Annotated in this window: 110 protein-coding genes, 1 tRNA gene, 1 other RNA gene, 1 pseudogene and 2 riboswitches (1 of these 115 running past the window's edge); of the genes and pseudogenes, 73 read left to right on the top strand and 40 right to left on the bottom strand. The window is 75.0% G+C overall.

The genetic code is table 11. The annotated features are described in order from the left end of the window. Nucleotides 1-96: 96 nt before the first annotated feature. Nucleotides 97-1020 carry a maleylpyruvate isomerase N-terminal domain-containing protein gene (locus FN207_RS11325; protein WP_142458565.1) on the bottom strand — a complete coding sequence of 308 codons (924 nt, stop codon included), beginning with the start codon at nt 1018-1020 and terminating at the stop codon, nt 97-99. Nucleotides 1021-1101: 81 nt separating this feature from the next. On the opposite strand from FN207_RS11325, the gene FN207_RS11320 reads away from it, so the two are divergent. Next, on the top strand, nt 1102-2220 hold the full coding sequence (locus FN207_RS11320) for a GGDEF domain-containing protein (protein WP_142458564.1): 1119 nt from the start codon (nt 1102-1104) through the stop codon (nt 2218-2220). A 355-nt stretch (nt 2221-2575) separates the two neighbouring features. After that, nucleotides 2576-3076, top strand: a complete 501-nt coding sequence (locus FN207_RS11315) for a DUF3145 domain-containing protein (protein WP_110007004.1) — start codon at nt 2576-2578, stop codon at nt 3074-3076. A gap of 259 nt (nt 3077-3335) precedes the next feature. Here the strand turns inward: FN207_RS11315 and FN207_RS11310 are convergent, their stop codons facing one another. The 6 genes and pseudogenes from FN207_RS11310 to FN207_RS11285 all read right to left on the bottom strand — a co-directional run bounded on the left by FN207_RS11310 (nt 3336) and on the right by FN207_RS11285 (nt 9872). Beyond that, nucleotides 3336-4748, bottom strand: a complete 1413-nt coding sequence (locus FN207_RS11310) for an acyl-CoA carboxylase subunit beta (RefSeq protein ID WP_142458563.1) — start codon at nt 4746-4748, stop codon at nt 3336-3338. A 22-nt stretch (nt 4749-4770) separates the two neighbouring features. Then, nucleotides 4771-6012 (bottom strand): beta-ketoacyl-[acyl-carrier-protein] synthase family protein, encoded by a 1242-nt coding sequence (locus tag FN207_RS11305; protein ID WP_142458562.1) that lies wholly within the window; start codon nt 6010-6012, stop codon nt 4771-4773. 51 nt (nt 6013-6063) lie between these two features. Beyond that, nucleotides 6064-6240 (bottom strand): annotated as a pseudogene (locus FN207_RS11300) (acyl carrier protein); the annotation flags it as partial. 139 nt (nt 6241-6379) lie between these two features. Continuing rightward, nucleotides 6380-7345 (bottom strand): beta-ketoacyl-ACP synthase III, encoded by a 966-nt coding sequence (locus tag FN207_RS11295; protein WP_221888140.1) that lies wholly within the window; start codon nt 7343-7345, stop codon nt 6380-6382. Continuing rightward, nucleotides 7342-8544 (bottom strand): acyltransferase domain-containing protein, encoded by a 1203-nt coding sequence (locus FN207_RS11290; protein WP_142458561.1) that lies wholly within the window; start codon nt 8542-8544, stop codon nt 7342-7344. The genes FN207_RS11295 and FN207_RS11290 overlap by 4 nt, the downstream gene beginning before the upstream one ends. A gap of 149 nt (nt 8545-8693) precedes the next feature. Then, nucleotides 8694-9872 (bottom strand): PucR family transcriptional regulator, encoded by a 1179-nt coding sequence (locus FN207_RS11285; protein WP_246065983.1) that lies wholly within the window; start codon nt 9870-9872, stop codon nt 8694-8696. A 44-nt stretch (nt 9873-9916) separates the two neighbouring features. On the opposite strand from FN207_RS11285, the gene FN207_RS11280 reads away from it, so the two are divergent. Beyond that, a complete protein-coding gene (locus FN207_RS11280) occupies nt 9917-10618 on the top strand; it encodes a phosphatase PAP2 family protein (protein WP_246065982.1) in 702 nt (233 codons plus the stop codon). Next, entirely contained in the window at nt 10615-11100 is a 486-nt protein-coding gene (locus FN207_RS11275) for a pirin family protein (RefSeq protein ID WP_142458560.1), read from the top strand. The genes FN207_RS11280 and FN207_RS11275 overlap by 4 nt, the downstream gene beginning before the upstream one ends. A gap of 37 nt (nt 11101-11137) precedes the next feature. Here FN207_RS11275 and FN207_RS11270 read toward each other — a convergent pair whose 3' ends face one another. Together FN207_RS11270 and FN207_RS11265 are read right to left on the bottom strand one after the other, a co-directional pair. Further along, nucleotides 11138-12418, bottom strand: a complete 1281-nt coding sequence (locus FN207_RS11270; RefSeq protein ID WP_142458559.1) for a right-handed parallel beta-helix repeat-containing protein — start codon at nt 12416-12418, stop codon at nt 11138-11140. A 151-nt stretch (nt 12419-12569) separates the two neighbouring features. Then, nucleotides 12570-13595, bottom strand: a complete 1026-nt coding sequence (locus FN207_RS11265; protein ID WP_142458558.1) for a LacI family DNA-binding transcriptional regulator — start codon at nt 13593-13595, stop codon at nt 12570-12572. A 187-nt stretch (nt 13596-13782) separates the two neighbouring features. Between FN207_RS11265 and FN207_RS11260 the strand changes: the two genes are divergently transcribed. From FN207_RS11260 to FN207_RS11235, 6 genes are all read left to right on the top strand, one after another. Continuing rightward, the gene (locus tag FN207_RS11260; RefSeq protein ID WP_142458557.1) at nt 13783-15078 is read left to right on the top strand and encodes an extracellular solute-binding protein; all 1296 of its coding nucleotides are present in this window, start codon (nt 13783-13785) and stop codon (nt 15076-15078) included. A gap of 99 nt (nt 15079-15177) precedes the next feature. Beyond that, entirely contained in the window at nt 15178-16167 is a 990-nt protein-coding gene (locus FN207_RS11255; protein WP_142458556.1) for a carbohydrate ABC transporter permease, read from the top strand. Between the two features lie 9 nt (nt 16168-16176). Continuing rightward, complete coding sequence (locus tag FN207_RS11250; protein ID WP_142458555.1) at nt 16177-17082, top strand: carbohydrate ABC transporter permease; 906 nt, start codon at nt 16177-16179, stop codon at nt 17080-17082. Nucleotides 17083-17129: 47 nt separating this feature from the next. After that, complete coding sequence (locus FN207_RS11245; protein ID WP_142458554.1) at nt 17130-18230, top strand: ABC transporter ATP-binding protein; 1101 nt, start codon at nt 17130-17132, stop codon at nt 18228-18230. A 96-nt stretch (nt 18231-18326) separates the two neighbouring features. Further along, entirely contained in the window at nt 18327-19748 is a 1422-nt protein-coding gene (locus FN207_RS11240) for a GH1 family beta-glucosidase (protein WP_142458553.1), read from the top strand. A 19-nt stretch (nt 19749-19767) separates the two neighbouring features. Further along, entirely contained in the window at nt 19768-20739 is a 972-nt protein-coding gene (locus FN207_RS11235) for a glycoside hydrolase family 88 protein (RefSeq protein WP_142458552.1), read from the top strand. Here FN207_RS11235 and FN207_RS11230 read toward each other — a convergent pair. After that, nucleotides 20693-21649 carry an FAD-dependent oxidoreductase gene (locus FN207_RS11230; RefSeq protein ID WP_142458551.1) on the bottom strand — a complete coding sequence of 319 codons (957 nt, stop codon included), beginning with the start codon at nt 21647-21649 and terminating at the stop codon, nt 20693-20695. The genes FN207_RS11235 and FN207_RS11230 overlap by 47 nt on opposite strands. Before the next feature lie 10 nt (nt 21650-21659). Beyond that, nucleotides 21660-24458, bottom strand: coding sequence for a pyruvate dehydrogenase (acetyl-transferring), homodimeric type (aceE, locus tag FN207_RS11225; protein ID WP_142458550.1), 2799 nt, complete (start codon nt 24456-24458; stop codon nt 21660-21662). Nucleotides 24459-24771: 313 nt separating this feature from the next. Between aceE and FN207_RS11220 the strand changes: the two genes are divergently transcribed. From FN207_RS11220 to FN207_RS11210, 3 genes are all read left to right on the top strand, one after another. Next, nucleotides 24772-25197, top strand: coding sequence for a DUF3052 domain-containing protein (locus tag FN207_RS11220; protein WP_110006989.1), 426 nt, complete (start codon nt 24772-24774; stop codon nt 25195-25197). 49 nt (nt 25198-25246) lie between these two features. Next, nucleotides 25247-25708 (top strand): peroxiredoxin, encoded by a 462-nt coding sequence (locus tag FN207_RS11215; RefSeq protein ID WP_142458549.1) that lies wholly within the window; start codon nt 25247-25249, stop codon nt 25706-25708. A gap of 40 nt (nt 25709-25748) precedes the next feature. Then, nucleotides 25749-25820 (top strand) — tRNA-Val (locus FN207_RS11210). Between the two features lie 197 nt (nt 25821-26017). Here the strand turns inward: FN207_RS11210 and FN207_RS11205 are convergent. Then, nucleotides 26018-26200: a hypothetical protein gene (locus FN207_RS11205; RefSeq protein WP_142458548.1), complete on the bottom strand. Its 183-nt coding sequence runs from the start codon at nt 26198-26200 to the stop codon at nt 26018-26020. Between the two features lie 521 nt (nt 26201-26721). Here FN207_RS11205 and FN207_RS11200 point away from each other — a divergent pair. The 4 genes from FN207_RS11200 (at nt 26722) to FN207_RS11185 (ending at nt 29261) form a co-directional block, all read left to right on the top strand. After that, complete coding sequence (locus FN207_RS11200; protein ID WP_142458547.1) at nt 26722-27219, top strand: hypothetical protein; 498 nt, start codon at nt 26722-26724, stop codon at nt 27217-27219. Between the two features lie 681 nt (nt 27220-27900). Further along, a complete protein-coding gene (locus FN207_RS11195; RefSeq protein WP_142458546.1) occupies nt 27901-28224 on the top strand; it encodes a hypothetical protein in 324 nt (107 codons plus the stop codon). Between the two features lie 393 nt (nt 28225-28617). Next, on the top strand, nt 28618-29061 hold the full coding sequence (locus tag FN207_RS11190) for a hypothetical protein (RefSeq protein ID WP_142458545.1): 444 nt from the start codon (nt 28618-28620) through the stop codon (nt 29059-29061). An 8-nt stretch (nt 29062-29069) separates the two neighbouring features. Beyond that, nucleotides 29070-29261: a hypothetical protein gene (locus FN207_RS11185; protein ID WP_142458544.1), complete on the top strand. Its 192-nt coding sequence runs from the start codon at nt 29070-29072 to the stop codon at nt 29259-29261. Between the two features lie 152 nt (nt 29262-29413). On the opposite strand, the gene FN207_RS11180 is transcribed toward FN207_RS11185, so the two are convergent. Beyond that, nucleotides 29414-30214 (bottom strand): esterase/lipase family protein, encoded by an 801-nt coding sequence (locus FN207_RS11180; RefSeq protein WP_185938284.1) that lies wholly within the window; start codon nt 30212-30214, stop codon nt 29414-29416. A 233-nt stretch (nt 30215-30447) separates the two neighbouring features. On the opposite strand from FN207_RS11180, the gene FN207_RS11175 reads away from it, so the two are divergent. Next, complete coding sequence (locus tag FN207_RS11175) at nt 30448-31362, top strand: alpha/beta fold hydrolase (RefSeq protein ID WP_142458543.1); 915 nt, start codon at nt 30448-30450, stop codon at nt 31360-31362. On the opposite strand, the gene FN207_RS11170 is transcribed toward FN207_RS11175, so the two are convergent. From FN207_RS11170 to FN207_RS11140, 7 genes are all read right to left on the bottom strand, one after another. Next, entirely contained in the window at nt 31337-32866 is a 1530-nt protein-coding gene (locus tag FN207_RS11170; RefSeq protein WP_142458542.1) for a long-chain-fatty-acid--CoA ligase, read from the bottom strand. The genes FN207_RS11175 and FN207_RS11170 overlap by 26 nt on opposite strands. 67 nt (nt 32867-32933) lie before the next feature. Further along, entirely contained in the window at nt 32934-35888 is a 2955-nt protein-coding gene (locus FN207_RS11165; protein WP_142458541.1) for a wax ester/triacylglycerol synthase family O-acyltransferase, read from the bottom strand. Beyond that, nucleotides 35885-38137, bottom strand: coding sequence for a glycerol-3-phosphate 1-O-acyltransferase (locus FN207_RS11160; protein ID WP_142458540.1), 2253 nt, complete (start codon nt 38135-38137; stop codon nt 35885-35887). Before FN207_RS11160 ends, FN207_RS11165 begins: the two co-directional genes overlap by 4 nt. A 134-nt stretch (nt 38138-38271) precedes the next feature. Beyond that, complete coding sequence (locus tag FN207_RS11155) at nt 38272-39279, bottom strand: NAD-dependent epimerase/dehydratase family protein (protein WP_142458539.1); 1008 nt, start codon at nt 39277-39279, stop codon at nt 38272-38274. A 58-nt stretch (nt 39280-39337) separates the two neighbouring features. Then, nucleotides 39338-40744 carry a WS/DGAT/MGAT family O-acyltransferase gene (locus tag FN207_RS11150; RefSeq protein ID WP_142458538.1) on the bottom strand — a complete coding sequence of 469 codons (1407 nt, stop codon included), beginning with the start codon at nt 40742-40744 and terminating at the stop codon, nt 39338-39340. A 102-nt stretch (nt 40745-40846) separates the two neighbouring features. Then, nucleotides 40847-41797: an alpha/beta fold hydrolase gene (locus FN207_RS11145; RefSeq protein ID WP_246065981.1), complete on the bottom strand. Its 951-nt coding sequence runs from the start codon at nt 41795-41797 to the stop codon at nt 40847-40849. A gap of 87 nt (nt 41798-41884) precedes the next feature. Beyond that, nucleotides 41885-43837, bottom strand: coding sequence for an FUSC family protein (locus tag FN207_RS11140; protein ID WP_142458537.1), 1953 nt, complete (start codon nt 43835-43837; stop codon nt 41885-41887). Nucleotides 43838-43880: 43 nt separating this feature from the next. Between FN207_RS11140 and FN207_RS11135 the strand changes: the two genes are divergently transcribed. The 5 genes from FN207_RS11135 (at nt 43881) to FN207_RS11115 (ending at nt 48640) form a co-directional block, all read left to right on the top strand. Further along, on the top strand, nt 43881-44726 hold the full coding sequence (locus tag FN207_RS11135) for a Nif3-like dinuclear metal center hexameric protein (RefSeq protein WP_142458536.1): 846 nt from the start codon (nt 43881-43883) through the stop codon (nt 44724-44726). Nucleotides 44727-44797: 71 nt separating this feature from the next. Then, the gene (locus tag FN207_RS11130) at nt 44798-45070 is read left to right on the top strand and encodes a DUF3311 domain-containing protein (protein ID WP_221888139.1); all 273 of its coding nucleotides are present in this window, start codon (nt 44798-44800) and stop codon (nt 45068-45070) included. Between the two features lie 3 nt (nt 45071-45073). Further along, nucleotides 45074-46717, top strand: a complete 1644-nt coding sequence (gene mctP, locus FN207_RS11125; RefSeq protein ID WP_142458534.1) for a monocarboxylate uptake permease MctP — start codon at nt 45074-45076, stop codon at nt 46715-46717. A 94-nt stretch (nt 46718-46811) separates the two neighbouring features. Further along, nucleotides 46812-47552 (top strand): zinc ribbon domain-containing protein, encoded by a 741-nt coding sequence (locus tag FN207_RS11120; RefSeq protein ID WP_142458533.1) that lies wholly within the window; start codon nt 46812-46814, stop codon nt 47550-47552. Next, a complete protein-coding gene (locus tag FN207_RS11115; protein ID WP_142458532.1) occupies nt 47549-48640 on the top strand; it encodes a bifunctional RNase H/acid phosphatase in 1092 nt (363 codons plus the stop codon). Before FN207_RS11120 ends, FN207_RS11115 begins: the two co-directional genes overlap by 4 nt. Nucleotides 48641-48717: 77 nt before the next feature. On the opposite strand, the gene FN207_RS11110 is transcribed toward FN207_RS11115, so the two are convergent. The 3 genes from FN207_RS11110 to FN207_RS11100 are packed head-to-tail and all read right to left on the bottom strand — an operon-like array spanning nt 48718 to nt 51205. Beyond that, entirely contained in the window at nt 48718-49461 is a 744-nt protein-coding gene (locus FN207_RS11110; protein ID WP_142458531.1) for an amino acid ABC transporter ATP-binding protein, read from the bottom strand. Continuing rightward, nucleotides 49458-50366, bottom strand: coding sequence for an amino acid ABC transporter permease (locus FN207_RS11105; protein WP_142458530.1), 909 nt, complete (start codon nt 50364-50366; stop codon nt 49458-49460). The genes FN207_RS11110 and FN207_RS11105 overlap by 4 nt, the downstream gene beginning before the upstream one ends. Further along, the gene (locus FN207_RS11100; RefSeq protein WP_142458529.1) at nt 50327-51205 is read right to left on the bottom strand and encodes an ABC transporter substrate-binding protein; all 879 of its coding nucleotides are present in this window, start codon (nt 51203-51205) and stop codon (nt 50327-50329) included. The genes FN207_RS11105 and FN207_RS11100 overlap by 40 nt, the downstream gene beginning before the upstream one ends. A 159-nt stretch (nt 51206-51364) precedes the next feature. Here FN207_RS11100 and FN207_RS11095 point away from each other — a divergent pair, with 159 nt between their 5' ends. Next, nucleotides 51365-51955 (top strand): dihydrofolate reductase family protein, encoded by a 591-nt coding sequence (locus FN207_RS11095; protein WP_142458528.1) that lies wholly within the window; start codon nt 51365-51367, stop codon nt 51953-51955. Here FN207_RS11095 and FN207_RS11090 read toward each other — a convergent pair. Beyond that, nucleotides 51952-52716: an alpha/beta fold hydrolase gene (locus tag FN207_RS11090; protein ID WP_142458527.1), complete on the bottom strand. Its 765-nt coding sequence runs from the start codon at nt 52714-52716 to the stop codon at nt 51952-51954. The two genes, FN207_RS11095 and FN207_RS11090, sit on opposite strands and share 4 nt — an antisense overlap. Before the next feature lie 161 nt (nt 52717-52877). Here FN207_RS11090 and nadA point away from each other — a divergent pair, with 161 nt between their 5' ends. After that, complete coding sequence (gene nadA / locus FN207_RS11085; RefSeq protein ID WP_246065980.1) at nt 52878-53909, top strand: quinolinate synthase NadA; 1032 nt, start codon at nt 52878-52880, stop codon at nt 53907-53909. Between the two features lie 7 nt (nt 53910-53916). Here the strand turns inward: nadA and FN207_RS11080 are convergent, their stop codons facing one another. Further along, nucleotides 53917-55155, bottom strand: a complete 1239-nt coding sequence (locus FN207_RS11080; protein WP_142458526.1) for an SLC13 family permease — start codon at nt 55153-55155, stop codon at nt 53917-53919. Between the two features lie 4 nt (nt 55156-55159). Then, nucleotides 55160-55912 (bottom strand): sulfite exporter TauE/SafE family protein, encoded by a 753-nt coding sequence (locus FN207_RS11075; protein WP_142458525.1) that lies wholly within the window; start codon nt 55910-55912, stop codon nt 55160-55162. 24 nt (nt 55913-55936) lie between these two features. On the opposite strand from FN207_RS11075, the gene FN207_RS11070 reads away from it, so the two are divergent. Both FN207_RS11070 and FN207_RS11065 read left to right on the top strand, forming a co-directional pair. After that, entirely contained in the window at nt 55937-56296 is a 360-nt protein-coding gene (locus FN207_RS11070) for a DoxX family protein (protein ID WP_142458524.1), read from the top strand. Nucleotides 56297-56358: 62 nt separating this feature from the next. Further along, complete coding sequence (locus FN207_RS11065) at nt 56359-57078, top strand: PIG-L deacetylase family protein (RefSeq protein WP_142458523.1); 720 nt, start codon at nt 56359-56361, stop codon at nt 57076-57078. Between the two features lie 40 nt (nt 57079-57118). Here FN207_RS11065 and FN207_RS26255 read toward each other — a convergent pair whose 3' ends face one another. After that, a complete protein-coding gene (locus FN207_RS26255; RefSeq protein ID WP_185938283.1) occupies nt 57119-57730 on the bottom strand; it encodes a VldE C-terminal domain-containing protein in 612 nt (203 codons plus the stop codon). A 273-nt stretch (nt 57731-58003) separates the two neighbouring features. Further along, nucleotides 58004-58152: riboswitch (cyclic di-AMP (ydaO/yuaA leader) on the bottom strand. A 127-nt stretch (nt 58153-58279) separates the two neighbouring features. On the opposite strand from FN207_RS26255, the gene rnpB reads away from it, so the two are divergent. After that, an RNA gene (gene rnpB, locus FN207_RS11050) (RNase P RNA component class A) lies at nt 58280-58693 on the top strand. Between the two features lie 429 nt (nt 58694-59122). Here rnpB and FN207_RS11045 read toward each other — a convergent pair. Both FN207_RS11045 and FN207_RS11040 read right to left on the bottom strand, forming a co-directional pair. Beyond that, nucleotides 59123-59815 carry an SDR family oxidoreductase gene (locus FN207_RS11045; protein ID WP_142458520.1) on the bottom strand — a complete coding sequence of 231 codons (693 nt, stop codon included), beginning with the start codon at nt 59813-59815 and terminating at the stop codon, nt 59123-59125. Continuing rightward, nucleotides 59815-60021 carry a bleomycin resistance protein gene (locus tag FN207_RS11040; RefSeq protein WP_142458519.1) on the bottom strand — a complete coding sequence of 69 codons (207 nt, stop codon included), beginning with the start codon at nt 60019-60021 and terminating at the stop codon, nt 59815-59817. Before FN207_RS11040 ends, FN207_RS11045 begins: the two co-directional genes overlap by 1 nt. 292 nt (nt 60022-60313) lie before the next feature. Between FN207_RS11040 and FN207_RS11035 the strand changes: the two genes are divergently transcribed. From FN207_RS11035 to FN207_RS11025, 3 genes are all read left to right on the top strand, one after another. Beyond that, nucleotides 60314-60553 carry a hypothetical protein gene (locus FN207_RS11035; protein ID WP_142458518.1) on the top strand — a complete coding sequence of 80 codons (240 nt, stop codon included), beginning with the start codon at nt 60314-60316 and terminating at the stop codon, nt 60551-60553. Nucleotides 60554-60899: 346 nt separating this feature from the next. Beyond that, entirely contained in the window at nt 60900-61415 is a 516-nt protein-coding gene (locus FN207_RS11030) for a methyltransferase family protein (RefSeq protein ID WP_142458517.1), read from the top strand. Nucleotides 61416-61444: 29 nt separating this feature from the next. Beyond that, nucleotides 61445-62098: a class I SAM-dependent methyltransferase gene (locus FN207_RS11025; RefSeq protein WP_221888138.1), complete on the top strand. Its 654-nt coding sequence runs from the start codon at nt 61445-61447 to the stop codon at nt 62096-62098. Nucleotides 62099-62129: 31 nt separating this feature from the next. Here FN207_RS11025 and FN207_RS26250 read toward each other — a convergent pair whose 3' ends face one another. Next, nucleotides 62130-62279: a hypothetical protein gene (locus tag FN207_RS26250; RefSeq protein ID WP_185938282.1), complete on the bottom strand. Its 150-nt coding sequence runs from the start codon at nt 62277-62279 to the stop codon at nt 62130-62132. A 175-nt stretch (nt 62280-62454) separates the two neighbouring features. On the opposite strand from FN207_RS26250, the gene FN207_RS11020 reads away from it, so the two are divergent. Genes FN207_RS11020 through FN207_RS11005 form a run of 4 tightly spaced genes read left to right on the top strand, consistent with a single transcriptional unit; the run spans nt 62455 to nt 65629 of the window. Continuing rightward, nucleotides 62455-63039: a dihydrofolate reductase family protein gene (locus FN207_RS11020; RefSeq protein ID WP_142458515.1), complete on the top strand. Its 585-nt coding sequence runs from the start codon at nt 62455-62457 to the stop codon at nt 63037-63039. 21 nt (nt 63040-63060) lie between these two features. Continuing rightward, nucleotides 63061-64011, top strand: a complete 951-nt coding sequence (locus tag FN207_RS11015) for an alpha/beta hydrolase (protein WP_142458514.1) — start codon at nt 63061-63063, stop codon at nt 64009-64011. Between the two features lie 51 nt (nt 64012-64062). Next, entirely contained in the window at nt 64063-64758 is a 696-nt protein-coding gene (locus tag FN207_RS11010) for a VOC family protein (protein ID WP_142458513.1), read from the top strand. A gap of 16 nt (nt 64759-64774) precedes the next feature. Beyond that, complete coding sequence (locus FN207_RS11005) at nt 64775-65629, top strand: nucleoside hydrolase (protein ID WP_246065977.1); 855 nt, start codon at nt 64775-64777, stop codon at nt 65627-65629. A gap of 37 nt (nt 65630-65666) precedes the next feature. Here the strand turns inward: FN207_RS11005 and FN207_RS11000 are convergent, their stop codons facing one another. Together FN207_RS11000 and FN207_RS10995 are read right to left on the bottom strand one after the other, a co-directional pair. Beyond that, nucleotides 65667-68069, bottom strand: coding sequence for a 3-keto-alpha-glucoside-1,2-lyase-like domain-containing protein (locus tag FN207_RS11000; RefSeq protein WP_142458512.1), 2403 nt, complete (start codon nt 68067-68069; stop codon nt 65667-65669). A gap of 35 nt (nt 68070-68104) precedes the next feature. Then, nucleotides 68105-69241 (bottom strand): SMP-30/gluconolactonase/LRE family protein, encoded by a 1137-nt coding sequence (locus FN207_RS10995; RefSeq protein WP_221888137.1) that lies wholly within the window; start codon nt 69239-69241, stop codon nt 68105-68107. Nucleotides 69242-69406: 165 nt separating this feature from the next. On the opposite strand from FN207_RS10995, the gene FN207_RS10985 reads away from it, so the two are divergent. Next, entirely contained in the window at nt 69407-70264 is an 858-nt protein-coding gene (locus FN207_RS10985; protein WP_221888136.1) for an alpha/beta fold hydrolase, read from the top strand. A gap of 9 nt (nt 70265-70273) precedes the next feature. Beyond that, a complete protein-coding gene (locus tag FN207_RS10980; RefSeq protein ID WP_142458511.1) occupies nt 70274-70900 on the top strand; it encodes a hypothetical protein in 627 nt (208 codons plus the stop codon). Between the two features lie 3 nt (nt 70901-70903). Here the strand turns inward: FN207_RS10980 and FN207_RS10975 are convergent, their stop codons facing one another. Continuing rightward, complete coding sequence (locus tag FN207_RS10975) at nt 70904-72355, bottom strand: amino acid permease (RefSeq protein ID WP_142458510.1); 1452 nt, start codon at nt 72353-72355, stop codon at nt 70904-70906. A gap of 130 nt (nt 72356-72485) precedes the next feature. Here FN207_RS10975 and FN207_RS10970 point away from each other — a divergent pair, with 130 nt between their 5' ends. The 11 genes from FN207_RS10970 (at nt 72486) to FN207_RS10925 (ending at nt 84313) form a co-directional block, all read left to right on the top strand. Beyond that, entirely contained in the window at nt 72486-72968 is a 483-nt protein-coding gene (locus FN207_RS10970; RefSeq protein ID WP_142458509.1) for a phospholipase effector Tle1 domain-containing protein, read from the top strand. 15 nt (nt 72969-72983) lie between these two features. Beyond that, a riboswitch (SAM riboswitch) is annotated at nt 72984-73096 on the top strand. A gap of 36 nt (nt 73097-73132) precedes the next feature. Then, nucleotides 73133-73237 (top strand): putative leader peptide, encoded by a 105-nt coding sequence (locus FN207_RS27470; RefSeq protein WP_342778728.1) that lies wholly within the window; start codon nt 73133-73135, stop codon nt 73235-73237. 159 nt (nt 73238-73396) lie between these two features. Then, nucleotides 73397-75025, top strand: coding sequence for an ABC transporter substrate-binding protein (locus tag FN207_RS10965; protein ID WP_142458508.1), 1629 nt, complete (start codon nt 73397-73399; stop codon nt 75023-75025). Then, the gene (locus tag FN207_RS10960) at nt 75025-75996 is read left to right on the top strand and encodes an ABC transporter permease (RefSeq protein WP_142458507.1); all 972 of its coding nucleotides are present in this window, start codon (nt 75025-75027) and stop codon (nt 75994-75996) included. Before FN207_RS10965 ends, FN207_RS10960 begins: the two co-directional genes overlap by 1 nt. Next, nucleotides 75993-76907, top strand: a complete 915-nt coding sequence (locus FN207_RS10955) for an ABC transporter permease (RefSeq protein ID WP_142458506.1) — start codon at nt 75993-75995, stop codon at nt 76905-76907. The genes FN207_RS10960 and FN207_RS10955 overlap by 4 nt, the downstream gene beginning before the upstream one ends. Then, a complete protein-coding gene (locus FN207_RS10950; protein WP_142458505.1) occupies nt 76904-78541 on the top strand; it encodes a dipeptide ABC transporter ATP-binding protein in 1638 nt (545 codons plus the stop codon). Before FN207_RS10955 ends, FN207_RS10950 begins: the two co-directional genes overlap by 4 nt. Continuing rightward, the gene (locus FN207_RS10945; protein WP_142458504.1) at nt 78538-79386 is read left to right on the top strand and encodes a DUF1684 domain-containing protein; all 849 of its coding nucleotides are present in this window, start codon (nt 78538-78540) and stop codon (nt 79384-79386) included. The genes FN207_RS10950 and FN207_RS10945 overlap by 4 nt, the downstream gene beginning before the upstream one ends. Further along, the gene (locus FN207_RS10940) at nt 79379-80602 is read left to right on the top strand and encodes an LLM class flavin-dependent oxidoreductase (protein WP_142458503.1); all 1224 of its coding nucleotides are present in this window, start codon (nt 79379-79381) and stop codon (nt 80600-80602) included. The genes FN207_RS10945 and FN207_RS10940 overlap by 8 nt, the downstream gene beginning before the upstream one ends. Continuing rightward, nucleotides 80602-81948 carry an NtaA/DmoA family FMN-dependent monooxygenase gene (locus FN207_RS10935; protein ID WP_142458502.1) on the top strand — a complete coding sequence of 449 codons (1347 nt, stop codon included), beginning with the start codon at nt 80602-80604 and terminating at the stop codon, nt 81946-81948. The genes FN207_RS10940 and FN207_RS10935 overlap by 1 nt, the downstream gene beginning before the upstream one ends. Continuing rightward, nucleotides 81945-83834, top strand: coding sequence for an FAD/NAD(P)-binding protein (locus tag FN207_RS10930; protein WP_142458501.1), 1890 nt, complete (start codon nt 81945-81947; stop codon nt 83832-83834). Before FN207_RS10935 ends, FN207_RS10930 begins: the two co-directional genes overlap by 4 nt. Continuing rightward, nucleotides 83834-84313 carry a flavin reductase family protein gene (locus FN207_RS10925; RefSeq protein WP_142458500.1) on the top strand — a complete coding sequence of 160 codons (480 nt, stop codon included), beginning with the start codon at nt 83834-83836 and terminating at the stop codon, nt 84311-84313. Before FN207_RS10930 ends, FN207_RS10925 begins: the two co-directional genes overlap by 1 nt. Before the next feature lie 8 nt (nt 84314-84321). Here FN207_RS10925 and FN207_RS10920 read toward each other — a convergent pair whose 3' ends face one another. Continuing rightward, nucleotides 84322-85275 (bottom strand): helix-turn-helix domain-containing protein, encoded by a 954-nt coding sequence (locus FN207_RS10920; RefSeq protein ID WP_142458499.1) that lies wholly within the window; start codon nt 85273-85275, stop codon nt 84322-84324. A 189-nt stretch (nt 85276-85464) separates the two neighbouring features. On the opposite strand from FN207_RS10920, the gene FN207_RS10915 reads away from it, so the two are divergent. The 5 genes from FN207_RS10915 to FN207_RS10895 are packed head-to-tail and all read left to right on the top strand — an operon-like array spanning nt 85465 to nt 90952. Then, nucleotides 85465-86304: an alpha/beta hydrolase gene (locus FN207_RS10915; RefSeq protein WP_142458498.1), complete on the top strand. Its 840-nt coding sequence runs from the start codon at nt 85465-85467 to the stop codon at nt 86302-86304. Beyond that, nucleotides 86301-87077, top strand: coding sequence for an MBL fold metallo-hydrolase (locus tag FN207_RS10910; RefSeq protein WP_142458497.1), 777 nt, complete (start codon nt 86301-86303; stop codon nt 87075-87077). The genes FN207_RS10915 and FN207_RS10910 overlap by 4 nt, the downstream gene beginning before the upstream one ends. Before the next feature lie 52 nt (nt 87078-87129). Further along, nucleotides 87130-89043 (top strand): winged helix-turn-helix domain-containing protein, encoded by a 1914-nt coding sequence (locus FN207_RS10905; RefSeq protein WP_142458496.1) that lies wholly within the window; start codon nt 87130-87132, stop codon nt 89041-89043. 53 nt (nt 89044-89096) lie between these two features. Further along, on the top strand, nt 89097-89471 hold the full coding sequence (locus FN207_RS10900) for a hypothetical protein (protein WP_142458495.1): 375 nt from the start codon (nt 89097-89099) through the stop codon (nt 89469-89471). A gap of 23 nt (nt 89472-89494) precedes the next feature. Then, nucleotides 89495-90952, top strand: coding sequence for a protein adenylyltransferase SelO (locus FN207_RS10895; protein WP_142458494.1), 1458 nt, complete (start codon nt 89495-89497; stop codon nt 90950-90952). Here the strand turns inward: FN207_RS10895 and FN207_RS10890 are convergent. After that, nucleotides 90937-91464, bottom strand: coding sequence for a GNAT family N-acetyltransferase (locus tag FN207_RS10890; RefSeq protein WP_142458493.1), 528 nt, complete (start codon nt 91462-91464; stop codon nt 90937-90939). The genes FN207_RS10895 and FN207_RS10890 overlap by 16 nt on opposite strands. A 57-nt stretch (nt 91465-91521) precedes the next feature. On the opposite strand from FN207_RS10890, the gene ppk2 reads away from it, so the two are divergent. Then, entirely contained in the window at nt 91522-92358 is an 837-nt protein-coding gene (gene ppk2, locus FN207_RS10885; protein ID WP_142458492.1) for a polyphosphate kinase 2, read from the top strand. Between the two features lie 18 nt (nt 92359-92376). Here the strand turns inward: ppk2 and FN207_RS10880 are convergent, their stop codons facing one another. Next, nucleotides 92377-92823 (bottom strand): SRPBCC domain-containing protein, encoded by a 447-nt coding sequence (locus FN207_RS10880; RefSeq protein WP_142458491.1) that lies wholly within the window; start codon nt 92821-92823, stop codon nt 92377-92379. Nucleotides 92824-92986: 163 nt separating this feature from the next. Here FN207_RS10880 and FN207_RS10875 point away from each other — a divergent pair, with 163 nt between their 5' ends. From FN207_RS10875 to FN207_RS10860, 5 genes are all read left to right on the top strand, one after another. Then, nucleotides 92987-93238: a TfoX/Sxy family protein gene (locus tag FN207_RS10875; RefSeq protein WP_142458490.1), complete on the top strand. Its 252-nt coding sequence runs from the start codon at nt 92987-92989 to the stop codon at nt 93236-93238. Between the two features lie 57 nt (nt 93239-93295). Then, on the top strand, nt 93296-93799 hold the full coding sequence (locus FN207_RS26245; protein WP_185938281.1) for a hypothetical protein: 504 nt from the start codon (nt 93296-93298) through the stop codon (nt 93797-93799). Between the two features lie 8 nt (nt 93800-93807). Beyond that, a complete protein-coding gene (locus tag FN207_RS10870; protein WP_185938280.1) occupies nt 93808-94455 on the top strand; it encodes an SIMPL domain-containing protein in 648 nt (215 codons plus the stop codon). Nucleotides 94456-94608: 153 nt separating this feature from the next. Beyond that, nucleotides 94609-95349: a hypothetical protein gene (locus tag FN207_RS10865; RefSeq protein ID WP_142458488.1), complete on the top strand. Its 741-nt coding sequence runs from the start codon at nt 94609-94611 to the stop codon at nt 95347-95349. Continuing rightward, nucleotides 95349-96188, top strand: a complete 840-nt coding sequence (locus tag FN207_RS10860) for an alpha/beta fold hydrolase (RefSeq protein ID WP_142458487.1) — start codon at nt 95349-95351, stop codon at nt 96186-96188. The genes FN207_RS10865 and FN207_RS10860 overlap by 1 nt, the downstream gene beginning before the upstream one ends. A 12-nt stretch (nt 96189-96200) precedes the next feature. On the opposite strand, the gene FN207_RS10855 is transcribed toward FN207_RS10860, so the two are convergent. From FN207_RS10855 to FN207_RS10845, 3 genes are read right to left on the bottom strand one after another with little or no spacing between them, the layout of a single operon-like run. After that, nucleotides 96201-97679, bottom strand: a complete 1479-nt coding sequence (locus FN207_RS10855; RefSeq protein WP_142458486.1) for an HNH endonuclease signature motif containing protein — start codon at nt 97677-97679, stop codon at nt 96201-96203. A 40-nt stretch (nt 97680-97719) separates the two neighbouring features. Beyond that, nucleotides 97720-97986, bottom strand: coding sequence for a DUF1905 domain-containing protein (locus tag FN207_RS10850; protein ID WP_142458485.1), 267 nt, complete (start codon nt 97984-97986; stop codon nt 97720-97722). A 30-nt stretch (nt 97987-98016) separates the two neighbouring features. After that, on the bottom strand, nt 98017-98865 hold the full coding sequence (locus FN207_RS10845) for an alpha/beta fold hydrolase (protein ID WP_142458484.1): 849 nt from the start codon (nt 98863-98865) through the stop codon (nt 98017-98019). Nucleotides 98866-99097: 232 nt separating this feature from the next. Between FN207_RS10845 and FN207_RS10840 the strand changes: the two genes are divergently transcribed. The 9 genes from FN207_RS10840 to FN207_RS10800 all read left to right on the top strand — a co-directional run bounded on the left by FN207_RS10840 (nt 99098) and on the right by FN207_RS10800 (nt 107125). Continuing rightward, nucleotides 99098-99778, top strand: a complete 681-nt coding sequence (locus FN207_RS10840) for a prepilin peptidase (protein WP_142458483.1) — start codon at nt 99098-99100, stop codon at nt 99776-99778. Between the two features lie 334 nt (nt 99779-100112). Continuing rightward, a complete protein-coding gene (locus tag FN207_RS10835) occupies nt 100113-100304 on the top strand; it encodes a Flp family type IVb pilin (protein ID WP_142458482.1) in 192 nt (63 codons plus the stop codon). A gap of 113 nt (nt 100305-100417) precedes the next feature. Then, nucleotides 100418-100855: a TadE/TadG family type IV pilus assembly protein gene (locus FN207_RS10830; protein ID WP_142458481.1), complete on the top strand. Its 438-nt coding sequence runs from the start codon at nt 100418-100420 to the stop codon at nt 100853-100855. Continuing rightward, a complete protein-coding gene (locus tag FN207_RS10825; protein WP_142458480.1) occupies nt 100843-101865 on the top strand; it encodes a pilus assembly protein TadG-related protein in 1023 nt (340 codons plus the stop codon). The genes FN207_RS10830 and FN207_RS10825 overlap by 13 nt, the downstream gene beginning before the upstream one ends. Before the next feature lie 2 nt (nt 101866-101867). After that, a complete protein-coding gene (gene cpaB / locus FN207_RS10820) occupies nt 101868-102632 on the top strand; it encodes a Flp pilus assembly protein CpaB (RefSeq protein ID WP_142458479.1) in 765 nt (254 codons plus the stop codon). Further along, the gene (locus tag FN207_RS10815; protein WP_142458478.1) at nt 102629-103816 is read left to right on the top strand and encodes a CpaE/TadZ family protein; all 1188 of its coding nucleotides are present in this window, start codon (nt 102629-102631) and stop codon (nt 103814-103816) included. The genes cpaB and FN207_RS10815 overlap by 4 nt, the downstream gene beginning before the upstream one ends. Then, nucleotides 103813-105306 carry a TadA family conjugal transfer-associated ATPase gene (locus FN207_RS10810; protein WP_185938279.1) on the top strand — a complete coding sequence of 498 codons (1494 nt, stop codon included), beginning with the start codon at nt 103813-103815 and terminating at the stop codon, nt 105304-105306. The genes FN207_RS10815 and FN207_RS10810 overlap by 4 nt, the downstream gene beginning before the upstream one ends. Beyond that, nucleotides 105306-106241: a type II secretion system F family protein gene (locus FN207_RS10805; RefSeq protein ID WP_142458477.1), complete on the top strand. Its 936-nt coding sequence runs from the start codon at nt 105306-105308 to the stop codon at nt 106239-106241. Before FN207_RS10810 ends, FN207_RS10805 begins: the two co-directional genes overlap by 1 nt. Continuing rightward, complete coding sequence (locus tag FN207_RS10800; protein ID WP_185938278.1) at nt 106241-107125, top strand: type II secretion system F family protein; 885 nt, start codon at nt 106241-106243, stop codon at nt 107123-107125. The genes FN207_RS10805 and FN207_RS10800 overlap by 1 nt, the downstream gene beginning before the upstream one ends. Before the next feature lie 75 nt (nt 107126-107200). Here FN207_RS10800 and FN207_RS10795 read toward each other — a convergent pair whose 3' ends face one another. Beyond that, the gene (locus tag FN207_RS10795) at nt 107201-107545 is read right to left on the bottom strand and encodes a DUF8129 domain-containing protein (protein WP_142458476.1); all 345 of its coding nucleotides are present in this window, start codon (nt 107543-107545) and stop codon (nt 107201-107203) included. A gap of 139 nt (nt 107546-107684) precedes the next feature. Between FN207_RS10795 and FN207_RS10790 the strand changes: the two genes are divergently transcribed. The 5 genes from FN207_RS10790 to FN207_RS10770 form a co-directional block, all read left to right on the top strand. Next, nucleotides 107685-108818 carry a baeRF2 domain-containing protein gene (locus FN207_RS10790; protein WP_142458475.1) on the top strand — a complete coding sequence of 378 codons (1134 nt, stop codon included), beginning with the start codon at nt 107685-107687 and terminating at the stop codon, nt 108816-108818. 14 nt (nt 108819-108832) lie between these two features. Beyond that, the gene (locus FN207_RS10785) at nt 108833-109090 is read left to right on the top strand and encodes a DUF2795 domain-containing protein (RefSeq protein WP_142458474.1); all 258 of its coding nucleotides are present in this window, start codon (nt 108833-108835) and stop codon (nt 109088-109090) included. Between the two features lie 10 nt (nt 109091-109100). Beyond that, complete coding sequence (locus tag FN207_RS10780) at nt 109101-109331, top strand: hypothetical protein (protein WP_142458473.1); 231 nt, start codon at nt 109101-109103, stop codon at nt 109329-109331. Further along, on the top strand, nt 109328-109717 hold the full coding sequence (locus FN207_RS10775; RefSeq protein ID WP_142458472.1) for an acyl-CoA thioesterase: 390 nt from the start codon (nt 109328-109330) through the stop codon (nt 109715-109717). Before FN207_RS10780 ends, FN207_RS10775 begins: the two co-directional genes overlap by 4 nt. 90 nt (nt 109718-109807) lie before the next feature. After that, nucleotides 109808-110154 carry the 5' portion of a cupin domain-containing protein gene (locus tag FN207_RS10770; RefSeq protein ID WP_142458471.1) on the top strand. 115 nt of this gene lie beyond the right edge of the window, so only the first 347 of its 462 coding nucleotides appear in the window; its start codon is at nt 109808-109810; its stop codon lies beyond the right edge, outside the window.

The following is a 110154-nucleotide window of genomic DNA, read 5'->3' as shown; positions in this document are numbered from 1 at the left end:
TGCTTGGCTACACGCCTACAACCACCATCGGCCCCACACCGGCATCGGCGGCCACCCACCCATCAGCCGCTTGACCAACCTGCCCGGTCAGTACAGCTAGCGCCGTCCGCGGAAGCGGCCGAGCAGGTCCCCGGCGCCCCCGACGGTCCGTGCCGCCAGCGCGAGGATCGGCCCGCCGGGGATGCCCGGCGCCGACTCCACGATCGGCGCGAGCCGCATCAGCTCCGGCAGGTCGCGCACGCGCAGCCGCCGGCGCACCAGGGCCGCGGCGGGGTTGGTCCGTCCCGACGCCGCCTCCAGCAGCACGTCGGCCGCCGCCTCGACGACGGCGCCCCGCGGCCGCCCGCCCGACACCCGGCGCACCGTCCACCCGCGCGGGTCGGCGGCGAAGGCCCAGCCGCCGTCCGGCGTGACCAGGGCGGCGCCGCCGGTGATATCGGAGGAGGCGGCCAGCGCACCGGTCACGTCGGCCAGCGCGGCCAGCCCGGCGTCGAGCACCGACGGCGGGGGAGGGGGTGCCCCCAGCGGCACGAGGTCCAGGCCGTGGACGGCGAGCTCGTAGGCCTGACCCAGCACCACCGACAGCATCGGCAGCCGCCCGACGGTGGAGACGGCGGGTGCGGTGTCGAGCTCCGCCGGCTCGTCGGCCAGGTACCGGACGGTGGCCTCCCGGTTGCGGCGCAGCGCGGCCAGGACCTCCTCGCGGGAGGCGTCGCGGTGGGCGGCGGTTACCCGGGCGTTGGTCGCGTCGACGTCCGGCGGTGTCCCCGTGCCGCCCGCGCGCGCCGAGGCGACCAGGTCGTCCAGCGCGGCGTGGTCGGGCCAGGCGCCCAGGTGCACGCACAGCTCGTGGGCCCGCCAGCCGGGCAGCCGGGTCGGCCGGTCGAGGTCGACGGCGGCCGCCCGCTCCAGGAACGCGTCCCAGGCGCCGAGCACCATCGGCCCCACCACGTCCCGGCCTTCGCCGGCCATCCCGTACCGCGTCGCGTCGTCATGGCGTGCGTCGTCGTCCCGTTCCATGCCATGCCCCTACCCACCCCGTCGGGGGAGCGCTCGGGGATCCGGATCGAGATCGGAACGGATCCGGCCGATGCACCGACCGTGGACGACGCAGCAGCCGCGGGACCGGCCCCGGTCCGGCGCCTGCGCCGACGCGCTGCGCCGGCCTGGCTGGGCGCCGGGCTCTCCCGGCCGCTGGCCGAGGACGACGAGCGCGCCCGCTTCTGGGTGCGGCACGTGCACACCGGCGTGCTGCTCAGCGAGATCGCCGGCCTCGCCTGCCTCGTCTACACCCTGACCACGCCGACCCCCGGCCACCGGCACCCGGTGCTGCTGGCGCTGGCCGGCGCGGTCGTCGTCGGCACGCCCCTGCTGCTCCTGCTGCCCCTGGACCGGATCGTCCGCGACCTGCGCGGGCCGCTGCTGTTCTACGGCTGGACGGTCGCCACCACGGCGATCGTGACCGCGGCGTCGGCCTTCGACGGCGGGGCCGACAGCCCGCTGCCCGTGCTGTTCTTCCTCGTCCTCGTCTACATGGCTGTGGCCTTCCCGCCGGCCGGCGTGGTGCTCACCGGTGGGCTGATGACCGCCGCCCACACGGCGCTCGTCGCCGGGCCGCCGGACCCGCAGTCGCTGCTGGTGACCACCGTGCTGGCGACGACCACGCTCATCTGCACGATGACCTCGGCCAACCAGTGGGCCGCCCACGACCGCCAGGTGCTGCTCCTGCGCACCCAGGAGGCGCTGGCCACCACCGACCCGCTCACCGGTGTCCCCAACCGCCGCGTGTTCCTCGACCGCGTCGGCCGCGCCGTGGGCCGCGCCGGCCGGGGCGAGCGGGCCGTCGTCTGCATCGTCGACCTCGACGGCTTCAAGGCGGTCAACGACCTGCAGGGCCACGCCGCCGGCGACGACGTCCTGCGGGCGGTGGCCGCCGCGCTGGGCCGGGTGGTCCGCGAGACCGACACGGTCGCCCGCCTGGGCGGCGACGAGTTCGCCGTCGTCGCCGGCTCCCTCCTGCCCGCCGACGACGCCGCGCTGGCCGACCGACTGCGCGCCGCCGTCGCCGAGGTGGGCGCCGGCTGCGGCGTCACCGCCAGCGTCGGGTGCGCCCTCGTCCACCCCGGCGACGACGTCGCGGACGTGCTGCACCGGGCCGACGCGGCCATGTACCGGGCCAAGGCCGCAGGTGGGGACCGGGTCGCCGACCTCGCAGGGTGACGGGTCGATCCGCGCGCCGCTCACCCAGCGTCACCGGGGACCGGTCGAGTTCCGCATGTGACACCCCCGGTCGCAACGGGCCGTGACGGGGGTGACCGTGTACCGTCAGGCAGCCCACCCCTGGGTTGGACGCCTGCCGCGTGGTCGTGGTACGGCCGTTGACCAGCACTTCCGTGACCGCTGAGACGGATGGGGTCACTTCCGGCACAGTCGCCGCATCCGCACTGGCGCGACCGGTGCCTCATCGTGCACACTGTCCCCGGGACCCCTGGTCCGACGCCGCCGAACACAGCCTGTCACCGAACCGATCGTCCGTTGGGGAAGACGAGACCGATCGAGTCGATGGAGGTGCCTCGTGCAGCGACGGTCTACCCAGGGTGTCGTCTTCGTGCACTCCTGCCCGAAGGCGCTCTGCCAGCACGTCGAGTGGGCGCTCGAGCGCGTCATCGGCGCGCCGGTCTCCCTGTCGTGGGCCGACCAGCCCGCGGCGCACGGTGCCTACCGTGCCGAGGTCGCCTGGACCGGCTCTCCCGGGACGGGCGCCAAGCTGGTCGCCGCGCTCCGCGCGTGGCCGATGCTGCGCTTCGAGGTCACCGAAGAGGCCAGCCACGGCAACGACGGCGAGCGCATGTCCTACGTGCCCGGGCACGGCGTCTTCCGCGCTCCCACGAGCGCCAACGGCGACATCGTGGTGACCGAGCAGCAGCTGCGCACCCTCGCGGCGACCGCCACGTCGGTCGAGGCGTTCCGCCACGGGGTCGACCAGCTCCTCGGCGCGGCCTGGGACGCCGACCTCGAGGTCTACCGCTACGCCGGTGACGGCAGCCAGACGACCTGGCTGCACCAGGTGGTGTGAGGCCCGTCCCGGTCGAATCCCCAGGTCACGATCAGGGCACGACGGCGTGAGGCACCCCGGTCCGTCGTCGTAGGCTGCAGACCAGGTCGTCCGGACGCCGTCGGGGAAGCGGCGTCCGGGCGGCCTCAGCACGAGAGGCCCGTTCCCTCCAGGGAACGGGCCTCTCGTCGTCTGGACGACTTCTTCCGGTGAGCAGTCGGCCCCGCTGCAGGGTCCCGTCGCGAGCTTGCGAGTGGCGGGAGGCAGGGGGGTCCTTCTCCTACAGCGGGATGTTGCCGTGGGCGCCACGGCCGGCCGGTGCGGCGGCGAGGGCGGCCACCAGCCGGCCCCGGGTGCGGGCGGGCTCGACGACCTCGTCGACGACGCCGATCTGCAGCGCCCGGTTCACCCCGCCGGCGATGCGCTCGTGCTCGGCGGCCAGCTGGGCGTGCAGGGCCTCCCGCTCGCCGGGGGGCACGGCGGCCAGCTTCTTGCGGTGCAGGATCCCCACGGCGGCCTTGGCGCCCATGACGGCCACCTCGGCCCCCGGCCAGGCGAAGACGGCCGTGGCGCCCAGGGACCGGGCGTTCATGGCGATGTAGGCCCCGCCGTAGGACTTGCGGGTCACCAGCGTCACCCGGGGCACGACCGCCTCGGCGAAGGCGTGCAGCAGCTTCGCGCCGCGCCGCACCACGCCGTCCCACTCCTGGCCGACGCCGGGCAGGTAGCCGGGGACGTCGACCAGCACCACCAGCGGGACACCGAACGCGTCGCACATCCGCACGAAGCGGGCGGCCTTCTCCGCCGACGCCGAGTCCAGGCAGCCGCCCAGCCGCAGCGGGTTGTTCGCGATGACGCCGACCGTGCGCCCGGCCAGCCGGCCCAGCGTGGTGACGACGTTGGGCGCCCAGCGCGGGTGCAGCTCCAGGCCCGGCCCGTCGAGCACCGCGGCCACGAGCGGCTTGACGTCGTAGGCGCGGTTGGTCTGCTCGGGCAGCAGGGCGCGCAGGTCGACCTCGGGCTCGCCGGCGGCCGGGGCGAAGGAGCCCTGCGCGGCCAGCAGGTCCACCGCCTGCCGGGCGGTCGCGAGCGCCGCGGCCTCGGAGTCGGTGACCACGTGCACGACGCCGCTGCGCCGGCCGTGGGTGTCGGGCCCGCCGAGGCTCTCCATGTCGACGTCCTCGCCGGTCACCGAGCGGACGACGTCGGGTCCGGTGACGAACACGCGGCCGGCCGGGCCCATGATCACCAGGTCGGTGAGCGCCGGGCCGTAGGCGGCGCCGCCGGCGGCCGGCCCGAGGACGACCGAGATCTGCGGGATCCGGCCCGAGGCCCGCACCATCGCCGCGAACACCTCGCCGACGGCGTGCAGTGCGGTGACGCCCTCGGCCAGCCGGGCGCCGCCGGAGTGCCAGATGCCGACCACCGGCACGCGCTCGCGCAGCGCGGTGTCGATGGCGTCCACGATGTGCCGGCAGCCGTCGATGCCCATGGCGCCGCCCATCACGGTGGCGTCGGTGCAGAAGGCGACGGCGGGGGTGCCCCCGACGGTCCCGCGCGCGGCCATGACCCCGGAGGTGTCGCGGGGGACGAGCAGCGTGGTCGACCCGGCGTCGAAGAACCGCTGGAGGCGGTCCTCGGGGTCGCGCGGGTCGGGGCTGGGCAGGGTCGGGACGGCGTGGACGGTGGTCACCGGGCCTCCAGGGGCACGTGCGTCAAGCGGTCGTGAAGACCAGCGCGATGTTGTGGCCGCCGAAGCCGAAGGAGTCGTTGACCGCGGCGGACAGCGACGCCTTCCGCGGCTCGCGGCGGACGATGTCGAGGGCCTGCACGGCCGGGTCGTCGTCGGGGTCGTCGAGGTTGGCGGTGGCCGGCACGATCTGCTCGCGCAGCGCGAGGATGGTGAACACCGACTCCAGCGCGCCCGCGGCACCGAGCAGGTGACCGGTCTGGCTCTTGGTGGCCGACACCAGCGCGTGCTCGCCGACGGCGCTGCGGATGGCCGCGGCCTCGGCGGTGTCGCCGACCGGCGTCGAGGTGGCGTGCGCGTTGACGTGGCCGATGTCGCTGGGGGACAGGCCGGCGTCGCGCAGCGCGGCACCGATGGCGCGGGCGGCGCCCTCGCCCTCGGGGTGGGGCGCGACGAGGTCGTAGCCGTCGGCGGTGGCGCCGGCCCCGGCCAGCCGGGCGTGCACGCGGGCGCCGCGGGCGGCGGCGGAGTCGGCCCGCTCGAGGACCAGCGCGGCCGAGCCCTCGCCGAGGACGAAACCGTCGCGGCCCTTGTCGAACGGCCGCGAGGCGCGCTCGGGCTCGTCGTTGCGGGTGCTCATCGCCCGCATCGCGGCGAAGCCGGCCATGGGCAGCGGGTGCACGCAGGCCTCGGTGCCGCCGACGAGGACGACGTCGGCGCGGTCGAAGCGCAGCAGGTCCAGACCCCAGCGGATCGCCTCGGCGCCGGAGGCGCAGGCGCTGACCGGGGCGTGCACGCCGCCGCGGGCGCCGATCGCCAGGCCCACGGCCGCGGCGGGGCCGTTGGGCATGAGCATCGGGATGGTGAAGGGGGAGACCCGCTTGGGCCCCTTCTGCTCCAGGACGTCGTCCTGGCCGAGCAGGGTCAGCGCCCCGCCGATGCCGGTGCCGAAGACGACGGCGATGCGCTCGGGCGCGACGCCGGCGTCCGCGGCGCCGGACTCCGCCCAGGCCTGCTCGGCGGCGATGACAGCGACCTGCTGGCTGCGGTCGAGCCGCCGGGCGCGGACCCGGTCGATCTGCGTGGCCGGGTCACTGGCCAGCGCGGCGACGAGCTGGGCGGGGAACTCCTTCGCCCAGTCGTCGGTGAGCCGGCTGATCCCCGACCGCCCGGCCAGCAGGGCCTCCCAGGTGCTCGCGACGTCGCCGCCGAGCGGCGTGGTGGCACCGAGACCGGTGACGACGACGTCGCGGTCGGACGTGCTCATGACGTGTTCCTCCTGGGATGGGCGGCCGGGGGCCGGGGAGAGCGGGGCGGGTCAGCCCTGGTTCTTCTGGATGAAGCTGATGGCGTCGCCGACGGTCTTGATGTTGCCGAGCTCGTCGTCGGGGATGGCCACGCCGAACTTGTCCTCGACGGCCGTGGCGATCTCGACCATCGACAGTGAGTCGACGTCGAGGTCCTCCGTGAACGACTTCTCCGGGGTGGCGTCAGCGGGGGCGACCCCGGCGACCTCCTCCAGGATCTCGGCCAGACCTGCCTGGATGTCCTCGCTCACGCGGGGGTCCTCTCTCTCGGTGGGGACGGGCGGTGCCCGCCGTCGGGCCCGGGGGATCCGGGGGCTGGGGTGCCGGTCAGGGCAGGACGAGCACCTGGCCGGCGAAGGTGAGGCCGGCGCCGTAGCCGAGGACCAGCGTGAGGTCCCCGCTCTTGGCCTCGCCGGACTCCATGAGCGCGGTGAGGGCCAGCGGGATGGAGGCGGCGGAGGTGTTGCCCGAGTGCACGACGTCGCGGGCGACGACGGTCTCCTTGCCGAAGCCCAGCCGCTTGGTCATCGACTCGACGATGCGCAGGTTGGCCTGGTGCGGGGCGAACACGTCGATGTCCTCGGGGCCGACGCCGGCGGCCTCCATGGCCTGGATCAGCGTGTCGGTGAGCCGGGTGGTGGCCCAGCGGTACACGGCCTGGCCGGCCATCGAGATGCCGTTGCTGCCGGCCACGATCTCGATCGCGGAGTACTGGTCGCCGTCGCTGCCCCACGCGACCGGACCGATGCCCGGCTCGTCGGAGGCGCCGACCACGGCCGCCCCCGCGCCGTCGGCGAAGATCACCGCGGTCGAGCGGTCGGTCTGGTCGACGACGTCGGTGAGCCGTTCGACGCCGACCACGAGCGCGTTGCGCGCCGAGCCCGCGCGGATGGAGGCCGAGGCCATCTCCAGCGCGTAGCAGAAGCCGGCGCACCCGGCGTTGAGGTCGAAGGCGCCCGGGCGGGGGATGCCGAGGCGGTGGGCGACCTGCGGGCCGATGCCCGGGATCGGCTCCTTGAGGCTGGCGCTGGCCAGGATCACCAGGTCGACCTCGTCGGGGGACAGGCCGCTGGCGGCGAGCGCCTTGCCACCGGCGGCGACGGCCATCTCCTGCAGCGTCTCGTCCTCCGACGCCCAGCGGCGCTCGGCGATGCCGACCCGCGTCTGGATCCACTCGTCGTTGGTGTCCATCACCTGGGCGAGCTCGTCGTTGGTGACCCGCCGGCGCGGGCGGTAGGCGCCCAGGCCGAGGATGCGCGCCCCGGGGGCGCCCTCGGGCAGTCGGATGCTCACGCGGGGACCTCCGGGTAGAGACGGGCGAGGGGGTCGCCGGCGTCGACCAGGTCGCCGTCGTGCACCAGCCACTCGGCGAGGACGCCGTCGTACCCGGCGGAGACGTTGACCTCCTCGCGGCGGCTGCGCACGCAGCCGAGCGGGGTGCCGGCGGGCAGGCGGGTGCCCTCGGGGACGTCGGCGGGGCTGACCGTGCCACGGACGGGGGAGACGACGACGCGCCAGTCGGGCTGGTGCTCGGCCTCGGGCTGGACGCGGGCGGCGTCGATGAGGGCGCGGGCGCGGTCGAGGTCGGCGGGGCCGGCCAGGGCCAGCACCTCGACGTCGGCGCCCTTCCACTCCCGCTTGGCCAGGCCGGCCAGCGCGCCGGCCGGCGGCAGCTCGATGGCCGCGGTGACGCCGAGCTCGCGCAGGGTGGCCAGGCAGGCGTCGAAGTGGACCGGGCTGGTGACCTGGCTGACCAGGCGGGAGAGCGCCTCGGTGCCGGTCGAGACCGCGGCGCCGTCGGCGTTGGACAGCAGCAGGCGGCTCGGGTCGGCCGGGCGCAGGCCGCCGACGAGGCCCTCGAGCTCCTCGCGGGCCGGGCCCATGTAGGAGGTGTGGAACGCGCCGGCCACCGACAGCGGCACGACGCGCGCCTTGGCCGGCGGCTCGGCCTTGAGCGCCGCGAGCCCCTCGAGCGGGCCGGCGACGACGACCTGGCCGCCGCCGTTGAGGTTGGCCGCGGTCAGCCCGTGCCGCTCCAGCGCCTTCTCGAGCTCGTCGGGGTCGCCGCCGAGGACGGCGGACATCCCGGTCGGGGTGAGGCTGCACGCGCGGGCCATCGCCCGGCCGCGGACGGCGGTCAGCGCGATCGCCGCCTCGACCGACAGGACGCCGGCCAGCGCGGCCGCGGTGAGCTCCCCGACGCTGTGGCCGGCGATGACGACCTCGCGGCCGGTGTGCGGCGTGTGCGCCACCGGGCCGGGCAGGCCGCCGAGCTCGCGGGCCACGAACAGGCTCATCGCGACGACCAGCGGCTGCGTGACGGCGGTGTCGCGGATGGCCTCCGCGTCGCCGGTGGTGCCGAGGGTCAGCAGGTCGGCGTCGGCGATCGCCCCGGCCCAGCGGAAGAAGGACTCGGCGCCGGGGAGCTCCAACCAGGGGGTGAGCATCCCGGGCTTCTGCGCACCCTGCCCGGGTGCGAGGACGGCCAGCACCTCCTCACCGTCTCATTGCTCACGTGGTCCCGCGCGCTCGTCCGGAACGAAAGGACACCACATCCCTTTGGAGGGTCTCCACAAACGGGAGGCGCAGACGAGCCGTCGCGGGGCCGTTCCGTGGTGGACAACACACGGAGTGGCGGCCGTCAGTGCCAGAGGGAGCGCTCGCCGTCGAGGTCGGCCAGCGCCAGCGCCACCTGGAGGGTCCAGGCGCCGCGGGGGTCGGTCACCACCAGGCCGGTGAGCTCCGCGGCCCGCTTGAGCCGGTACCGCACGGTGTTGGGGTGGACGAACAGCGCCCGCGCGCTGGCCTCCAGGTTGCCGCCGGCGGCGAGCACCGCGCGCACCGTCTCCAGCACCTCACCGCCGGCGGTGCGCAGCGGCAGCACGGCCCGCCCGGTGAGCGCCGCGCGGGCCAGCGGGTCGCCGTCGAGGGCCCGCTCGGGCAGCAGCGCGTCGGCGGGCACCGGGCGCGGGGCGCCGGGCCAGGCCCGCGCGGCCCGCAGGCCGGCCAGCGCCGCGGCGGCCGACCCTCCGGCCGCGCTGAGCCGGTCGACGACGGGGCCCAGGACGACCGGTCCCGGCCCGAACTCCTCGGCCACCCGCACGGCCGCCGTCGGCACGTCCTCGGCGCCGCCCAGCACCACCACCAGCTGCTCGGCGTGCACGCCGACGAGCACCTCGCAGCGATGCGAGCGGGCGGCGCGGCGGACGCCGGTGTGCGCGTCGCCGTCGGCGGGGGCGGCCCCGACCAGCACGGCCACCGGGCCGGTGCCGGCCCAGCCGAGCGCGGCGGCGCGGCCGGGCAGCTCCTCGGTGCGCTCGCCGCGGACCAGCGCGTCGACGACGAGGGCCTCCAGCCGCGCGTCCCAGGCGCCGCGGTTCTCGGCGAAGCTGGCGTAGACGTGCGCGGTGGCGAAGGCGACCTCGCGGCTGAACTGCAGCACCGCCATGCGCAGGGTGTCGGCGTCGCCGGGCTCGGCCACCGACTCGACGTGGTCGTCCATCACCTCGACGGTGAGCTTGACCAGGTCGACGGTCTGCTTGAGCGGCACGGCGCGGACGAGGTCGCGCGGGGCGGCGCCGAACACCTCGCCGGTCAGCCGGGGCGGGCGGCCGGGCGCGCGGCACCACTCGACGAGCGAGGCGATGCCGGCCTGGGCCACGAGCATCACCCACGAGCGCTGGTCGGCCGGCATGGTGCGGAACCACGGCAGGTCCTCGTCCATGCGGGCGACGGCGCGGGTGGCGATGGCCCCGGACGCGCGCTCGAGCCGCCGCAGCGTCGCCGCCGTCGGCGGGTGGTCGATCACCCGGTGGGCCACCTGGTCAGCGTGTCACGGCGGGGCCCTTCGGGGAGAGTGGGGGAGTGAGCGCCCCGACCTCCCCGCGGTCCCGGCTGCGTCCGCGGGTGCGCCGCCGGGTGCACGCCGCGGTGGGCACCGGGGTCGCCGTCCTCGCCGTCCTCGGCACCGGGGTGGCGGCCCGGTTCGGCCCGCAGGTGCGCCTCGACGGCGCGGTGAGCCGCGCGCTCTACGCCGGCGACGACCGCTCGCCCCTGCGCGGCGGGTTCCTGGAGGTCCTCACCACGCCGGGGGTCACCTGGTTCCGTGTGCTCGTCTTCCTGCCCGTGCTCGTCTGGCTGGTCCGCCTCCGCGCCTGGCGCACGGTCGTGTGGGTCGTCGTCGCGATCACCGCCGTCGGGCCCCTGACCACCGCGATCAAGGAGCTGGTCGGCCGCGCCCGGCCGGCGTTCGAGAACGGCGGCCTGGTCTACGAGGGGCTCAGCTACCCGAGCGGGCACTCCTCGGGCATCGCCACGCTGGTCACCGTCGGGCTCGTGCTGGCCTGGCCGCGGCTGGACCCGGCCCGGCGCCGGGCCGCCGTCGCGGGCGGGGTCGCGCTCGCCGTCCTGGTCGCACTGACCCGCATGTGGCTGGGTGTGCACTACCTGTCCGACGTCGTCGGCGGGCTGTGCCTCGGGGTCGCCTGGTCGCTGCTCGTGGCGCGGGTGGCCGGCGGCCTCCCCGGTGGTCCCGGGGCGCTGCCCGGGCGGGACGCCGCGTCGTGACCGGGCCCGAGGGCGCGACGCTGCTCGAGCCGGGCGACGGCTCGCTGGGGCCGCTGCTGCGGGTCACCGACGACCGGCTCCCGCCCGGGGCCGGCTACGGCGTGCACGCCCACCGCGCGGTCGACGTCGTCGCCGTGGTCCTGTCCGGGTCGGTGACGCACCGGTGGGGCGCGGGCGCGGTGGTCGGCGCCGGCGACGTGGGGGTGCTGCGGGCCGGGACCGGCCTCGAGCACGACGAGGTCGCCGGCCCCGACGGCGCGCGGGTGCTGCAGTGCCACCTCCGCCCGGCCGGGACGGTCGCGGCGCCGGCGCACGAGGTGGTGCGCGCCCCGCGCGGCTGGGTCGACCTCGGCCGCGCCGACGCCCGGCTGTGGATCGGGGAGGACGGTGCCGACGTCCCCGACGGCGTCGTGCTGCGCCAAGGCGGCGGGGTCGTCGTCGTGTGGCGGGTCGACGCCACCCGCCCCGACTGGGCCCGGTGACCGGGGGCCCTCCGGAGAGGCCCCCCGGCCGTCGGCGTCAGGGGGTGCAGATCCCCGGCGGGAAGCTCGCCGCGCAGGTGTTGTCGGCGAACTCGACCGCGCCGACCTCGCCGAGGAACGGGCTGAGCTGCGGGGAGCTCAGCAGGACGTCGACGGGGACGTTGCCGGTGAGCGCGTTCTCCTCCACGACGACGTCCTCGGCGGGGCCGGGGTCGATGCCCGGGGCGTTGTTGAACGGCGGCAGCGTGACCAGGACGAGCCCCCCGGCGGGGAACTGCAGCGACGCGGGGTCGACCGACGGCGCGTTGTCGTGGACGTCGTTGTGCCGCACGCTCACGGAGTCGGCGTTGACGATGCCGATCCCCGTGCCGGACACCCGCAGCGACGCCTCGACCTCACCCACGCCGGCGAGGCAGAACCGGTCGTTGCCCGTCACCTCGTTCCACCGCAACTGCCAGTCCCCGCCCTCGACCTGCCGGCTGTCGTCCGGGATCTCGGTGAGGGCGTCGTCGAAGAGCAGGATCCCGACGCAGTTGCCGGACACGTAGTTGTTCCGGATGGCCCCGCTGCGCGACTCGCGGGCGAAGACGCCGATGTTGTGGCCCTGCACGTCGTTGGCCACGACGTCGGCGTAGGAGGCGTCGGAGTCGGTGACCCCGATGCCGGCCGTGCCGCTGTTCGGCGCGTCGGGCGTGCCGCGGTCGGTTCCCTGCACGATGTTCCGGGAGATCCGGGTGTGGGTGGAGTCCGCGGCGAGGATGCCGAAGCGCTCGTGCCCGTGCGCCCGCGTCTTCGTCACCCGGAAGCCGTCGGCGCCCCAGGCAGCGATGCCGTTGGCCGGGTGGTCCTGCGTGGACAGGTTCCGCACCCGCACCGGGCCGTCGGGGTCGAGGAAGAACAGGCCGGAGACGTCGTCGGCCAGCGTGTCGGGGTCCGACTCCGGATCGGCGCCGTTCTGCGCCTCCCAGCAGGGGTTCGGGTCCACCGCCGGCAGGTCCGCGGGGGTGGTCCACTCCGGCCAGCGGATCCGCGTCCCGTCCTCGCCGCGACCGGCGCCGACGATGGTCAGGCCCTTGCCGACGACGCAGACCGCCTCGTCGTACGTGCCCGCCTCGATCCTGATGGTGTCGCCCGAGCGGGCCTCGTCGACGGCGGCCTGGATCGACTCGCCGGGGTGCACCACCCAGGTGGTGCCTCCCGTCGCCGCGGCGACGCCGGCGGGCAGGGCGGTGACGACGAGGGCCGCCGTCGCGGTGACCGTCAGCCCGCGGGACAGGCGGGACGCCCGGAGGCGTCCTGCCGTGCTGCCGTGCTGCATGTGTCCTCCCGGTTGTGCACGCACCGGGGACCCGGCGCGTGCGGCAACCATGGGGAGGATGTGACGGAAGGGTCCGGTGACACGACGAGGGGCGTCGAACCTCATACCCGGGTCGTGCGCGCACCTCCTCCTTCGGGCGTGCTCCCTGCGACTAGGCGGAGGCGCGCACCACCAGGCGGGTCGGGCAGACGCGGGCCTGCACCTCGGCATCGCCCTCGACCTGGCGCAGCAGCAGGTCGGTCATCAGCCGGGTCATCTCGTCCAGCGGCTGGGCCACCGTGGTCAGCGGCGGGTCGCTGGTGGCGGCCACCGCGGCGTCGTCGAAGCCCACGACGGCGACGTCGCCGGGCACCGAGCGGCCGGACTCCCGCAGCGTGCGCAGCGCCCCCACCGCCATCGGGTCGGAGGCCACGAACACCGCGTCGATGTCCGGCGCCCGCTCGAGCAGCAGGGCCATCGCCCGGGCCCCGCCCGCCTCGGTGAAGTCACCCGTGGCGACCAGGTCGGCGTCCGGCGCGATGCCGGCGGCCTCCAGCGCCGCGCGGTACCCGGCGTGCCGGTCGATGCCGGCGATCATGTCCTGCGGCCCGCTCACGGTGGCGATCCGCCGCCGCCCGCCCGCCAGGAGGTGCTCGGTGGCCTCGCGGGCGCCGCCGGCGTTGTCGGCGTCGACGTAGCAGACCGTGCGCCCGTCCAGCGGCCGGCCGGAGAGCACCAGGGGGACCTGCGCCTCGGCGAGGACGGCGGGCAGCGTGTCCTGGCTGTGCAGCGACATCAGGATGACGCCGTCGACGTGGCCCTGGCGCACGTAGCGGGCGACCTTCTCCTGCTCGCGCTCCCCGCGGGCGGCCAGCAGCACCAGGTTCATCTCGGTGTCGGCCAGCGCGGCCGAGAGCTCCCGGACCACGCGGGCGAAGAACGGGTCGCTGAAGACCTGCGTGTCGGACTCCGACAGGACCAGCGCGATGGTGTCGGTCCGCCGGGTGACCAGGCTCCGGGCGGCCGGGTTGGGCACGTAGCGCAGCCGCGCGACGGCCTCCTCGACGGCCCGGCGGGCCTCCGGGCGCACCTTCGGCGAGCCGTTGACCACGCGCGACACCGTCGCCCGGGACACCCCGGCGAGCTCGGCGACCTCGTCGAGCGTGGGGGACGAGGCGCGTCCGGCGAGCGTCGTCACGAGGCCTCCTGAGGTCGCGGTCGGGGTCCATGGTGCACGGTCCGGGCCGCCGCGCGACTCGTCCGAACTCGTACTTGACAGGTGACTGTGGTGCCCATCACTCTCCTCCCAGCCGGTCGTGAGAGCGCTTTCACACCGGACACACTAGCCCGGACGAGGTCGTTCGGGAACCGATCCAGGAGGACCGATGACCGTTCCCCCGAGACGTAGGGCGGCACTGGGCGCCGCGCTCGTCGCCTCGCTCCTGGCCGCCGGCTGCGGGGGCTCCAGCTCCGCCGACGACGGCACCATCACGCTCGACGTGGGTCTGTTCGGGACCTTCGGGTTCGAGCAGGCCGGGCTCTACGACGAGTACATGCGACTGCACCCGGAGATCCGCATCGAGGAGACGTCGGTCGAGCGGTCGGCCGACTACTACCGGGCCCTGCAGACCCGGCTGGCGGCCGGGTCCGGCCTCGCCGACATCCAGGGCATCGAGATCGGCTTCGTCGCCGACGTCGTCGAGAACCACGCCGACGCGTTCGTGGACTTCGCGGCGGAGGGCAACGCCGACGAGCTCCTCGGCCACTACTACGACTGGAAGGTCGAGGAGGCCACCACCTCCGACGGCCGGGTCATCGGCCTGGGCACCGACGCCGGCCCGGAGGCCATGTGCTTCCGCCGCGACCTGTTCGAGCAGGCCGGCCTGCCCACCGACCGCGCCCAGCTCGCGCAGCTGTGGTCCACGTGGGAGGGCTACCTCGAGGTCGGCCGGCAGTACGAGGGCTCGGCGACCAAGCCGGAGGGCACCTCGTTCGTCGACAGCCCGGCCAGCGTGTTCTCGGCCGCCGTCTACCAGGGCGAGACCGCCTACGACGACGCGGACGGCAACCCGATCCCCGAGTCCAGCGACGGCGTGGCGTCGGCGTGGGAGAACGCCAGCGTCGCGGCCGCCGAGGACATGACGGCCAACCTCATCCAGTTCGGCGACGAGTGGAACGCCGCGTTCGCCAGCGGTGCCTTCGCCACCATCTCCTGCCCGGCCTGGATGCTCGGCTACATCAGCGAGCAGGCCGGCGAGGACGCCTCCGGCGCCTGGGACGTCGCGCCGCTGCCCGGCGGTGCCGGCAACTGGGGCGGCTCGTGGCTCGGCGTGACCGAGTCCAGCGAGCACAAGGAGGAGGCCATCGCCCTCGTCGAGTGGCTGACCGCCCCCGAGCAGCAGATCACGATGTTCACCGAGGAGGCGCACTTCCCCTCCAGCCAGGAGGCGGCCGAGGACCCGCAGGTGGCCGACGCCGCCAACGAGTACTTCAGCGGCGCGCCGGTCGGGCAGATCTTCGGGGACTCCGCCGCGGCGCTGCAGTTCACGCCGATCGGCCCGTACGACACGCAGATCCAGGAGGCGTTCACCAACGCCCTGAGCACGGTCGCCCAGGGGACCGCTCCGGACGACGCCTTCCAGGCAGCCCTCGCCGAGATCGAGCAGATCACCGGAGGCTGACAGACCCCGGCCGGTGCCCGAGCGCGTCCACCCGCCCGGGCACCGGCCGGTTCCACCCCGTCCGAGGGACCGAGCCCGAGAACCCCTGGAAGGCCCCGCATGACCATCGCCAGCGACGACCCCCGGGTCGCGGCGGCCGCCGCACCACCGCCGTCCGCTCCGCCCGCGCCCGCAACGGCCGCCCGCCGGCGGCGGTCCCGGCTCACCCGCAACCGCTGGGGTTACGCCTACGTCGCCCCGTTCTTCGTCCTCTTCGCCGCCTTCAGCCTCTACCCGTTCCTCTACACCGCCTACATCTCGCTGCACGAGGTGCGGCTGTCCGACATCGACGGCGCGGTGTTCGTCGGCTTCGGGAACTACACCGAGCTGCTGCAGAACGAGTTCTTCTGGAACGCCGCACGCAACACCCTCACCATCGGGATCCTCTCGACGGTGCCCCAGCTGGCCATCGCCCTCGGCCTGGCCCACCTGCTGAACTACCGGCTCCGCGGCCGCACCTTCTTCCGCGTCGCGATGCTCATGCCCTACGCGACCAGCATCGCCGCCGCCACGCTCGTCTTCGCCCAGCTCTTCGGCCACGACTACGGGCTGATCAACACGCTCCTCGAGGCGGTCGGCTTCGACCGGATCGACTGGGAGAGCGGCACCTGGACCAGCCAGATCGCCATCTCGGTGATCGTCACCTGGCGCTGGACCGGTTACAACGCGCTGATCTACCTGGCCGCGATGCAGGCCATCCCGAACGACCTCTACGAGGCCGCGACCCTCGACGGCGCCAGCCGCTGGCAGCAGTTCCTGCACGTGACCGTCCCGGCGCTGAAGCCCACGATCCTGTTCACGATCGTGGTCTCGACCATCGGCGCGGTGCAGCTGTTCGGCGAGCCGCTGCTGTTCAGCGGCAACGGCATGACCAGCGGCGGCGTCTCCAACCAGTACCAGACGCTCGGCCTGCTGATGTACGACCAGGGCTGGACGAACTTCCGCCTCGGCCAGGCGGCCGCGACCGCCTGGACCATGTTCCTGATCATCCTCGTCGTCGTCGGCATCGCCGGGCTGATCGCCCGCCGGCGCGCCCGGGCCGAGCGGTAGGAGCCGGTCATGACCACCCTCACCTCCGCGCCGGAGCAGGCCGTGCCCGCGCCGGCCTCCGCCTCGGCACCGCGCCGCCGCGGCCGCCGGGCCCGGAAGGTCACCTCCGCCGGGCCGCTGACCCACGTGCTGCTCGGGCTGACCGCCCTCCTGTCGGTCTTCCCGCTGTACTGGACCGCGGTCGCGGCGTCGAAGACCAACGCCGAGCTCGCCGGCACCCCGCCGCCGTTCCTCCCGGACGCCGACCTGTTCACCAACATCGGCCGGGCCATGGAGGAGGCGCCGATCGGGCTGGCGATCGTCAACTCGGTGATCGTCGCCGGCTGCATCACCGTGGGCACCGTCCTGTGCAGCACGCTGGCCGGCTTCGCCTTCGCCAAGCTGCGGTTCCGCGGCAACAAGGCGCTGCTGGGCCTCGTCGTCGGCACGATGATGGTGCCCACCCAGCTGGCGATCATCCCGCTGTTCATCCTCATCGCCCAGCTGCAGTGGGTCGACCACCTGCAGGCGGTCGTGCTGCCCACGCTGGTCAGCGCGTTCGGCGTCTTCTTCATGCGGCAGTTCCTGTCGCAGGCGCTGCCCGACGAGCTGCTCGAGGCCGCCCGCATGGACGGCGCCTCGACGCTGCGGACCTTCTGGTCGGTCGTCGTCCCGGTCGCGCGGCCGGCGATGGCGGTGCTGGCGATGCTCACGTTCCTCACCGCCTGGAACGACTTCTTCTGGCCGATCATCGCGCTGACCACAGAGAACCCGACCGTGCAGGTGGCGCTGGCCGGCCTGGGCGGCGGCTACGTCCCCGACACCGCGGTGATCATGGCCGGCACGCTCGTCGGCACCCTCCCGGTGCTCGTGGTCTTCGTCGTCCTCGGCAAGCAGATCGTCGGCGGCATCATGCAGGGCGCGGTGAAGGGATGAGGCGCCCGAGCACCCCCACCCCCAGCTCCCCGAGAGGCGCCTGACCCATGGCCACCGTCACCTTCGACGCCGCGACCCGCATCTACCCGAAGTCCGACCGGCCGGCGGTCGACACCCTCGACCTGGAGATCGGCGACGGCGAGTTCCTCGTCCTCGTCGGCCCCTCCGGCTGCGGCAAGTCCACCTCGCTGCGCATGCTCGCCGGCCTCGAGGAGATCGACGCCGGCAGCATCCGCATCGGCGACCGCGACGTCACCGAGGCGCCGCCCAAGGACCGCGACATCGCGATGGTCTTCCAGAACTACGCGCTCTACCCGCACATGACCGTCGAGCAGAACATGGGCTTCGCGCTGAAGATCGCCGGCGTGGCCAAGGACGAGATCGGCCGCCGGGTGGCCGAGGCCGCGAAGATCCTCGACCTCGAGGACTACCTGGGCCGCCGCCCCAAGGCGCTCTCGGGCGGCCAGCGGCAGCGGGTGGCCATGGGCCGCGCCATCGTGCGCAACCCGCAGGTCTTCCTCATGGACGAGCCGCTGTCCAACCTCGACGCCAAGCTGCGCGTGCAGACCCGCACCCAGATCGCGGCGCTGCAGCGGCGGCTGGCCGTCACCACCGTCTACGTCACCCACGACCAGGTCGAGGCGATGACGATGGGCGACCGGGTGGCGGTGCTCAAGGACGGCGTCCTGCAGCAGTGCGACACCCCCGGCGCCCTCTACGACCGGCCGGCCAACACCTTCGTCGCCGGCTTCATCGGCTCGCCGGCGATGAACGTCGTCACCGGACCGGCGGTCGACGGCGGCATCCGGCTCGCCGGCGCGGTGCTGCCGGTGCCGCGCGAGAAGCTCGCCCGCGCCGCGGCCGGCACCGGGAAGGTCACCGTCGGCTTCCGCCCCGAGTCGCTGGAGGTCGCCCCGGCCGGCGAGGGCGTGCCCGTGGTGGTCAACGTCGTCGAGCAGCTCGGCTCGGACGCCTTCCTCTACGCCACCCTCGGCGCCGACGACGACGGCGACGTCCTGCACACCGCCGACGTCGTGGTGCGGACCGAGCCCCGCACGGCGGCCGCGGTGGGGCAGACGGTGCACCTGCGGGTGCGCGAGGAGTGCCTGCACGTCTTCGACCCGGTGACGCAGCTGCGCGTCGACTGAACCCCCGCTCCACCCCCGGCGGTCCCGGTGCCGCCGCGCTGCCCCCTGCCCTGACCTCCCGCCCGTGCTCCCTCCTGCCCTGAGGAGAACCCTGCCGTGACCAGCACCGACATCCGCGAGGACGCCCTCGCCGGCCTCACCTTCCCGCCCGGCTTCGTCTTCGGCGCCGCTACCGCCGCCTACCAGATCGAGGGCGCCGTCACCGAGGACGGCCGCGGCCCCTCGATCTGGGACACCTACAGCCACACGCCCGGCCGCACCTACCAGGGCCACACCGGCGACGTCGCCGTCGACCACTACCACCGCTACCGCGACGACGTCGCGCTGATGGCCGGCCTCGGGCTGTCGGCCTACCGGTTCTCCGTCGCCTGGCCGCGGGTGGTGCCCGAGGGCGGCGCCCGGGTCGAGCAGCGCGGGCTGGACTTCTACCGGCGGCTGGTCGACGAGCTGCTCGCCGTCGGGGTGCAGCCCTGGCTGACGCTCTACCACTGGGACCTGCCGCAGGCGCTGCAGGACCGCGGCGGCTGGGCCGACCGCGACACCGCCGAGCGGTTCGCCGAGTACGCCTCCGTCGTCGTCGACGCGCTCGGCGACCGGGTGAGGCACTGGTCGACGCTCAACGAGCCGATGTGCAGCGCGCTGCTCGGCCACGTGTCCGGAGCCCACGCGCCGGGGCTGCAGGACCCGGTGGCCGGCGCCCGCGCCACCCACCACCTGCTGCTCGGCCACGGCCTGGCCGCGGCCCGGCTGCGGGAGGCCGGTGTCGAGTCCCTCGGCGTCACGCTCAACTTCACGCCGATGAGCCCGGCCAGCCAGGACCCGGCCGACGTCGACGCCGCCCGCCGTCTCGACGGCCAGCAGAACCGGATGTTCCTCGAGCCGGTCGTGAACGGCGCCTATCCGGCCGACGTCGTCGCCGACCTCGAGGCCGCCGGCGCCCCGCTGCCCGTCCGCGACGGCGACCTGGAGGTCATCGCGGCACCCCTGGACTGGCTGGGCGTGAACTACTACTTCGAGCAGACCGTGCGCGCCGGCGCCCGGCCGCCCGGCAAGCCGCCGACGTCGTTCATCGGCGGGGAGACCGTCGTCGAGCTCGACCCCGAGGGCCCGACGACGACGATGGGCTGGGGCATCAGCCCGCAGGCGTTCACCGACCTGCTGCTGTGGATCGGCGGGCGCGCGCCCGGGCTGCCGCTCGTCGTCACGGAGAACGGCTCGGCCTGGGACGACGAGGTCGACGCCGAGGGCGCGGTGCACGACCCCGAGGGCGCGGTGCACGACCCCGAGCGGACCGACTTCCTGGTGCGCCACCTCACGGCGATGGCCACGGCGATGGAGCGCGGTGCCGACGTGCGCGGCTACTTCGCCTGGTCGCTGCTGGACAACTACGAGTGGGCCCGCGGGTACGCCCAGCGCTTCGGGCTGGTGCACGTGGACTACGAGACGCAGCGGCGCACCGTGAAGGACAGCGGCCTGGCCTACGCCGAGCTGCTGCGCCGCCACCGCGACGCGTCCTGAGCGCCGGCCGGCGGGTCCCGTGCTCGACGACGGGACCCGCCGGCGGGTGCTCACCGCCCTGCTCGTGGGCCAGCGGCACTCCTGGGACCAGGGCCTGACCGCCGCGGTCCTCGACGGGACGGGCGAGGCCGGCGCGCTGCGCGCGCTCGTCGACGACGCCGTGGCCCGGCAGCTGCCCGACGGCCGGCTGGCCGAGCTCGACCCCGCGTGCAGCGTCAACGGCGGCGTCGTCGGTGAGTACGTGGACCTGGTGGCGCACCGCACGGGCGACGACGCGCTGGCCGCCGCGGCCGCCCGCCAGTGGGACTGGCTGCTGCGCGTGGCGCCCCGCGCGGCCGACGGCACCCTGTTCCACCTCGTCGGTCCGCGTGAGGTGTGGGCCGACACCGTGTTCATGGTCGTCCCGCCGCTGGCCGCGGCGGGGTATCCCTACGCCGCGCTCGCCCAGCTGGAGGGGCACCGGTCCCGGCTGCGGCGGCCCGACGGCCTGTGGCGCGCCCGGTGGGACGACGCCGCCGGGCGACCGGCCGACGCCGGCGCGTGGGGGACCGGCAACGGCTGGGTGGCCGCCGGCCTGGCGCGGACGGTGGGCCGGCTGCCGGCCGGGGTGGGCGCCGCCGTGGCCGGCGAGGTCCGCGCGCTGCTCGACGCCTGCCTGGCGCACCGGCGCCCCGACGGCACCCTCGGTGACGTGCTCGACGACGACGCGTCGCGCCCCGACCCCGCGGTCGCCGCGATGCTGTCCTATGCGGCCTCGACCGGCGCCGCCGAGGGCTGGCTGCCCGCGGCGTACGGCGGGGCCGGGCGGTCGCTGCTCGGCACGGCCGGCGCGTGCCTCGACGCGCTGGGGCGGGTCTCCGGCGTCCCGGCCGCGCCCCGGTTCGACCGCCCCGGGCACTCACCCGAGGCCCAGGCCCTCCTGCTGCTCGCCGACGCGGCCGCGGTCACACCAGGGCCGCGACGTCGGCCGCGCAGCCCCAGGAGAGGGTGACGCCGGCGCCGCCGTGCCCGTAGCAGGCGACGACGGGCCGCCCGCCGACCTCCAGGCGTTCCAGCCGCACCGTGGGCCGGGCCGGCCGCAGCCCGACCGCCCGCGACAGCACTGGCCGGCCCCGCAGTTCGGGCGCCAGCACGCAGGCCCGCTCCAGGATCGCGGCCTCCACGTCCGGATCGGGGTCCCGGCCGGTGGCCCCCTCCACCGCCGTGCCGCCGACGACGACGTCCCGCCCGCGGGGGACGACGTAGGTCAACCCGGCGGGGCCGTCCTCGTCGAGCACCCAGCCGGTCAGGCCCGGGTCGGCCAGGCGGACCACCTGCCCCTGCACGGGCACGCAGGTGTCGTCGTCGAGGAGGTGCCCGGCGCCGAGCCCCGCGGCGACCACGACGACGTCCCCGGCCACCTCGTCGAGCGCGCCGACCCGGCCCGGCACGGTGACCACCCCGGCCGCGGCGCACGCGGCGGCCAGCCACGGCAGGTAGGCACCCGTGTCGACCACCGGCAGGGTGCAGCGGGTACCGGCGGGAGCGCCGGGCGGGAGCTCGTCCGCGGACGCGGGCCGGACCCCGGGCACCCCCGGCGTCCACCACGGGTCGGGCTCGGGGGTGCGGTGCACGTAGGTGCCCGGGAGGAGCCGCACCCCGGTCGCCGGGTCGGCGGCGAGCCGGGTGAGGACCTCGAGCGAGGTGGCGCCCCACCGCAGGACGGCGTCCGCGGGCGCCGCCCGGTACGGGAACCAGATGGCGGCGGCCACCGCGGAGGTGGTCGCCTCCCACGGGTCGGCCGTGTGCACCCGCACCCGGTGCCCGGACCGCGTGAGTTCCAGCGCGCAGGTCAGTCCGACCACCCCGCCGCCGACGACGGCGACCCGGAGGCCCGGGCCGCCGTCGCCGGCGGTGCTCACCGTGCCGACGTCACGTCGCGGGGCTGGGGTCGGACCGCTCCTCCGGCGGCGCGGCCTGCACGTCGCGGATCCGGTACTTCTCCACCGCCTCGCGGACCGTCGAGCGGTCCAGCACGCCGCGGTCGGCCAGCGAGGCGAGCGTCCGGACGACGATCGACTCGGCGTCGACGTGGAAGTGCCGGCGCAGCGCCGGGCGGGTGTCGGACAGGCCGAACCCGTCGGTGCCCAGCGTCGACATGCCGCCCGGGACGTAGGGCGCGAGCAGGTCGGGGACCGCCCGCATCCAGTCCGACACCGCCACGACCGGACCCTCGGCGTCCTGCAGCCGCTGGGTCACGTACGGCACCTGCGGGTCCTCCTCGGGGTGCAGGAGGTTGTGCTCGGCCACCGCGTCGGCCTGCCGGCGCAGCTCCGTCCACGAGGTCACCGACCACACGTCGGCCGACACGCCCCAGTCCTCGCGCAGCAGCTCCTGCGCCCGCAGCGCCCACGGCACCGCGACGCCGCTGGCCAGCACCTGCGCCTTGTGGCCCTCGCCCTGGCCCGGCGCGTACAGGTACATGCCGGCGAGCAGCCCCTGCACGTCCAGGCCCTCGGGCTCGGCCGGCTGGTGGAACGGCTCGTTGTAGACCGTCAGGTAGTACATGACGTCGGGGCTGCGGTGCCCGCCGAGCGGGGCGCCCGGGTCCTCGCCGTACATGCGCAGCAGCGCGTCCCGGGTGATGTGCCCGACCTCGTAGGAGAAGGCCGGGTCGTAGGACACGACCGCCGGGTTGGTGTGCGCCATCAGCAGCGAGTGGCCGTCCTCGTGCTGCAGACCCTCACCGTTGAGCGTCGTCCGCCCGGCGGTGGCGCCGAGCAGGAAGCCGCGGGTCATCTGGTCGGCGGCCGCCCAGATCGAGTCGGCGGTCCGCTGGAACCCGAACATCGAGTAGAAGATGTAGATCGGGATCATCGGCTCGCCGTGGGTGGCGTAGGACGTCCCGACGGCGGTGAACGACGCCGTCGACCCCGCCTCGTTGATGCCCTCGTGCAGGATCTGGCCCTGCTCGGACTCCTTGTAGGCCAGCATCAGCTCGCGGTCGACCGAGGTGTAGCGCTGGCCGGCCGGGTTGTAGATCTTCTGCGACGGGAACAGCGAGTCCATCCCGAAGGTGCGCGCCTCGTCGGGGATGACGGGCACGAACCGCGGGCCGAGCTCCTTGTCCTTGAGCAGCTCCTTGAGCAGGCGGACGAACGCCATCGTCGTCGCCACCTCCTGCTTGCCCGAGCCGCGGCGCAGGACGTCGAAGGCCTTGTCGTCGGGGGCCTTGAGCGTCTTGAACTCCGCCCGCCGGCGGGGGACCGCACCGCCCAGGGCCCGGCGCCGCTCGAGCATGTACTGCATCTCGTCGGAGTCGGGGTCCGGCCGGTAGTAGGGCGGCAGGGTCTTGTCGAGCTGCTCGTCGGGGATGGGCAGGTAGAGCCGGTCGCGGAAGGCGGCGAGGTCCTCGGCGGTCAACTTCTTCATCTGGTGCGTGGAGTTGCGGCCCTCGAAGTGGCTGCCCAGCGTCCAGCCCTTGATGGTCTTGGCGAGGATGACCGTCGGCTGGCCCTTGTGCTCCACCGCGGCCTTGAAGGCCGCGTAGACCTTGCGGTAGTCGTGCCCGCCGCGGGACAGACCCCAGATGTCCTTGTCGCTCATGTCCTCCACGAGCTTGCGGGTGCGGGGGTCGCGGCCGAAGAAGTGCTCGCGGACGAACGCGCCGTCCTCGGCCTTGTAGGTCTGGTAGTCGCCGTCGGGCGTCTGGTTCATGAGGTTGACCAGCGCGCCGTCGCGGTCGGCGGACAGCAGCGGGTCCCACTCGCGGCCCCAGATCACCTTGATGACGTTCCAGCCGGCGCCGCGGAAGAACGACTCGAGCTCCTGGATGACCTTGCCGTTGCCGCGCACCGGCCCGTCGAGCCGCTGCAGGTTGCAGTTGACGACGAAGGTGAGGTTGTCCAGCTCCTCGCGAGCGGCCAGGCCGATCATGCCGAGCGACTCGGGCTCGTCCATCTCGCCGTCGCCGAGGAAGGCCCACACGTGCTGGTCGGAGGTGTCCTTGACACCGCGGGCGTGCAGGTAGCGGTTGAACCGCGCCTGGTAGATCGCGTTCATCGGGCCCAGGCCCATGGAGACGCTGGGGAACTCCCAGAAGTCGGGCATGAGCCGCGGGTGCGGGTAGGACGACAGCCCGCCGCCGGGGTGGCTGACCTCCTGGCGGAACCCGTCGAGCTGCTGCTCGCTGAGCCGGCCCTCGAGGAAGGCGCGGGCGTAGATGCCGGGGGAGGCGTGGCCCTGGAACCAGATCTGGTCGCCACCGCCGGGGTGGTCCTTGCCGCGGAAGAAGTGGTTGAAGCCGACCTCGTAGAGCGAGGCGGAGGAGGCGTAGGAGGAGATGTGGCCGCCGACGCCGATGCCGGGCCGCTGGGCCCGGTGGACCATGATCGCGGCGTTCCAGCGGATGTAGGCCCGGATGCGCCGCTCGGTGTCCTCGTCGCCGGGGAAGTACGGCTCGCGCTCGGGCGGGATCGTGTTGATGTAGTCGGTGCTGCGGAGGGCCGGTACCCCGACCTGCTGCTCACGGCTGCGCTGCAGCATCTTGAGCATGAGGTAGCGGGCCCGCCCGCGGCCTGCGTGCTCGACGACGCTGTCGAGCGACTCGACCCACTCCTGGGTCTCGTCGGGATCGGTGTCGACCAGCTGGCTGGGGAGCCCGTCGGTGATGACCGCACGGGGCCGGCCGGCGTCGCGGGTGGGGTCGCCACCCTGCTGCGGAGCGCTCATGGGTCCATCGTCGCGCGCCGGGATGGTCCGCGTCACGCCCGACCTCCCGGCCAGCGGTGGGGAGGGCCCGCCGGGCGCGTCGTCGGCGAGCGCTTGCGCGTGACCAGGCATGCCCTACGCTCCTGCCCACGCGGACCGACGCCGTCGGTACAGCGCTTTCCGGGCACGAGAGGGGTGACATGACCAGGCAGCGGGTGGACTCCCCGCCGGTCGTGTCCGCCGTCGGCCCCCACGACCTCACCGCGCCCGTCAGGCGCCTCGTGCCCGCCGGTGTGACGCCGGCGGCTTGCCACACCTCGGAGGAACAGCAGGGATGAGCGTCGACTCGGGCAGCGCCGGCATGGCGGCCCGGCTGGGCATCAAGCCGGGCATGGTCGTGCAGGAGCTCGGCTGGGACGAGGACGCCGACGAGGACCTGCGCGACTCGATCGTCGACCTCTCGGGCAGCGAGATGGTCGACGAGGACACCGACGAGGTCGCCGACGTCGTCCTCCTCTGGTGGCGCGAGGACGACGGCGACCTGGTCGACGCGCTCGTCGACGCGATCGCCTCCCTCGCCGACGACGGCGTCGTGTGGCTGCTGGTGCCCAAGTCGGGGCGTCCGGGCCACGTGGAGCCGGGCGACGTCACCGAGGCGGCCCCCACCGCGGGGCTGGCCCAGACGAGCAGCATCTCGGCGGCCAAGGACTGGTCGGGGATCCGGCTGGTCACCCCCAAGACCGCGCGCACCCGCCGCTGAACCCGTCCCGCTGGTAGGGCGCCCGGGTGCGTGCGGCACGATCGGTCGCATGAGCCTCTCCGTCGGTGACGTCGCGCCCGAGTTCAGCCTGCCCGACCAGGACCGCCAGGTCGTCTCCCTCGCCGACCTGCGGGGGACGCCGGTGCTCGTCGTCTTCTACCCGTTCGCGTTCTCCGGCATCTGCACCGGTGAGCTGTGCCAGCTGCGCGACGAGCTGGCCACCTACACCGAGGCCGGCGTGAAGGTCGTCGCCATCAGCACCGACCCGGTGTTCAGCCTCAAGGCGTTCAAGGCGCAGGAGGGCTTCGACTTCCCGCTGCTGAGCGACTTCTGGCCGCACGGCGCGACCGCGCAGGCCTACGGCGTGTTCAACGAGAAGGCCGGCATGGCCCTGCGCGGCACGTTCCTCGTCGACGCCGAGGGCAAGGTCGCCTTCGCCGAGGTCAACCAGCCCGGTGACGCGCGCGAGCAGTCCGGCTGGAAGGACGCCGTCGCGAAGATCGCGGCGTAGCCGCCGGACCGCCGCCCGGGGTCCTTACCCTGGGCGGGCGGGGCGCGTAGCTCAGCGGGAGAGCTCTCGCCTTACAAGCGAGCGGTCGCAGGTTCGATCCCTGCCGCGCCCACAAGACCCGGTGGAGACCGGCCGTAGGAGCGCGGGTGCCGGTCGGGTCCTTCGGTCGGGACCCGCCGTACCGGGTCGGCGACAGCGCCGGAGCCACCTGGGAGCCGAGCTGCCCCGGCACGACTGAGGCGGACCTCCCGGCGCTTTCAGGCCGTCAACGGTGACGACCGGGGTCTAGCGGCGCTCAGTGGCGGACTCTCACGAGACTGCTCCCAAGAAGGCACCAATCAGGAGATTGAGGCCGACCAGCACGAGCAGGACGATCGCCGCCACCCTGGTCGCCGCGGTGTTGTCCGCGATGCGCCGGAGCTGTCGGGTCTGGGCGTCGGCCTGCTCAGCCATGTAGCGGCGAAACAGCTCCTCGTTCTGGGTGGTGGTCACGGGGTCTCCTTCAGTCTCGGACCGGGCGCGGCGGCCACTGCCGCATTCTCAGGGGAAGTCGACCTGCACCGGCGGCCAACGGGAAGTCGGTGGCCACTGCGGTGATCCCATTGGGGTAGTGCCACGCAGGCCCTGGGTGATGACCGCCCCTGTCCGCGTGAGGGACAAGCAACGAGGCCTGCGCCCTTGCGCGGGAGCTTGGGCAGCGGGGTCGAGAACCTGCTGGCCCGCGACGTGGCTCAGATCGCCTCCGACACCCTCGGTGGACGGCTGGGACCTCGTGCTGGTCGTGCCAGGCCTCGCCGACGTGCTGGAAGACGGCGGAGCCTCGCCGGAGTAGGTCCACTCCGGCGAGGCTCCGCCCACAACGGGTTCGTCCGTGTGGCCGCAGGGACGGCTGCCTCCATGAGGGACTGCTGAGGCCCTTCACGGGGATCACGCAGCAGCCGGAGTCAAGTGCCACCCCTTTGCCGCCGATGTGGTCGGCGACGTTCCGGATTATCGGCAGGGAGAAAATCGCAATGAGCAACACGGAGACCGTCGTCCCCAAGGGCTACGAGCTGAAGAAGAAGAAGCCGATCTTCAAGAAGGTCTGGTTCTGGCTGCTGGTCATCGTCGCCATCGCGATCATCGCTACGGTCGCCGGAGGTGGCGGCGGCGAGAGTGCATCGGCACCGGGCACGTCCGAGAGTGCGCCTGCCGATGGCTCGACGGCTGAGGCTCCGGCCCAGGACGACCCGCTGTCGGACGGCGGCTGGACGGCCTCGGACATCCAGTTGGAGCGGACGCAGTTCGGCGACTCGATCACCGCCCGGGTGACCAACAACGAGGACTCTGCGGCCACCGGCATCTTCACTCTCACGGTCTTCGGGCCGGACGGTGCTCGCATCGGCGAGGTCACCGGCTCGGCCAACGAGGTCGAGCCCGGCCAGGCGGCCACGGTCACCTTCATCGGCACCACCGAGAACCTGCCTGGAGACCCGGCCACCTACACCTACGAGTTCCAGAACGACCTGTGATGTCTGTTCGCTGACCCGGACCGCAACGGCCCCCAGCCTCACAACGCCGAGGCTGGGGGCCGTTGCGCATCCATGCCACCTTGCGGGTAACGGTGTCCGGGCTGCTCGTCGTCCTGTGTGTCCCCAAGCGGCTCGCACATCCGCCGCGGCGGGTCCGGGAGCGGCGGCGGAGCTCCTACGGAGCAGCGAGCGAGGGGCCTTCGACTCTGGAGACCGGAGGTCGTGAGACGTAGCGTCCCGCCCCATGGCTCGGAGGCCCGTGGTATGCCGACTCGGGATCCATTCTTATGTGTACGCGCATCCTCGCGACGAGCACCAGGGGCCGGATCAACATCGAGATCAGGTGTGCCGTCGCTGCGGAAAGGGTCGCGACGACCACCTCATCTCCCTTCCGCCCAACTTTCCGATCTCTGGCTGACCGTGCGAGGGCTCTGAGACAGCCGCGAGCCCCGCCGTCGTCGTGAACTGGCGGGGAGCCGCCCACGGGGACTTCGATGACGTGGCTGAGCAGAAGGCACCCCGAAGCCGCCTTCCAGAAGTGCACCCGTCCACCTGACGTTCTCGGACCTGAGGGCGGTCATGGGTCCCCGGCTGGACCCCGGCGGACGGTCTGCTAGGTGGCACGCGTCCACGTCTCAAGACCCATTGTCGTCGCGGCGAAGGCCGAGCAGCCTTGTGTTCGTGGCCGACCCGCTGCGTCAAGTGTCCACCGACGAACTCTTCGGTGAGCTCCGGCGACGCAAGCCGGAGATCGACGACCTCGTGCTCAGACAGCAGCTCGGACTCGACAAGGACCACCGCGATGCAGCAGCGTCCCTGCGCACGTTGGCGTTGATCGTCCTCACGGTGATCTCACTCGTACTCATCGCGTTCATCGTGTGGCTGACGATGGATGGAACCGACATCCCGGACTTGATCTCTGGGTTGGCCGGTAGCGCCATTGGCGCAATCGTGGGGATCTTGTCCGGTGGTCCGGGGGCAGGAGACAGTCAGCGCCCCACATAGACCCCGATGCGGGCGTACACCTGTCCAGCTGACGGTGTCTGGGCTGACCGCCGTCAGGTGGGAGCCCGCCCTCGGAACGAGCGTCGCCTGCGGGGGCGGACGGTCACCTGATCGGGTCGATGCCTCGAGGCGCGGACACCGCCGTGACACCCGCACAGTCGGACTCTGCCGACGTGCTCGAGCGCAGCTCAGCACAGCGTCCACGCTCTGACCGCTCACAGCGAGCGGTCGCAGGTCCGAGCACTGCCGCGCCCACGAGACCGTCCCCGACCTCGGTGTCGTCCGTGCGCGACGCCGTGCGTTGATGGGACGCCGCTGACCCGCGATGCTGCGCGGGTGCAGCCCGGACGGCGGACCAGTGAGCCGGCGAGACCCACGGGTGAAGGGCTCCCGGTGACGAGCGTCGACCAGCGGCCCGGGGTGCCTCTCCTCCATGCGGCACGCGGTGTCCGGCTGCTCGCCACGCTCCTGCTGCTGTCCGCCCTCCCGTATGTGCTGTTCGTCGTGGTGGCGTACTTCGTGAACGACCTCGACCGGTTCCCCCTGGAGGAGGTGGCCGCCGGGTACCACGACCCCAAGGACATGTGGCCGACGACCGTCCCCCACATCGGCGGGTGGCTGCACACGCTCGGTGTCCTGTCGCTCGCCGCCGTCCCGCTCGTGTCGGCGGGTGCGCTCGTCATCAGCGCGTGGAGCGTGGTGTCTCTCGTCCGCAGCCGGTCACGCGCCTGGGGCGTCGTCCTCGGGCACCTCGCCGTCGTGGTCGCCTGCGTGACCACCACGGCGTACTTCCTGAGCCCGGTGTCGCAGCAGCTCGCCGGATGGCAGATGGACTGAGAGGCCCGATGGTGATCCGCTGGTTCAGCGACGCAGACCGCCAGGACATGGCCGACGCCCGCGAGGAGCGCCGCGTGCTCGCTGCCTTGGACGAGGAGTACACGACGTATCAGGAGGACCCGGGGATCCCGGTGACGGAGTGGTTGGTGCGCTGGATGGCCGGGCCGGGCATCGATCCCGGGCGGCGCCGGGACGAGTGACGCCGGACGAAGCTCCGTCGCGGTGGCGTCGCCCGGCATCCAGGCAGGGCGACGTCCCGCCCCGTCCTGCCCGTCGGGTCCGATGCGCCCGTTGTCGACCTGGGGTCGTCTCGACGCGGTCGAGACGACCCCAGGTCGACGTGCGGTGGGGCTCAGGCGGCCGCGGCGGGGCGGAAGTCGTGCAGCGGGACGTCGGGGCGCGGGAACATCGGACGCAGCGCCAGCGGGGTGCGGAACGGCCGCCAGGTGCCCTCGCGCTGGGCGAGCCGGTCGGCGACGGCGTAGATGACCGCCGGGTGGTGGCCCATGCCCAGGTGGCTGGCGTGGACGGCGATGTTCTCCGACTGCGGACCCAGTCGGTCCAGGCAGGCCTGCCAGGCGACGATGCCGTCGTAGTGGGAGTAGATCGACGTCGCCGGCATCGCCAGCGGCTCGCACTCGCTCTCCAGCGGCAGGGTGCGCTTCTCCACGTGCAGGTGCGAGTACCGCTCGAACACCTTGTGTGCCCGGGACTGGCTGTCCGACTGCAGGCCGAAGGGGCTGCCGAGGGTGATCACCTGGCGCACCGAGTCGGGCGTCTTGCGGGCGAGGTCGCGGGCGAAGATGCCGCCCAGGCTCTGCCCGATGAGGCTGATCGGCCGGCCGTAGCGGTCGCTGAGGTCCTCGATCCGCCGGGCCATGCCCTCCACGCACTCGGCGGTCGGGCCGATGTTGCGGCCCAGGCGCCAGCCGTGCACGCGGTACCCGAGCCGCCGCAGCACGCGGCGCAGCGTCACCGTGGACATGTCGTCGGCCATCAGTCCGGGCAGGACGAGCACCGGGTGTCCGTCACCGGCCGGGAGCCGGGACAGGAGCGGCCGCGCCGCGAGAAACAGGCCGTAGTCGGCGAACGCCCTGCTCACCTCGGTCGCGTACAGGGGCAGGCCCGGCCCCTCGAACTGCTGTCGTGCCACGTGGTCCTCCTTGCTGGCGGTCCGCGGCCTCTGCTCGACCCGTGACCCCTGACCGGTGCGGTACCACCCTGGCGCTCCGGTCACACCTGACTGCGGCGGCACGCGGCAGGAACTGTGGTCCACACCACAGCAGCCGCAGCGGTCCCAGGGGTACGGCGAGCGCACTGCCGGAGGCCGTGGAACCCTCCGGACGGCGGCGCGACGGGCGTGCCGGCACGCAGGAGGGACCGCGGGTGGACGAGGCACGGGTGCCGGGCACGAGCAGGACCGTCGACCTGGGGGGACCGGTGCACGTCGTCGACTACGGCGGTGCCGACGGCGGCCCCGCGGTGGTCCTGGTGCACGGCCTGGGCGGCTCGCACGGCAACTGGGACCTGCTCGCGCCGCTGCTGACGCCGACGTGCCGGGTGTGGGCGCTGGACCTCCCCGGGTTCGGCCGCAGCGAGCCGGGGGAGCGCCGCGCCACGGTGCCGGCCAACGTCGAGGTGCTGCAGCGGTTCCTGCGCGAGGTCGTGGGCGAGCCGGTGGTGCTGGTCGGCAACTCGATGGGCGGGATGATCTCGTTGTTCACCGCGTCGGGCGCGCCCGACCTGGTGCACGGCCTGGTGCTGCTGGACCCCGCGCTGCCCGGCGGTCGGCGTCGGCTGGACCCGCTGGTGGCGGCCACGTTCGCGCTGTACGCGCTGCCCGGGCTGGGGGAGCGGTTCCTCGCGCTGCGGCGGGCCCGCTCGACGCCGCTGACCCGCGTGCGGGCGATGCTCGAGCTGGTCGGCGTCGACCCCGACGAGCTGCCGGCCCCGGTGGTCGACCGCGCCGTCACCCTCCTGGAGCAGCGCGAGGACGTCGCCGGGATGGACCGTGCCTTCCTCACGGCAGCGCGCTCCCTGCTGCGGCTGCTGCTCGACCCGCGCCGCTACCGCTCGGCCATGGACCGGGTGGCCGCGCCGGTGCTCCTGGTGCAGGGCGACCGCGACCGGCTGGTCCCCGTCTCCGCGGCGCGCGAGGTCGCCGCGGCGCACCCCGGCTGGCGCTACGAGGAGCTGGCGGCGGTCGGGCACGTGCCGCAGCTGCAGGTGCCCGACCGCCTGGCCGACCTGGTCCTCTCCTGGATGGGCGAGAGCGTCAGCGGGCCCGCAGTTCGGTCTTGAGGACCTTGCCGCTGGGCCCCTTGGGGAGCTCGTCGATGACGACGACCTCGCGCGGGTACTTGTAGGCCGCCAGCCGCTCCTTGCAGAACCCGATGACCTCGTCGGGCTCGGCCGACGTGCCGGGCTTCAGGCTGACGTAGGCGATGACCTCCTCGCCGAGGCGGTCGTCGGGCCGGCCGATGACGGCGGCCTCGAGCACCGACGGGTGGGCGTGCAGGACCTCCTCGATCTCGCGCGGGTAGACGTTGAAGCCGCCGCGGATGACCAGGTCCTTCTTCCGGTCGACGATGTAGAAGAAGCCGTCGTCGTCCTGGTAGCCGAGGTCGCCGGTGTGGAACCAGCCGCCCTTGATCGCCTCGGCGGTGGCCTCGGGCCGGCCGAGGTAGCCCTTCATGAGGTTGTGGCCGCGCAGCACGATCTCCCCGACGTGGTCCGGGCCGTGCGGCAGCTCGTTGTCGTCGGTGTCGACGACGCGCACCTCGCAGCCCCACAGCGGCTTGCCGATCGACATGACGCGGCGCTCCTCGGCGCTGCGGTTGAACGTGGCCACGGCGCAGGTCTCCGACAGCCCGTAGCCCTCGAGCACCGTGGCGTCGTAGGCGGCCTCGAAGCCCTTGATGACCTCGCCGGGGATGGAGGCGCCGCCGGACACGCAGATGCGCAGCGCGGAGACGTCGCGGCCGGTGAGGTCGGCGTGCATGAGCGCCACGAACATCGTCGGGACGCCGCAGAACACGGTGACCCGGTGCTGCTCCATCGCGTCGAGGACCGCGCCGACGTCGAAGCGCGGCACGAGCACCAGCGTGGCCCCCGCGCGCACGGCGCAGTTCATGACGCTGGACAGGCCGAAGACGTGGAACAGCGGCAGCACCGCCATGGCGACGTCGTCGTCGCGGTAGGCGAAGGTCTCGGCCGCGACGGAGGCCGCCATGTAGGCCTGGAAGTGGGTGAGCTCGGCGCCCTTCGGCTTGCCGGTCGTGCCGCTGGTGTAGATGACCACCGCGGTGTCCTCCGAGGACATCTGCTCGACGTCGGAGGGGTCGGCGCCCTGCCCGGCGGCGAGCAGCGCGTCGAACGGCGTGGTGTCCGGCGGCGCCTCGGGCCCGCCGGGGGAGGGCACCACGTAGACCCGGACGTCGCCGGCGGAGGCGGCGCCCTTGACCGCCTCCTCGGCGAACGCGTCGAAGGTGATCAGGACGCGCGCCCCGCTGTCGGACAGGTGGTAGCTGACCTCGGGCGCCTTGAGCAGCGGGTTCAGCGGCACGAGGGTCATGCCGGCCTTGAGCGCGCCGAAGTAGGCCAGGACGAACTGCGGCACGTTGGGCAGCTGCAGGGCCACGCTGTCGCCCCGGCGCAGCCCCGCCTCCTTGAGGCCGGCCGCGACCTGGCCCGACAGCTGGTCCACCTGGCCGTAGGTCAGGGTCAGCGGGCCGAGGCGCAGCATCGGCTTGTCCGGCTTGGCTGCGGCGGACTCCCGCAGGATGGTGGCGAGGTTGAAGCTCATGGCCGCTCCCTGGGCTGTGACGCGGGTAACACCCGGGTCCTGTACCGCACCAGGGACCCGCTACACCTCACCGGCGGCCGAGCGCGACCACCTCGTCCAGTCCCGCCTGCAGGTCGGCGACCAGGCCCTCCGGGTCGCTCACCGCGGCGGAGTCGAGGTTGATGCCGATGCAGCACAGGTCCTCGTGCGAGAGCAGCGTGACCATCGCCGCGCAGCCCGGCAGCGGGCCGAAGGGGAACATCCGCAGGATCCGCGACCCGGCGATCCACACCGGGTGCGTGACGCCGGGCATGTTGCTCACCTGGACGTCGTTGGCGCCGGTCAGCCGGCCCGAGACCGCCCCGACGACCGAGGCGGGGATCCAGTGGAGCGCCGGGCCGAGCAGGTCGTCGGTGACGCCGCTGGTGCTGGTCTCGCGCGCGGACAGGACGAACTCGCGGATCGTGGAGATCCGGGCGGCGGGGTCGGCCTCGTCCAGCGGCGCGGTGAACCGGGCGCCGGTGAAGCGGTTGCCGCCCTGGGCGTCGTCGCGGGCCCGCAGGCTGATCGGGATGCCGACGGTCATCGTCTCCAGCGGCGCGCCGGAGCGCTCGTGGTACCGCCGGAAGCCACCGAGCACCGCGGCGAGGAACCCGTCGTTGAGGCTGCCGCCGGCCGCCTTCGACCCCGCCTTGAGGTCGGCGAGGGGCACCTCGAGCACCTCGAAGCGCCAGTCCCCGCCGCGGGGGGCCAGCAGCGGCGAGCTGCCGCGGGGCGGTGCCAGGGTCTTCGTGGCCGAGCGGGCGGCGTCGAGCGCCTGCGCCGCCACCTCGCGCGGGTGGCGCAGCGTGCCCAGCGCCTCCACGCCGCGCCGCAGCGCCGCCAGCGGCACCGACCGCGCCGTCCCCACGAGCTGCTCGGTGAGGGCACCCACGCGGGAGACGTCCCCGGGGACGGGGGTCGGCGGCTCGGGGCGGGCGGGGTCGGTCTCGGGGCCGCGGCGGTGCAGCAGGCCCATGAGCTGGACGGCGCCGAGCCCGTCGGTGGTGCTGTGGTGGGTCTTGACGACGTAGCCGGCGCGCCCGTCGGCCAGCCCCTCGACGAGCATGACCTCCCACAGCGGGCGGTCGCGGTCGAGCTGGCCGGAGGAGAACTCCCCGACGACGTCGAGCAGCTGGCGCATCGACCCGGGCTCCTCCAGCCGGACGCGGTGCACGTGCCGGTCCAGGTCGAGCTCCTCGACGGTCACCCAGCGCGGGGCGCCGACGCCGAGCGCGGGCTCGACCACCCGCTGGCGCATCCGCGGCACCATCCGGGAGGCCCACTCGTGCGCGCCGCGGAAGCGGTCCCAGTCCGGCGCGGTCTCCAGGACCTCCAGCAGCGTGACGTTGGCGCGCAACCGCGGGTCGGCGGCCTCGGCGCGCCACATCGCCGTCTCGATGGGGTTCATCTCCGGCGAGGTGCCCCAGTCCAGCGGCGCGGCCGGGACGGCGGGGAGGGGCGCGGCGTCGTCGGCGGTGGGCGACTCGGCGACCACCGGACGCGAGGTACGGCCCGACCAGTTGGCGAGGGTGGCGAGGTAGGAGTCCCGGACCTCGGCCACGTGCCGGTCGATGTCGGCGACGTCCCAGTCCGCCGTCGGCACCGGGGGCAGGACCCGCACCTGCACGGTGCCCGCGGTGACCACCGTGGCGCCGCGCCACATGAGCTCGCCGGCGTTGCGGATGACCACCGGCACGATCGGCACGCCGGCCTGCATCGCGACGTGGAAGGCGCCCTTCTTGAACGGGCCGAGGGTCGGGGTGGCCGAGCGGGTGCCCTCGGGCGCGATGACGAGTGAGATGCCCTCCTGCAGCCGCTGGACGGCCGGCTCGAGCGCGCGGCGGGCCTGGGTGGGGTCGCTGCGGTCGACGAAGGCGACGTCGGCCAGCCGGAACGCCAGCCCGAACCCGGGCGTGTTCGCCAGCTCCTTCTTGGCCACGCCGGTGAACCCGCCGCGCAGCAGCTTGGCGAGGATGAGGACGTCGAGCTGGCTCTGGTGGTTGAACAGGAAGACCGCCGGGCGGGTGGCCAGGTGCTCGGCGCCCTGGACGTCGAGCCGGACGCCGGCCAGGGCGCTGCCGAGTTCACCCGCGAGGGTGAGACCGAGGTCGACCGCCTCCCGCCGTGAGCCGCTCAGCGCGCCGACGGCCAGGCCGGTGGTGAAGCCGCCGAACATGCCGCCGATGCCGGCGACGGTGCGGACGACGTCGGCCGGCCCGGTGCGGCCGCGCCGGCGGAACCGGGCGACGGGCCACGAGTAGTGCCGGGCCGCGGCGGTGAGCCCCTTCCCCGGGTTGAGCGCGCGGGCGCGGCCCACGGTGCGCAGGAAGGGGACGTCCTCGTCGCCGTTGGAGTAGGCGTAGCTCTGCAGCAGGTCGATGCCGTGCTCCTCGGCGAAGGTCCGCACGGCGGCGGCCTTGCCCGCCCGCCACAGCAGCGGGCCGCCGGGGCGCCCGGTGCAGACGCCGTCGACCATCTCCACGGGCGAGACCAGCACGTGCTCCACGCCGAGGGCGCGGGCGGCCGGCTCCACCTGGAAGCGGGTGGCCGAGGAGGCCAGGACGACGGTGTGCCCGGCCTGCAGGTGGGCCGTGACCAGGCGCCACGCCTCCGGGTACAGCGAGCCGGCGATGCCCTGGACGAACAGCCGCTCGCCGAGCTCGGCCAGCTCGTCCTCGCTGCGGCCGGCCCAGGCGCGCATGCCCGAGATCGTGAACCGCTCGAAGTCCTCCTCGGTGGTGACCCCGCGCAGGCCGTTGAGCAGCAGCTGGCCCAGGTCGGTCGGCGTCACCTCCAGCGAGCGCAGGTGGTGGCGGGCGAAGGCGGCCAGCGAGTAGCCGTCGATCACCGTGCCGTCGAAGTCGAAGAACGCGCCCACCCGCGGGCCGGGCGGCGCCGCCTCGACGTCGGCGATCAGTTGCTCCTCGGTCCAGACGTCGGTCCGGGCCATCGCGGCCGCCTGCTCGCGCAGTCCACCTCCGGGCGGCGTCTCGGCCGTCACGGTTCCACCCCCACGTTCTCCCGCCGCGCCGCGGCGTCCAACTCGTCGATCACCACTACTCGGCCGACGACGTCCCGGACTTGAGCGGCCCACTCCTGCCGCCGCCGGGCCAGCTCCTCGCGGCCGGGGTCGACGAGGTCGAGATTCGCCGCCAGCCGCAGCGCCCCGGAGAACAGCTCGCGGGACAGCGACTCCGGCCCGTGCAGCCGGCCCTGCAGCAGCATCTGCTGGCCCACGCCGCCGCACTCGGCGAGGAACTCCGGCTCGGTCACCGGGGTGCGGGGGTCGCGGGCGGCGAGCCGCTCGGCGACGACGAGCTGGGCGTCGACGAAGGACCGCAGCACCCGGTGGGCGACCAGCAGGTCGGCGCGGCAGAGGACGTCGCGGCCGTCGGCGGTGGCCCAGTCGGGGTCCAGCCGCTCGAGCTCGGCCGACAGCCGCTCGCGGAACGCGTCGCGCTCGGGGAAGAAGAACTCGAACTTCAGCTGGTCGCGGAGGCGGTAGGCCTCGTCCCAGCGGTCGGCGGGGTCGTGCAGCATGACGAGCTCGGCGATCGCCCGGTCCACGAAGTGGTGGATGGCGTTGTTGCGGTAGAAGGCGGCCACCAGGTGCTGGCCGCGCTCGATGGCGTAGACCGGCTCCTCGCCGCCCTCGTAGACGGTGACCACGCCCTGCCCGGCCAGCGCGCCGAGCACCCGGCGCACGCCGCGGGCGGTCTGCAGCGCCGCGCCGGAGTGCGGCAGGTCCCGCTCGGTGAGGTAGCGCAGCAGCGGCTCGAGCACCCGCTGCACCTGCGCCAGCGTCAGCGCGCGGTCCCGGACGCCGAGCAGCGCCGTGGTCACCAGCGCCGTCGCCGTGGCCGGGGTGGCGGAGTTGATGCCGACGGCGACCTGGAAGGCCACCTTCTGCAGGGTGAGCCGGCGGGCGTCGGGGTCGTCGGGGTCGGCGCCGTTGCGCAGCGCGGTGGCCAGCGACAGCGGCTCGGCGAAGCCGACGTGCACGGTGCCCAGCGGGGTGCGCACCTGCTCGCGGATGTAGGACGCCATCCACGACAGGCCCTCCCCGCGCTTGGCCGCGCCGCCCTGCTCGGCGGCCATCCCGGAGACCTCGCGCAGCTGGTCGTAGGTGATGGAGACCGGGACGAGGTAGACGTCCTCCACCCGCTTGCGCTCGACGGCGTCGGCGACGAAGCGCAGCAGGCCGTGCCGCGGGGGACGCAGCTTGCCGGTGCGGGAGCGGCCGCCCTCCATGTACCACTCGAGGTTGAACCGCTTGGCCAGCAGGAAGGCCAGGTACTCGCGGACGGCGGTCTTGTAGACCTGGTCGTCGCCGAAGGTGCGGCGGATGAACACCAGGCCGGCGCGCTTGGCGATCGGCCCGACCGGCCAGAAGCGCAGGTTCTCCCCGCCGAGCACGTGGTTGCGCGGGAAGTCGTGCTGGGTGAGGACGTCGGCGAGCACCAGCGGGTCGACGTAGGAGCGGTGGCTGGGCAGGAACACCAGCGGGTGGGTGCGGTTGAGCTCGCGCAGGCCGGTGAGCCGGGCGGTGTCGGCCTGCACGTCCCAGGCGCGGGCGTGCACCGGCCGCAGCAGCCCGGTGAACACCTCGACGGCGGCCGGGTCCATCGCCGCGACCAGCTCGTCGAGGTCGGCGGCGGCCTCGGCGGCCACCTCCTCCTCCGGCGTCTCCAGCCGCTCGGCGAGCCGGGCGATCTCCGAGCGCCACTCGGGGCTGTAGCGGATCGCCTCGGCCACGTGCCGCGGCACCTTCGCCCGGTCGCCGACGACCTGCCGCTCGGCCCGGTCGAGGGCCAGCGCCGCCTGGTGGGCGACGAAGCCGGCCAGCGTGCCGGTGCCGTCCCAGCGCGCGGTCAGCTCGGCCACGGTGGCGGGCTCGGCGACGACCACCCGGGCCCGGTCGGGGTCGCGGCGCACCGCGGCGGCCTGCAGCGGGCGCGGCGGGCGCCGTCGGAACGCGGGCCGGGCGGCCGACCACCGCTGCCGCCGTCCCCGCCGTCCGGTGCCCTGCCGGGTGACCTCGGACCCGCCGCCGGGCGCCCAGGCCACGCGGGTGGCGGTCACCACCGTGGCGGGGTCGGCGTCGGCCAGCGGCCCGGCCAGCGCCGAGCCCCTCAGCGGCAGGACGGTGCCGCCCAGCGGCAGGGCGCCGGCCACCAGCCGGCGCTCCACCTCGCTCGAGACGTCGACCAGCACGATGCGGGGGACGTCGGTGTCCGCTCCGGGGCTCATGCGCACTCCTCCACAGCACTCGTCGGGCGCGTCGGCGCCGGGTTCAACGGGCGGGACCTCCCGCGGGTCACGGGCACGTGCCGCGAGGGGACAGATCCTGCCCCCTCACGGCGCCGTGCGGGCCGGCCCGGGTGTCAGCTCTGGTCCAACGTGGCGCGCAGCGCCTCCAGGCCCGTGTAGCGCGGCTGCCAGCCCAGTTCCCGCTTGGCCTTGCTCGTGTCCATGATCGCCGGGTGGCTGGCGGCCTCCACCCACTCGGCGACCGGCGGCAGGAACGGCAGCCGGGACACCGCGCGGGCGGCGAGCTGGGCCGGCCCGGCCGGCAGCGGCAGCGGGACGGCGCCGTACTCGCGGGCGACGTCGGCGGCGGTCAGGACGCCGTCGCCGGCGATGTTGTAGGCGCCGGGCGGGCCGGCGGCGACGACGCACTGCAGCAGCGCCTGACCGACGTCGTCCTCGTGGATGAACTGCAGCGGCAGCGCGGGGACCAGCGCGGGCACCGGGACCGGCAGCCGCCGGGTGCTCTGCTCGGCCAGCCGCCGGCCCAGGGGGGCGAGCGGGCCGGGCAGCACGTCCTTGGCGCCGACCGTGTGCGGGCCGAGCACCACCGGCGGGCGCAGCAGGTACAGGTCGGTCTCCGGGTGCGCGTCGGCCTCGGCCTGCAGCAACTGCTCGAGCTCGGCCTTCTCCTGCGCGTAGAACAGCTTCGCCGCCGGGCGCACCGGCCACTCCTCGGTCATGCCGACCGGGTTGTCGGCGTGGAAGCCGTAGGCGGCCACGGAGGAGGCGTAGACGAAGCGGCGCGCGCCGGCGGCGGCCGCGGCCCGGAAGGCGTTGAGGGTGCCGTCGACGTTGATCGCCCGGGTCGTCTGCCGGGAGGCGTTGCCGGTGATGAGGAAGGCCAGGTGGACGACGACGTCGGCGCCGGCGAAGGCCTCGCGCAGCGCGTCGGCGTCGCGGACGTCGCCCCGCCGGTACTCCATCTTCGTCCAGCCGCGGGCGGCCGGGTCGAAGGGACGGCGGGCGATGCCGACGACGCGGCCGATCCGGTCGTCGGCCTGCAGCAGCGGGACCAGGCCCTCGCCGAAGGTGCCGGTGGGGCCGGTGACGGCGACGGTGAGGTCGGTGTCGGGAGCGGTCACCCCGGACCGCTACCCGCGGCCGCCGGGCGTGAACCCGTCACGCCCGGCGGCCGGGGGGTCAGCGCGAGGCCGCCGCCGGCTGCTTCTCGGCGGCCAGCCCGACGAGCTCGGCGATGCCGCGGCAGATGCCCTCGGACAGCACGTCGACGTCGGGGAAGGCGTCGAAGTCGGCGTTGATGCCGAAGGTCATCTCGTTGAGGTAGCTGAAGATCCCGATCGACACCCGCGTGCCGCCGGCGATGGGCACGTAGGGGTGCGCCGACACCATCCGCGAGCCGAGGACGTAGAGCGGCACCCGCGGGCCGGGCACGTTCGTCGTCACGGCCTGGCACCACATCTGCCCGGTCTGCGCGGCCGCCCGGACCCCCATGGCCAGCAGCGTGGGCGCCACGTAGTCGCCCATCCCGATGATCGAGCGGGCGTCGACGGCCTGCATCGTCCGCTTGTACTCGTCCATCTGGCTGCGGATGGACGCCAGCCGGGCCAGCGGGTCGGCCTCGCCGACGGGCAGGTCGACGAAGACGGCGGTGACCCGGTTGTCCAGCGATCCGCGCTCGCCCTCCTTGCGCACCGAGATCGGCACCATCGTGCGCACCACCGTGTCCGCGCCGAGCGCGCCGCGGCCCTTGAGCAGGTCGCGGAAGCCGCGGGTGATCGCGGTGAGCACGATGTCGTTGACGGTCCCGCCGAGCGCCGTGCGGGCGGTGCGGAGGTCCTCGAACTGGGCGTCGGACCACGCCCAGCGCCGGTGCGGTCCGATCGGCCCGGTCAGCGTGCGGGCCAGGGGGGTGAGCGCCTGGCGGGCCAGCGCGGGGACCGTCGACACCGCCGCGCGGGCGCTGCCCACCAGGCCCTTGGCGCCGGTGGTGAGCGCGTCGGGGCTGTGCACGAGCGAGCGCAGGGGAGCGGTGGCGGTCTCGGTGAGCGCGCCGGCGATCATCGCGAGGCTCGAGGGGGTGCGCTGCGGCGACCAGTCGCGCGGCGGCGTGTGCTCGGCGTTGGGGTCGAGGTCGAACATGATCTGCATGAGGTCGGTGCCGGCGACGCCGTCGACCATGCAGTGGTGGACCTTGGAGATGAGGGCCCACCGGTCGTTCTCCAGGCCCTCGACCAGCCAGACCTCCCACAGCGGCTTGGCCATGTCCAGGCGCTGCCCGAGCACCCGGCCGGCGAGGTTGCGCAGCTGCTCGGCGCCGCCCGGCTTGGGCACCGCGGTGTGCCGCACGTGGTAGAGGATCTGGAAGTGCGGGTCGTCGACCCACACCGGGCGGCCGAGGCTGAAGGGCACCTCGCGCACCCGCTGCCGGTAGCGCGGCACCTGCGGCAGCTTGCTCAGCAGCAGTCGGACGAGGTCGCCGTAGGACGGCGCGGGCCCCTCGAACACGGCCACCGAGCCCACGTGCAGCGGCGCGTTCTCGGTCTCCGCGTAGTAGAACCCGGCATCGGTCGCACTCAAGCGGTCCACGGTCGCTCCTCTGCTCGTCGAGACGGTGTCGGCCGGTTCCCTATCCAGCGACCGGTACGTCGGAACACGGTCCTGTGGTGCGGGACACAGTAGGCCTGCCGATCAGCCTGCCTGCCGGGCCGAGCCGGGTCCAGCCGCGGCCACCCGGTCGAGCAGGTCGGTGAGCGCCCGGTCGACGACGGCGGTGCGGGTCATGTTGACGCTGTGCCCGGCCCCGGGGACGACGACGAGCTCGGCGCTGTCCCCGATGCCCTCGGCCAGCCGGCGGCCGTGCGCGGCAGGTGTCAGCCGGTCGTACTGCGCGGCGACGACGGTGCACGGCACCCGTCCCAGCACCGGCAGCGACGCGGTCTCGTCGTGGTCGAGGAAGGTGCCGTAGAAGGCCAGCGTCACCGTCAGCGGCGTCTCCTCGAGCATCGCCTGCACGACCCGGACCGCCTCGCGGGTGGCGTCGTCGCGGCCGAACAGGAAGCGGCGGGTGAACCGCGCGCCGAGCCAGGTGCCGCGGCGGCGCAGCCGCTCCAGGCCGGGCGCGAGCAGCCGCAGCCACCACAGGTACAGCCCCAGCAGGTGGAGCTTCCGCATGAGCTTCACGGCCGCGCCGAGCGGTCCGCTCGCCACCAGGCCGCCGGCCGAGGTGGCCAGCAGGAACGCCCCGACGACGCGGCTGCCGAACAGCTCCGGCCGCTGCCGCGCCAGCGCCATGACCGTCATGCCGCCCATCGAGTGCCCGGCCAGGACCACCGGCCCGGAGGGGACGACGGCGTCGAGGACCTGGCCGAGGTCGCGGCCGGTGCGGTCGATGGTCGCCGTCCGCGGGTCGACCCATCGGGACCGGCCGTGGCCGCGCTGGTCCCACAGCACGATGCGGGCGCGGTCGCGGATGGCCTGGCGCTGCAGCTCGAACTCGCCGAGCCGGGCGGTGAAGCCGTGGGAGAAGACCACGGTCACCGGGGCGTCCTCGGGGCCGTCGAACTCCACGTGCAGGTCGACGCCGTCGTCGGTGCGGACGGTGCGCGAGCCCGGCGGCGGGGGACCGTCGATGCCCGGCACGACCGGGACGCGGGGCGGTGCGGGGACGGGACGTCGTCGTCGGAGCGGCACCCGTCCATGACAGCGCAGCTCCGCACACCCGGCGACTCAGCTCCCCGGGGCCGCGGTCTCGGGGCGGCGACCCGGTGCGGCGTCGCGGACCAGCCGGCGGGCGGCGTCCACCTCGCGTGCGACGGGGGCGAGCACGCCCTCGGCGTGGATCTCGGCGTCGTCGGGCGTCCGGTGCGCCCGGACGTCGTCCTCCAGCTCGCGCAGCGCGCGGCGCAGCACCGACACCTGGCCGGGGTCGGGGGCCTCCCCGCCGTGCCGGACAGCGATGACCGCCTCGGTGACGGCGTCGGCCGTGCGCTCGAGCTGGACGATCACCGGCCACCAGGCCGCGGCACGGGTGCTGATCGGCGGCGGCTCGGCCAGCCGGCGCTGCAGCTGCGTGGTCAGCTCGGTGAGCGCGCGGTAGGTGGCCCGGCGGGCGCGGCGGCGGGCGGTGGGGTCGCCCCCGAAGGCGGCGCCGACGAAGCCGTCGAGGGCCAGGGCGGCCGCGCGCAGGGCGTCCTCCAGCGGCGCCCGCCAGGTCTGCGGCCACAGCAGGTAGCCGAACACCAGCACGATCGCGCAGCCGATGAGGGTGTCGGCGAGCCGGGCACCGACCAGTCCCGGGCCACCCGGGACCGCGAGGTCGAGCAGCAGGATGATCACCGGCGTCTGGAACACCGAGAACAGGCCGAAGTTGGCGCCGCGCGCCCACGGCAGCAGCCCGGCCGCGACGGCCATGGCCACCACCACCCAGCCGTCGCGCGGCAGGACCGACAGCAGCAGCGAGCCGATGAGGACGCCGAGCAGCGTGCCCGCGCCGCGCTGCACCGCCCGGGTGAACACCGAGCCGAAGTCGGGCTTGAGCACGATCGCGACCGTGAGCAGCACCCAGTAGGGCCGCTCGATGGGCAGCAGCTGGCGGGCGATCTCGGCGACGGTCATGCACAGCGCCAGCCGGACGGCGAAGTCGCGGGTGTCGGGGCTGCCGAGGGTGCGGTCGGCGAGGTCGCGCAGCCGGGCGGGGAGCGGCTGGCGCGGCAGCGCGACCGCCGCGCCCGCGCGCTCCTCCGGGTCGCCCACGACGGCCCAGACCAGGCGCACGCCGTGGCGCACCGCGCGGCGGGCGGCGGGGCCCTCCTCCAGCGTCGGCGGGCGCTCGGCGGGCAGCTCCCGCTCGCCCAGGACGGCGGCGGCCAGCGCGTGCACCGCCGTCACGTCGTGCGGGTCGGCGTGCACCCCCGTCCGGGCCGCGGCGACCGCGGCCTCCACCAGGGGCGCCGCGGCGTTGAGGACCCCGGCCAGCTCCGACAGCTGCCGGTTGCGGCCGGCGGCGATGCTGCGGGTGCGGATGACGCGGTCGTAGGCCGCGTTGAGCGCGGTGGTGAGGTCGCGGCGCGCGTCGTCGGTGCGCTCGGTGCCGACGGCGGTGAGCAGTCCGGCGATGCGGGTGAACACCGCCGCGACCGCCGTCCGGTCGGGGTCGCTCGGTTCGGTGGCGGCCTGCACCACCGTCGCGAGGGTCGCCCAGGCCGCGCCGGCGGCGAAGAACGACACCTCCGCCCACTGCGGCAGCGGCGTGACCAGCCCGGAGGCGAGCGCGGTGTACACGAGCAGCTGCAGCGCGCCCAGCGACATCGCCGCGTTCACCGAGCTGATCACCGCCGCGGCCACCGACAGGAGCGCCACCAGGACCACCGGCAGCACCCCGCCGCCGCTGGCGAACTGCCCTGCGACCAGCCCGACCGCGCCGAAGCCGACGGCGGCCGCGGTGCGCCGCAGCCGGTCCCGCAGCGGCCCGGCCTGCGGCGCGAGGGTCGCCGCGAGCGCGCCGGTGGTGGCGAAGACGCCGGCGCCGAGCGCCTCGGTGCCGCCGACGACGAGGGCGACCGCGAGCGGCGCGGGGATCACGACGGCGAAGCGGGCGACGTCGCGCCAGGGCACCGGCGGGGGAGTGGTGCGGACCAGTTCCTCGAGCCACGCCGGTGCGCGCAGCGACCTGTCCGCCACGCCCCGCAGCCTGCCATCCGCCCCTGACCTAGGGTCGGCGGCCGTGACCGCCACCCTGGGCGAGGTCGTCGCCGCGCTGGAGGCCCGCTACGACCCCGCGCTGGCCGAGGCCTGGGACGCCGTCGGGCTGGTGTGCGGCGACCCGGCCGACCCGGTGGAGCGCGTGCTCGTCGCCGTCGACCCGGTCGCCGCCGTCGTCGACGAGGCGGTCGAGACCGGCGCGCAGCTGCTGGTCACCCACCACCCGCTGTTCCTCACCGCGGTGCACGGCGTCCCGGCCGACGACCCGAAGGGGCGCCTGGTGCACCGGCTGGTCCGGGCCGGGTGCGGGCTGTTCGTCGCGCACACCAACGCCGACCGCGCCGCCGACGTCGGGGTCAACGACGCGCTGGCCGCCGTCCTCGGGCTGACCGCCACCCGCCCGCTGCAGCCGGTCGCCCCCGGCTCGCGGGAGGGCCTCGGCCGGGTCGGGGAGCTCGCGGAGCCGACGACGCTCGCCGCGTTCGCCGCGCACGCCGCCGCGGTCCTCCCCGGCACGGCGGGCGGCGTCCGGGCGGCCGGCGACCCGGACCGGCCGGTGCGCACGGTCGCCGTCTGCGGGGGCAGCGGCGGCTCGCTGCTGTCCGACGCGGCCGCGGCCGGTGCCGACGTCCTCCTCACCAGCGACCTGCGGCACCACCCGGTCTCGGAGGCCCGCGAGGTGCCCGGGCCGGCCTTGTGTGACGTGGCACACTTCGCCTCCGAGTGGCCCTGGGTGCCCGTGGTCGCCGACGTGCTGACCACGGACCTCTCCGGCAGGGTCGAGGCGGTCGCCTCCCGGCGCCGCACCGACCCGTGGACGGTGCACGTCGGGGCCGAGGGGGACCGGGCCGCACCGTCGGCCGGCTGAGGGAGGGGACGGGGATGGCCAGCGCAGTGACACCGCCCGCGGGGACACCGCGGAGCACCGACGGAGCGCCCGTGCGCAGCGACCGCAGTCCGTGGAACTGGCTGCTGCTGGTCCCGATCGTGGTCCCGCTGCTGGTCCCGATCTACAACCGCGTCGAGCCGACGCTTTTCGGCTGGCCGTTCTTCTACTGGGTGCAGCTGCTGTTCGTCGGGCTCGGTGTGCTGACCACGGTGCTCGTCTACCGCGCCACGCGGCGCAGCCCGGCCGACCAGGCCGCCGCCCGCGCCGCCGTCACCCGGGACGCCGCGGCCCGGACCACCGACGACCGCACCGGGGGGCACTGAGCCGTGGACGGGGTCAACGTCGTCGAGCTGACGATCGTCATCGTCTTCTTCCTCATCGTCACGGTGATGGGCTTCGTCGCCTCGCGCTGGCGGCGCGCGGAGAGCCTCATGCACCTCGACGAGTGGGGTCTGGGCGGGCGCAACTTCGGCACCTGGGTCACCTGGTTCCTGCTCGGCGGTGACCTCTACACCGCCTACACGTTCGTCGCCGTCCCCGCGCTGATGTTCGGCGCGGGCGCCGCGGGGTTCTTCGCCGTCCCGTACACCGTGGTGATCTACCCGCTGGTGTTCCTCGTGGTGATCCGGCTGTGGTCGGTCAGCCACGTGCGCGGCTACGTCACCCCGGCCGACTTCGTGCGTGCCCGGTTCGACTCCCCGGGGATGGCGCTGCTGGTCGCGCTCACCGGGATCGTCGCGACGATGCCCTACATCGCCCTCCAGCTGGTCGGCATCGAGGCGATCCTCAAGGCGATGGGCGTCGAGGGCGAGCTGCCGCTCATCGTCGCGTTCGTGATCCTGGCGCTCTACACGTACAACTCGGGGCTGCGGGCACCGGCGCTGATCGCGTTCGTCAAGGACACGCTGATCTACCTGACGATCATCGTCGCGGTCATCGTCATCCCGGTGAAGCTCGGCGGGTGGGACGCGATCTTCGGTGCCGCCGAGGAGAAGTTCTCCGCCGGGACCGGAGCGGGCGTGCTGCTGCCGGCGACCGGTCAGCTGGGCTACGCGACCCTGGCGCTGGGCTCGGCGCTGGCGCTGTTCCTGTACCCGCACTCGATCACCGGCGTGCTGGCCGCGAGCAACCGCGACGTGCTCAAGCGCAACATGAGCGCGCTGCCGGTCTACAGCCTCGCGCTCGGCTTCATCGCCCTGCTGGGCTTCATGGCCATCGCCGCCGGCGTCACGCCGATCGGCGAGGACGGCAACACGATCGTCCCGGTGCTGTTCCAGGAGATGTTCCCGAGCTGGTTCGCCGGCATCGCCTTCGCCGCCATCGGCATCGGCGCGCTGGTGCCGGCGGCGATCATGTCCATCGCCGCGGCCAACCTGTTCACCCGCAACATCTACAAGGAGTTCCTGAAGAAGGACGCCACGCCCAAGCAGGAGGCGCAGGTCGCCAAGATCGTCTCGCTGGTGGTCAAGTTCGGCGCGGTCGCGGCGATCCTCTTCATCGACCCGCAGTTCTCCATCGACCTGCAGCTCATCGGCGGCGTGATCATCCTGCAGACGCTGCCCGCGGTGGCGCTGGGCCTCTACACCCGCTGGCTGCACCGCGGTGGGCTCATCGCCGGCTGGTTCGCCGGCATGCTCGCGGGCCTGGTGATGCTCTACAACATCCCGCGCCTCGGACCGGACGGCACCGTCGTCCGTGAGCACTTCGGCGGCTCGTCGTTCGCGCTGTCCAAGCTCGGCCTCGACGTCGCCTCCAGCGTGTACACGGGACTGCTCGCGCTCCTGGCCAACCTGGTGGTCGCCGTGCTCGTCACGGTGCTGCTGCGGGCCATGAAGGTGTCCGACGGCGTCGACGCGACGGCGGAGTCCGACTACACCGCCGAGCGGGAGGACCCGACCTTCCGCGACCTGCCCGACCCGCTGGAGTCGGCGCCCCCCGGAGTGGCGGGGGAGCGCGCGACCCGCAGGTAGTGGAAGGACCCCCGTGCCCCCCGCCGCTCGCAGGCTCGCGGCGGGACCCTGCACGGGGGCCGGGGAGCGGACGGTGCCCCGGTAGGTTGGTCTGGTGAAGGCCGACCACTTCGAGCAGCAGAAGTTGCTGGCCCTGGCCGACGAGGACGTCGCGCTCACCCAGCTCGCCCACCGGCAGCGCACGCTGCCCGAGGTCGCCGCGGTCGAGGCCGCGGCGGAGTCCGAGCGCGGCTTCGCCGAGGCGGAGGTCCGCGCGGAGACCGAGGTGCGCGACCTCGACCGGGAGCAGAAGCGGCTCGAGGCCGACGTCGACACCGTCCGGCAGCGCGCCACCCGCGACCAGGGGCGGATCGACTCCGGCGCCGCGACGCCGAAGGAGATCACCTCGCTGCAGTCGGAGCTGCAGTCGCTGGCCCGGCGGCAGTCCGACCTCGAGGACCAGGTGCTCGAGCTCATGGAGCGCCGCGAGGTCGCCGACGCCGCACTGGCCGACGCCCGGACCGGCCGGGCCTCGGCGGCCGCCGACCGCGAGCGGGCCGAGCAGCTGCGCGACGACGCCCTGGCCGACATCGCCGACTCCACCTCCCGGCACCAGGCGAAGCGGGCCGAGATCGCCGGCGGCCTCTCCGCTCCGCTGCTGTCGCTGTACGACCGCATCCGCACCCAGACCGGCACCACCGGCGCGGCGATGCTGCGGGCGCGGGCGTGCCAGGGCTGCCGCATCGAGCTCAACGGGCGGGAGCTGGCCGCGGTCCGCAACGCCGATCCGCACGAGGTGGTCCGCTGCGAGAACTGCGGCCGGATCCTGGTGCGCACCGCCGAGTCCGGACTGTGAGCCGCCGGTTCGTCGTCGAGGCGGACGGGGGATCGCGGGGGAACCCGGGCCCGGCCGGCTACGGCGCGCTCGTGCGGGACGCGCAGACCGGGAAGGTGCTCGCCGAGCGGGCCGCCTCGGTCGGCCGCGCCACCAACAACGTCGCCGAGTACGGCGGGCTGGTGGCCGGGCTGCAGGCGGCGCTTGATCTGGACGCCTCGGCCGACGTCGAGGTGCGGATGGACTCCAAGCTCGTCGTCGAGCAGATGTCGGGACGCTGGAAGATCAAGCACCCGGACATGCAGAAGCTCGCCGTCCAGGCCCGCGCCATCGCCCGGCAGCTGGGCAGCGTCCGCTACACCTGGGTGCCGCGCGCGCAGAACGGCGCCGCCGACGCGCTGGCCAACAGCGCCATGGACGGCCGGCCCGTGCACCGCGACGCCGCGTCCGAGCCGTCGGTGGCCGAGGACGACGTCCAGCCGGCCGAGCCCGCCCCCGTCGTCACCACGGTCACGCACCTGCTGCGGCACGGGCGCACCGAGCACACGCCCGAGCGTCGCTACAGCGGCCGCAACGACCTGCCGCTGTCGGCCACCGGCCGGGCGGAGGTCGAGGCGGCCGCGGTGCGCGCCAAGGAGCTGGGCATCGACGTCGTCGTCGCCTCGCCGCTGCGGCGCACGCGGGAGACGGCCGAGGCGGTGGCCGGCGCCCTGGGGCTGCAGGTGCAGATCGACGACGACCTGGTGGAGCTCGACTTCGGCGACCTCGAAGGGCTCACCGCCACCGAGGCCCGCGAGCGGCACCCCCTGGCCGCCCGCCGGTTCATGTCCGACGTCACCGTCCCCGCGCCGAACGGCGAGTCGATCGCCGACGTCTCCACGCGCGTGGCCCGGGCACGGCGGCGGCTGCTCGAGCGGTACGCCGGGAGGACGGTGCTCGTGGTCAGCCACGTGACGCCGATCAAGCTGCTGCTGGCCGCGGGGCTCGGGGTGGACGACGAGGTCGTGCACCGGGTGTTCCTCGAGGCGGCCTCACTGTCGACGGTCGCGTGGAGCTCCGACGGCCGCACGTCCGTCCGCCTGGTGAACGACACCGCCCACCTGCGCTGAGAGCCCCGGCGAGATCACGTGATCTCGCACGTCCGAGGTGCCCCTCGCGTGCGAGATCGCGTGATCTCGGCCGGGGGCTACAGCCGGCCGGCGTCGATCACGCGGGCCAGGAACTGCCGCGTGCGCGCGTGCTGCGGTTCGCCGAGCACCTGCGCCGGCGGGCCGGACTCCAGCAGCACCCCGCCGTCGAGGAAGGCCACCGTGTCGGCCACCTGGCGGGCGAAGCCCATCTCGTGGGTGGCCATCACGATCGTCATGCCCTGCGCCGCCACCTCGCGCACGAGCGCGAGCACCTCGCCGACGAGTTCGGGGTCCAGCGCGCTGGTGACCTCGTCGAGCAGCAGCACCCGCGGGCGGACGGCGAGCGCGCGCACGATCGCCACCCGCTGCTGCTGCCCGCCGGAGAGCCGGTCGGGGTACTCGCCGGCCTTGTCGGCCAGGCCGATGCGCGCCAGCAGCCCCCGCGCCTCCTCGACCGCCTCGGCGCGCGGCCGGCCGTGCACCGCGGTGGGCGCGAGCGTCACGTTGTCGAGCACGGACAGGTGCGGGAAGAGGTTGTAGGCCTGGAAGACGACGCCCATCCGGCGGCGCACCCGGTCGGCGTCGACCCGCGGGTCGGTGACGTCCTCGCCGTCGAGGAGCACCTGCCCGTCGTCGACGGTCTCCAGCAGCGCGGCGCAGCGCAGCAGCGTCGACTTGCCCGAGCCCGAGCCGCCGATCAGCGCGACCACCCGGTGCTCGTCGACGGCGAGGTCCACCCCGCGCAGCACCACGTTGTCGCCGAACGCCTTCACGATCCCGCGCAGCTCGAGAACGTTCACAGCAGGCTCCCGCTCTGCTGGCGCCGGCGGGCGCGGGCGGTGACGGCGTCGGCCAGGCGGGCCGAGGGGACGGCGAGCAGCACGAACAGCAGCCCGGCGACGACGTAGGGCGTGAAGTTGAAGCTCTGCCCGACCTGGATCTGCGCCGAGCGCACCGCGTCGACGGCGCCCAGCACCGAGATCAGCCCGACGTCCTTCTGCAGCGCGACGAAGTCGTTGAGCAGCGCCGGCGTGACCGTGCGCAGCGCCTGCGGCAGCACGACGATCCGCATCGTCTGGCGGTGGGTGAGCCCCAGCGAGCGGGCCGCGGCGCGCTGGCTGGGGTGCACCGACTCGATGCCGGCGCGGAACACCTCGGCCACGTACGCGGAGTAGACGAGCACGATCGCCGCCGTCCCCAGGACGAACGGCGACGTCGGCACGCCCTGCAGGCCCAGCGCCGGGAACCCGAAGCCGACCAGGTACAGCACGATGATCAGCGGCATCCCGCGGAACAGGTCGACGTAGGCCGTGGCCAGGAAGCGCAGCGGCGCGAGGGCCGGCCCGCGCAGAGTGCGCAGCGCCGCGATGCCCAGGCCGACCACGAGCACCAGCAGCCCGCCCACGACGAGCACCTGCAGGTTGACCAGCAGCCCGCGGGCGATCTCCGGCAGCGACTCCAGCGCCACCGACGCCGAGAAGAACGTGGTCTGCACCCGGGGCCAGCCCGGCGACCGGGTGACCGCCAGGTAGGCGACGACGGCGAACAGCAGCGTGGAGGCGAGCGCGACCAGCGTCGAGCGCCGGGCCCGGCTGCGGCGCCAGGCCCGGCGGGAGAGCTCGAGCTCGCTGGGCGGCGGCAGTGCGCCGCCGGTGACGACGGTGCTCAGGACAGGACGGGCGCGTCGGCGACGTCGGAGAGCCACTGCTGCTCGAGCTCGTCGAGCGTGCCGTCCTCGCGCAGCGCGTCGACGGCCTGGCTGACGCAGTCGGTGAGCGGGCTGTCCTTGGCCAGCAGCAGGCCGAACTGGTCGCCACCCTCCCCGGAGTCCTCGACCTGGCCGACGATCACGCCGTTGTCCAGCTCGGCCGCGGTGATGAAGAAGGCCGTCGGCAGGTCGACGACGATCCCATCGACCTGGCCGTTCTGCAGCGCGAGCTTGGCGTCGTCGTTGGTGTTGAACACGACCGGCTGCTCCTCGGGCGCGATGACGTCGGTGAGGACGTCGAGGCTCGTCGTCGCCACCTGGGCGCCCAGACGCAGGTTCTGCAGGTCCGCGATGCTGGTGGCGCCGTCGGCCGCCGAGCCCGCGGTGGTGATGACCGCCTGGCTCACCGTGTAGTACGGCGAGGAGAAGTCGACGGCCTGCCGCCGCTCCTCGGTGATGGAGAACTGGTTGACGTCGAAGTCGAAGGGCCGGGCGCCGGGCTGGATGGCGGCGTTGAACGGCACCCGCGTCCAGGTGACGTCGTCCTCGGCGTAGCCCAGCTGCTCGGCGACGGCGTAGGCGACGGCGGACTCGAAGCCCTCGCCGTTCTCGGGGGCGTCGTCGACGAACCACGGCTCGTAGGCCGGCTCGTCGGTGGCGATGGTGAGCGTGCCCGGCTCGAGGGTGTCGAGCTCGTCGGGCGTGCAGGCGCCGGTGGCCGAGGAACCGCCGCCGGTGGTGGAGCCGGCGTCGGTCGACTCCTCCTGCGGCGCGCAGGCCGTGAGGGCCAGGGCGGCGGTGGCGGCGAGGACGAGGGGGAGCGGACGACGGCGCATCGAGGAGTCCCTTGCTGGGTCGGATCGGCGCGGAGATCGTAGTGCCGGGCCCGGTGTGTCCGGCCTCACGCGCGGTGTTCAACCGGTGAGTTGAGCACGCGGGGCCGGTCTCTCCTGGCGGACGGTTCCACCGGGGAGCCGGCATCGAGGAGGTGCGCCATGGGCGCTGTGGTGGTGTTCGCGGCGGTGTCGCTGGACGGGTACGTGGGCCGGGACGACGACATGCCGGGACCGCTGTTCGACTGGTACGGCAACGGCGACGTCGAGATGTCGTTCAGCGACCGCGACCGGCCCTTCCGCGTCACGCAGGCGACTGCGGACTTCATGCGGCCCTTCGCCGAGCGGGCCGGCGTCATGGTGTGCGGGCGCCGGCTGTTCGACCTCACCAACGGCTGGGAGGGCGTGCCGCCCAACGGCGAGCACGTCGTCGTCGTGACCCACCGGCCGGCCGACGACTGGCCGCACCGGGGGACCGCGCCGTTCAGCTTCGCGCCCGACGTCCGCACCGGGATCGAGCGGGCGAGGGAGCTCGCCGGAGACCGGGACGTCACGGTGAGTGCCGGGGACGTCGGCGGGCAGGCGCTGCGGGCCGGATTGGTCGACCGGGTCGTGCTGGCGCTGGTGCCGGTCGTGCTGGGCTCGGGGAAGCCGTTCTTCGGCGCCGGCGGGCCGCCGGAGATCGCGTTCGAGGACCCGCAGGTGGTCCAGGGCAGCCGGGTGACGCACCTGGTCTACGACGTGCGTCGCTAGACCGCGGCGCGGTCCTCCGCGCGCGCCCACAGCCGGTGCAGCGCCCGGGCCACACGGGCGGGTTCGGCGACGTGCGACGTGCGCAGGTGGTGCACGCCCTCGAAGCACTCGACCTCGACGTCGGGCAGGCGGGCCGCCAGCCGGGCGGCCATCGCCTCCCAGCGGGCGTTGCTCAGGCTCCCGTAGCTGACGTACACGGGGCCGGGGAACCGCGCCAGGGCCGCCTGGTCGACGCGGTGGTCGCTGATCGCGGTTGCGAACGCCGCGAGCCCCGCCGGACGCGACTCCATGCCCGGTGGTGGCGGCCCCGCGGGCGGTAGGGGCAGCTCGACCCCCGGGCGGACCAGCGAGCGGGCGAACACCTGCATGCGCTGCGGTGGCGGCAGGTCGGCGAGGTCGCCGTCCCACTGGGCGTCCAGCAGCTCCCGGTCCTCGTCGGTGAAGTCGGTGGCGGGCTCGTCGAGGGCGAGGCTGAGCACCCGGTCGGGGGCCCGGGCGGCGAGGGCGAGGGCGATCGACCCGCCGGCCGAGTGCCCGTACACGTGGAAGCGGTCGAGGCCGCGTGCGTCGGCGAGGGCCAGCACCCCGGCCACCTCGGTGTCCACGCCGTAACCCGCCGGGACGTCGGGGCCCGCGTAGACCTCGAGGTCCTTCGGCCAGGCGGGCCGGCGGTCGATCGCCTGCAGGAGCGGCGCGTAGCGCGCACCGGCCGGCTGGAGGATCCCGGGGAGGAGGACGACGGGAGCCGGCTGTGCGCACATCGCGACGCCTCTCGACGCGGGCCCGGTCAGCGGCCACGCTAGCGACGGCGACCGCTCCCGGGAAGGGCGAGGACGGGGACGGCGTTGTACCGGGCACCCTGCTCCCGCCGTGCCCGGCGGAGCGGGGACGATGAGCCTCCCGCCTGTCCCCGAGGAGCCCCGTGACCGCGACCATCGCGCCCGCCACCCCCGCCGTCGTCGGCGACGAGCGCACCCTGTCGCCCGCCGAGTACGAGACCTGGGCCGCCGAGGTCCGCCGGCTGGCCGAGGAGCGGGGCGCGGTCGTGCTCGCGCACAACTACCAGGTGCCCGAGATCCAGGACGTCGCCCACTTCACCGGCGACTCGCTCTACCTGTCGCGGGTCGCCGCGCAGACCGACGCCCGCGAGATCGTCTTCTGCGGCGTCCACTTCATGGCCGAGACGGCGAAGATCCTCTCGCCGGACAAGACCGTGCTGCTGCCCGACCACGCCGCCGGCTGCTCGCTGGCCGACTCGATCACCGCCGAGCAGCTGCGCGAGTGGAAGGCCGAGCACCCGGGCGCCGTCGTCGTCAGCTACGTGAACACCACCGCCGCGGTGAAGGCCGAGACCGACATCTGTTGCACGTCGTCGAACGCCGCCGATGTCATCCGCTCCATCCCGGCCGACCGCGAGATCCTCTTCTGTCCGGACCAGTTCCTCGGCGCGCACGTCAAGCGCGTGACCGGCCGGGAGAACATCCACGTGTGGGCGGGGGAGTGCCACGTGCACGCCGGCATCAGCCCGGCCGACGTCCGCGCCCAGGTGGCCGCGCACCCGGACGCGGAGATCCTCGTGCACCCCGAGTGCGGCTGCACCACCTCGGTGCTCGACCTGGTCAGCCACGGCGACCTGCCCGCCGACCGCACCCGTGTGCTGTCCACCGGCGGGATGGTCGAGGAGGCGGCGCGGACGACGTCGGGCCAGGTCCTGGTGGCCACCGAGATCGGCATCCTGCACCAGCTGCGGTCGCTGAACTCCGGGACGGCGTTCATCCCGATGAACGAGCGGGCGGCCTGCCGCTACATGAAGATGATCACCCCGGCCAAGCTGCTGCACACGCTGCGCACCGGCGAGGGCGCGATCGACGTCGACCCCGAGACCGCCACCCGCGCCCGCCGCGCCGTGGAGGCGATGGTCGCCATCGGCGAGCCCGGCCGCGGCGGCGAGTGAGGCGCCGCTAGACCTGGAGTGAGATCCAGAGGGCGACGGTGGCCGCGAGCAGCGTGAGCGGCACCGTCGCCAGGCCGACGGCGCTGAACCGCGCCGCCGTCGGTGCCTGCGTGCCGAGCGCCCGCCGCCACAGCAGGTTGGCCAGCGACCCGACGTAGGTCAGGTTCGGGCCGATGTTCACGCCGACCAGCACGGCCAGCACCGCGCCGGGCCCGACGGCGACGGCCACCGGCAGCAGCGCCAGCGTGGCCGGCAGGTTGTTCACGACGTTGGCGAGCACCGCGGCGACGACGGCCACGGTCAGCAGCGCGAGCAGGCCCTCGCCGTCGGGCAGCAGCCGGGCCAGCCCGGTCTCGAGCCCGGCGTCGAGCACCGCCGACACCACCACCGCCAGGCCGCAGACGAACGCCGCGAACGGCAGGTCCGCGGCGGTGACCAGCTCGCCGCCGCGCACGCGTCCGGTGGCCAGCTGCCGCCCGGCGAGGACCGCGGTGCCCGCTGCCACGGCCCACACCGGCGAGAGCCCGGCGGACGAGGCCAGCGCCGCGCCCGCCGCGCTCAGCCCGACCACCGCCAGGCCCAGCCGCGGCGGCGGGGGCACCTCGGTGACCGGCGCGGGCACCGGCCGGTCGAGGTCGGCGCGGAACACCCGGCGCAGCACCAGGTACTCGACGGCCACCGCGGCCACCTGCGGGAGCAGCATCAGGCCGGCGAAGTGCAGGAAGGTCAGCCCGGTGGCGGCGAAGGCCAGCAGGTTGGTCAGGTTGGAGATCGGCAGCAGCAGCGACGCCGAGTTGGCCAGGTGCCCGGTGACGACGGCGTGCGGCCGGGCCGGGACCCGCATCCGCGCCGCGGTGGCGAGCACGACCGGGGTGAGCAGGACGGCGGTGGCGTCGATGCTCAGCACCGCCGTCACCCCGGCCGCCAGGACGACCACCCGCCGCAGCAGCGCGTGCGGGGACCGGCCGGCCCGCCGCGCGGTGGCCGCGGCCGCCCAGCGGAACACGCCCTCGCGCGCGGCGCAGTCGGCGAGCACCAGGACGACGACGAGGAAGGCCACCGTGGGCAGCACCTCGCGCACCGCCGTCTCGGCCGCGGGGAAGCCCACCGCGCCGACCAGCACGAGGTAGACCGCGCCGGTCAGCGCCACCGCCGACGGCGGGACCCGGTGGCCGGTCGCCGTCGCGGAGACCAGCGTCGCCCCGAGCACGACGGCCGAGACGCCGAGCGCGAGCGGGTCGACCACCCGCTCAGATCCGGGTGAACAGGTAGATCGACACCGCGACGCCGAAGACGACGATGAGCACCCGCAGCGGCGTCGCGGGGATGCGGCTGGCGATCCGGGCGCCGGCGAACCCGCCGACCAGGCTGGCCGGCGCCGCGACGGCGACCACCTGCCAGTCGACCGGCCCGAAGAAGCCGAAGACGACCAGCGTCACCGTCGCCGTCACCGCGGACAGCGCCGACTTCAGCGCGTTGGCCAGCTGCAGCCGGTGCAGCGCGGTGCCGAGGACGCCGACCAGGATCACGCCGAGCGCCCCGCCGAAGTAGCCGCCGTAGACGGTGGCGAGGAACAGCGCGAGGTAGAGCCACCAGGGATCGCGGGCGGTGGCGTCGTCGCGGTCGCGCAGCCGGCGGGTCAGCAGCGGCTGGAGGGCCAGCAGGAGGCTGGCCAGCAGCACGAGCACCGGGACGACGACGTCGAAGGCCTCGCTCGGCGTGGTCAGCAGCAGCACGCTGCCGGCGGTGCCGCCGAGGACGGCCACCGCGCCGAGGCGCGCCATCCGCCCGCCCTGCCCGACGTACTCGCGGCGGAACCCGGCCATCCCGCCGAGGTAGCCGGGCCACTGCGCCACCGAGTTCGTGACGTTGGCCGCCACCGTCGGCAGGCCCAGCGCGACGAGGGTGGGGAAGAGGATCAGCGACCCGCCGCCGGCGATGGAGTTGATGACGCCCGCGCCCAGCGACACCGCGGCCGCGATGAGCAGGTCGGCGGCTGACACGGAGCGGCAGCCTACGGTGACGCCATGCGCCTCCCCGCCCCGGCGACCTGGCTGGCCGCCGCCCTCGGCGGCTCCGGCGTGCTGCACCTCGTGCGGCCGCGGACCTTCGAGTGGCTGGTCCCGCCCGAGCTCGGCGACGCCCGGACGTGGGTCCTGGGCAGCGGCGTGGCCGAGGTCGCCACGGCCGCGCTGCTGAGCGCGCCGCCGACGCGGCGGGCCGGGGGATGGGCGGCCGCCGGGCTACTGACGTCGTTCGTGCCGGCGCACCTGCACCAGTTCCGCGTGGCCCGCGGGAACCCGGTGGCGACGGCCGTGGCGGTGCTGCGGCTGCCGATGCAGGCGCCGATGATCGCCGCCGCGCTGCGGGTGGCCCGCGGGCGCTGAGGGGTCGGCGACTGCGCGTCCCGAGCCCGCCGCCGCGCGCCGACGCCGGGCACACTGCCGGCATGGCCGAACCGCTGCCCGACGACTGGGAGCGCGCGCTGGTCGTCGTCGCCCACCCCGACGACGTGGAGTACGGGTGCGCGGCCGCCGTCGCCGCCTGGACCGCGGCCGGGCGCGACGTCCGGTACGTGCTGGCCACCAGCGGCGAGGCCGGCATCGCCGGGCTGCCGCCGGAGGAGGCCGGGCCGCTGCGCGAGCGCGAGCAGCGCGCCGCGGCCGCGGAGGTGGGCGTCTCGGTGGTCGAGTTCCTCGGCCACCCCGACGGCCGGCTCGTCGAGGGGCTGGACCTGCGCCGGTCGCTCGCGGCGGCGATCCGGCGGCACCGGCCGCAGCTGGTCGTGACCATGCACCACGGGGACACGTGGACGCCGCCGGGCTCGGCGGTCGGCTACTGGAACAGCGCCGACCACCGGGCGCTGGGCCGCTGCACGATCGACGCCGTCGGCGACGCCGCCAACGAGTGGATCTTCCCCGAGCTCGCCGCCCAGGAGCCGTGGCGGGGCGTGCGCTGGACCGCCGTCTCCACGCCGGTGGGCGTGACGCACACCGTCGACGTCACCGACGTCGTGGACCGTGCGGTGGCCTCCCTGGCCGAGCACCGCCGTTACCTCGAGGCGCTGTCGGACGACCCGGTCGAGCAGCAGGCACGCCGGCAGGTCGACATGGCGACCCCCGAGGTGGACGGCCGGCGGGTGACCGGCTTCGCCCTCTACGTGGGCTGAGGGGACGCGGCCCCGGGGACCGGGGCCGCGTCCCGGTCGATCAGGGGTTGAAGCTGACGTGCACGTGGTCGTAGTGGTTGGCGGTGACCGACCCGCGGTCCTCCATCGCGCGCCAGCCGGAGCCGCCGATGATGAAGATCCGCTGCTTCCAGATGACGTACTCGACGTTCAGCCGCGCGGCGTTGTCGATGACGTACTGGGCGACGGCGTCGCCCTTGGCGGAGTCGGCGTAGACCATGAAGTCCGCGGCCAGCTGCTGGGTGGGCGAGTGCCCGGGCCGGGTGAGGACCGTGGACACCCCGAAGGTCTGCGTGACCTCCGCGACGACCGGGCGGACGTGGGCGGCCCAGGCGCTGTAGGCGGTCGAGGTCGACGTCGGCTTGCCGGTGAGGTCGGTGGACACCGCGACCACCGCGGTGGCGGCCGCCGCCGCCGGAGCCGCCGCTGCCGGGGCCGCCGCTGCGGCCGGAGCCGCGGCTGCCGGGGCCGCATCCCCGCCGCCGTTGGACCAGCCGTTCGACCGGTCGTGGCGGGGGCCGTCCCAGCGGCCCTCGGCCTGGGCGACCGACTGCCCGGCGAGACCGAAGGTGAGGGCGAGGACGCCGACCGTGGCGGTGCGGCGGAGGGTGCGGGATGAGCTGTACGAAGGCATGACGAGGAGAGCTCCTGACGTCGGTTCCGCGCGGCGCCGCCGTGTGCTCGGCGGTCACCGTCACGTGAGTGGGGCGCGAGCCCCCGGGTGGGTGGCCGGACAGGGGACGACCGGGCGGCGGGCACCTGCTGGAGGGCAGGCCGACGCGGGAACGGTCGCGGTCCGGCACGGGATGCGCGGCGACCGGCGTACGTGCGCGGGTCGCGGCGTCCGTCTCTGAGGGGGTGCGGGCGCGCCAGGGCAAGCGCCTACGGCGCACCCCGTTGCGGTTCTCCGTTCTCCCATGGCCGCCTACCGGGTCAGCTGACGGGTTCGGGCGGGGAATCGCCCTACCCGCTCCCTCGGGAGCGGGACTCACCCCAGTGGTTCGGTGGGTCCCCGGCTCGGGGCCACGGATGGCCTCGACTCGGCGGCATCCGGCGCGGCTCCCCCCGGGTGGAGGCGGTGACGACCGACCGGACGCGGCAACCGTAGGTGGGTTGTGGACGCCTCACAACGCGGACCGGATAGTTCCGCAGGAAAGGACCCGTAGACTGCGGGTACGACGGACGAGTCGGCTGGGCGGTCGCGTCGGCGGGGGAGACCCCGTCGCCGAGGAACGTCCGGGCTCCACAGGGCAGGGTGGTCGCTAACAGCGACCCGGGGTGACCCGCGGGACAGTGCCACAGAGAACAGACCGCCGGCGGTGCCTCTCCGGAGACACGGCCGGTGAGGGTGAAACGGTGGTGTAAGAGACCACCAGCGCACCGGGTGACCGGTGCGGCTCGGTAAACCCCACCCGGAGCAAGGTCGAGAAGGGACGGCGGGAACGTCGTCCTGCGCAGGCGTTCGAGGGCTGCCCGCCCGAGCCTGCGGGTGGACCGCTCGAGCCCGCCGGCAACGGCGGGCCTAGATGGATGACCGCCCATCGGGAGGCCGCGAGGCGCCCGAGGACAGAACCCGGCGTACAGGCCGACTCGTCCGTCGCCTCACCACACTCCGGTCAGGGCACGACCCACCTCGGCTGGCAGAGACCCCCTGTCGAGAGGTCCCCCTGCGCAAGGCCAGGGAGCGGCCAGGAAGATCCCCAGGCTCGACTCCTGCGGCGGAGACCACCCGCCAGCCGACCGTCCGGCGCACGACGTCGGCCAGCAGGGCGCTCGTGCCCACCCCGGCTCCCCCACGCAGCACGAGGACCCGGCTGCTACCGGTGACGACGTCGGTCACGAGCCGGTCGAGGACCTTGCGCTCCCGGCGGCGGCCCAGCAGCGGCCCGGCCTGCCTTCGACTGCCATCGACGACCTCCCCGGGTGCGCCACATCGTCGATGGCGGGCGACGCGCCGGGCGAGTGTCGGATGACGCAACTGCGATGAGCGCGTCGTTCAGGGACGACGCGCGCGGGGGAGGAGCGCTCAGACGCGCCGACCGCCACCGTCCACGTCGTAGGTGGCGCCGGTGACCGGAACGCACATGAGGTGTACCGCCAGGGGGGCGACGTCGGCGGGCCGGACCACCCGGGCGACCTGCCGGGTCGCCCCGGGATCGCTCGGGTGCTCGGCCAGCGTCGTGCCGAGCAGACGTGCCGACAGCGGTCGGTCGACGTCCAGACCGGAACCGATGAGGTTGACCCGGATCGGCGCGACCTCGAGCGCGAGACCGGTGATCAGGGCGTGCCGGGCCGCAGCCAGGGCGCTGGTGAGGGTGAGTCCCGGCCCCGGCCTGCCGGCAGCGGAGCCACCGACGAACAGGAGCGTCCCTCCCGGCCGGACCCTGCCGACGGCGGAGCGGGCGACACGGATCGGCAGCCACAGGTGCTCCTGGACGTCCCGCTCCGCCCGGGTGAAGTCGAACTCGGCCAACGGTGCCAGGTAGGGGTCCGTCCCGGTGACCAGCACGTGGTCGATCGGCAGAGGGAGAGCATCGAAGACGCGGTCCAGCTCGGCGGGATCGACGCCCTCCAAGCCGGGGTGGACGACGCGTGCGCCCGCGGCTCGGACGCGCTGCTCGATCGCCCGGCCGGTGGCCGAGTCCTCGCCGATGAGGAGGACGGTCTGGCCGTCCAGGTCCGGGCGGCTCGGGGTCCCGGCGGGGGCCGGCTGCACCATCACGGGTCACCGCCCCCCGATCCGCGGGCCCCCGCGGCCCGGCTCCCGGCGTTGGCGGCGGCCTGGGCCGGGGTGCGGCCTTCCTCGCGGGCGACGATGTAGAGGGCGTACCAGTCCGCCCAGTGGTGAGGCGGCGCCGTGGCCTCGTATGCCCCGTGGTGCTCCTCGGCCTCCCGGAGCAGGCCGGCCAGGGTCGTGACCTCCATCGGATCCTCCCGACTGGGGCGAAGCCGGACCGACGTCACTGTGCCAGCACGATGCCCGCCGGGTAAGGGTCGCGCCCGCCGCGGGGCGGTCGCACCCGTGAATCGCCCCGGCCGGCCCCGGGTCCCACGAGGACCCCGCACGGCCCGGCCCTCGCCCCGGTGGCGCCCGGCAGCGGCACCGGTCGCCTCTCGGCGTGCACTCCTCCCAGGTACCCGGACCGGGGCGCGACCCCGGGCGCGACGGGCACCGGGGACCAGCACCCTCGACCGTGTTCCCCCGACGGACAGCCGTGTGACGACCCGACGACGGTCTGGATCGTCCAGCCGGCGCCGGGCGCGGCAACCGGGCTACTTCGCCATCGTCAACGCCGCGACCGGCGACTCCGACCGTCCCTTCGCGATGCACCTGACGCGCAACGACGTCGTCCGCGGCGATCCCGAGCTGCAGATGCAGCTCCGCCGGCTGCAGTACCGCACCTCCGACGGGACGCTGCCGGCGAGGCAGGTCTGGGGCGCGGTCTTCAAGCCGTAGGGCACGACGCCCTGGCCCGCGCAGCGGCTCTCCGCAGGTACACCCAACGGCTGTGCACCAGGCACGGGTCGTGATGCAACGAGGTCATCGGCAGCTCCTCGACGCCCCCCTCACCGCACTCGGACCGGCGCAGCTCCACGCCGCGTTGCGCAAGGACCCGGTGGTCTGGCCCTGGCCGGGGGCCGCACTGCACGGGCAGGCAGGCACAGGCGTCCTCCTGACCGAGGGCGACGGCCACGCCTCCGGGCGGCGGGGCAGCCCGGACGTGACGACAGCGCCGTGGCGGTTGTGTGTCGTCAGCCGGTGGACGAGCCTGTCCTCGCGCGGCGGCGCGCGGGAGGCTCGGATGCGCACGCTCTCGGCAGCAGGCACGACGGCGCTGTTCTTCGCCGCGGCACCCGGCGTCGTCGCCGGGGTGGTGCCGTGGGCCCTGACCGGCTGGCGCCTGGCCGGCGACGTGCCCACCGGGCTGCGCTGGGTCGGCGGCGCGGTGACGGGCGTGGCCGCGGTGCTGCTCGTCTCCTCCTTCGCCCGCTTCGTCGTCGAGGGCTCGGGCACGCCGGCACCGGCGGCGCCGACCGAACGCCTGGTCGTCGGTGGCCTCTACCGCTACGTGCGCAACCCGATGTACCTGGCCGTGCTCTCGGCCATCCTCGGCCAGGCACTGCTCCTCGGGCAGGCGGTCCTCGTGCCGTACGCCGCCGTCGTCTGGGTCGCCGTCGCGTCCTTCGTCCGCTGGTACGAGGAGCCGACGCTGCGCGAGCGCTTCGGTCCGGCCTACGACGACTACCGGGCATCGGTGCCGGGATGGCTCCCGCGGCTCCCGTCGCGGTCCGGGCCGCTCGGACACGGCAGCCGCTGAGGCCCGGGTGCGGGACCTACTGTCCCGGCGTGCGACGGAGCATCGACCGGCCCGCGGACCTCGACGTCGTCCGGGCCTCCTACGACCGGGTCGCCGACGGCTACGTCGCGATGGGAGCCGGCCGGCTCGACGCCCACCCGTGGCTGCGGGCCGCCCTGGGCGCCTTCGCCGAGGACGTGCGGGAGCGGGGCCCGGTGCTGGACGTGGGCTGCGGGCCCGGCCACGTGACGGCCCACCTGGCGCAGCTCGGAGTCGACGTCGCGGGCGTCGACCTGTCGCCGGCGATGGTGGCGCAGGCGCGCCGGCTGCACCCGGGGCTGCGGTTCGACGTCGCCTCGGCCACCGAGCTGGCGCTGGAGGACGCGTCGCTGGGCGGCGTGCTGGGCTGGTGGTCGCTGTTCAACCTCCCGCGCGACGTGCTGCCCGACGTGCTGCGGTCCTTCGCCGACGCGCTAGTGCCCGGTGGTCAGGTACTGGTCGGCACGCACGTGGGGGAGGGGGACCTGGTGCGCACCGAGGCCTACGGCGGCGTGCCGGTGACCTGGACGACGCACCTCTGGCTGCCCGAGCAGGTCGCCGGGATGCTGACCGACGCGGGTCTCGAGCCCGTCGCCGAGCTGAGGCTGCCAGCGGGGGTGTCCGCCCACCCGCAAGTACTGCTCGCCGCGCGGCGACCGGGCTGACTCGCGACAGGGGGGCGCGGTGCCCGCATGCTCAGGACTTCTTCCCGCCCTTCTTCCCGCCCTTCTTGCCCAGCTCGCTCTGCGCGGCCGAGCTCTTCCGGGGGTTCTTCTTCCCCTCCTTCTCCGCCTTGGCGTTCGCCTTCTTCGCGGTGGCGCTGCCCTTGCCGCTCTTCTCCGCCATGCCGACCTCCCGCTCGAGGGTCGCCGTCCGGGGCCGGACGGCCGGGCGCTGCCACTACCCCGGGCAGGCCGGCCGGAACGTCGCGGTACCGGAAGCCCGCCGATCGGACGGCGATGAGTCCCGCCGCGGTCACCGGTCTCAAGGTCAGCCGACCGAGCACCCCGAGGAGAGCGCCGTGACCGCGACCTACACCTTCGACGTCTTCTGCAGCCTCGACGGCTTCGGCTCCTACGGCGAGGGCGGCGACTGGGGCGGGTACTGGGGCAAGCAGGGCCCCGAGTTCCTCGAGCGCCGCCTCGCCTCGTACGACCACGAGCAGCGGATGGTCCTCGGCGCGAACACGTTCCGGGACTTCGTGCAGATGCTCGACCCGCTCACCGAGGACTCCGCGGTCACCGACCCGGTCAACACCCGCATGAGGACCATGCCGACGACGGTGGTGTCGACGACGCTCGAGGGCCCCCTCGACTGGCCCAACGCGACGCTGGAGCACGGCGACGCCGTCGACGTCGTCGCCCGCCTCAAGGCAGAGTCCGACGTGCCGCTGCGCTCGCACGGCAGCCTGTCGATGAACCGGGCGCTGATGGCCGCCGGGCTGGTCGACCGCGTCCAGGTGTCGGTCTTCCCCGTCATCACCGGCCGCACCGGCGTGGACCCGATCTTCGCGGGCGCGGCCGACTTCGACCTGGAGCTGCTCGAGGCCCGGACGCTCGACGGCCGCATCCAGGAGCTCGTCTACCGGCCCACCCTGCACGGCTGAGCCGGACGGACGGGGGAGCGCGTGCAGGTCGGACTGGAGAGCCTGGTCCCCGAGGGGCTGGCGCAGCACGTGCCGGAGAGCCGGGCGTTCTACGCCGCGCGCGGCGAGCGACGAGGGCCCGCGTCCCTCGAGGAGCTCCGGGAGGCACGCGCCCAGCAGGTCCCGCCTGCGCTCCCCGCGGAGGTCGTCGTCGACCCGTCCGGACGAGAGGTCCCGGTGCGGATCTCGCTGCCCGGCAGCTCGGCGGTGCGCGGCGTGTACCTCGACGTCCCCGGTGGCGGCTTCTCCCTCGGGGCCACGGCGGGCGGGGACGCGCGCGACGCGGCCCTCGCCGAGGCACTCGGGATCGCCGTCGTCGGCGTGGAGCACCGGCTCGCGCCCGAGGACCCCTGGCCGGCCGCGCCCGACGACTGCGAGGCCGCCGCGCTCTGGCTCCTCGACGCCGCCGGGGCCCGGTTCGGCACCACCGCGCTGGCGATCGGCGGCACGTCGGCCGGCGCCACGCTCGCGGTGACCACGCTGCTCCGGCTCCGGGACCGGGGCCTGGCCGACCGCTTCGCCGGCGCCGTCCTGCAGTTCGGGACCTACGACCTGAGCGGCCGGACCCCGGCGGGCCGGCGGATCGCCGACGAGTACTTCCTCGAGGCCTACGTCGGACACGTGGCCGACCGCACCGTCCCCGACGTGTCGCCCGTCTTCGGCGACCTGCACGGTCTGCCGCCGGCACTGCTCGTCGTGGGGGCGCTGGACGTCCTGCTCGAGGACAATCTGGTCATGGCGGCCCGGCTCGCCGCGGCGGGAGTCGACGTCGACCTCCGCGTCTACCCGGAGTCGCCGCACGGCTTCACCGGCCACCCGACCGGCATGGCACGGGCCGCGCTCGACGACCGGGACGCCTGGCTCGCCGAGCGCCTCGGTGCCGCCCGGCCGACGACCGGAACCGCGTTGCACCCCGCTCCGCGGACGCCCTAGCGTCGCTGCGCTGCCCGCGCCCCGGGACAGCGGACCGGAGATGGGGAGCCCATGGCCTGTGACCTCGCCGCCCTCACCGTCGCCGCGCTCGACCCGCAGCGGCTCGCGCGCTTCTGGGCCGGCGTCCTGGGCTGGGATCCCGCCGACGGCGCGACGCTCGTGCCGACCGACGACACCGGCTTCCGGCTCCGGTTCGTGCAGGCGCAGGAGCCGAAGACCGGCCAGAACCGCATGCACTTCGACCTGACCAGCACGTCGCTGGAGGACCAGGAGCGGACGGTGGCGCAGGCGCTGGACCTGGGCGGCCGGCACGTCGACGTCGGTCAGCTCCCCGAGGAGGACCACGTGGTGCTCGGCGACCCGGAGGGCAACGAGTTCTGCGTCGTCGGGCCCGACAACAGCTTCCTCGCCGACTGCGGCTTCGTCGGCGCGCTGGCGTGCGACGGGTCGCAGGCGGTCGGGTACTTCTGGAGCCGGGCGCTGGGCTGGCCGCTGGTGTGGGACCAGGACGAGGAGACGGCGATCCGCTCGCCGCACGGCGGCCCGAAGGTCACCTGGGGCGGGCCGCCCTTTCCCCCGTCGTCGGACACGGACCGCTGGCGCTTCGACCTCGCGGCCGACGGCGACCCGGAGGCCGAGGTGGAGCGGCTGGTCGCGCTCGGGGCGACCCGGGTGGGCACCGACGGCGACGGGCGGGTGCTGATGACCGATCCCGACGGCACCGGGTACGCACTGTCCAGCCGCTGATCCCCGGGAGGACCCCGTGCCGGCACGCACGCACCTGCCCGTCGCCGCCCGGTGCCGGGTGGTCGTCGACAACGACTGGGCGGGGGACCCCGACGGTCTCGTCGCGCTGGCCCACCACCTGCTGTCCCCGGCCAACCGGGTGACGGCGGTGACGAGTTCCTTCCTCAACCCGGTGTTCGGCGAGGTCGACGGCACCGCCGCGCGCGGCGCCGCCATGGCACAGGAGCTCGTCGACCTCGTCGGCGGGACGCAGCGGCCGCCGGTCCACACCGGGACCGAGGCGGCCGTCGGGACGGCGGACGGCCGGTCGGCGGCGTCGGAGGCGATCGTCGCCGAGGCCCGCCGCGACGACGACCTGCCGCTGTTCCTGGTGTGCGCCGGCCCGCTGACCAACGTCGCCGCGGCGCTGGAGGCGGCCCCGGGGATCGCCGCCCGCCTCACCCTGGTGTGGGTCGGCGGGTCCCTCGACCCGGAGGCGTACGAGTACAACCGGGACACCGACCCGCGGGCCGCCGAGCAGGTCCTCGGCCGGAACGACCGCGCCGTCCGGCAGTTCCCGCTGGAGACCTACCGGCGCTGCGCGTACTCCGTCGCCGAGCTCGAGCACGACCTCGCCGGCAGCGGCCGGGTCGGGTCGTGGCTGTGGCAGCGCTTCCTCGAGCTGCCCCTGCCCGACTGGATTCCCCTCGGCGGCATGTGGCCGCTGGGCGACAGCCCACCCGTCCTCGTCACCGCCCTGGGCGAGGAGTCGAGCACGTGGACGACGACCGGCTCCCCGCAGCGCCGCGTCTACACCGACGTCGACGTCCGGCTCCTGTTCGGCGACATGCTCGCCCGCCTGCGCCTCCACGAGCGCACCGCCACGTCCTGAGCGCCCCGCCCCGCCCCACGCCGACCAGCGGGCCGCCTCAGGCCGGCGTCCGACCGCGGCGGACGCACAGGTCGCGGAACTGGACCCTGCTCGGCTGCCCGTGGACCTGGAGCGCGAAGAACCCCTGGCGCCGCCGGGTGCTCGTGTGGTCGGTGACCGGCGTCCCGTTGAGGGTGACCGCGATCCTCGGTCCCGAGGTCTCGACGAGGAAGGTGTTCCACCGTCCCGGCGGACGGGCCGCGCACGCGGTCGGGCCCTGCAGTCCGTAGACGGCCCCCGTGACGTGGACGGCCTGCCCGGGCGGGGTGCCCGCACCGAGGTCGTCGATCTGGATCTCGTTGCCCTGCTCGTCGGCCCGGCCCAGCGGGTCGGGCCCGCCCGGGCCGGGCGTGCGGACGAAGACCCCGGAGTTGTCGCCGCGGGCCAGCTCCCGCCACTCGATCCAGAAGGCGGCGTCGGCGAACTCCTCCGCCACGTAGTAGTAGAGGCCGTAGCCGCCTCCGGTCTCCAGCAGCCCTCCCAGGTGCCACATCGCGGGGGAGGTCCCCGGACGCGCCACCAGCGCCCAGTCGGCGGGGTCGCGCGACAGCGGCTCGAACCCGGGCGGCGGGGCGGCGGTCCGGTCCTCGACGAGGAGCTCGGCCGTGCGCCGGGCGAGCGCCAGTCCGGTCAGGGCCGGGTTGGCCGAGCCGAGCGTGGGGAAGACCGCCGGCCCGACGACCTGCACGTTCGACAGCCCGTGGAGCCGGCCGCGGGCGTCGGTGACGGACGCACCCGGGTCGCCCATGGGCATCGTGCCGGCCTCGTGGTGCGTCGTCCCCAGGCCGTCCTGCCACCAGCTGCGGCCGGTCGCCGACGGCGCGGGACGCTCACCGGCGAACGGCCCGCCGCGCGTCTGCAGGTACTCCAGGCTGGCCGCCGCCGCTGACGGCCCCCCGGCGAGGACGGCGGCGAGGTCGAAGGCGGCCCGGTCCATCTCCCGCCAGAGCGTCTCGTCCGCCGGCGTCGTCGTGAGGTGGACGTAGGCCCGGCGCTGCCCGTGCTCGTCGGTCTCGGGGCTGAGGTCGATCCAGCTCCTCGCCGGGTCGGGCGGGGTGCTCCGGTCGCCCTCCATCTCGCCCATGCACCGGAACACGAGGGTGATCCACTCCGGGTCCTGGTTGGCGCGGATCTGCGCGAGCTGGTCGATGTCCGGGACCAGCTGCCACACGTTGCGCTCGGGGTCGATCCCGCCCACGGCGGCCGCGGAGACCTGCAGGTGGAACTGGCGGCCGGCGGAGCCCTGGCCGCGGACGAGGAACGCGGTCGTCTCCACGTCCGGGGGTGGTCCGGGGGGCAGCCCGAGGGCCGCCCGCCGGACGCGGACGGTGATGTTGCTCCGCAGGTGCACCGTCAGGTTGCCCAGCCGCGGCGAGTCCGGATCGGCCGTCCGGTCCCCGATCCCCAGGGAGTCCAGCACCAGCCGGGTGGCCTCGACGGTGCCGTTGGCGAGGACCACCGTGCTCCCGGCCGCCACCGGCACGTGGACCGGGTCCGGGCGTCCCTCCAGGGCCACGTCGAGACCCGTGACCGTCTCCCCGTCACGGCGGAGGCGGAGGACGTGTGCGCGGGGCACGACGAACAGCCGCCGGGAGACGTCGCCCTGCCCGGTGTTCTCGGCGGCGTCGTTGCGGACGGCGTCGATGAGGAAGGGAGCCGACGAGAACTTGTCGTAGGCGAACAGGCCCGACGCCGGTGCGGAGCCGACCACGGCGAGCGGTGCCTCCTCCACCGTCGCGAGGCCCGGTACGCCCCCGACGGCGACCCGGAGCGCGGTGAGGAGGTCGTCGTGGAAGCTCGTCGCCAGCATGTAGTCGCAGGCGGGCACGGTGCCGATCTCGACCTCGGTGCGGTCGTACCCGCCGTGCTCGGCCAGGTACTCCCGCACCTCGGCCGGCCACTGCTGCAGGTCGGTCCCGGTGAGACGCGGCGACCAGCCGCCCCAGAACAGGGAGCGCCCGCCCAGGCAGAGGGCCAGCCCCGGGGAGGGTTCGTTGCTGATCCACGGCAGGCCCCACACGACGTTGTGCACGCCGGTGCCGTCGTCCCGGGTCCGGGCGTACCGCGGTCCGCCGAGGGAGCCGCCCAGCCGCTGCGGCAGGTTCTGGACGTGCACCGGCAGGAGCATCGCCCCGGCGTCCAGGACCAGGACGCGCAGGCCGGCGTCCGTGCCGAGCCGGTAGAGCTTCTCCGCGCAGTAGCCGCCGAACATCCCCGCACCGACCACGACGACGTCGAAGGGGAACGCGCCGTCGGCGAGGCTCGCCTCCACCTCGTCCCAGCTGTTGCACACGAAGCGTCCGAGCACGTCGTGGCTGAAGGCGGTCTGCTGGACCTGCACCCGGTCCCCGGCGTCGGTCGCCGGCAGCAGGCGCGGCAGGTCGGGCGGCTTCCCGGACATCTGGTCCCCCTTCGGCCCCGCTGGTCCGGTCCGGGTCAGTCGTGGACGAGCACGACCTCGTACTCGTCGGCGGTCGGCGGGATGCCGGTGTCGAACTTCGCGTTCACGACGGCGAGCCGGCCCTCGTACCGGATCGCGGTCGTGGGGACCTGGAAGAGGTCGCTGGTGATGACCTCCTCGACCCGTCCCGCCGTCAGGTCGGCGCTCAGCCGCACCTCGGTCACCCGGTCGCTGTTCTGCACCGCCCAGAGCCGGTCGTGGTCCAGCACGATCCCGTCGACCTCCGGCACGCTGACCCCGGCGATCACCGCGCTGTCGCCCGTCTCCGGGTCCACCGTGTACAGCTCGCCCTGTGCCCCGTTGGCGACGACGAGCGTCTCGCCGTGCCGGGCGGCCGCGATGCCGTTCAGGTTGAAGAGGCCGCTCGTGTCGGCTGCCGGTCCGTGCAGCGTCAGCGTGCGGAACTCGCCCGGGATCCCGTCGCAGTCGATCGGCACGAAGTAGAGGACGCCGCGGCGGCTGTCGGTGAACCACGCGCCTGCCCACGTGAGCGCGACGTCGTTGACCAGCGTGGTGGGGGGGTCCGCGTCGGGTGGGGACGGCGGCGCGAACTGGTACGTGGCGACGGTGTCGCCGGAGGAGAGGTCGTAGACGTACGCCTGCCCGGTGAACCCCCCGGCCACGACGAGGAGGTCGCGTCGGGTGTCGGCCGCCATGCCGAGGGCCAGGCGCCCGTCCGGCGCGTCGATGAACAGCTCGGCGGTCCCCGCCTCCAGGTCCCCCCGGAAGACGTCCCCGAGGAACAGGTCGCCCGCGTAGAACGTGCTGCCCTCTCCCCGGGCGATGCCCTCGGCCGAGGAGGCGCCCGGCAGGACGATGACCTCCGGCGACGCCGTGACCTCCGGCGACGCCGTGACCTCCGGCGACGCCGTGACCTCCGGCGACGCCGTGACCTCCGGCGACGCCGTGACCTCCGGCGACGCCGTGACCTCCGGCGACGCCGTGACCTCCGGCGACGCCGTGACCTCCGGCGACGCCGTGACCTCCGGCGTCGGCGCCCCGGCCTCCGGCGATGCCGCGGCGGGCGGGACGGTCGTGAGCACCAGGCAGGCCGTGCTCGCGAGGAGCACCGCCGACCGGCGGGAGTGGGTGCTGCGCGTGGTCGACGGCATCGCTGCCTCCGGTCGGTGCTGCCGCACCCGTCGGACGGGGCGGTCGTCGGCTGCTCGCCCCGCCGACTGTGGTCCGCGGGAGGCGCGCGGGGACAGGGACTTACGCCCTCCGTCGCGGCTGCGCGAGGATCGCGCCGCTCCGGGAGACCACCGAGGAGGAACGCCGTGACCGATGCCGCGCCGCCGACCACCGGGTACGCCCCGGTGAACGGGCTGCAGATGTACTTCGAGGTGCACGGCCCGGAGGGAGGCGGGACGCCGGTCCTCCTGCTGCACGGGGCCTACATGTCGGCCGGCGACCTCGCGCCGCTGGTGTCGGTGCTGGCCGCCACCCGGCAGGTCGTCGTCCCGGACCTGCAGGCCCACGGCCGGACCGCCGACGTCGACCGGCCGCTCACCTACGAGGGCATGGCCGACGACGCCGCGGGCCTGCTCACGCACCTCGGCCTGGGCAGCGCCGACGTCGTGGGCTACAGCATGGGCGGCGCGGCGGCGCTGCAGGTGGCCGTCCGCCACCCCGACGTCGTCCGCCGGCTCGTGGTCGTCTCCGCCACGCACTCGAGCACCGGCATGCAGCCGGAGCTCGCCGAGATGGTCCCCGGCATCACGCCCGAGATGTTCGCCGGCACCCCGATGGAGGCCGCCTACCAGGCACTGGCCCCCGACCCCGCGCACTTCCCGGTCCTGGTGGAGAAGCTCAAGACCCTCGACGAGACCCCCTTCGACTGGCCGGCCGAGGACATCCGCGGGATCGCCGCACCGGCCATGGTCGTCGCCGGCGACGCCGACGCCGTCCGCGCCGAGCACGCCGTCGAGCTCTTCCGCCTCCTCGGCGGCGGCCGGATGGGCGACCTGGCCGGCCTGTCCAGGGCGCGCCTGGCGATCCTGCCGGGGTCCACGCACTACATGCCCCCGGGCAGCGGCGTGCTGGACCGGCTCGGCTGGCTGCTGCCGATGGTGCTCGAGTTCCTCGACGCGCCGTCGGTGGAGACCGAGGGCGTCACCGGGGGAGGGGCCGGGTAGCGCGACGGCATGGACCTGCTCGCCCTGCCCCGTGCCGTGACGGCGTCCGCGCTCGCCCTGGGGACGGCGGTGCGCGGCGCGCGGGTGTTCCACCCCCGCGGGCAGGCGTCGGCGGGCACGGTGGAGGCCGACGGCGGCGGCAGCTGGGGTGCACGGCTCCTCGACGAGGCGGGGCGGCACGACGTCGTCGTCCGGATCTCCCGCGGGGTCGGGCTGCCCGAGCCGCTGCCCGACGTCGTCGGCCTCGCCGTCCGGTTCCCCGGGCTGGGGAGGGGCGGGGGACCGCTGGACCTGCTGGTCAACACCTCCGGCGGCCCGCCCGGCCTGCGCCACCTCTTCCTGCCCGCGCCGCTCGGACGGACCTTCTCCTCCGTGCTGCCCCACCGCACCGGCAGCGGCCGCACGGTCATGCTCGGCGCGCGCGAGGACGGCGACGGCTGGGAGCTGCTCGCGGCGCGGGTCACCGGCGGCTGGACGCGGTGGGGACGGCTGTCCCTCGGCGCGGCCCTGCCGGACGCGGAGTCCGAGGAGCTGCGGTTCCTCCCCACCCTCGGTGCCGACGACCTGCGGCCGGTCGCGCTGTTCCGCGCCGTCCGCGACCTCTCCTACCGCGAGAGCCAGGCGCTGCGCCCCTGAGGCTCAGGCGCCCGGCTGCCGCACGCGGTGGTTCGGGCTGTCCGGGTTGAGCAGCGAGTGCTTGCGCCCGTAGGCGAAGTAGATGACCAGCCCGATGAGCAGCCAGACCGCGAAGCGGGCCCACGTCTCCCACGGCAACTGCCAGATCAGGAACAGCGACGCCAGGACCCCGAACGCGGGCACCACGGGCATGAGGGGCAGCCGGAAGGAGCGGGGCGTGTCCGGCCGGGTGTAGCGGAACAGGATGACGGCGACGCAGACGACGATGAACGCCGACAGGATCCCGATGTTGGTCAGGTCGGCGACGGCGCGGATGGGGAAGACGCCGGCGAGCACGGCCGACCCGACGCCGGCGATCCACGTCACCCGCTGCGGCGTGCCGCTGCTGTCGACCTTCGCGAACCACGGGGGCAGCAGCCCGTCGCGGCTCATCGAGAACCACACGCGGGTGACGCCGAGGAGGAACGTCAGCATCACGGTGAGGATCGACAGCACGGCGAAGACGGAGATGATGCTGGCGACCACCGACAGGCCCTGGCTCTCGAAGGCCGAGGCGAAGCCGGCGGTGGGGTCGATGTCCCGGTAGTCCTGCATCCCGGTGAGCACCAGCGTGGCGGCGACGTAGAGCAGCATCGCGATGACCAGCGACAGGATGATCGCCTTCGGCATGTGCTTCTTGCCGTCCTCGGCCTCCTCGGCCGCCGTGCTCATCGCGTCGTAGCCGAAGACGGCGAAGAAGACCGTGGCGGCGCCGGTGAGCACCGGGCCGAAGCCCGACGGCAGGAACGGGTCGTAGTTCCCGGCCTCGATGTAGAAGACACCGAGGCCGATGATGGCGAGGATCAGCAGGATCTTGATGCCGACGGCGATGAGCTCGAACCGGCCGAAGGTCTTCGTGCCGCGGCTGAGGATGAACGTGACCAGCAGGCAGATGAGGACGGCGGGGATGTTCACGACGCCGCCCTCCTCGGCCGACGCGGTGAGCGACGTCGGCAGGGTCAGCCCGAGGTTGTCCAGCAGCTCCCCGAGGTAGCCGGAGATGCCGATCGCCACGACGGCGACGATGGCGATGTACTCCAGGAGCAGGTCCCAGCCGATGAACCACCCGACGATCTCGCCGAGGGCCACGTAGCCGTAGGTGTAGGCCGACCCCGCCCGCGGGATCATGCCGGCGAACTCGGCGTAGGACAGCGCGGCCGCCGCCGACGCGAGGCCGGCGATGAGGAACGCGATGAGCACGGCGGGGCCGACGCCCTCGTTGTCGGCGTCGCCGGCGGCCACGAGGCCCGCCAGCGAGAAGATCCCGACGCCGATGATGCCGCCGACGCCGATCGCGGTCAGCTGCCACAGCCCGAGGCTCTTGGCCAGCCGGCCGCCGGCGTTGCGCTCCTCTTCGTCCTCCATCTGCTCGACCGGCATGCGCCGCCAGATGGAGTTCCGGGTCGGAGTGCTCATGGGCGTCCCCTCGTCTCGGCCCCGTGGGGGACGAGGGTGCTCGCCCTCCCGGGACTCGGCAAAGCGGGGGCGCCGGGCGGGGCCGTGTCGCCCGCGGCGCGGGGGAGCACCGTGACCCGCGGGAGGTGCCATGCCGAAGCGACTGGTCATCCGCTGCGACGGCACCTGGAACACCCCCGACCAGACGGCCGAGGGCTGGCCCTGCCCGACCAACGTCACCAAGGTCGCGCTGGAGATCGCGCCGGCCGGCGAGGACGGGATGCGGCAGTGCGTCTACTACCTGCGCGGCATCGGCACCGCCCGCGGTGAGCGGTTCCGCGAGGGCGCCTTCGTCGTCGGCCTGTCCCGCGCCGTCAAGGACGCCTACCGCACGATCGTCGAGAAGGCTCCTCCCGCGGTACCGCCGGCCGATCGGCACGAGCCACCCGCGCACCGAGAGCCTCGCCTCGAGCACCGTCCAGCGGTACCGCAGCGACTGGGCGTACCGGCCGGGCACGGTCGCCGCGCACCTGGCCCGCGGCGGTCGCTGCACCGAGGTGGGCACCGGCCGCGGGTGAGGACCGACACAAAGCGCATCAAGTCGGTCGGGATTGACGGGATTGCTCCGGGCTGACTAACGTCCCTCCTCGGCATCGAGTGTCAGCGACAAGCCCTGGCTTGCTGACCGGCAACCCTCCTCCCGCGGTGGGGTGCTCCAGGTGACGGCCCGGCGAGGCGAACCCGCCTTCGCAAGCGTGGTACCCCGGCGACGAGCCGGGCAGCAGCAGGAGGACGCACGTGCACGAGAGCCGGGTCGCCCGTCCGGGCCACCGCTCCCTCCTCACCAGCCGCCGGCACATCGACCTGCAGCTGGTCACCAGCGCGCTCTGTCCCGCCGCCTAGTCCCTCCCGGGCCGTAGCCGGCCCACCTCCCGCACCGCCGTCCGGTGCCGCTCCTCCTCGAGCGGCGCCCGTCCGGCGTGCCCCGTCCTGCCCCCACCCGAGCCTGCCCCCACCTGAGCCGTGGCACCGCCACGCCCGCCCGTTGGAGACCCCGGACCCGTGAGCCCCACCGCCCGTCCCCGACCCGCCGTCCCCGCCCGTGCCGCGGCGGTCCTGGCCACCGCCGCCCTCCTGCTCACCGCCTGCGGCGGGGGTGCCGGCGGCGGTGCCGACGCCGCTGCCGGCGGCGAGCCGCAGTCCGGCGGGACGCTGACCTTCGCCGTCGGCTCGGATGCCGGCTGCGTCGACCCGCAGCAGGTCGGCAGCAACGACACGATCTACTCGGTCCGTCAGCTGGTCGACTCGCTGACCGACCAGGACCCCGAGACCGGCGAGATCGTGCCGTGGCTGGCCGAGAGCTGGGAGGTCAGCGAGGACGCCACCAGCTTCACCTTCCACCTGCGGCCGGGCGTCACCTTCAGCGACGGCACCCCACTCACCGCCCAGGTGGTCGAGGACAACCTCGACGCGATCCCCGACCTGGGCCCGCTCGCCGGCCTGGCCCGCGGCTACCTCGTCGGCTACACGGGGACGAGGGTCGTCGACGAGCTCACCGCCCAGGTCACCTTCGGCGCCCCGAACGTGCAGTTCCTCCAGGCGACGTCGACCCACTCGCTCGGCCTGGTCTCCTCCGCCAGCGCGGCGCTGCCGCCCGAGCAGCGCTGCTCCGAGGGCGTCGCCGGCTCCGGCCCGTTCACGCTCGGCGAGTACGTGCAGAACCAGTCGATCACCCTCGAGCGGCGCGACGGCTACGACTGGGGCTCCTCGCTGTGGGACAAGGACGGCGAGGCCCACCTCGACCGGGTCGTGTTCCAGATCGTCCCGGAGGCCGGCGTCCGCACCGGCAGCCTGCAGTCGGGCCAGGTGGACGCCATCGGCAGCGTCGCGCAGGCCGACGAGGCGGCGCTGGAGGGCGCCGGCATCCAGCTGAAGGCCCGCGCCAACCCGGGCGTCGTCTTCAACATCGGCCTGAACAACTCGCTGCCGCTGCTGCAGGACCCGCAGGTGCGCCAGGCGCTGTCCCTCGCGATCGACCGGCAGGAGATCGTCGACGCCGTCTTCCCGAGCGGCACCGAGCCCGCCACCAGCCCGCTGGCGCACACCACGCCCGGTTACCGCGACCTCTCCGACGAGCTGGCCACCGACCCCGACCGGGCGGCCGAGCTGCTCGACGCCGCCGGCTGGACGCCCGGCGCCGACGGCATCCGCGAGAAGGACGGCACCCGGCTGGCCCTCGAGGTGGTGTGGGCGCCGGTGGCGGCCACCAACCGGCCGGCGCTGGAGCTGGTGCAGCAGCAGCTGCGCGCGGTCGGCGTCGAGCTGACCCTGCGCGAGCAGCCGATCGCGCAGCTGCTGCCGCAGCTGCAGAGCGGGGAGTTCCAGGCCGCCTGGGGCAACGTCACCCGCGCCGACGCCGACATCCTGCGCAGCCAGTTCTCCACGGCCCTGACCAACGTCTACCGGGTGCCCGCCGGCGAGCTCGACGGCGTGCTGCAGGAGCAGGCGGCGACGGTCGACGAGGCGCAGCGCGAGGAGCTGATCGGGCAGGCGCAGCAGCTGCTGGTCGACAACGACTTCCTGATCCCGGTGGTCGAGCTGCAGACGACCCTCGGCGTCGCGCCAGCCGTGCACGACCTGGAGTTCGACGCCTCCAGCCGCCTGCAGCTGCACGACACCTGGAAGTCCTGATGGGGGGTTCCGCGACCGGGCGCTACGTCCTCCGCCGGCTGGCGCAGGCCGTCGTCGTCCTCTGGGCGGCCTACACCGTCTCCTTCCTGGTGCTCGACGCGTTGCCGGGTGACCCGGTGACGGCGATGGCGAGCGCCGGCATGGACTCCGGGGCGGTCGACCAGGAGCAGCTGGACCAGCTGCGGGCCGAGTACGGCTACGACGACCCGATGCTGGTCCGCTACCTGGACCACCTGGGGTCGGCCGCCACGGGGGACCTCGGCGACTCGGTGGCCACCGGCCGCCCGGTGGTCGACACGATCGCCCAGGCGCTGCCCCCGACGCTGCAGCTGGCCGGTGCGGCGCTCGCGCTCGCCGTCCTTCTCGGCGGGGGGCTGGCGCTGGTGGCCACCTACAGCCGCCGCCGCTGGCTGCGGCAGGTGCTCCTGTCGCTGCCCGGCCTCGGGGTCTCGGTGCCGACGTTCTGGGTCGGCCTGGTGCTCGTGCAGGTCCTGTCCTTCCAGCTGCGGCTGTTCCCGGCGTTCGGCAACTCCGGACCCTCCAGCCTGGTGCTGCCGGCGGTGACCCTCGCGATCCCGACCGGCGCGCTGGTCGCGCAGGTGCTGGCCAAGAGCCTGCTGACGGCGCTGGACGAGCCCTACGTGCAGACGGCGCGGGCCAAGGGCGCCGGGCGGGCGCGGGTGCACCTGTCGCACGCGCTGCGCAACGCCTCGCTGCCGGCGCTGACGGTGGTGGGCCTGCTGGCCGGGCAGCTGCTGGCCAACTCCGTCGTCGTCGAGACGGTGTTCTCCCGCGACGGCCTGGGCCGGGTCACCGCCGGCGCCGTGGGCTCGCAGGACCTGCCGCTCGTGCAGGGCGTCGTGGTGCTCGGCGCGCTGGTGTTCGTGCTGGTCAACCTCGCCGTCGACCTGGTCTACCCGTTGCTCGACCGGCGCATCGTCGTCGCCGGCGGGAGGAGGAGCCTCGCATGACCGACGTCCTGGTCCCGGGCCTGCCGGCCACCCTGGTCGAGGCGCCCCTGCCCGCCGCCGCCCCGGCGGCCGCGCGGCGCACGACGCCGCGGCGGCTCGGGCGCTTCCTCGTCCGCCGCCCCGGGCTGGTCCTGTCGGTGGTGCTCGTCCTGCTGGTCGTGGTGGCCGCCTTCGCGCCCGGGCTGTTCACCGCCCAGGACCCGCTGGTCGGCGAGCCCGCGGACAACTTCGCCGCCCCGGGCGCCGCGCACTGGTTCGGCACCGACGAGCTCGGCCGCGACGTGTTCTCCCGCGTCGTCCACGGGGCGGCGCTGTCGCTCAAGGCCACGCTCGTGGCGGTGGGGGTCGCCTTCGTCGTCGGTGGGCTGCTCGGCCTGGTGGCCGGGTTCGTCGGCCGGTGGGTCGAGGACCTGATCATGCGGGTGGTCGACGTGCTGCTGTCGATCCCGGCGCTGTTCCTCTCCCTGGCCCTGGTCACCGCGCTCGGCTACGGCACCGTCGAGGTCGCCGTGGCGGTCGGGGTCGCCAGCGTGGCCGGCTTCGCCCGTGTCATGCGCGCGGAGGTGCTGCGCGTGCGCACCGCCGTCTACGTGGAGGCGGCCCGGTCCTCGGGTGTGCGCTGGTACGGCGTCCTGGCCCGGCACGTGCTGCCCAACGCGCTCGGCCCCGTGCTGGTGCTCGCCACCCTGGAGCTGGCCACCGCGGTCCTGGCGGTGTCCTCGCTGAGCTTCCTCGGCTACGGCGCGGCCCCACCGGCGCCGGAGTGGGGCAACCTCATCTCCGCCGGGCGCAACTACCTCGGCAACGCCTGGTGGCTGACCACGCTGCCCGGCCTGGTGCTGGCCGGCACGGTGCTCGCGATCAACCGGATCGCGCGGGCGCTCGACGGCGAGTGGGCGGCCGCCCGATGAGCGCGCCGCTGCTGTCCATCCGGGACCTGTCGGTCTCCTACACCACCCGCACCGGCCCGGTGCCGGCCGTGCGCGGGGTCGACCTCGACGTCGCGCCGGGCGAGGTGGTCGCGCTGGTCGGCGAGTCCGGCTCGGGCAAGAGCACCACCGCGCACGCCGTCGTCGGGCTGCTGCCGCGCGGCGGGCGGGTCGACGGCGGGGAGATCCGCTTCGGCGCGCACGACCTGGCCACCGCGGGCGACCGCGAGCTGCGGGCCGTCCGCGGCGCCCGGATCGGCCTGGTGCCGCAGGACCCCACCGTCTCCCTCAACCCGACGAAGCGGATCGGCGCGCAGGTGGCCGAGGTGCTGCGGGTGCACGGCCTGGCCGGCCGCCGGGAGGCCGCGGCCCGGGTGGTCGAGCTGCTGGAGCGGGCCGGGCTGTCCGACCCCGCGGTGCGGGCCCGGCAGTACCCGCACGAGCTCTCCGGCGGCATGCGCCAGCGGGTGCTGATCGCGATCGCCATCGCGGCCGGCCCGGAGCTGCTCATCGCCGACGAGCCGACCAGCGCGCTCGACGTCACCGTGCAGCGCCGCATCCTCGACCACCTGGACACGCTCACCCGCGAGCTCGGCACCGCCGTCCTCCTGGTCACCCACGACCTCGGCGTCGCCGCCGACCGGGCGCAGCGGATCGCCGTCATGTCCGGCGGGCGGATCGTCGAGGTCGGACCCACCGAGCAGGTGCTCTCCGACCCGCGTGACCCCTACACCCGCCGGCTGCTGGCGGCCGCGCCGAGCCTGGCGGTCGCCCGCCGGTCCCCGGCGGCCGTCGCCCCGGCACTGCGGGAGGCCGATCCGCTCGTCGAGGTCGAGGGGCTCGGGAAGGACTACCCGCTGCCGCGCGGCAGCGGCCCGCGGGTGCTGCACGCCGTCCGCGACGTCAGCTTCACCGTCGAGCGCGGCCGCACCCTCGCCCTGGTCGGCGAGTCCGGCTCGGGCAAGTCGACGACCGCGCGCATGGTGCTGCGGCTGACCGAGCCGACCACCGGGCGGATCCGTTTCGACGGCGAGGACGTCACGGCCGCCCGTGGCGCGGACCTGCGCCGGCTCCGGCGGCGGGCGCAGCTGGTCTACCAGAACCCCTACGCCTCGCTGGACCCCCGCTTCTCCATCGAGGAGGTCGTCACCGAGCCGCTGCGCGCGTTCGGCATCGGCGACCGCGCGAGCCGCGCGGCCCGCGCCCGGGAGCTGCTGGACCGGGTGTCGCTGCCGGCGACCGTGCTCGGCCGGCAGCCCGCCGAGCTCTCCGGCGGCCAGCGGCAGCGGGTGGCCATCGCCCGCGCCCTGGCGCTGTCCCCGGAGCTGGTGGTCTGCGACGAGCCGGTCTCGGCGCTCGACGTCTCCGTCCAGGCCCAGGTCCTCGAGCTGCTCGCCGAGCTCCAGGAAGACACCGGGGTGTCCTACCTGTTCATCTCCCACGACCTCGCCGTCGTCCGCCAGGTGGCGCACACCGTGGTCGTGATGCGCGGCGGGGAGGTCGTCGAGAGCGGCACCACCGAGGCGCTGTTCACCTCGCCCACCCACGACTACACGCGCGAACTGCTCGCCGCCATCCCCGGAGCCACCGCCCCCACCGCAGGAGGAACGCGATGACCGCCACCGTCCCCGACACCGACACCTTCGCCCGTGACTGGGCCGACTGGCACAACTCGAAGGAGGCGAACCTCGCCTCGCCGCACGGCTTCCTGTCGGTGACCGCGCTGGTCTGGCTGTCCGAGGAGCCCACCCGGGTCCCGGGCGCGCCCGGGCTGTGGTCCGACGGCGACCGCGGCGTCGTCGTCACCCTGGAGGCGGGCGAGGAGCTGCTCGTCGACGGCGCCCCGGTGCAGGGCGAGCACGTCTTCGGGCGGCTGGGCCTGCGCGAGAGCCTGAGCACCGTCGCCGGCGACACGGTGGTGGAGCTCGCCGAGCGCGGCGGCCGGCACGTGGTGCGGCTGCGCGACCCGCGCTCGCCGCTGCTCGCCTCCTACCCCGGCACACCCACCTACCCGGCCGACCCGCGCTGGGCGGTGCAGGGCCGGTTCGTGCCGTTCGACGCGCCGCGCCCCACGCCCGTCCCGGGCGCGTTCGAGGGCGTGCAGCACGTCTACGACGCGCCCGGCAGGGTCGAGTTCGAGCTCGCGGGCCGGCAGCTGTCCCTCACCGCCTTCCCGGGCCACGCGCCGGGCTCGCTGACGGTGCTGTTCTCCGACGAGACCTCCGGGACGACGACGTACGCCTTCCGCGCGCTGCAGCTCGGCCCGGCCGACGCCGACGGGCGCCTGACCGTCGACCTCAACCGCGCGGCCAACCTGCCGTGCGCCTACACCGACCTGGCCACCTGCCCGACTCCGCCCGCGGAGAACCGGCTGCCGCTGGCCGTCGAGGCCGGCGAGAAGACCCCGCTCGCCCGCGGCGCCGGCCGCCCGACCGGGAACGGGGCCGTCCTCGATGCCTGAGCCCCTCCACCCTGCCCACGTCCACCTCGCGGTGGCGCTGGACGGCGCCGGCTGGCACCCCGCCGCCTGGCGCGAGCCCGACGCCCGCCCCGCCGACCTGCTCACCGCCGGCTACTGGGTCGACCTCGTGCAGGAGGCCGAGCGCGGCCTGCTCGACCTGGTCACCCTCGAGGACGGCCTGTCGCTGCAGTCCGACGACCCGTGGACGCCCGACGAGCGCACCGACCGCGTCCGCGGCCGGCTCGACGCCGTCCAGGTCGCCGCGCGGGTCGCCCCGGTCACCCGCGGCATCGGGCTGGTGCCGACCGCGGTGGTCACGCACACCGAGCCGTTCCACCTGTCGAAAGCGCTGGCCACCCTCGACTACGTGAGCACCGGCCGCGCCGGCGTGCGGGTCAAGGTGAGCAGCAACCCCGCCGAGTACCGCCACGTCGGCCGGCGCGAGGCCCCCGTCCTCGACCGCGGCGACCTGCAGGCCCAGCAGGTCCGCGACCTGTTCGACGAGGCCGCCGACTGGGTCGAGGTGGTCCGCCGGCTCTGGGACAGCTGGGAGGACGACGCCGAGATCCGCGACGCCGCCACCGGCCGGTTCGTCGACCGCGAGAGGCTGCACCGCGTCGACTTCGCCGGCCGCTGGTTCTCGGTGAAGGGCCCCTCGATCACGCCGCGCCCGCCGCAGGGCCAGCCGCTGGTCACCGCGCTGGCGCACGCGACCGTGCCCTACGAGCTCGTGGCCCGCAGCGCCGACGTCGGCTTCGTGACCCCGCGGGACGCCGCCGACGCCGCCGGGATCGTCGGTGAGATCCGCGCCGCCCAGCAGGCCGCGGGCCGCGCCGGTGAGACCGTGCACGTCTTCGGCGACCTCGTCGTCGTGCTCGACGACGACCCGGCCGCCGCGGCCGCCCGGCTGCGCCGCCTCGACGACGTCGCCGGCGCGGAGTACCGCAGCGACGCCCGGGTGTTCACCGGCTCGGCGGCCCAGCTCGCCGACCTGCTCACCGAGTGGGCCGCCGCCGGGCTCACCGGCTTCCGGCTGCGCCCGGCCACGCTGCCGCACGACCTGGTGCAGGTCACCGGGCGGCTGGTGCCGGAGCTGCAGCGGCGCGGGCTGTTCCGCACCGCCTACGAGGCCGGCTCGCTGCGCGGCCTCCTCGGGCTGCCCCGCCCGGCCAACCGCTACGCCACAGCCCGGAACGACGCCGCAGGAGCCGCGTGATGCCCAAGCAGGTCCACCTCGCCGTCCACTTCCCGGGCGTCAACAACACCACCGTGTGGAGCGACCCGGAGGCCGGCAGCCAGATCGAGTTCTCCTCCTTCGCGCACGTCGCGCGGACCGCCGAGCGCGGGCTGTTCGACTTCTTCTTCCTCGCCGAGGGGCTGCGGCTGCGCGAGCACAAGGGGCAGATCCACGACCTCGACGTCGTCGGCCGGCCCGACACCTTCACCGTGCTCGCCGCGCTGGCCGCCGTCACCGACCGGCTCGGCCTCACCGGGACGATCAACTCGACGTTCAACGAGCCCTACGAGGTGGCCCGCCAGTTCGCCTCGCTCGACCACCTCTCGGCCGGGCGGGCGGCGTGGAACGTCGTCACCTCGTGGGACGCCTTCACCGGCGAGAACTTCCGCCGCGGCGGCTTCCTCGCCCAGGACCAGCGCTACGAGCGGGCGCGCACGTTCCTGCAGACGGTCATGGAGCTCGCCGACTCCTGGCGGGGCGACGAGATCGTCGCGGACAAGGAAACCGGCGTCTTCCTGCGCGACCCGCAGGCCGGCCGGTTCGCCCACACCGACGCGCACTTCGACGTCGCCGGCCGCTTCGACGTGCCGCGGAGCCCGCAGGGCCGGCCGGTGGTCTTCCAGGCCGGCGACTCCGACGAGGGTCGCGAGTTCGCCGCCTCCAGCGCCGACGCGATCTTCACCCGGCACGGCACCCGCGAGGCCGGGCAGGCCTTCTACGCCGACGTGAAGGGCCGGCTGGCCCGCTACGGCCGGGAGCGGGACTCCCTGCTCGTCCTCCCCGCCGCCACCTTCGTGCTCGGCGACACCGACGCCGAGGCCGCCGAGCTCGCCCACCACGTGCGGCTGCAGCAGACGTCGGGCGCGACCGCGCTGCAGTGGCTCGAGCAGCTGTGGAACCGCGACCTGTCGGCCTACGACCCCGACGGCCCGCTGCCGGAGATCGACCCGGTCGTGGGCGAGCCGACCGTGGCCCAGGGCCGGGCCAGCGCCCGGATGTTCACGGACCCGGTGGCGACGGCGAACGAGTGGCGGGCCCTCGCCGAGGCGAAGAAGCTCTCGATCCGCGAGCTGGTCATCGAGGTCACCGGCCGGCAGAACTTCGTGGGCAGCGCGGCCACGATCGCGGCGACGATCGACGACTTCGTGCAGGCCGGGGCCAGCGACGGCTTCATCCTCGTGCCGCACATCGTGCCGGGCGGGCTGGACCGCTTCGTCGACGAGGTCGTGCCGCTGCTGCAGGAGCGCGGCGTGCACCGCACCGAGTACGAAGGCGAGACGCTGCGCGACCACCTCGGGCTGCCGCCGCTGCGGACGGCGCCGTGACGGCGCTGTGCGTCGTCGGCGGCGGGCCCACCGCCGTCAGCGTGCTCGAGCGGCTGCTGGCCAACGCCCCGGAGCTCGCCGGGGACGAGCGGCTGCGGGTGCACCTGGTCGACCCGCACCCGCCAGGCGGCGGCCGGGTGTGGCGGGCTGGGCAGACCGCGCTGCTGTGGGCCAACTCGCTGGTCGCCGACGTGACGATCACGCCCGACCCGTCGGTCGTGGTCGAGGGTCCGGTCGAGGAGGGGACGACGCTCGCGGAGTGGATCGAGCGGGTCGGCCGCGCGCTGCCCGACGGTGACCCGGTGGGGGAGGAGGCGCGGCGGCTGACCCCGACGTCGTTCCCGTCGCGGCCGCTGGTCAACGCCTACCTGAGCTGGGTGCTCGACGGCGTGGTCGCGGCGCTGGCGCCCTTCGCCGACGTCGAGGTGCACGCCACCCGGGTCACCGACCTGCGCCGCACGCGCGAGGGCGTCGACGTCGTCCTGGCCGACGGGGGCGTGCTGCCGGTCGACACCGTGGTCCTCGCCCAGGGCCACCTCGAGGCCGGGCCGACCGCCGAGGAGCGGGCGCACACCGCCGCGGCCGAGCGCGCCGGCGTCCGCTACCTGCCCACCGGCTACACCGCCGACCTCGACCTGGGCGCGCTGGCGCCGGGGGAGGACGTGCTCGTGCGCGGCGCGGGGCTGGCGTTCGTCGACCTCGCCGTCCTGGTGACCGCCGGCCGCGGCGGCCGGTTCGTCCGCGACGACGGCGGGCGGCTGCGCTACGAGCCGTCGGGCGCCGAGCCGGTGCTGCACGTCGGGTCGCGCCGCGGCGTGCCCTACCGCAGCAAGCTCGGCTACACCTGGGCCGGGCCGCCGGTCCCGCTGCGGTTCCTCACCCCGGCGGCGGTCGACGCGGCGTTCGGCCCCACCCGCCGGCTGGACCTGCAGGCCGACCTCGGCCCGCTGCTGGCCCGTGAGCTGGCGTGGGCGCACTACACCGAGCTGTTCCGCGCCGCGCCGGAGCGCACCGCGCTGCCGTGGGCGGACTTCGCCGGGCGGTTCCTCGCCGCGGCCGGGCCGGAGGAGGAGCGGGCACTCGCCGCCGAGGCGGTGCCCGACCCCGCCGACCGCTTCGACCTCGCCGCCCTCGACCGCCCGCTGGCCGGCCGGTCGTTCGCCGACGCCGGGTCGCTGCAGGAGGCGGTCCGCGCGCACGTCCGCGCCGACCTCGCGCGGGCCACCGATCTCCGGCACAGCAGCGACGCCGCCGTCTTCGTCGCGCTGCTGCAGTCCTTCGGCGCCGTCGCGGCGCTGCTGGCCGCCGGCCGGCTGACCGCGCGGTCGCAGGCCGACCAGCTGCCCGGCTGGTTCATGAACCTGTTCAGCTACCTGGCCAGCGGCCCGCCCGGTCCCCGGCTGGAGGAGCTGCTCGCGCTGTCGGAGGCCGGCGTGCTGCGCTGGCTCGGCGCCGACGTGGAGGTCACCCTCGACGCCGACGCCGGGGTCTTCCGGGCCCGCTCGGCGAGCTGCCCGGGCGAGACGGTGGCGCGCACGCTCGTGGAGGCGCGGCTGCCGCGGCCCGACGTGGAGGCCAGCCGCGCCCCGCTGGTCACCGCGCTGCTCGGCCGCGGCGCGGCGCGCGAGCGGGTGCTGGCCGACGACACCGCGCCCGCCGGCGTGCGCCGCACCGGCCGGCTCGACGTCGACCCGGACAACCGCCTGGTCGACCGCCGCGGCGTCCCCGACCCGCACGTGTTCGCGCTCGGCGCCTGGACCGCCGGGCCGCAGGTGGCGGGGTTCTCGCGCCCGCGCACCAACGCGCCGCTGTTCCGGACCACCGACGCGCTGGCCCGCGCGGTGTGGCGGTCGCTGACCCCCGCGCTGGCCGCGGAGGTGGCCTGATGACGGCGGTCGCCGGTGCGTTCCGCGAGGTGATGGCCGGGGTGGCCACGCCGGTGTCGGTGGTGACGACGCTCGCCGGCGGGGCCCCGTACGGGACCACGGTCAGCGCGTTCGCGTCGCTGTCGATGGCGCCGCCGATGGTGCTGGTGTCGCTGGACCGCGGGTCGGGCCTGCTGGCGCGGCTGGCCGAGGGCGCGCCGTTCGGCCTCAACGTGCTCGCCGCCGCCCAGGCGGAGCTGGCGACACGCTTCGCCCGCCGCGGCGCCGACGGGTTCGCCGGCGTCGCGTGGGAGGTCGACCTCGGTGCCCCCCGGCTGGAAGGCAGCGCCGGCTGGGTGGCCTGCCGGGTCGCGCGGCTGGTCGACGGCGGGGACCACGTGGTCGTGCTCGGCGACGTCGTCGCCGCGAGCCTGCAGGACGCCGCGCCGCTGACCTACCACGCGCGGCGCTTCGGCACCCACGTCCCCGTGGACGCCTGAGGACCCGCTCAGCGACTGCCGGCCGCCCGCTGCCACTCGCCGGGGCTCATCCCGTACGCGCCGCGGAACCGGCGGGCGAAGTGGCTGGGGTCGGCGAACCCGCAGGCGCGGGCGACGGCGGCGATCGACCGTCGGCGGCCGGCGGGGGAGGACAGCCGGGCGCGCGCGGCCTCCAGCCGCTGGGTGATGACCTCCTGCTCGAGGCTGACCCCCGCGGCGGCGAGGGCCTTGTAGAGCTGGCGCACCGAGACGCCGTGCGCCCGGGCCACCGCCGCGGGGGTGAGCGCGGGATCGGTCAGGTGCCGCGCCACGTGCGCCCGCACCCGCGTGACCAGCGTGTCCTCGCGCACCCCGGGCCCGTGCCGCGCGTCCCCGGCCGCCGACACCACCAGGGCCCGCACCAGCTCGACGGTCGCCGCACCCAGCGCGGCGGCGCCCGGGTCGGCCGACAGCTCGGGAGCGTCGTCGGCGATCCGCTGCAGGTGGGCGCGGACCAGGTCGTGCAGCGGGCTGGCGCGCAGCCGCGGCGTCGCCCGGCGGACGACGTCGACCGGCAGGCCGAGCTGGTCGAGGGGCACCAGCAGCGCGCGGTTCCCGCCGCCGGTGGCGCAGCCGAACCCGTAGGGCGCGGTCATGTCCACGAGCATGAGGTCGCCGTCGCGCACGTGCTGCTCGTGGCCGAGCTGGGCGAACTCGCCGCGGCCGCGGTGCTGGAAGGCCAGGCACACCACGGGCGTGGCGTCGCGGGCCACGTGCCGCAGGGTGCGCACCAGCCGGAAGCGGGTGGCGTCGGTGGCCAGCAGCGCGGCGGTCCCGTACGGGAACAGCTGCATGCGGGCGTGCACCGCCGCGGGGTCCTCGCGGTGCTCCACGCGGCAGGGGGCGGACGACTCCTGGACAGCGGCGCGGAAGGCCTCGGCACGGTCGGCGCGGGGGAGCGGGGTGGTGTCGAAGAGCAGCATCGCGCCGTACCTCGGTCTCGGGCAGCTGACGTCCCCCGTGGACGCCGTCGAGCCTGGCAGAGCGCGCCCGGGACGGGAACCGGCACGGCGGTGCAGCCAGGGACCGGATCCGTGCACGGACGGGCCGGACGTCTCCCGTGCCCGCTGCCAGGCTCCCCGCTGACCGGCCACCACTCCGAGGGAGCGACCGTGACCACTCCGCCGTCCGCACCGGACACCATCGTCCTGATCCACGGCTTCTGGGTGACCCCGCGCAGCTGGGAGCACTGGAGGACGCACTACGAGGCCCGCGGCTTCCGCGTCCTCACCCCGACCTACCCCGGCTTCGAGGGCGAGGTCGAGGCGCTCAACGCCGACCCGACGCCGATCGCCGAGGTGACGCTGCCGGCGATCGTCGACTCGCTGTCCGCGCTGGTGCGCGGGCTGGACCGCCCGCCGATCCTGATCGGCCACTCCGCCGGCGGCACGATCGTGCAGCTGCTGCTCGACCGCGGCCTCGGCGCCGTGGGCGTCGTCCTCAACTCCGCGCCCACCGAGGGCGTGACCGTGGTGCCGCTGTCGCAGCTGCGCTCCACCTGGACGGTGCTGAAGAACCCGGCCAACCGGCACCGCGCCGTCGGGCTGACCGAGGAGCAGTGGCACTACGCGTTCACGAACACCTTCGGCGAGGAGGAGTCCCGCGCGCTCTACCGGCGCTACCACGTCCCCGCGTCGGGACGGATCCTGTGGAACTCGGTGCTGGCCAACCTCATGCCCGGCCCGCAGGACGCGCACGTCGACTACACCAACGACGCCCGGCCGCCGCTGCTGTTCGTCTCCGGCGGCGAGGACCACATCATGCCGCCGGCGATCCAGCGCTCGAACGCCAAGCACTACCGCGGCGACACCGTGACCGAGCGGCGCGAGTACCCCGGCTACGCGCACCTGCTGCCCGCGCAGGAGGGCTGGGAGCGGATCGCCGACGAGGTCCTCGACTGGGCGCTGGCCCACGCGACCGGCCCCCGGTCGCCGGTGGCCGGGGCGCAGTGAGGCTCACGCACGTCGGCGGGCCGACGCTGCTGGTCGAGATCGCCGGGTACCGGCTGCTCACCGACCCGACCTTCGACCCGCCGGGGCGGCACTACGCCTTCGGGTGGGGAACCGGGTCGACGAAGACGGGCGGCCCCGCCCTGTCCCCGGCCGACGTCCTGCCGGTCGACGCCGTGCTGCTCACCCACGACCACCACGCCGACAACCTCGACGACGCCGGCCGGGCGCTGCTGGCGCAGGTGCCGGTGGTCGTGACCACCGCCTCCGGCGCCCGCCGGCTCGGCGGCGGCGCGCGCGGGCTGCGGCCCTGGCAGACGACGGTGCTCGACGGGCCGGGCCGCCCGCCGCTGGAGGTGGTCGCCACCCCGGCGCGGCACGGGCCGCCGCTGAGCCGCGCCGTCGTCGGCGACGTCGTCGGGTTCGCGGTGCGCGAGCCCGGCCGGACCGACGGCGTCCTGTGGATCTCCGGCGACACGGTCGCCTTCCGGGGGTTGCGGCGGGTCGCCGAGCGGCTGCGGGTGGACGTCGCCGTGCTGCACCTCGGCGGCGTCCGCTTCCCGGTCAGCGGGCCGGTGCGGTACTCGATGACCGGCCGGCAGGCCGCGGCCGTGGTCCGGCTGACCGCGCCACGGGTCGTCGTCCCGGTGCACCACGAGGGCTGGAGCCACTTCCGTCAGGGGCGCGAGGGCGCCGAGCGCGACCTGGCGAGGGCCCCGGAGGAGGTCCGCCGGCGCGTCCGCTGGCTCGGCCCCGGCGTCGCCACCGACGTCTGACGGGGGACCTCCGCACCTGTCCGGCCGCTGTCCCGGCGGTCATCCTCGGACGATGGGAACGGCCACCCGGTCCCGGTCTGCCGCACTGCTGGGACGCGGGTCCGACGTCGAGACGCTCATGGCCTCCGTCCACGCGGGCGGGGTCACCTCCGTGCACGGCCTGCCGGGCATCGGCAAGTCCGCGCTCCTGGACGCCGTCCGGCGCCGCGCCGACGACGAGGGGGCGACCGTCCTCGCCCTCGACTGCCGCACCGTCGAGCCGACCGAGCGCGGCTTCCTCGCGGCCGCCGGCGGGGCCACCGACCTCGGCGGGTTCGTCGGCGCCCTGGAGTCCGCCGCGCCGGCCGTGCTGCTGCTCGACCAGTACGAGCACTTCCTCCTCCTCGACAGCTGGCTGCGCCGCACGCTGGTGCCCGCCCTGCCAGCCGGGACCGCGCTGGTGATGGCCGGCCGCGGCCGCCCGGTGCCGGGGTGGCTGGCCGTCCCGGGCTTCTCGAGCGTCCTGCTGGGCCCCCTGGCCGACGTCGACGCCCGCGCCCTGCTGGCCGGGCGCGGCGTGCCCGCGGACGAGGCCGCCCGGCTCAACCGCATCGCCCGCGGACACCCGCTCGCCCTGGTGCTGGCCTCGGCGGGGGTCGCGGAGAACCCCCAGCTGGGCCTGGAGGACGCGGCGATGTCCCGCGTGGTCGAGGAGCTGGCGCGGCTGTACCGCGAGGACGTCGACGACCCGCTGACCCGGCGGGCGCTCGACGCCGCGTCCGTGGTGCGGCGCACCACCGAGTCGCTGATGGACGCCATGCTCGGCGGCGACGGCGCGGCCGCGCTGGACCGGCTGCTCGCGCTGCCCTTCGTGGTCGCCGGCCGGGACGGGACGCTCGTGCACGAGGCGGTGCGCGACGCAGTGGCCGGACACCTGCGGAGCACCCACCCGGTGCGCTACCGCGACCTCCGCCGCGCGGCGTGGCGGCAGCTGCGCGACGAGACGCGCGCCGCCGCGCCCGCGGAGCTGTGGACCTACACCGCCGACACGCTGTACCTGCTCGACAACCCGGTGGTGCGCGACGCCTTCTTCCCCTCCGACGTCCAGCAGCTCGCCGTCGAGCCCGCGACGTCCGGGGACGGGCCGGCGATCGGCGCGATGGCCCGGCGGCACGAGGGGCCGGCGGCGGCGCGGCTGCTGGCGCGGTGGTGGACCGCGGCGCCGTCGTCCTTCTCCGTGTCCCGGGACCGGGACGGGACGCCGGCCGGCGCCTTCCTGCTGCTCGGCGACGCGCAGATCCGCCACGCGCCGGTCGACGACCCGGTGGTGGCGGCCTGGTCCCGCCAGCTGCAGTGCCACCCGCTCGCCCGCGGCGAGGTGGCCCTCGGCCTGCGGCGGTGGCTCGACCGCGACCGCGGCGAGGCGCCCGGCCCTCCCCAGGCGGCGTGCTGGCTGGACACCAAGCGGACCTACATGGCGCTGCGGCCGGCGCTGCGCCGGATGTTCGTCGTCGTCCGGGACGTGCCGTCGTACTGGCCGGTGGTCCGCGAGCTCGGGTTCCGGCCGGTGCCCTCGGCGACGGTGGTCCTCGACGGCGAGGAGTGGTCGACCGTGCTGCTCGACTTCGGCCCCGGCTCGGTCGACGGCTGGCTGGCCGACCTGCTGGCCGCGGAGCTCGGCGTCGCCGACGAGCCGGCGCTGGACGACGGGACGCACGAGCTCGTCGTCGGCGGGGCGCCGGTGGCCCTGACCCCGCTGGAGTACGGGCTGTTCCGGCAGCTGCGCGAGCACGAGGGGCACGCGGTCACCCGGCCGGAGCTGCTGGACCGGGTGTGGGGCACGGCGGATGCCGCCCGCGGCAGCAACGTCGTCGACGCGGTGGTCCGCACGCTGCGTGCGAAGCTGGGGCCGGGGGCGTCGGCGATCGAGGCCATCCGCGGCAGCGGCTACCGCCTCCGCGGTGACTGGCGCACCCGCCTGCGCTGACTCCGCGGCCGGTCCTCCTGGCCGTCGGGCCGAGCGGGGCCGATCATGGGGTGATGACGGTCACCGCACTGCCGGCGCGGGCTCGATGGGTGTGGGACGCGCGTGACCGCACCCGCGCGGTCCGCGTCTCCGCGCACCCGGCGCAGGGCCTGCTCAACCTGAGCATCTGGCGCGACGACCTGTGCGTCGGGACCGTCAAGCTGCGTCCGGACGAGGCGGCCGGCCTGGTGTCCGGGCTGACCGACGGCCTCGCCCAGCTCGCCACCACCCCGCCGCCGGCCGCGGGCCCGGCCACGGTCACCGACCTGGAGACACGGCTGGCCGCCGTCGAGTCCCGGCTGCCGGCACCGCGGCCGTCCGCGGCCGCCCGGCTGCGCGCCCTGGCCGCCCGGGTGGGGGAGCACCTGCCGCCCGCGCTGCGCGGCTGAGCCGCGCTCGTACATTCGGGAGGATGAGCGTCGCTCCCGCCCTGACCGTCGCCCTCGGCGACCGCTTCGCCACCGCGCTGCCGGAGATGGCGCTGCCGTGGCAGGCCGCGGAGACGCCGGACCCGCGGCTGCTCGCGCTCAACGAGCCCCTCGCGGCCGACCTGGGCCTCGACGCCGACGCGCTGCGCACCCCCGAGGGCGTCGCGCTGCTCACCGGCACCGCCGTCCCCGAGGGCGCCCGGCCGGTGGCGCAGGCCTACGCCGGCCACCAGTTCGGCTACTACAACCCGCGCCTGGGCGACGGCCGCGCGCTGCTGCTCGGTGAGCTGACCGGCGTCGACGGCCGGCCGTACGACCTGCACCTCAAGGGGTCGGGCCGCACGCCCTTCTCCCGCGGCGCCGACGGGTACGCCGCCGTCGGGCCGATGCTGCGGGAGTACGTCGTCAGCGAGGCGATGCACGCCCTCGGCATCCCCACCACCCGCTCACTGGCCGTCGTCGCCACCGGCCGGCCGGTCCGCCGGGAGGCCCTGCTGCCCGGCGCGGTGCTCGCCCGGGTGGCGAGCAGCCACCTGCGGGTGGGCAGCGTCCAGTTCGCCCGCGCCACCGGCGACGACGACCTGCTGCGCCGCCTGGCCGACGAGGCCATCGCCCGGCACCACCCGGCCGCCGCCGACGCCGAGCAGCCGTACCTCGCGCTGTACGAGGAGGTCGTCGCCGCGCAGGCCGACCTGGTGGCGCGGTGGATGCTCGTCGGCTTCGTGCACGGCGTGATGAACACCGACAACATGACGCTGTCGGGCGAGACCATCGACTACGGGCCGTGCGCGTTCATGGAGGCCTACGCCCCCGACACCTGGTTCAGCTCGGTCGACGAGGGCGGGCGCTACCGCTACGGCAACCAGCCGCTGGCCGCGGAGTGGAACCTGGCCCGGCTGGCCGAGGCGCTGCTGCCGCTGCTCGCCTCCGACCAGGAGTCGGCGGTCGCCCTCGCCGTGGAGGCCCTCGGCCGGTTCCGCCCCTTCTTCGACGCCGCGCTGCTGGCCGGCTGGCGGGCCAAGCTGGGGCTGCCCGACGGCCTCGACGACGACGTCGCGCGCGGCCTGGTCGACGACCTGCTCGCCCTGCTGCAGGACAACCGGGTCGACCTCACCTCGTTCGTGCGGGCGCTGTCGCGTGCCGCCCGCGGCGACGCCGGGCCGGCGCGGGAGCTGGTCCTCGACCTCGCCGCCGCCGACGCCTGGCTGGAGCGGTGGCGGGCACTGGCCCCCGACGCCGACGCGATGGACCGGGTGAACCCGGTGTACGTGCCGCGCAACGCCCTGGTCGAGGAGGCGCTGACCGCCGCCACGGCCGGGGACCTCGCGCCGTTCGAGCGGCTGGTCGAGGTGGTCCGCCGCCCGTTCGACGTGCGGCCCGGCCTCGAGCGCTACGCCGCGCCGGGTCCGGAGGGCCCGTTCGTCACCTACTGCGGCACCTGAGCCCGCAGGTCCAGCTCCCACCGGCGGCAGCGGAACCGCTGCCCGGCGAACTCGACGTCGACCTCGCCGCGGTCGGTGGAGCCGAGCGCGGCGCACAGCCGGTTCGAGGCGGTGTTGCCCACCGACGGCTGCGCCTCGACCACGCCCCACCGCTCCGCGGTCCCCGGCAGGCCGAGCAGCAGCCGGACGGCGCTCCGCGCCACGCCGCGGCCGCGGTGCTCGGGCAGGACCAGCCAGCCGACCTCCGCGCCCGCGGGCGGGTGGGCGACGAGCGAGACGTTGCCCGCGGCGACCCAGCCGTCCGCCGTCGCGACCTCCGCGACCACGATGTCCGCCCGCCCCGCCGCGGTCTCGGCCACCTCGCGGGCGTGCCCGGCGCGGATCCGGTCGGGCGGCTGCGGGCCGCCGAGGTCGCGCATCGTCGCGGCGTCGCCGCGCAGGGCCAGGTACAGGTCGGCGTCGCCGCGGCCGACCGGGCGGATCCGGACGTCCCCGTCGCGGGCGGTCAGCACGTGCCCATCCTGTCCGTCACCCTTGCCCCCGGCCGCGTGCGGGGTCGATGCTGCGGCATGGCGTCCAAGAAGCGGGCCGTGCCCTCCGTCGAGGAGGCGCCCTCCTCCACCGCCAAGGTCGACAAGGCCTGGTACGAGAAGGAGGTCGCCCGGCTGCAGGTGGAGCTGGTCAAGCAGCAGGAGTTCATCCGCGCGCGGGGGCTGCGCGTCGTCGTCGTGTTCGAGGGTCGTGACGCCGCCGGCAAGGGCGGAGCGATCCAGCGGATCACCGAGACACTCAACCCGCGCGCCGCGCGGGTGGTGGCCCTGCCGGCGCCGACCGAGCGCGAGCGGGGGCAGTGGTACTTCCAGCGCTACGTCGACCACCTGCCCACCCGCGGCGAGATGGTCCTGTTCGACCGCTCCTGGTACAACCGCGCCGGCGTCGAGCGGGTCATGGGGTTCTGCACCGACGAGGAGTACGAGGAGTTCCTCCGCTCCTGTCCGGAGTTCGAGCGGATGCTCGTCCGCAGCGGGATCACCGTCCTCAAGTACTGGTTCTCGGTGAGCGACACCGAGCAGGAGAAGCGGTTCCAGTCGCGGCTGTCGGACCCGACCAAGCGCTGGAAGCTCAGCCCGATGGACCTCGAGGCGCGCAACCGCTGGGTCGACTTCTCCAAGGCCAAGGACGCGATGTTCGCCGCCACCGACATCCCCGAGGCGCCGTGGTGGGTGGTCGAGGCCGACGTCAAGAAGCGGGCGCGGATCAACGTCATGACGCACCTGCTCGACCAGGTCCCCTACGAGGACCTCACGCCCGAGCCGCCCGACCTGCCGCCGCGCCCGCCGGTCGACGAGGACTACGAGCGCCCGCCCAAGGACAGCCAGCGCTTCGTGCCCGACGTCGTCCCCTGACCGCTCGGCGCCGTCCGGTCAGCCCTGGGCGAGGGACCGTTCGACACGCTCCCTGAGGGCCCGGTTCATCGCCTCGAAGGCCGGCAGCGTGCCCCGGTCCAGCGAGCGCGCCACCACGGGCACGAGCACACCGCGGAAGGTCTCCTCCTGCACCAGCCGGGTGCCTGCTCCCGACGGCTCGAGGCGGAAGGCGTGCTCGGCGTCCATCAGGCCGGGCAGGACCAGCCGGCCGAGCCACCGCAGTTCGCGGGGTGGGTCGGCCGCGAGCAACCGGGGGCGCAGGGTCAGCGCCCTCCCGCCCACCGGCTGCATCCGGAGGGACAGCCGGGCGCCACGGACGACGTCGCCCTCGGCGCGGACGATGAACGGGTTCCACTCGGGATAGGCGCGCAGGTCGGTCAGGTCGGCCCACACCCGCTCCGGCGGGGCGGCGATGTCGATCTCGGCGGACAGGTGCTTGGCCATGGCCGGCTCCCCGGGTCGATCGGACGTCCCGCCGACCCTGACCAGCGTCAGACCCGGCATCAAGGGGTCCTGGCGCGGCTAGGGTCCGCCAGTGCCTCACGACGCCGCGACCGCCGAGCGCGTCCGCCGGCTGCTCGCGCCGCACGACGCGGTGGAGTAGCGGATGGTCGGCGGCGGGCTGTCGTTCAGCGTGGGCGGGCGGATGGTCTGCGGCGTCACCGCCACCGCGCTGGCGGTGCGGGTCGGCGCCGACGCCGTCCCGGCGCTGCTGGCCGAGCCGCACGTGGGCCCGATGGTGCTGGGTGGCCGGCAGGTGCGGGCCTTCGTGCTCGTCGAGCCGGCCGGGTACGCCGCCGACGCCGGCCTCGCCCGCTGGTTGCGGCGCGGTCTCGCCGTGGCCGCAGGCCTGCACTGAGCGCGGCGCGGACCTACGCTCAGCGGGCCGAGGGCCGATGACGGCCCGGAGGGGGCGGTGAGCATGACGCGGAGCCCGGACTTCCTGCCGGTCCTGAGCCGAGGCAGGCACCGCACGCCCGCCCGCGGGGCGTGCTTCCTCGAGTACACGGCGCTGCTGGCCGGCGAGGCGTTCACCGACGCACCGGCCTGTGTCGACGCCGAGCTGGCCGCCGTGCTGCGGCACGCCAACGACGTCCTGTCCGATGCCGACCGGCCGCGCCTGGTGCCGCTGCTGGGCCGGGCGATCGGCCTCGTCGCGCCCGCTCCTGCGGCGGGCCGGGTGCGGCGCGCGGCGGCCCGGCGGTTCACGGCGGTCGTCGGCGTCCCGCTGTCGGCGGAGGAGCGGCGGTGGGCGGCCGGTGGCGACGTCGACCGACTGTTCTGGTCGCTGATGCTCGAACCGGTGCCACTGAGCACGTCCGCGGCGTGGGTGGACCGCCTCCTCGAGCGGCTGGACCTGCTGCACGACTGCTTCGCGTCGGCGCTGGCGGAGCCGGCCACCGCGGCCGCGGCGGGCTGACGGCGCGCGTGACCCAGCCGCCGGCCGTCGTCCGCGTGCGCGGGGAGGCCACCGCCGACCACGGTCCCGACCGCGCGACGCTCGCGGTGCACGTCCGCGAGGCCTCGCCGGACAGCCGGAGCGCCGCGCTGTCGCGGGCCTCGGGGGTGACCGCGCACCTGCGGTCGGCGCTCGACGGTGCCGAGGGTGTCCGCCGGGTCGTGCTGTCCCGGGTGTCGGTGCACGAGCAGTGGTCGTGGGACCCGGGTGCCGGGACGAACCAGCGGGCCGGGTGGGAGGCGACCGTCGGCGGCACCGTGGAGGTCGACGTCGGTGCCGTCCCCGAGGTCGCCGAGGTGGTGGCCGCGGCCGGCGCCGGGATCGGCGGGGTCTCCTGGGAGCTCGACGACCCGGCCGCCGCCCGCCGCGCCGTCCGCCGGGCGGCCGTCGACGCCGCCCGCGAGGCCGCCACCGACCTCGCCGACGCCGTCGGCCGCCCGCTCGGGCCGCTGCGGGAGCTCGCCGACCCCGGGCTGTCCTCGGTGGTTCTGGGCGGCGCGGAGACGATGGCGGCCATGGCCCGCGGCTCCGTCGGCGGTGGCCCGGCGCTCGACCTCGACCCGCAGGCCGTGACCGTGTCCGCCGTCGTCGAGGCCACCTACGCGCTCGAGGACTGACCGGGCCCGTGCCATGATCGCGAGGTCGGCGCCGGCCCCCACTCGGGGACACCCGCCGGCCCCGACCCTCGGGACGGACCGTCCGCCCGGCGCCGGCCCGGCAGCTCCTGCCGGATCCCCGCCCGGCGGCGTCCCGCCCGCGCGAGGACCGACATGACCGCACAGCTCTCTCGCCCGCCGTCACCGTGGCCGGGCTCCCGGCACGAGACCGAGCACCGCTGGGACCTCGACGACGTCGCCACGCTCGCCGAGGCCGCAGCCCGCGTCCGCGCACTGGCCGCCGACCTCCGTGCCGCGCACGCCGCCGGCTGGACGCTGGCCGAGCCGATGCGCGACGGCCACCTGGTCGCGACCCGGCCGTCCCGGCGCCAGCGCGCCCGCACCGGTCCGGATCCGGTGCCCCTGCCCGAGCCCGGTACGGCGCCCGCGCTGGGCTGGCGGGTCCGGGTGGTCGACGAGCCGCCCGCGCCGGGGGACGACGTGCTGTCCCTCGACGCCGCCCCGGGCACCCCGGTGGTGGCGCTGGACCGGGGCGGCCTCGTCCGGGTGGCCGGCCCGGACCTGCCCGCCGACGTGCTCGCCGAACTGGGCCGCCAGGTGTCCGCCGGCGAACTGGGCTTCCGGCGCTGGGGTGTCGTGCCGGCCCGGATCGGTCCCGGCCGCGACCTCGTCGCCGACGGCAGCGCCCTGCGGGTGCACGCCGTGATGGGCGGCGTCCTCGTCCGGACCCTCGAGGGGCTCACCTTCCGGCACGCGGCCGACCGTGCCGCGACGCTGCCGGACGCCGCGGCCGCCTACGAGCGGCTGGCGCGTGCCGCGGAGGCGATGGCCGCGGCCGGCGGACGCCTCACCGACACCGACGACGGCCTGCTGCAGGTCCGGTACGGGCGCTGATGGCGACCTACACCGCTGCCGACGGGGCGGTCCTGCACGCCGACGTCCTCGGCCGGGACGACGGGCCGACGCTGCTCGTGCTCGCCGACGGCGCGGCCGCGCACCCCGCGTACCTCGGCGACCTGGCCGGTATGGGCGAGCGGTACCGGCTCGTGGTGCCGCACATGCGTGGCGTCGGCCGGTCCCGGGACGCGCCGCTCGCCTCGCGGTGGGACCAGGCCGACGACGTCGACCGGCTGCGGGCCGCGCTCGGACTCGACCGGTGCACGCTGGTGGCGCACTCGGCGGGCACCCGTCTGGCCGTCGCCCACGCCGCCCGGTTCCCCGGGCGGCTGGCCGCACAGGTGCTGGTCACGCCGCCCGCGGAGTACCTGGTGGACGTGCCCTCCGACGCCGCCGCGCTGTTGGCCGCCCGCGCGCAGGAGCCGGCCGTCGCGGCCGCACTCGCGGCGCTCGAGGAGGAGCCGGACCTGACCGACGACGACACCTTCACCGCGTGGCGGGTGCGCAGCGCGGCGCTCGGTTACGCGCGTTGGGACGCGACGACGCAGGCGCACGCCCGCGGGATGCGGTACGCCGTGGCCGCGGCGCGCACGTACATGGCGGGGGAGACGCCCGCCGACCTGCACGAGCGGCTGCGCGCGGTGACCGCACCGACCCTGGTGGTGGCGGGGGAGCGGGACGTCTCCACGGGGGTCGCGCCGGTGCTCGCGGTGGCCGGCCTGTTCGCCCGCGGCGAGGCGGTGGTGGTCGAGGGCAGCGGTCACTTCCCGTTCGTGGAGCAGCCGGCCGCCTTCCGTGCAGCGGTCGACCCGTTCCTCGCACGTGTCCTGGCGTGACGACCCGACCGGTCAGAAGGGCGGGAGGTCGTCGTCCGGCTCGGCTTCGTCGGGAGGTGGGTCGGGTGCCGGCGGTGGTGGCCGCATGCCCGGTGGCCGGGTCGTGCGGGTGATGCCCGACGGTGTCGTCACGGTCAGGACCCCGTCGGCGGACATCGAGAAGCGCCAGGCGCGCGCGAAGGTCTTCAGCCGGTGGTGGGACCGGCAGAGACAGCAGAGGTTGCCGCAGTCGGTGGCCCCGCCGCGTGCGTGCGGGACGACGTGGTCGGCGTCGGCCCACCCGACCCGCTGTCCGCAGGTGGGGAACCGGCAGGTGCGGTCCCGGGTGCACACGAAGCGGTCCTGCGCGGCCGAGGGCGTGTAGCGGTCCACCGGCTCAGGTCGGTCGAGGACAGCGCACCTGCAGTCGTCGGTCGGGTGCTCCACGCATCCCCGGCGGGCGAGGCGGCGCAGCTGGTCCAGGGTGCTGGTCGCACGCAGGGCCCCGTCCTCGTCGGTGAGAGCGAGGGTCACCGATCCACCTTCCGGGGTGCGGATGCCGAGCCCGTCGAGCTGACGGAGCAGTTCGCGGAGTTGCGCGGCGGTGACCGGCAGGCCGTTGACCTCGCCCGCCTCGTCCGAGAGGCCGGCCAGGGACGCCAGCGTGGCGATGATCTGCAGGTGCGCGGTCACCGGCGGCCGGGAGTCGTCCCACGGCCGCTGAATCAGGTCGGCGAACACCGCGGTGCGGATCTCCCCGATCGGCCGGTCGTCGCCGTCGGCCTTCAGCATCCGCGCCAGCGCGTCGACCAGCGCGTGACAGGCCGCCGCCACGTCCGCGGGCAGGTCGGCGGCGATCGTGGCCATGCCCTCCTGCGGGGACGGGTAGACCCGCACGTCAGACCGCCGCCTGGCCTGCTCCCGCCGCCGCTCGGCCGCCTCGGCATCGAGCTCGAGGAGGAGCTCCAAGGCGCGCTTCTTCAGTCGGCCCACCGTCAGGTCGGCCGCCTCGGGCAGCAGCCGGCTCTCGACGGCCCGCGCGATCGCCGGGTCCGTGTGCTGCAGGACGTCGACCAACGTGTTCACCCGGTACTCGTCCAACTTCCCGGCGCGCATCGCGGCCCACGCGGCGGGCAGGTGCGTGCGGTAGGTCCAGGCCCGGTGCGCCCGCTGGCTCGCCGAGAGCCGTCCGCAGTTGAGCACCATGGCCAGCTCGGCGGGAAAGAACTCCGAGACACCCGGCAGCTCGGTGTCGGGCTTCCACGACCGCGCGCGGGCACCAGGGGACCCCGGCGGCGGATCGTCGTCATCGGGTGAGTCGTCCGCGAGACCCAGGATCAGTTCGGCCTCGTAGGCGGCCTCCATCGCCTTGCGCGCCTGCAGGCGCTGGAGCTCGGCGGCCTTCTGCTCCCGTGACAGCAAGGCGACCGGCAGCCGCTGCACGCGCGCGGGCTGCTCGACGAGCCAGCCCGCCAGCGCACGCTCCACGAGCGACCCGGCGACCTCCTGCACGACCCCGAACCTACGGGCGGGGTACGACAGTTTCCGCAGGTCACAGCCGAGCGGGATCCACCTCGACGTCGACGGTGACCACGTCGCCGTCGTCCCTGCCGCGGCGGATCCGCGCCGGCACCGGGAGCAGCCAGCCGGCCGCGCGGTCGCGCCAGACGCTCGTCGCCCACGTCCGCCCGTCGACGGTCGCCGTCACGGGCACGCGGCCGAACGGGCCCGCCGCCTCCGGCGCGTGCTCGGCCGGCACGGGCGCGAAGACCCAGCCGCCCGCGCCCGGCCAGCGGACCAGCGTCGCGTCGAAGGGCACGAGCGCAGCCTGCCCGAGGGGGACGACAGCTCAGGCGGCGAGCGCTCCCAGGACGTCCGCCGCCCGGGTCCACAGCAGCGCGCCGCCCTCGTCGTCGAGCACCGTGTGCCGGGCGCCGGGGATCCGGGCGGCCAGCGACCGGCCGAGGTCGGGGGAGTGCACGGTGCTGGTGTCCTGCGCGCCGTACCAGAGGTGCACCGGCACGGTCAGCTCCTCGGGCCGCACCGGCCAGGGGCCCAGCGCGGTGACCAGGTCGCGCGCGTAACCGGTCGCGCCCTGCCGGAACCCGTCGTCCAGCGCCGCGCGGACGGCGGGGCCGAGGTCGCTGCCCTCGTAACGCTCCCGGTCCCCCGGGGCCGCGGTCGTGAGGATGACCTGCCACAGCCAGTCGGCGCTCGTGACGCGGGCGATCTCCCGCTCGAAGCCGGCCGGGTCGGCGTCGGCGGCGTCGAGCATGCCGGCGACCTCGGGCACGAGCAGGTGCCGCCGGGCACGCAGGTCGTCCTGCCCGGCGACCAGTGCCACGGCGTCGAGCAGGCCGGCCCCGACGAGCGCGACGGCGAAGGGAGCGCCCTGCGAGAAACCGACGCCGAGGACGCGGCGCAGTCCCAGCGCCGACACCAGGTGCCCGACGTCGCCGGCCCAGGAGGCGTACGTCTTGCCCGGGTCCGGTGTGGACCGGCCCAGGCCCGGACGGTCGAGGGCCAGCAGCCGCAGGCCGAGCCCGGGCAGCAGGTCGGTGCCGAAGCCGAGGACACCGCTCATCCCGGCGCCGGGACAGAACAGCACCGGCCGGCCGTCCCGCGGCCCCCACTCCGTCCACGCGAGCTCGCGGCCGTCGGGGAGCCGGGTCGAGGACGGGGTGCCGGGCGGGGTCATGCGTCTCCTCCAGTCGGGTCGTCCACGGCATCGTCGCACCGGCAGGAACAGCCACCTGACCAGGCCGGATCCCGTACGTCTTTCGGCTTGAGCGCCCCGGTGCCGTGGGACGGTTGCGCCGTCCGTGACAGCCGGGACGACGCGGCGGGTCGTGTCCCGGTACCGGCCGGGACCGGGTCGATCGCTGTGCCACCGTCCTCGCCGTGCCCGCCCCCCGCCCCCGGACCGCAGCGTGACCGGCCTCGTGCTGGCCGCCGCGGCGCTGAGCGGCGCGGCGGTCGGTCACCTGGTCGACCGCGCCGCGGCGCGCTTCCCGTGGCCGCGCCCGGCCACCGTCGGCGCGGTCCTCGGGGGCCGCGGGGGAGTGGCCCCGCGCGGGCTGCTCGAGGTGGCGACGGCGGCGCTGTTCGTCCTGGCCGCCCTGCGCTTCGGCCCGACGGCGGAGCTGCCGGCGTGGCTGTGGTTCGTGGCGGCCGGCGTCCTGCTCAGCGTCATCGACCTGCGCGAGCAGCTGCTGCCCAACCGAGTGCTGCTGCCCGCGACCGCCGGCGCGCTGCTGCTGCTCACCGTCGCCGCGGCCGTCGGGGACCGGTGGGACGACCTGCTGCGCGCCGTGCTCGCGGGCTCGGCGGCCTTCGGTGTCCTGCTGCTCATGGCGCTGGTCTCGCCGTCGGGCATGGGCATGGGCGACGTCAAGCTGGCCGGGCTGCTCGGCCTGCTGCTCGGCTGGCTGGGCTGGCCGGTGGTCCTCGCCGGCTTCTTCCTCGGCTTCCTGGTGCAGGCGGTGCTCGGCCTCGCCCTGCTCGCCCTCCGGCGGGCCGGACGGCGCACCGAGCTGCCCTTCGGACCCGCGCTCGTGGCCGGGGCGCTGGTCGCCGCGGTGCTCGCCGGGACGTGGCAGGGGCTGCTGTGAGGGCCCTCGCGCTCCGGCCGTACGCCCGGTCGGGTGTCACCCGTCGCCCGTCCCGGTGGTCCCGCACGGCCCCGGTGACGTCCGGAGCCGCCCCCGGAGGCCCCCAGGTCGCCGGTCGACTGTTTCCCCGACGACAGCTCGCTGACCTGGGGAAACGCACGTCAGGACGGCTCCGGCGCAACACAGGGAGGCCGCGGCGTCTCACCCCCTGGGGGGAGAACCACAGCCGTGCTCTTCACCCGCCCGGTCGGCTGTCCGACTCTCAGTGTGCAAGCCGCGACACCGAGTCACACGGACCCGGACCCGCCGACGGCCGACCCGCAAGGAGAGCACCGTGACCACCATCTTCGCCGCCCTGCAGACCCTGTCCTTCGTCGTCTCCGACCGGCTCGAGTCGGTCAAGGGTGAGAAGGGCGCCAGCATGGTCGAGTACGCGCTGCTGGTCGCCGCCATCGCCGCCATCGTCGCCGGTGTGACCGCCGTCTTCGGTCCCGAGATCAAGGCGAAGTTCGACAGCATCCTCTGACCCGCAGGTCCTGTACCACCTCGGGTCGCCGGAGGCGGTGCGGTGCCACCCGGCACCGCACCGCCTCCGCCCCGTAGACCCCCCTACCACACTCCGGAGAGGAGCGCCGGCCCATGGACCCCCGGTCCCGTCGTCCTCGCCGCTCGCAGCGGCCACTGGCCCGCCTCCTCGGGGAGCGCGGTGCCGCCGCTGTCGAGTTCGCCCTCGTCGCCCCGGTCCTGCTGATGCTGCTTTTCGGCATCGTCGAGTTCAGCAAGGCCTTCTCGGCCCAGAGCATGCTGTCGGCGGCCGCCCGCGAGGGCGCCCGGGCCATGGTGCTCACCAACAACGCCACGACGGCCCGGACGGCCGCGGTCAACGCCGCCAGCTCCCTCGGTGTGCCCTCGTCGGCCGTCACCCTCACCTTCTCCCGCGGCAGCTCGTGCGCCGGCGCCACGCCCACCGACACCGTCACCGTCCGGATCACCTACCGGCAGGCGTTCGTCTCCGGGATGCTCGGCCGCACCGGCGTCGACCTCTCCGGCCAGGCGAGGATGCGATGCGGCGGCTGACCACCCGGCTGCTCCGCCGACTGTCCCCGCGCCGCCTCGCCCAGGAGCGCGGGGCCACGGCCGTCATGACCGTCCTGCTCTTCACGTCGCTGCTCGCCTGCGGGGCGCTCGCCGTCGACGTCGCCTCCTACTACTCCGACCGCACGCAGCTGAGCAACGCGGCCGACGCGGCGGCCCTCGCGATCGCCGCCGACTGCGCGCGCGGCACCTGCGGCAACACCGCCGCCACCGCCTCGGCGATGCTCACGGCGAACGCCGGCGCCGCCGACGCCGCGGACGCCACCCTGCGCACCCCGACGGTGTCGGTGGGCACGCAGCAGGTCACCGTCACCACGTCGGCCGACGCGACGCACTGGTTCGCCCAGGCGGTCGGCCGGACGTCGACCCGCGTCACCACCACCAGCCGGGCCTCCTGGGCGCCGACCTCCGGCGGGCTGGCGAAGTTCCCGCTGGTCATCAGCTGGTGCGAGTACGTCGGCCAGATGCAGCGCGACCGCAACGGCAACGCCACGATCCGTGTCAACGCCACCACGGATCTCGGTTCCCCCCAGACCTGCATCGGGCCCGACGGCGTGACGCCGGTCCAGGTCGGCTACGCGGTGACCAATGGCGACGACAACAACAACGCCTGTGGCACGACGTCCACGATCGGCGGCACCGTCAGCCAGTACACCGGCATGTACACGACCTACTACCGGCTGCCGGTCAGCTGCAGCAACGCCTACCTGGCGAGCCTGGTCGGGACCACCGTCATCGTCCCGATCTGGGACCGGGTCACCGGGCCGGTCGGCGCTCAGCAGCTCCGCGTCTACGCCTACGCCGCCTTCTACCTCGAGGGCTACGACTACATCAACCGGACCGACGACCCGGCTCTCATCGGCCGCTTCTCGCGGGCCGCGTTGCCGGCGGACTCGGGGACCCCCGCGACTGTCTCCCGAACCGCTCCTGACCTCACGACCTTCGACGCCCGGTACCGCGGCGCCTACTCCGTGTTCCTCGACCCCCAGTAGGGATGACCACCACCATGCGACGTCGGATCATCGCCGGCTTCACCGCCCTCGCGCTCGCCCTGTTCGGGGCGGTCGTCCTCGTCCAGTACGTCCGCGGCGCCGACGAACGGGCCCAGGCGGGGGAGGAGCAGGTCTCCGTCCTCGTCGTCGGCCGGGAGGTGCCGAAGGGCGCGGACGTCGCCACCGTCCGGTCCGCCGTCGTGGAGGAGCAGGTGCCCGCGCGCCTGGTGAGCGACGGCGCGCTGACCGACGTTGCCGCCCTCGACGCGCTCGCGGGCAAGCTGACGACGGCGCCGCTCCTCGCGGGCGAGCAGGTCCAGTCCGCGCGCTTCGCCGTCCCGCACGTGGACGAGCTGGAGGCCGACGGCAGCGCACCGGTGCCCGCGGGCATGGTCGAGATGAGCCTGACGCTGGAGCCGCAGCGCGCCCTCGGCGGGCAGCTGGCGCCCCACGACGTCGTCGACGTCGTCGTCTCGACCCCGGAGACCATCCCCGGCACCACCACCCAGCGGCCGGTGAGCCGCCAGGCCCTCGCCGACGTCCTGGTCACCCGCGTGGACAACGGCGTTCCCGCCTCGTCGGAGGACGGCGCCGCCACCGCGGCCGGGACCGACGCCGTGACCGTCACCCTCGCGGTCCTCCCGCAGGACGCTCCCGTGCTGGCCGCCGGGGCCGAGCTCGGGACGGTCTGGCTCACGCTCGTGACCGACGCGTCCTCGGACGACACCACCCTCACCGCAACCACTCCCAGCGGAGGCGACAAGTGACCCAGGTCCTCACGGTCGGCGTCGGAGCCGACCTCGTCCAGCGCTTCGCCGAGGCCAGCAACGGCGACCTGCTCAACCTCGGCGTCGAAACCCTCGACGCCGACGGCGGGCTGCTCGGCCGGATCGCCGAGGCCGGCAACCCGCAGGTCGTCGTGCTCGGCCCGGCGGTGCCGCTCGAGCGGGCGTTCGTCCTCGCCGGCCACGTCGACGTCGCCGCCCCGATGAGCAGCGTCGTCGTGGTGGCCCCCGCCGACCCCGACCTGTGGATGTCGGCCATGCGCGCCGGCGTCCGCGACGTCCTGTCAGCCGACGCCGGCCCGGCCGACGTCGAGGCGGTCATCGGCCGCGCCGCCGACCTCGCCCGTGCCCGCTGGGAGGCCACGCAGGCCGCCACCGGCAGCCGCCCGGAGCACCGGGTGGTCGTCGTCGCCTCGCCCAAGGGCGGGGTCGGCAAGACCACGGTGTCCACCAACCTGGCGATCGGCCTGGCCAAGGCCGGCGTCGGCCCGACGGTGATCGTCGACCTCGACGTGCAGTTCGGCGACGTCGCCAGCGCCCTGGCCCTCGCGCCGGAGTACTCGCTGCCCGACACCGTGCACGGCGCGGCCAGCAACGACCCGCTGGTGCTCAAGACCTTCCTCACCCGGCACCCCAGCGGCCTCTACGTCGTGGCCGGCAGCGAGTCGCCGGCCGCCGGTGACGCCGTCACCGCCGAGCAGGTGGGCCGGCTCATCGAGACCCTGAGCCACGAGTTCCGCTACGTCGTCATCGACACCGCCCCGGGCCTGTCCGACCACACGCTCATGGCGCTGGAGAAGGCCACCGACCTGGTGCTCATGAGCAGCATGGACGTGCCCGGCGTGCGCGGGCTGCGCAAGGAGCTCGACGTGCTCACCGAGCTCGGCCTGGTGCCGGCCGGGCGGCACCTGGTGCTCAACATGGCCGACTCCGCGGGCGCGCTGTCGATGTCCGACGTCGAGACGACCGTGGGCGTGCCGCTCGACGTCGTCCTGCCGCGGACCAACGCCGTCCCGCTGTCGACCAACACCGGCGCCCCGCTCCTGGAGGCGGGCAGCCGCGACGCCGTCGCCCGCGGCCTGCAGACCCTGCTCGGCCGGCTGCTGCCCGACGCCGGCCCCCGCAAGTCCGGCCTGTTCGGCCGCCTCCGGGCGGGCTCGCGGTGAACCTCAACGACCGGGTGGCCCTCGCGCGGGGGGAGGCCGCCCTCGGCGCCGACCCCGTCCGGGTGGCCCGCAGCGCCCCCGAGGTGATCGAGCACAAGACGCTCGCCACCCGCGCCGCAGCCGCGCACCCCGTCCCGGACACGGGTGCGCTCCCGGGTCCGCGGCCGGCTGCGGACGCCGCGGTGCCCGCCGGTGACGCGCTCGGCCGGCTCAAGGACCGCGCCCGGCGGGCGCTGTTCGAGCGGCTCGGGGCCAAGCTGAGCGACGGCAACCTGCCCGAGGACCAGCTGCACGCCATGGTCCGCGCCGAGCTGCAGCGGGTGGTCGCCAACGAGCAGACGCCGCTGTCGGCCGAGGACCGCCGGCGCCTGATGACCGAGATCACCGACGAGGTGCTCGGGCACGGCCCGCTGCAGCCCTACCTCGACGACCCCGCGGTCAGCGAGATCATGGTCAACGGGCCCGACTCGGTCTACGTCGAGCGCAAGGGCCGGATCAGCCGCACGACGGCGAGCTTCGCCGACGAGCAGCACCTGCGCCAGGTGATCGAGCGGATCGTCTCCCGGGTGGGCCGCCGCATCGACGAGTCCTCGCCGCTGGTCGACGCCCGCCTGGCCGACGGCTCCCGTGTCAACGCCGTCATCCCGCCGCTGGCCTTCAGCGGCTCCACGCTCACCATCCGGAAGTTCAGCCGGGACCCGTTCCAGGTCGCCGACCTCATCTCCTTCGGCACCCTCACGCCGGAGATGGCAGAGCTGCTGCGGGCCTGCGTCGAGGCGCGGCTGAACATCGTCGTCTCCGGCGGCACCGGCACCGGCAAGACGACGCTGCTCAACGTCCTGTCGTCGTTCATCCCGGAGAACGAGCGGATCATCACGATCGAGGACGCCGTCGAGCTGCAGCTGCAGCAGGACCACGTCGTCCGGCTGGAGTCGCGCCCCCGCAACATCGAGGGCAAGGGCGAGATCACCATCCGCGACCTGGTCCGCAACTCGCTGCGGATGCGCCCGGACCGCATCGTCGTCGGCGAGGTCCGCGGGGGCGAGAGCCTCGACATGCTCCAGGCGATGAACACCGGCCACGACGGCTCTCTGTCGACGGTGCACGCGAACACCCCGCGCGACGCCATCGCCCGGCTGGAGACCCTGGTCCTCATGGCCGGCATGGACCTGCCGCTGCGGGCCGTGCGCGAGCAGGTGGCCTCGGCCGTCGACGTGATCGTGCAGATCAGCCGGCTGCGCGACGGCACCCGCCGGGTCACCCACGTCACCGAGGTCCAGGGCCTGGAGGGCGACACGGTCACCCTGCAGGACGCCTTCCTCTTCGACTACTCGGCGGGCACCGACCTCAACGGCCGCTTCCTGGGCCGGGCCGTCCCCACCGGGGTGCGGCCGCGGTTCACCGAGAAGTTCGCCGAGCTCGGCATCAACCTGTCCTCGCGGGTCTTCGGCGTCGCGCCGCAGCGGTCCTCCTTCGGGGGGCGGGGCTGATGACGCCGGTGCTGTGGGCCGCCGTCGGCGCGGTCGCGCTCGCGGTGCTCATCGGCGTCCTCGTGCTGGTCACGCCGCGCCCACCGCGGGTGGGCCTCGAGCGGCTGGACCCCAGGGCCCGGCCCCAGGCCGGCCGCCTGGCCGGCGCCGCCGACGACACCGCGGCGCTGGCCGACCGGCTGCTGCAGCGGCTGGGCCGCGCCGAGCAGCTCGAACGGACCCTGGAGCGGGCCGGCATCACCCGCACGCCGGCCGAGGTGGTCGTGGTCGTGGCCGCCTCGGTCGCGGCCGCCGCACTCCTCGGCGGTGCGCTCGGCGGCCCGGTCCTCGGCCTGATCGCGGCGGTGCTCGTGCCCGTCGCGGCGGTCGTCGTGGTCAACGGCAAGCGCGACCGGCGGCAGGCCGCCTTCGCCGACCAGCTCGACGACGCCCTGCACCTCATGGCCAGCAGCCTCCGCGCCGGGCACAGCGTGCTGCGCGCCCTCGACGCGGTCTCCCGCGACACCGAGGCTCCGACGTCGGTCGAGTTCTCGCGCGTCGTGAACGAGACCCGGGTCGGCCGCGACGTCAACCGGGCCCTGGAGGAGGTCGCCGAGCGCACCGGCAGCAAGGACTTCGGCTGGGTCGTGCAGGCGATCGCCATCCACCGCGAGGTCGGCGGCAACCTGGCCGAGGTCCTCGACCGCGTCAGCACGACGATCCGGGAGCGCAACGCGCTGCGCCGGCACGCCCGCGCGCTGTCGGCGGAGGGGCGCACGTCCGGCGTCGTGCTGCTCGCGCTGCCCTTCGGCACGGCCGTGCTGCTCTCCCTGGTCTCGCCCGGGTACCTCGAGCGGCTGACGACCGGGTCCGGGATCGTGATCATGCTGATGGCCGGTGCGCTGATGCTCGTCGGTTACCTGTGGCTGCGCGCCGTCGTCAAGGTGAGGTTCTGATGCCCCCGCTCGTCCTCGCCGGCGTGGTCGCGCTCGTCGTCCCGGTGGCCGTGACGCTGCACGTCGCCTTCACCCGCTCGGGGCGGACGCTGGCCATCGCCCGCCGCAACCTGACCCGCGGCCTGTTCGCCAGCACCTTCGAGGTCGGCTCGCTCGAGGCGCGGCGGACCGGGTGGGGCGCCCTGCTGCGCGCGCTGACCCCGGACTCCTCGGCCCGGCGGGTGCGCCGGCAGCTGGACCTCGCCGGCCGGCCCGAGGGCTGGACGATGACCCGGCTGCTGTGGGCCAAGCTCGGCCTGGGCCTCGGCGTGGCGGTCCTCGGGGCCGTGGTCCTCGCCGACCACGCGGGGCTGCTCGTCGCGCTGGTCGTGGCCGCCGCCGTCGCCGTCGCCTACCACGTGCCGGAGATCGTGCTGCACAGCCGCGGGCAGGAGCGGCAGAAGGCCATCGCCCAGGAGCTGCCCGACGTCCTCGACCAGATGACCATCGCGGTCGAGGCGGGGCTCGGCTTCGACGGTGCACTCGCCCGGGCCGCGGCCACCGGCACCGGCCCCCTGGCCGGCGAGCTGGTGCGCACGCTGCAGGACGTCACCGTCGGCCGCCCGCGCCGGGAGGCCTACGAGGCGCTGGTGCGGCGCACCCAGGTCGAGGACCTGCGCCGCTTCGTCAGCGCCATCAACCAGGCCGACGCCTACGGCATCGCCGTGGTCGACGTCCTGCGCGTGCAGGCCGACGAGATGCGGCTCAAGCGACGCCAGCGCGCCGAGGAGCAGGCGATGAAGGTGCCGGTGAAGGTGACGTTCCCGCTGATGACGTGCATCCTCCCCGCGCTGCTGATCATCGTGGTGGGGCCGATGATGTCCGGCCTCGGGGACGCCTTCTGACCTCCCGGTCCACGCACACGGCGGCCGCGCACCCTCCCCGGGTGCGCGGCCGCCGTCGTGTGTGCGGGGGAGGGGTCAGCCGGTGGAGCGGGGCTGGGCCGGGTTGGTGGGATCGCCCTGCGACGGCGGGTTGATCACCGGGCCGGTGGTCGCCTGGGACACCTTGGAGCCGGCGGAGGCGTGCACCGGGTCGTCGGCGGCCGCGGCGGCCGGGTCGCCGCCGGAGGGCTGGGCGCCCTCGTGCAGCGACTTGAGCCGGTTCTGCATCGCGATGACGACCTGCAGGCGGTTCGCGTGGGCCTGCTCGTAGTCCAGGAGCGTCTGCAGGCCGGTCGCGTCCAGCGTGCGGATGCGCGAGATCAGTCCCTCCACCGGCAGGTGGTCGTAGTCGGGCAGCGGCAGCTGGTCGTGCTCGGTCATGGCAGACCGCCTACCCGTCCAACCCGGTTCCACACGGTGTGTGGCACCCGGGTCGGTGGGTAGGCGGCGGACAGTGCGCGTCCCTCCCGTGGACGCCGTCCCGCACACCGATCCGCACCGAGGAAGTGGTCCCCACCCCATGGACGTGTCGTTCCTGGCGCCGGTCTTCGAGGCCGCCGGTCCCTTCGCCACCGTGACGGCCGACGTCACGCACACCACCGAGAACGCCGACACCGAGCTGGACCTCCGCGTCCGCGCGATCGCCGAGCGGCTCACCGAGCAGGGGGCGCCGGAGGCCGTCGTCGAGGCGGTGCGCAGCCGGCTGCTCGAGGGCAACGACGGCGGTGAGGCCGGGACCATCCGCGGCCGCGCGGTCGTCGTCGCCGCCGACGGCACGGTGGTCTTCGACTCCCAGCTCGCCGACGTGCCGCGCCAGGAGCTGGCCGAGTGGTCGCCCCAGCCCGACCTGCTGCCGGTGCTGCGCGCGCTCCCGGGCCGCGTCCCGCACGTCGTCGTGCTCACCGACCGCACCGGCGCCGACCTCACCCTCGCCAGCCTCCCCGGCCAGGCCGAGGAGGAGGAGACGGTCACGGGCGACACCTTCCAGATCCGCAAGTTCCAGGGCGGCGGCTGGGCCCACCACCGGTACCAGCACAACGCCGAGAACAAGTGGGTCCACAACGCCGACGACGTCGCCGAGCACATCGCCTCGGTCGTGCGCCGGGTGCACCCGCGCTTCGTGCTGCTGGCCGGTGACGTGCGCGCCCGGCAGATCCTCACCGACCGCGCCAGCGGGCTGTGGTCGGACCTCATCGTGTCCATCGACGAGGGTGGCCGCGCCGCCGGCGCCGACCGCGAGCCCGTGGAGCGCAAGGCGGCCGAGCTGGTCGCCGAGCACGAGGCGCGCGACGAGGCCGACGTCGTCGAGAAGATCAGCTCCGCCGGCGCCCACGGCCTGGCCGTGACCGGCACCGCGCCCGTCATCGAGGCGCTGCGCAAGGCCCAGGTGGAGACGCTCGTCCTCGCCGACCCGGCCGACGACGAGGAGCTGCTGGTGGGCGCCTCGCCGCTGGAGCTCGGCGTCGACCAGGGGGACATGGACGCCCTCGGCGTGCAGGAGGCCCACTCGGTGCCGGCCGAGCGGGCGCTGCTCGCCGCGGCCGTGGCCAGCTCCGCCGGCGTCGTCGTCGTACCCCGTGCGGCGATGCCCGGCGACATCCCCGTGGCGGCCGTCCTCCGCTACACCGACGACTCCACGCCCACCCCCCAGTGACGGAGGCCGCAGCCATGACCGATCCCCACCAGGAGGGCACCCCCGCGGGCACCAGCCCGGCCGACGTCGACCACCGCGCGGCGATCGCCGAGGCGCTCGGCAAGGAGGTGTGGCCGGCCGACCGCGACACGCTGGTCGCCCGCGCCCAGGAGTCCAACGCTCCCGACCGCGTGCTCGCCGACCTGCGCCGGCTGCCGTCGGGGCAGCAGTTCGAGAACGTGCAGGACGTGGCCCGCGCGCTGGGCATCGGCACCGAGCAGCAGCGGTTCTAGGGAGGTCGGGATGGTCACGCAGAAGGAGCCGAGCCCGGAGGCCCTGGCCAACGTCACCGAGCACAACGTCGAGACGCGCGCCGACCTCCTGCCGGAGGAGGCGCCGATGAAGGGCAGCGGCATGGAGGAGGTCGCCGCCGAGGTCATCCTCGCCGAGTCCGAGGAGCGCACCGTGCACGCCGACCCCGACGACGCCCAGGGCGCGCACCGCCAGTCCGCGGACACGGCGGACCTGCCCTGAGCGAGCGGCACGAGCACCCGGTCCAGCTGCGCTGGTCGGACACCGACGTCTTCGGGCACGTCAACCACGCCCGCGTGCTCGGGCTGCTCGAGGACGCCCGGCTGGCGATGGTCGACTCCACGCCCGGCGCGGGGATCATCCTCGCCCGGCTGGAGATCGACTACCTCCACCAGGTGCACTACCGGATCGGCGAGCACCTGACGGTCGCCACGACGATCACCCGGCTGGGCCGCAGCTCCATCGGCATGCGCCAGGAGCTCACCCAGGACGACCGGGTGGTGCTGCGCGCGGAGATGGTGCTGGTCAACTTCGACTACGCCGCCGACGCCTCCACCCCGCTGACCGACGAGCAGCGCGCGCACTGGTCGCGGTGGCTGGCGGGCTGAGCGGGGTGCCCGGCGTCCGGTGTGTCCACGCTGTCGTCGGCCGCGTTCCGGACCGCTGACGCCGGGCGGCCCCCGGCGTAGCGTTCCTGCATGGTCGAGCCCGCCGCGCCGCCCTTCGCACGGGACCACGACGGCGGGGAGCGGCTGGTCTTCTGGGGCACGACGATCGTCGTCCGTGCGTCCGCCGACACCACGGGCGGGGCCTTCTCGCTGTTCGAGGAGGAGACCCCGATCCTCGACACCTCCCGGCACGTGCACCGGGACGTCGACGAGCTGTACCACGTCGTCGAGGGCGACCACGTCTTCGTCTGCGGCGATCAGGAGTTCGCGGTCGGCCCGGGCGGGACGGTGTTCCTCCCGCGCGGCATCCCGCACTCCCACCGGAGGGTGGTGCCGCGCACGGGGCGGCTGCTCTGCATGACGTCCCCGGCCGGCTT

Origin of the sequence: Geodermatophilus aquaeductus (genome assembly GCF_900182545.1) — a bacterium.
In the GTDB taxonomy this organism is placed as follows: Bacteria; Actinomycetota; Actinomycetes; order Mycobacteriales; family Geodermatophilaceae; genus Geodermatophilus; species Geodermatophilus aquaeductus.
The sequence above is the reverse complement of the archived record's forward strand: the minus strand, read 5'-3'. Positions and strand labels throughout refer to the sequence as shown.

Bases quoted from the DNA above. Each gene is read 5' to 3' on its own strand.
- FN207_RS11325 (WP_142458565.1), bottom strand. From the start codon at position 1,020: ATGGAACGGGACGACGACGCACGCCATGACGACGCGACGCGGTACGGG.
- FN207_RS11305 (WP_142458562.1), bottom strand. From the start codon at position 6,012: ATGAGCACGTCCGACCGCGACGTCGTCGTCACCGGTCTCGGTGCCACC.
- FN207_RS11270 (WP_142458559.1), bottom strand. From the start codon at position 12,418: ATGCAGCACGGCAGCACGGCAGGACGCCTCCGGGCGTCCCGCCTGTCC.
- FN207_RS11260 (WP_142458557.1), top strand. From the start codon at position 13,783: ATGACCGTTCCCCCGAGACGTAGGGCGGCACTGGGCGCCGCGCTCGTC.
- FN207_RS11255 (WP_142458556.1), top strand. From the start codon at position 15,178: ATGACCATCGCCAGCGACGACCCCCGGGTCGCGGCGGCCGCCGCACCA.
- FN207_RS11250 (WP_142458555.1), top strand. From the start codon at position 16,177: ATGACCACCCTCACCTCCGCGCCGGAGCAGGCCGTGCCCGCGCCGGCC.
- FN207_RS11245 (WP_142458554.1), top strand. From the start codon at position 17,130: ATGGCCACCGTCACCTTCGACGCCGCGACCCGCATCTACCCGAAGTCC.
- aceE (WP_142458550.1), bottom strand. From the start codon at position 24,458: ATGAGCGCTCCGCAGCAGGGTGGCGACCCCACCCGCGACGCCGGCCGG.
- FN207_RS11220 (WP_110006989.1), top strand. From the start codon at position 24,772: ATGAGCGTCGACTCGGGCAGCGCCGGCATGGCGGCCCGGCTGGGCATC.
- FN207_RS11215 (WP_142458549.1), top strand. From the start codon at position 25,247: ATGAGCCTCTCCGTCGGTGACGTCGCGCCCGAGTTCAGCCTGCCCGAC.
- FN207_RS11200 (WP_142458547.1), top strand. From the start codon at position 26,722: ATGAGCAACACGGAGACCGTCGTCCCCAAGGGCTACGAGCTGAAGAAG.
- FN207_RS11185 (WP_142458544.1), top strand. From the start codon at position 29,070: ATGGTGATCCGCTGGTTCAGCGACGCAGACCGCCAGGACATGGCCGAC.
- FN207_RS11170 (WP_142458542.1), bottom strand. From the start codon at position 32,866: ATGAGCTTCAACCTCGCCACCATCCTGCGGGAGTCCGCCGCAGCCAAG.
- FN207_RS11160 (WP_142458540.1), bottom strand. From the start codon at position 38,137: ATGAGCCCCGGAGCGGACACCGACGTCCCCCGCATCGTGCTGGTCGAC.
- FN207_RS11100 (WP_142458529.1), bottom strand. From the start codon at position 51,205: ATGCGCCGTCGTCCGCTCCCCCTCGTCCTCGCCGCCACCGCCGCCCTG.
- FN207_RS11095 (WP_142458528.1), top strand. From the start codon at position 51,365: ATGGGCGCTGTGGTGGTGTTCGCGGCGGTGTCGCTGGACGGGTACGTG.
- FN207_RS11090 (WP_142458527.1), bottom strand. From the start codon at position 52,716: ATGTGCGCACAGCCGGCTCCCGTCGTCCTCCTCCCCGGGATCCTCCAG.
- FN207_RS11070 (WP_142458524.1), top strand. From the start codon at position 55,937: ATGCGCCTCCCCGCCCCGGCGACCTGGCTGGCCGCCGCCCTCGGCGGC.
- FN207_RS11065 (WP_142458523.1), top strand. From the start codon at position 56,359: ATGGCCGAACCGCTGCCCGACGACTGGGAGCGCGCGCTGGTCGTCGTC.
- FN207_RS26255 (WP_185938283.1), bottom strand. From the start codon at position 57,730: ATGCCTTCGTACAGCTCATCCCGCACCCTCCGCCGCACCGCCACGGTC.
- FN207_RS11045 (WP_142458520.1), bottom strand. From the start codon at position 59,815: ATGGTGCAGCCGGCCCCCGCCGGGACCCCGAGCCGCCCGGACCTGGAC.
- FN207_RS11040 (WP_142458519.1), bottom strand. From the start codon at position 60,021: ATGGAGGTCACGACCCTGGCCGGCCTGCTCCGGGAGGCCGAGGAGCAC.
- FN207_RS11030 (WP_142458517.1), top strand. From the start codon at position 60,900: ATGCGCACGCTCTCGGCAGCAGGCACGACGGCGCTGTTCTTCGCCGCG.
- FN207_RS26250 (WP_185938282.1), bottom strand. From the start codon at position 62,279: ATGGCGGAGAAGAGCGGCAAGGGCAGCGCCACCGCGAAGAAGGCGAAC.
- FN207_RS11010 (WP_142458513.1), top strand. From the start codon at position 64,063: ATGGCCTGTGACCTCGCCGCCCTCACCGTCGCCGCGCTCGACCCGCAG.
- FN207_RS11000 (WP_142458512.1), bottom strand. From the start codon at position 68,069: ATGTCCGGGAAGCCGCCCGACCTGCCGCGCCTGCTGCCGGCGACCGAC.
- FN207_RS10995 (WP_221888137.1), bottom strand. From the start codon at position 69,241: ATGCCGTCGACCACGCGCAGCACCCACTCCCGCCGGTCGGCGGTGCTC.
- FN207_RS10980 (WP_142458511.1), top strand. From the start codon at position 70,274: ATGGACCTGCTCGCCCTGCCCCGTGCCGTGACGGCGTCCGCGCTCGCC.
- FN207_RS10975 (WP_142458510.1), bottom strand. From the start codon at position 72,355: ATGAGCACTCCGACCCGGAACTCCATCTGGCGGCGCATGCCGGTCGAG.
- FN207_RS10970 (WP_142458509.1), top strand. From the start codon at position 72,486: ATGCCGAAGCGACTGGTCATCCGCTGCGACGGCACCTGGAACACCCCC.
- FN207_RS10960 (WP_142458507.1), top strand. From the start codon at position 75,025: ATGGGGGGTTCCGCGACCGGGCGCTACGTCCTCCGCCGGCTGGCGCAG.
- FN207_RS10955 (WP_142458506.1), top strand. From the start codon at position 75,993: ATGACCGACGTCCTGGTCCCGGGCCTGCCGGCCACCCTGGTCGAGGCG.
- FN207_RS10950 (WP_142458505.1), top strand. From the start codon at position 76,904: ATGAGCGCGCCGCTGCTGTCCATCCGGGACCTGTCGGTCTCCTACACC.
- FN207_RS10945 (WP_142458504.1), top strand. From the start codon at position 78,538: ATGACCGCCACCGTCCCCGACACCGACACCTTCGCCCGTGACTGGGCC.
- FN207_RS10940 (WP_142458503.1), top strand. From the start codon at position 79,379: ATGCCTGAGCCCCTCCACCCTGCCCACGTCCACCTCGCGGTGGCGCTG.
- FN207_RS10935 (WP_142458502.1), top strand. From the start codon at position 80,602: ATGCCCAAGCAGGTCCACCTCGCCGTCCACTTCCCGGGCGTCAACAAC.
- FN207_RS10925 (WP_142458500.1), top strand. From the start codon at position 83,834: ATGACGGCGGTCGCCGGTGCGTTCCGCGAGGTGATGGCCGGGGTGGCC.
- FN207_RS10920 (WP_142458499.1), bottom strand. From the start codon at position 85,275: ATGCTGCTCTTCGACACCACCCCGCTCCCCCGCGCCGACCGTGCCGAG.
- FN207_RS10905 (WP_142458496.1), top strand. From the start codon at position 87,130: ATGGGAACGGCCACCCGGTCCCGGTCTGCCGCACTGCTGGGACGCGGG.
- FN207_RS10900 (WP_142458495.1), top strand. From the start codon at position 89,097: ATGACGGTCACCGCACTGCCGGCGCGGGCTCGATGGGTGTGGGACGCG.
- FN207_RS10895 (WP_142458494.1), top strand. From the start codon at position 89,495: ATGAGCGTCGCTCCCGCCCTGACCGTCGCCCTCGGCGACCGCTTCGCC.
- ppk2 (WP_142458492.1), top strand. From the start codon at position 91,522: ATGGCGTCCAAGAAGCGGGCCGTGCCCTCCGTCGAGGAGGCGCCCTCC.
- FN207_RS10880 (WP_142458491.1), bottom strand. From the start codon at position 92,823: ATGGCCAAGCACCTGTCCGCCGAGATCGACATCGCCGCCCCGCCGGAG.
- FN207_RS10875 (WP_142458490.1), top strand. From the start codon at position 92,987: ATGGTCGGCGGCGGGCTGTCGTTCAGCGTGGGCGGGCGGATGGTCTGC.
- FN207_RS10865 (WP_142458488.1), top strand. From the start codon at position 94,609: ATGACCGCACAGCTCTCTCGCCCGCCGTCACCGTGGCCGGGCTCCCGG.
- FN207_RS10860 (WP_142458487.1), top strand. From the start codon at position 95,349: ATGGCGACCTACACCGCTGCCGACGGGGCGGTCCTGCACGCCGACGTC.
- FN207_RS10845 (WP_142458484.1), bottom strand. From the start codon at position 98,865: ATGACCCCGCCCGGCACCCCGTCCTCGACCCGGCTCCCCGACGGCCGC.
- FN207_RS10830 (WP_142458481.1), top strand. From the start codon at position 100,418: ATGGACCCCCGGTCCCGTCGTCCTCGCCGCTCGCAGCGGCCACTGGCC.
- FN207_RS10825 (WP_142458480.1), top strand. From the start codon at position 100,843: ATGCGGCGGCTGACCACCCGGCTGCTCCGCCGACTGTCCCCGCGCCGC.
- cpaB (WP_142458479.1), top strand. From the start codon at position 101,868: ATGACCACCACCATGCGACGTCGGATCATCGCCGGCTTCACCGCCCTC.
- FN207_RS10805 (WP_142458477.1), top strand. From the start codon at position 105,306: ATGACGCCGGTGCTGTGGGCCGCCGTCGGCGCGGTCGCGCTCGCGGTG.
- FN207_RS10800 (WP_185938278.1), top strand. From the start codon at position 106,241: ATGCCCCCGCTCGTCCTCGCCGGCGTGGTCGCGCTCGTCGTCCCGGTG.
- FN207_RS10795 (WP_142458476.1), bottom strand. From the start codon at position 107,545: ATGACCGAGCACGACCAGCTGCCGCTGCCCGACTACGACCACCTGCCG.
- FN207_RS10790 (WP_142458475.1), top strand. From the start codon at position 107,685: ATGGACGTGTCGTTCCTGGCGCCGGTCTTCGAGGCCGCCGGTCCCTTC.
- FN207_RS10785 (WP_142458474.1), top strand. From the start codon at position 108,833: ATGACCGATCCCCACCAGGAGGGCACCCCCGCGGGCACCAGCCCGGCC.
- FN207_RS10780 (WP_142458473.1), top strand. From the start codon at position 109,101: ATGGTCACGCAGAAGGAGCCGAGCCCGGAGGCCCTGGCCAACGTCACC.